Annotated in this window: 100 protein-coding genes and 2 pseudogenes (2 of these 102 running past the window's edge); 48 read left to right on the plus strand and 54 right to left on the minus strand. The window is 61.3% G+C overall.

What is annotated here, in order from left to right:
- The 5 genes from exbD to PspS04_RS26900 form a co-directional block, all read left to right on the plus strand.
- Window positions 1-202: the 3' end of a TonB system transport protein ExbD gene (gene exbD, locus PspS04_RS26880; protein WP_095164900.1), read on the plus strand. The gene continues 227 nt to the left of window position 1, outside the view; only the last 202 of its 429 coding nucleotides appear in the window; its start codon lies off the left edge, out of view; its stop codon occupies window positions 200-202.
- Entirely contained in the window at window positions 199-945 is a 747-nt protein-coding gene (locus PspS04_RS26885; protein WP_095164901.1) for an energy transducer TonB family protein, read from the plus strand. The genes exbD and PspS04_RS26885 overlap by 4 nt, the downstream gene beginning before the upstream one ends.
- Before the next feature lie 161 nt (window positions 946-1,106).
- A complete protein-coding gene (locus tag PspS04_RS26890) occupies window positions 1,107-2,030 on the plus strand; it encodes a hydrogen peroxide-inducible genes activator (protein WP_095164903.1) in 924 nt (307 codons plus the stop codon).
- Between the two features lie 9 nt (window positions 2,031-2,039).
- Window positions 2,040-4,115: an ATP-dependent DNA helicase RecG gene (gene recG / locus PspS04_RS26895; protein ID WP_095164905.1), complete on the plus strand. Its 2,076-nt coding sequence runs from the start codon at window positions 2,040-2,042 to the stop codon at window positions 4,113-4,115.
- Window positions 4,116-4,192: 77 nt separating this feature from the next.
- Window positions 4,193-5,593: an aminoacyl-tRNA deacylase and HDOD domain-containing protein gene (locus PspS04_RS26900; protein ID WP_095164907.1), complete on the plus strand. Its 1,401-nt coding sequence runs from the start codon at window positions 4,193-4,195 to the stop codon at window positions 5,591-5,593.
- Window positions 5,594-5,623: 30 nt separating this feature from the next.
- Here the strand turns inward: PspS04_RS26900 and PspS04_RS26905 are convergent, their stop codons facing one another.
- The 4 genes from PspS04_RS26905 to PspS04_RS26920 all read right to left on the minus strand — a co-directional run bounded on the left by PspS04_RS26905 (window position 5,624) and on the right by PspS04_RS26920 (window position 8,080).
- A complete protein-coding gene (locus PspS04_RS26905) occupies window positions 5,624-6,007 on the minus strand; it encodes an SCP2 sterol-binding domain-containing protein (protein WP_095164909.1) in 384 nt (127 codons plus the stop codon).
- Between the two features lie 272 nt (window positions 6,008-6,279).
- Window positions 6,280-6,555 (minus strand): HU family DNA-binding protein, encoded by a 276-nt coding sequence (locus tag PspS04_RS26910; protein WP_003213368.1) that lies wholly within the window; start codon window positions 6,553-6,555, stop codon window positions 6,280-6,282.
- 189 nt (window positions 6,556-6,744) lie between these two features.
- Window positions 6,745-7,893: an NAD(P)/FAD-dependent oxidoreductase gene (locus tag PspS04_RS26915; RefSeq protein ID WP_095164911.1), complete on the minus strand. Its 1,149-nt coding sequence runs from the start codon at window positions 7,891-7,893 to the stop codon at window positions 6,745-6,747.
- A 19-nt stretch (window positions 7,894-7,912) separates the two neighbouring features.
- Complete coding sequence (locus PspS04_RS26920) at window positions 7,913-8,080, minus strand: rubredoxin (RefSeq protein ID WP_007954349.1); 168 nt, start codon at window positions 8,078-8,080, stop codon at window positions 7,913-7,915.
- A gap of 201 nt (window positions 8,081-8,281) precedes the next feature.
- On the opposite strand from PspS04_RS26920, the gene PspS04_RS26925 reads away from it, so the two are divergent.
- Together PspS04_RS26925 and ubiA are read left to right on the plus strand one after the other, a co-directional pair.
- Window positions 8,282-8,845, plus strand: coding sequence for a chorismate--pyruvate lyase family protein (locus PspS04_RS26925; protein ID WP_159998591.1), 564 nt, complete (start codon window positions 8,282-8,284; stop codon window positions 8,843-8,845).
- On the plus strand, window positions 8,845-9,735 hold the full coding sequence (gene ubiA / locus PspS04_RS26930) for a 4-hydroxybenzoate octaprenyltransferase (RefSeq protein WP_159998593.1): 891 nt from the start codon (window positions 8,845-8,847) through the stop codon (window positions 9,733-9,735). Before PspS04_RS26925 ends, ubiA begins: the two co-directional genes overlap by 1 nt.
- Window positions 9,736-9,805: 70 nt before the next feature.
- Here ubiA and PspS04_RS26935 read toward each other — a convergent pair whose 3' ends face one another.
- Complete coding sequence (locus PspS04_RS26935; protein WP_095164916.1) at window positions 9,806-10,192, minus strand: COG4315 family predicted lipoprotein; 387 nt, start codon at window positions 10,190-10,192, stop codon at window positions 9,806-9,808.
- A gap of 152 nt (window positions 10,193-10,344) precedes the next feature.
- Between PspS04_RS26935 and phoB the strand changes: the two genes are divergently transcribed.
- From phoB to PspS04_RS26950, 3 genes are all read left to right on the plus strand, one after another.
- Complete coding sequence (gene phoB / locus PspS04_RS26940) at window positions 10,345-11,034, plus strand: phosphate regulon transcriptional regulator PhoB (protein WP_095164918.1); 690 nt, start codon at window positions 10,345-10,347, stop codon at window positions 11,032-11,034.
- Window positions 11,035-11,115: 81 nt separating this feature from the next.
- A complete protein-coding gene (gene phoR, locus PspS04_RS26945) occupies window positions 11,116-12,402 on the plus strand; it encodes a phosphate regulon sensor histidine kinase PhoR (protein WP_237235033.1) in 1,287 nt (428 codons plus the stop codon).
- Window positions 12,403-12,526: 124 nt separating this feature from the next.
- A complete protein-coding gene (locus PspS04_RS26950; protein ID WP_095164922.1) occupies window positions 12,527-13,867 on the plus strand; it encodes a hemolysin family protein in 1,341 nt (446 codons plus the stop codon).
- Window positions 13,868-13,919: 52 nt separating this feature from the next.
- Here PspS04_RS26950 and PspS04_RS26955 read toward each other — a convergent pair whose 3' ends face one another.
- From PspS04_RS26955 to PspS04_RS26990, 8 genes are all read right to left on the minus strand, one after another.
- A complete protein-coding gene (locus PspS04_RS26955) occupies window positions 13,920-14,813 on the minus strand; it encodes a peptidoglycan DD-metalloendopeptidase family protein (protein ID WP_159998597.1) in 894 nt (297 codons plus the stop codon).
- 84 nt (window positions 14,814-14,897) lie between these two features.
- Window positions 14,898-15,818 (minus strand): response regulator, encoded by a 921-nt coding sequence (locus PspS04_RS26960; protein WP_159998599.1) that lies wholly within the window; start codon window positions 15,816-15,818, stop codon window positions 14,898-14,900.
- Between the two features lie 73 nt (window positions 15,819-15,891).
- A complete protein-coding gene (gene phoU, locus PspS04_RS26965) occupies window positions 15,892-16,653 on the minus strand; it encodes a phosphate signaling complex protein PhoU (protein ID WP_008064514.1) in 762 nt (253 codons plus the stop codon).
- 111 nt (window positions 16,654-16,764) lie between these two features.
- Window positions 16,765-17,598, minus strand: a complete 834-nt coding sequence (pstB, locus tag PspS04_RS26970; protein ID WP_033042681.1) for a phosphate ABC transporter ATP-binding protein PstB — start codon at window positions 17,596-17,598, stop codon at window positions 16,765-16,767.
- Between the two features lie 184 nt (window positions 17,599-17,782).
- Window positions 17,783-19,453 carry a phosphate ABC transporter permease PstA gene (gene pstA / locus PspS04_RS26975; protein WP_095164929.1) on the minus strand — a complete coding sequence of 557 codons (1,671 nt, stop codon included), beginning with the start codon at window positions 19,451-19,453 and terminating at the stop codon, window positions 17,783-17,785.
- 15 nt (window positions 19,454-19,468) lie between these two features.
- On the minus strand, window positions 19,469-21,502 hold the full coding sequence (locus PspS04_RS26980) for an ABC transporter permease subunit (protein ID WP_174244644.1): 2,034 nt from the start codon (window positions 21,500-21,502) through the stop codon (window positions 19,469-19,471).
- A gap of 428 nt (window positions 21,503-21,930) precedes the next feature.
- Window positions 21,931-22,932: a phosphate ABC transporter substrate-binding protein PstS gene (locus PspS04_RS26985; protein ID WP_095164933.1), complete on the minus strand. Its 1,002-nt coding sequence runs from the start codon at window positions 22,930-22,932 to the stop codon at window positions 21,931-21,933.
- Between the two features lie 213 nt (window positions 22,933-23,145).
- A complete protein-coding gene (locus PspS04_RS26990) occupies window positions 23,146-24,444 on the minus strand; it encodes an MFS transporter (protein WP_159998603.1) in 1,299 nt (432 codons plus the stop codon).
- A gap of 361 nt (window positions 24,445-24,805) precedes the next feature.
- Between PspS04_RS26990 and PspS04_RS26995 the strand changes: the two genes are divergently transcribed.
- Window positions 24,806-25,210, plus strand: a complete 405-nt coding sequence (locus tag PspS04_RS26995) for an acyl-CoA thioesterase (RefSeq protein ID WP_095164936.1) — start codon at window positions 24,806-24,808, stop codon at window positions 25,208-25,210.
- 31 nt (window positions 25,211-25,241) lie between these two features.
- Window positions 25,242-26,141, plus strand: coding sequence for a D-hexose-6-phosphate mutarotase (locus PspS04_RS27000; RefSeq protein WP_159998605.1), 900 nt, complete (start codon window positions 25,242-25,244; stop codon window positions 26,139-26,141).
- Between the two features lie 14 nt (window positions 26,142-26,155).
- On the opposite strand, the gene PspS04_RS27005 is transcribed toward PspS04_RS27000, so the two are convergent.
- From PspS04_RS27005 to purE, 4 genes are all read right to left on the minus strand, one after another.
- Complete coding sequence (locus tag PspS04_RS27005; protein WP_095165198.1) at window positions 26,156-26,692, minus strand: DUF3299 domain-containing protein; 537 nt, start codon at window positions 26,690-26,692, stop codon at window positions 26,156-26,158.
- A gap of 87 nt (window positions 26,693-26,779) precedes the next feature.
- Window positions 26,780-27,025, minus strand: coding sequence for a GlsB/YeaQ/YmgE family stress response membrane protein (locus PspS04_RS27010; protein WP_095164940.1), 246 nt, complete (start codon window positions 27,023-27,025; stop codon window positions 26,780-26,782).
- A gap of 104 nt (window positions 27,026-27,129) precedes the next feature.
- Window positions 27,130-28,215: a 5-(carboxyamino)imidazole ribonucleotide synthase gene (locus PspS04_RS27015; RefSeq protein WP_095164942.1), complete on the minus strand. Its 1,086-nt coding sequence runs from the start codon at window positions 28,213-28,215 to the stop codon at window positions 27,130-27,132.
- An 11-nt stretch (window positions 28,216-28,226) separates the two neighbouring features.
- The gene (gene purE / locus PspS04_RS27020; RefSeq protein ID WP_095164944.1) at window positions 28,227-28,718 is read right to left on the minus strand and encodes a 5-(carboxyamino)imidazole ribonucleotide mutase; all 492 of its coding nucleotides are present in this window, start codon (window positions 28,716-28,718) and stop codon (window positions 28,227-28,229) included.
- Window positions 28,719-29,075: 357 nt separating this feature from the next.
- On the opposite strand from purE, the gene PspS04_RS27025 reads away from it, so the two are divergent.
- Window positions 29,076-29,666: a reprolysin-like metallopeptidase gene (locus PspS04_RS27025; protein WP_174244603.1), complete on the plus strand. Its 591-nt coding sequence runs from the start codon at window positions 29,076-29,078 to the stop codon at window positions 29,664-29,666.
- A 123-nt stretch (window positions 29,667-29,789) separates the two neighbouring features.
- On the opposite strand, the gene PspS04_RS27030 is transcribed toward PspS04_RS27025, so the two are convergent.
- A complete protein-coding gene (locus PspS04_RS27030; protein ID WP_095164948.1) occupies window positions 29,790-30,701 on the minus strand; it encodes a LysR substrate-binding domain-containing protein in 912 nt (303 codons plus the stop codon).
- 180 nt (window positions 30,702-30,881) lie between these two features.
- On the opposite strand from PspS04_RS27030, the gene aspA reads away from it, so the two are divergent.
- Window positions 30,882-32,306 (plus strand): aspartate ammonia-lyase, encoded by a 1,425-nt coding sequence (aspA, locus tag PspS04_RS27035; protein WP_095164950.1) that lies wholly within the window; start codon window positions 30,882-30,884, stop codon window positions 32,304-32,306.
- Between the two features lie 41 nt (window positions 32,307-32,347).
- Here aspA and PspS04_RS27040 read toward each other — a convergent pair whose 3' ends face one another.
- Window positions 32,348-32,680, minus strand: a complete 333-nt coding sequence (locus PspS04_RS27040) for a hypothetical protein (protein WP_159998607.1) — start codon at window positions 32,678-32,680, stop codon at window positions 32,348-32,350.
- On the opposite strand from PspS04_RS27040, the gene PspS04_RS27045 reads away from it, so the two are divergent.
- The 6 genes from PspS04_RS27045 to PspS04_RS27070 all read left to right on the plus strand — a co-directional run bounded on the left by PspS04_RS27045 (window position 32,667) and on the right by PspS04_RS27070 (window position 46,858).
- Complete coding sequence (locus PspS04_RS27045; RefSeq protein ID WP_159998609.1) at window positions 32,667-34,121, plus strand: alanine/glycine:cation symporter family protein; 1,455 nt, start codon at window positions 32,667-32,669, stop codon at window positions 34,119-34,121. The genes PspS04_RS27040 and PspS04_RS27045 overlap by 14 nt on opposite strands.
- Before the next feature lie 99 nt (window positions 34,122-34,220).
- The gene (locus PspS04_RS27050; RefSeq protein WP_159998611.1) at window positions 34,221-35,225 is read left to right on the plus strand and encodes an asparaginase; all 1,005 of its coding nucleotides are present in this window, start codon (window positions 34,221-34,223) and stop codon (window positions 35,223-35,225) included.
- A gap of 144 nt (window positions 35,226-35,369) precedes the next feature.
- Window positions 35,370-36,362: an AraC family transcriptional regulator gene (locus tag PspS04_RS27055; protein ID WP_095164958.1), complete on the plus strand. Its 993-nt coding sequence runs from the start codon at window positions 35,370-35,372 to the stop codon at window positions 36,360-36,362.
- A 132-nt stretch (window positions 36,363-36,494) separates the two neighbouring features.
- A complete protein-coding gene (locus PspS04_RS27060; RefSeq protein ID WP_159998613.1) occupies window positions 36,495-37,523 on the plus strand; it encodes a histone deacetylase family protein in 1,029 nt (342 codons plus the stop codon).
- Between the two features lie 175 nt (window positions 37,524-37,698).
- Window positions 37,699-42,279 carry a DUF6543 domain-containing protein gene (locus PspS04_RS27065; protein WP_159998615.1) on the plus strand — a complete coding sequence of 1,527 codons (4,581 nt, stop codon included), beginning with the start codon at window positions 37,699-37,701 and terminating at the stop codon, window positions 42,277-42,279.
- 28 nt (window positions 42,280-42,307) lie between these two features.
- Window positions 42,308-46,858, plus strand: coding sequence for a dermonecrotic toxin domain-containing protein (locus PspS04_RS27070; RefSeq protein ID WP_159998617.1), 4,551 nt, complete (start codon window positions 42,308-42,310; stop codon window positions 46,856-46,858).
- A gap of 35 nt (window positions 46,859-46,893) precedes the next feature.
- Here the strand turns inward: PspS04_RS27070 and pdxR are convergent, their stop codons facing one another.
- Complete coding sequence (pdxR, locus tag PspS04_RS27075) at window positions 46,894-48,447, minus strand: MocR-like pyridoxine biosynthesis transcription factor PdxR (protein WP_159998619.1); 1,554 nt, start codon at window positions 48,445-48,447, stop codon at window positions 46,894-46,896.
- 91 nt (window positions 48,448-48,538) lie between these two features.
- On the opposite strand from pdxR, the gene PspS04_RS27080 reads away from it, so the two are divergent.
- The 3 genes from PspS04_RS27080 to PspS04_RS27090 are packed head-to-tail and all read left to right on the plus strand — an operon-like array spanning window position 48,539 to window position 50,306.
- Window positions 48,539-49,168, plus strand: a complete 630-nt coding sequence (locus PspS04_RS27080) for an FMN-binding negative transcriptional regulator (protein ID WP_159998621.1) — start codon at window positions 48,539-48,541, stop codon at window positions 49,166-49,168.
- A gap of 2 nt (window positions 49,169-49,170) precedes the next feature.
- Window positions 49,171-49,617 carry a GNAT family N-acetyltransferase gene (locus PspS04_RS27085; protein WP_159998623.1) on the plus strand — a complete coding sequence of 149 codons (447 nt, stop codon included), beginning with the start codon at window positions 49,171-49,173 and terminating at the stop codon, window positions 49,615-49,617.
- A gap of 17 nt (window positions 49,618-49,634) precedes the next feature.
- Window positions 49,635-50,306 carry a GNAT family N-acetyltransferase gene (locus PspS04_RS27090; protein ID WP_159998625.1) on the plus strand — a complete coding sequence of 224 codons (672 nt, stop codon included), beginning with the start codon at window positions 49,635-49,637 and terminating at the stop codon, window positions 50,304-50,306.
- Between the two features lie 49 nt (window positions 50,307-50,355).
- Here PspS04_RS27090 and PspS04_RS27095 read toward each other — a convergent pair whose 3' ends face one another.
- Window positions 50,356-51,255 (minus strand): homocysteine S-methyltransferase family protein, encoded by a 900-nt coding sequence (locus PspS04_RS27095; RefSeq protein ID WP_159998936.1) that lies wholly within the window; start codon window positions 51,253-51,255, stop codon window positions 50,356-50,358.
- A gap of 113 nt (window positions 51,256-51,368) precedes the next feature.
- Between PspS04_RS27095 and PspS04_RS27100 the strand changes: the two genes are divergently transcribed.
- Together PspS04_RS27100 and PspS04_RS27105 are read left to right on the plus strand one after the other, a co-directional pair.
- Window positions 51,369-52,190, plus strand: coding sequence for an ABC transporter substrate-binding protein (locus PspS04_RS27100; RefSeq protein WP_095164976.1), 822 nt, complete (start codon window positions 51,369-51,371; stop codon window positions 52,188-52,190).
- Window positions 52,187-53,020, plus strand: a complete 834-nt coding sequence (locus PspS04_RS27105; RefSeq protein ID WP_159998627.1) for an amino acid ABC transporter permease — start codon at window positions 52,187-52,189, stop codon at window positions 53,018-53,020. The genes PspS04_RS27100 and PspS04_RS27105 overlap by 4 nt, the downstream gene beginning before the upstream one ends.
- Window positions 53,021-53,089: 69 nt before the next feature.
- On the opposite strand, the gene PspS04_RS27110 is transcribed toward PspS04_RS27105, so the two are convergent.
- From PspS04_RS27110 to PspS04_RS27125, 4 genes are all read right to left on the minus strand, one after another.
- Complete coding sequence (locus tag PspS04_RS27110) at window positions 53,090-53,368, minus strand: helix-turn-helix domain-containing protein (RefSeq protein WP_159998629.1); 279 nt, start codon at window positions 53,366-53,368, stop codon at window positions 53,090-53,092.
- Window positions 53,365-54,690 (minus strand): type II toxin-antitoxin system HipA family toxin, encoded by a 1,326-nt coding sequence (locus tag PspS04_RS27115; protein WP_159998631.1) that lies wholly within the window; start codon window positions 54,688-54,690, stop codon window positions 53,365-53,367. The genes PspS04_RS27110 and PspS04_RS27115 overlap by 4 nt, the downstream gene beginning before the upstream one ends.
- A gap of 204 nt (window positions 54,691-54,894) precedes the next feature.
- Window positions 54,895-56,700 (minus strand): sodium-extruding oxaloacetate decarboxylase subunit alpha, encoded by a 1,806-nt coding sequence (gene oadA, locus PspS04_RS27120; protein WP_095164980.1) that lies wholly within the window; start codon window positions 56,698-56,700, stop codon window positions 54,895-54,897.
- An 11-nt stretch (window positions 56,701-56,711) separates the two neighbouring features.
- The gene (locus PspS04_RS27125) at window positions 56,712-58,127 is read right to left on the minus strand and encodes an acetyl-CoA carboxylase biotin carboxylase subunit (protein WP_095164982.1); all 1,416 of its coding nucleotides are present in this window, start codon (window positions 58,125-58,127) and stop codon (window positions 56,712-56,714) included.
- Between the two features lie 191 nt (window positions 58,128-58,318).
- Between PspS04_RS27125 and PspS04_RS27130 the strand changes: the two genes are divergently transcribed.
- On the plus strand, window positions 58,319-59,281 hold the full coding sequence (locus PspS04_RS27130) for a LysR family transcriptional regulator (protein WP_095164983.1): 963 nt from the start codon (window positions 58,319-58,321) through the stop codon (window positions 59,279-59,281).
- Here the strand turns inward: PspS04_RS27130 and PspS04_RS27135 are convergent.
- Both PspS04_RS27135 and hexR read right to left on the minus strand, forming a co-directional pair.
- Complete coding sequence (locus PspS04_RS27135) at window positions 59,223-59,435, minus strand: PA3496 family putative envelope integrity protein (RefSeq protein ID WP_095164985.1); 213 nt, start codon at window positions 59,433-59,435, stop codon at window positions 59,223-59,225. The two genes, PspS04_RS27130 and PspS04_RS27135, sit on opposite strands and share 59 nt — an antisense overlap.
- A gap of 155 nt (window positions 59,436-59,590) precedes the next feature.
- Window positions 59,591-60,457, minus strand: coding sequence for a transcriptional regulator HexR (hexR, locus tag PspS04_RS27140; RefSeq protein ID WP_095164987.1), 867 nt, complete (start codon window positions 60,455-60,457; stop codon window positions 59,591-59,593).
- Between the two features lie 193 nt (window positions 60,458-60,650).
- Here hexR and PspS04_RS28190 point away from each other — a divergent pair.
- Window positions 60,651-60,758: pseudogene (locus PspS04_RS28190) on the plus strand (hypothetical protein); the annotation flags it as partial.
- Window positions 60,745-61,017, plus strand: coding sequence for a hypothetical protein (locus PspS04_RS27900; RefSeq protein ID WP_442966605.1), 273 nt, complete (start codon window positions 60,745-60,747; stop codon window positions 61,015-61,017). The pseudogene PspS04_RS28190 and the gene PspS04_RS27900, both read left to right, overlap by 14 nt.
- An 84-nt stretch (window positions 61,018-61,101) precedes the next feature.
- Here the strand turns inward: PspS04_RS27900 and PspS04_RS27150 are convergent, their stop codons facing one another.
- Window positions 61,102-63,966: a GGDEF domain-containing phosphodiesterase gene (locus PspS04_RS27150; protein ID WP_159998635.1), complete on the minus strand. Its 2,865-nt coding sequence runs from the start codon at window positions 63,964-63,966 to the stop codon at window positions 61,102-61,104.
- A gap of 259 nt (window positions 63,967-64,225) precedes the next feature.
- Here PspS04_RS27150 and uvrD point away from each other — a divergent pair, with 259 nt between their 5' ends.
- From uvrD to PspS04_RS27165, 3 genes are all read left to right on the plus strand, one after another.
- Window positions 64,226-66,409: a DNA helicase II gene (uvrD, locus tag PspS04_RS27155; RefSeq protein WP_159998637.1), complete on the plus strand. Its 2,184-nt coding sequence runs from the start codon at window positions 64,226-64,228 to the stop codon at window positions 66,407-66,409.
- A 319-nt stretch (window positions 66,410-66,728) separates the two neighbouring features.
- Window positions 66,729-67,604 (plus strand): Tim44 domain-containing protein, encoded by an 876-nt coding sequence (locus PspS04_RS27160; protein WP_159998639.1) that lies wholly within the window; start codon window positions 66,729-66,731, stop codon window positions 67,602-67,604.
- A gap of 136 nt (window positions 67,605-67,740) precedes the next feature.
- Window positions 67,741-68,148 (plus strand): SMI1/KNR4 family protein, encoded by a 408-nt coding sequence (locus PspS04_RS27165; RefSeq protein ID WP_095164997.1) that lies wholly within the window; start codon window positions 67,741-67,743, stop codon window positions 68,146-68,148.
- A gap of 131 nt (window positions 68,149-68,279) precedes the next feature.
- Here PspS04_RS27165 and PspS04_RS27170 read toward each other — a convergent pair whose 3' ends face one another.
- Window positions 68,280-70,043 carry a cation:proton antiporter gene (locus PspS04_RS27170; protein ID WP_095164999.1) on the minus strand — a complete coding sequence of 588 codons (1,764 nt, stop codon included), beginning with the start codon at window positions 70,041-70,043 and terminating at the stop codon, window positions 68,280-68,282.
- 238 nt (window positions 70,044-70,281) lie between these two features.
- Between PspS04_RS27170 and PspS04_RS27175 the strand changes: the two genes are divergently transcribed.
- Window positions 70,282-70,764 (plus strand): acyl-CoA thioesterase, encoded by a 483-nt coding sequence (locus PspS04_RS27175; RefSeq protein ID WP_095165001.1) that lies wholly within the window; start codon window positions 70,282-70,284, stop codon window positions 70,762-70,764.
- Between the two features lie 4 nt (window positions 70,765-70,768).
- Here the strand turns inward: PspS04_RS27175 and pdxY are convergent, their stop codons facing one another.
- The gene (pdxY, locus tag PspS04_RS27180) at window positions 70,769-71,641 is read right to left on the minus strand and encodes a pyridoxal kinase PdxY (RefSeq protein WP_159998641.1); all 873 of its coding nucleotides are present in this window, start codon (window positions 71,639-71,641) and stop codon (window positions 70,769-70,771) included.
- 115 nt (window positions 71,642-71,756) lie between these two features.
- On the opposite strand from pdxY, the gene PspS04_RS27185 reads away from it, so the two are divergent.
- Window positions 71,757-72,155: a DUF3301 domain-containing protein gene (locus PspS04_RS27185; RefSeq protein ID WP_159998643.1), complete on the plus strand. Its 399-nt coding sequence runs from the start codon at window positions 71,757-71,759 to the stop codon at window positions 72,153-72,155.
- Between the two features lie 4 nt (window positions 72,156-72,159).
- On the opposite strand, the gene PspS04_RS27190 is transcribed toward PspS04_RS27185, so the two are convergent.
- From PspS04_RS27190 to zigA, 3 genes are all read right to left on the minus strand, one after another.
- On the minus strand, window positions 72,160-73,131 hold the full coding sequence (locus tag PspS04_RS27190; RefSeq protein ID WP_159998938.1) for a CobW family GTP-binding protein: 972 nt from the start codon (window positions 73,129-73,131) through the stop codon (window positions 72,160-72,162).
- 88 nt (window positions 73,132-73,219) lie between these two features.
- On the minus strand, window positions 73,220-73,864 hold the full coding sequence (locus PspS04_RS27195) for a DUF1826 domain-containing protein (RefSeq protein ID WP_095165006.1): 645 nt from the start codon (window positions 73,862-73,864) through the stop codon (window positions 73,220-73,222).
- Window positions 73,861-75,069, minus strand: a complete 1,209-nt coding sequence (gene zigA / locus PspS04_RS27200) for a zinc metallochaperone GTPase ZigA (RefSeq protein WP_159998645.1) — start codon at window positions 75,067-75,069, stop codon at window positions 73,861-73,863. The genes PspS04_RS27195 and zigA overlap by 4 nt, the downstream gene beginning before the upstream one ends.
- Window positions 75,070-75,220: 151 nt before the next feature.
- Between zigA and PspS04_RS27205 the strand changes: the two genes are divergently transcribed.
- The 5 genes from PspS04_RS27205 to PspS04_RS27225 all read left to right on the plus strand — a co-directional run bounded on the left by PspS04_RS27205 (window position 75,221) and on the right by PspS04_RS27225 (window position 79,419).
- Window positions 75,221-75,598 (plus strand): glutamine synthetase, encoded by a 378-nt coding sequence (locus PspS04_RS27205; protein WP_159998647.1) that lies wholly within the window; start codon window positions 75,221-75,223, stop codon window positions 75,596-75,598.
- Window positions 75,599-75,688: 90 nt separating this feature from the next.
- Window positions 75,689-76,585: a GTP cyclohydrolase FolE2 gene (folE2, locus tag PspS04_RS27210; protein ID WP_159998649.1), complete on the plus strand. Its 897-nt coding sequence runs from the start codon at window positions 75,689-75,691 to the stop codon at window positions 76,583-76,585.
- Window positions 76,582-77,142, plus strand: coding sequence for a gamma carbonic anhydrase family protein (locus tag PspS04_RS27215; RefSeq protein WP_095165013.1), 561 nt, complete (start codon window positions 76,582-76,584; stop codon window positions 77,140-77,142). The genes folE2 and PspS04_RS27215 overlap by 4 nt, the downstream gene beginning before the upstream one ends.
- A gap of 2 nt (window positions 77,143-77,144) precedes the next feature.
- A complete protein-coding gene (locus PspS04_RS27220) occupies window positions 77,145-78,482 on the plus strand; it encodes a dihydroorotase (RefSeq protein WP_159998651.1) in 1,338 nt (445 codons plus the stop codon).
- 37 nt (window positions 78,483-78,519) lie between these two features.
- Complete coding sequence (locus PspS04_RS27225; RefSeq protein ID WP_159998653.1) at window positions 78,520-79,419, plus strand: His/Gly/Thr/Pro-type tRNA ligase C-terminal domain-containing protein; 900 nt, start codon at window positions 78,520-78,522, stop codon at window positions 79,417-79,419.
- On the opposite strand, the gene PspS04_RS27230 is transcribed toward PspS04_RS27225, so the two are convergent.
- Entirely contained in the window at window positions 79,416-79,937 is a 522-nt protein-coding gene (locus PspS04_RS27230) for a DUF3617 domain-containing protein (protein WP_095165019.1), read from the minus strand. The genes PspS04_RS27225 and PspS04_RS27230 overlap by 4 nt on opposite strands.
- A 131-nt stretch (window positions 79,938-80,068) precedes the next feature.
- On the opposite strand from PspS04_RS27230, the gene cls reads away from it, so the two are divergent.
- Complete coding sequence (gene cls / locus PspS04_RS27235; protein ID WP_159998655.1) at window positions 80,069-81,508, plus strand: cardiolipin synthase; 1,440 nt, start codon at window positions 80,069-80,071, stop codon at window positions 81,506-81,508.
- Here cls and cfaB read toward each other — a convergent pair.
- The 8 genes from cfaB to PspS04_RS27275 form a co-directional block, all read right to left on the minus strand.
- The gene (gene cfaB, locus PspS04_RS27240) at window positions 81,505-82,692 is read right to left on the minus strand and encodes a C17 cyclopropane fatty acid synthase CfaB (RefSeq protein WP_159998657.1); all 1,188 of its coding nucleotides are present in this window, start codon (window positions 82,690-82,692) and stop codon (window positions 81,505-81,507) included. The two genes, cls and cfaB, sit on opposite strands and share 4 nt — an antisense overlap.
- Window positions 82,693-82,916: 224 nt before the next feature.
- Window positions 82,917-85,058: a hypothetical protein gene (locus tag PspS04_RS27245; protein WP_159998659.1), complete on the minus strand. Its 2,142-nt coding sequence runs from the start codon at window positions 85,056-85,058 to the stop codon at window positions 82,917-82,919.
- Window positions 85,045-86,244: a DUF3142 domain-containing protein gene (locus PspS04_RS27250; RefSeq protein WP_159998661.1), complete on the minus strand. Its 1,200-nt coding sequence runs from the start codon at window positions 86,242-86,244 to the stop codon at window positions 85,045-85,047. Before PspS04_RS27250 ends, PspS04_RS27245 begins: the two co-directional genes overlap by 14 nt.
- 251 nt (window positions 86,245-86,495) lie before the next feature.
- Complete coding sequence (locus PspS04_RS27255) at window positions 86,496-87,359, minus strand: class I SAM-dependent methyltransferase (protein ID WP_159998662.1); 864 nt, start codon at window positions 87,357-87,359, stop codon at window positions 86,496-86,498.
- Entirely contained in the window at window positions 87,353-88,507 is a 1,155-nt protein-coding gene (locus PspS04_RS27260) for an acyltransferase family protein (RefSeq protein ID WP_159998664.1), read from the minus strand. Before PspS04_RS27260 ends, PspS04_RS27255 begins: the two co-directional genes overlap by 7 nt.
- Window positions 88,504-89,397, minus strand: a complete 894-nt coding sequence (locus PspS04_RS27265) for a class I SAM-dependent methyltransferase (protein ID WP_159998666.1) — start codon at window positions 89,395-89,397, stop codon at window positions 88,504-88,506. The genes PspS04_RS27260 and PspS04_RS27265 overlap by 4 nt, the downstream gene beginning before the upstream one ends.
- Complete coding sequence (locus PspS04_RS27270) at window positions 89,394-90,677, minus strand: glycosyltransferase (RefSeq protein ID WP_159998668.1); 1,284 nt, start codon at window positions 90,675-90,677, stop codon at window positions 89,394-89,396. Before PspS04_RS27270 ends, PspS04_RS27265 begins: the two co-directional genes overlap by 4 nt.
- Complete coding sequence (locus PspS04_RS27275) at window positions 90,671-92,308, minus strand: glycosyltransferase (protein WP_159998670.1); 1,638 nt, start codon at window positions 92,306-92,308, stop codon at window positions 90,671-90,673. Before PspS04_RS27275 ends, PspS04_RS27270 begins: the two co-directional genes overlap by 7 nt.
- Window positions 92,309-92,735: 427 nt before the next feature.
- Here PspS04_RS27275 and PspS04_RS27280 point away from each other — a divergent pair, with 427 nt between their 5' ends.
- Genes PspS04_RS27280 through PspS04_RS27315 form a run of 8 tightly spaced genes read left to right on the plus strand, consistent with a single transcriptional unit; the run spans window position 92,736 to window position 101,745 of the window.
- Window positions 92,736-93,650, plus strand: a complete 915-nt coding sequence (locus PspS04_RS27280; RefSeq protein ID WP_159998672.1) for a GDP-mannose 4,6-dehydratase — start codon at window positions 92,736-92,738, stop codon at window positions 93,648-93,650.
- On the plus strand, window positions 93,647-94,618 hold the full coding sequence (gmd, locus tag PspS04_RS27285) for a GDP-mannose 4,6-dehydratase (protein ID WP_095165043.1): 972 nt from the start codon (window positions 93,647-93,649) through the stop codon (window positions 94,616-94,618). The genes PspS04_RS27280 and gmd overlap by 4 nt, the downstream gene beginning before the upstream one ends.
- Before the next feature lie 3 nt (window positions 94,619-94,621).
- The gene (locus PspS04_RS27290) at window positions 94,622-96,064 is read left to right on the plus strand and encodes a mannose-1-phosphate guanylyltransferase/mannose-6-phosphate isomerase (RefSeq protein ID WP_159998674.1); all 1,443 of its coding nucleotides are present in this window, start codon (window positions 94,622-94,624) and stop codon (window positions 96,062-96,064) included.
- Window positions 96,065-96,862: an ABC transporter permease gene (locus PspS04_RS27295; protein WP_095165044.1), complete on the plus strand. Its 798-nt coding sequence runs from the start codon at window positions 96,065-96,067 to the stop codon at window positions 96,860-96,862.
- The gene (locus PspS04_RS27300; RefSeq protein WP_095165046.1) at window positions 96,862-98,127 is read left to right on the plus strand and encodes an ABC transporter ATP-binding protein; all 1,266 of its coding nucleotides are present in this window, start codon (window positions 96,862-96,864) and stop codon (window positions 98,125-98,127) included. Before PspS04_RS27295 ends, PspS04_RS27300 begins: the two co-directional genes overlap by 1 nt.
- Window positions 98,124-99,500, plus strand: coding sequence for a glycosyltransferase family 4 protein (locus tag PspS04_RS27305; protein ID WP_159998676.1), 1,377 nt, complete (start codon window positions 98,124-98,126; stop codon window positions 99,498-99,500). Before PspS04_RS27300 ends, PspS04_RS27305 begins: the two co-directional genes overlap by 4 nt.
- Window positions 99,484-100,614 (plus strand): glycosyltransferase family 4 protein, encoded by a 1,131-nt coding sequence (locus tag PspS04_RS27310; protein ID WP_095165050.1) that lies wholly within the window; start codon window positions 99,484-99,486, stop codon window positions 100,612-100,614. The genes PspS04_RS27305 and PspS04_RS27310 overlap by 17 nt, the downstream gene beginning before the upstream one ends.
- Window positions 100,615-101,745 (plus strand): glycosyltransferase family 4 protein, encoded by a 1,131-nt coding sequence (locus PspS04_RS27315; protein ID WP_159998678.1) that lies wholly within the window; start codon window positions 100,615-100,617, stop codon window positions 101,743-101,745.
- Here the strand turns inward: PspS04_RS27315 and PspS04_RS27320 are convergent.
- The 5 genes and pseudogenes from PspS04_RS27320 to PspS04_RS27340 form a co-directional block, all read right to left on the minus strand.
- A pseudogene (locus PspS04_RS27320) lies at window positions 101,737-102,627 on the minus strand (pyridoxamine 5'-phosphate oxidase family protein); the annotation flags it as partial. The gene PspS04_RS27315 and the pseudogene PspS04_RS27320 overlap by 9 nt on opposite strands.
- Before the next feature lie 31 nt (window positions 102,628-102,658).
- On the minus strand, window positions 102,659-103,282 hold the full coding sequence (locus PspS04_RS27325; RefSeq protein WP_159998682.1) for a glutathione S-transferase family protein: 624 nt from the start codon (window positions 103,280-103,282) through the stop codon (window positions 102,659-102,661).
- 132 nt (window positions 103,283-103,414) lie between these two features.
- Window positions 103,415-104,317, minus strand: coding sequence for a LysR family transcriptional regulator (locus PspS04_RS27330; protein WP_159998684.1), 903 nt, complete (start codon window positions 104,315-104,317; stop codon window positions 103,415-103,417).
- Entirely contained in the window at window positions 104,271-105,488 is a 1,218-nt protein-coding gene (locus PspS04_RS27335; RefSeq protein WP_159998686.1) for an MFS transporter, read from the minus strand. The genes PspS04_RS27330 and PspS04_RS27335 overlap by 47 nt, the downstream gene beginning before the upstream one ends.
- A gap of 129 nt (window positions 105,489-105,617) precedes the next feature.
- A complete protein-coding gene (locus PspS04_RS27340) occupies window positions 105,618-106,529 on the minus strand; it encodes a LysR family transcriptional regulator (protein WP_159998688.1) in 912 nt (303 codons plus the stop codon).
- Between the two features lie 135 nt (window positions 106,530-106,664).
- On the opposite strand from PspS04_RS27340, the gene PspS04_RS27345 reads away from it, so the two are divergent.
- Window positions 106,665-107,627, plus strand: a complete 963-nt coding sequence (locus tag PspS04_RS27345; RefSeq protein WP_174244604.1) for a bifunctional GNAT family N-acetyltransferase/nucleoside diphosphate kinase regulator — start codon at window positions 106,665-106,667, stop codon at window positions 107,625-107,627.
- A gap of 106 nt (window positions 107,628-107,733) precedes the next feature.
- Here the strand turns inward: PspS04_RS27345 and glmS are convergent, their stop codons facing one another.
- The 7 genes from glmS to atpA form a co-directional block, all read right to left on the minus strand.
- The gene (glmS, locus tag PspS04_RS27350; protein ID WP_159998690.1) at window positions 107,734-109,566 is read right to left on the minus strand and encodes a glutamine--fructose-6-phosphate transaminase (isomerizing); all 1,833 of its coding nucleotides are present in this window, start codon (window positions 109,564-109,566) and stop codon (window positions 107,734-107,736) included.
- Window position 109,567: 1 nt separating this feature from the next.
- On the minus strand, window positions 109,568-110,344 hold the full coding sequence (locus PspS04_RS27355; RefSeq protein WP_159998692.1) for a DeoR/GlpR family DNA-binding transcription regulator: 777 nt from the start codon (window positions 110,342-110,344) through the stop codon (window positions 109,568-109,570).
- Window positions 110,345-110,504: 160 nt separating this feature from the next.
- Window positions 110,505-111,872, minus strand: a complete 1,368-nt coding sequence (glmU, locus tag PspS04_RS27360) for a bifunctional UDP-N-acetylglucosamine diphosphorylase/glucosamine-1-phosphate N-acetyltransferase GlmU (protein WP_159998694.1) — start codon at window positions 111,870-111,872, stop codon at window positions 110,505-110,507.
- Between the two features lie 115 nt (window positions 111,873-111,987).
- Complete coding sequence (locus tag PspS04_RS27365; RefSeq protein ID WP_095165061.1) at window positions 111,988-112,413, minus strand: F0F1 ATP synthase subunit epsilon; 426 nt, start codon at window positions 112,411-112,413, stop codon at window positions 111,988-111,990.
- Window positions 112,414-112,458: 45 nt separating this feature from the next.
- A complete protein-coding gene (gene atpD, locus PspS04_RS27370; protein ID WP_095165062.1) occupies window positions 112,459-113,838 on the minus strand; it encodes a F0F1 ATP synthase subunit beta in 1,380 nt (459 codons plus the stop codon).
- Window positions 113,839-113,865: 27 nt separating this feature from the next.
- Window positions 113,866-114,726, minus strand: coding sequence for a F0F1 ATP synthase subunit gamma (gene atpG, locus PspS04_RS27375; protein ID WP_042556891.1), 861 nt, complete (start codon window positions 114,724-114,726; stop codon window positions 113,866-113,868).
- A gap of 50 nt (window positions 114,727-114,776) precedes the next feature.
- Window positions 114,777-115,343 carry the 3' end of a F0F1 ATP synthase subunit alpha gene (gene atpA, locus PspS04_RS27380; RefSeq protein ID WP_095165063.1) on the minus strand. The gene runs 978 nt beyond the window's last position, so 567 of the gene's 1,545 nt are visible here — the last part of the coding sequence; its start codon lies beyond the right edge, outside the window — the gene reads right to left on this strand; the stop codon is at window positions 114,777-114,779.

Raw genomic sequence — 115,343 nt, forward strand, 5'->3', positions numbered from 1 at the left:
CCTGGGCGAAGACGAAGTCAAGACCGAGACCCTCGGCGCGACCCTCGATGCTCGCACCCAGGGCAAGAAGGACACCACCATCTTCTTCCAGGCCGACAAAGGCGTGGACTATGGCGACCTGATGCACGTAATGGATGCCCTGCGGGCAGCCGGTTACCTGAAGGTCGGCCTGGTCGGACTTGAGACGGCAGCCAAAAAATGATCACGACGCGCCAAAAGCTGACGCGTTACAGCGCTAGCCTGGCGGTGGTGCTCGGCGTCCACGCGGTCGCGGTAATCCTCGCGCTCAACTGGAAGTCCTCGCCCCCCGTCACGCTGCCGCCGATGGCGATGCTGGTCGAGTTGGCGCCTGTTCCGGCGCCACCGCAACCGGCACCGCCCAAGGTCGTAACGCCACCCCAACCGCCGACACCGGTAGAAGAACTGCCGCTGCCGAAACTGGCCGAAGCGCCAAAACCGACGATCTCGGTGCCCAAGCCAAAACCCAAGCCCAAGCCTCAGCCGCCTAAACCGGTAGAGAAAAAGCCTGAGCCGGTGAAGGAAAAACCTTCGGAAACGCCACCGTCCGAGGCCCAGCCAAGCAACGTACCGCCCGCCAAATCGGCACAGCCCAGCCCCGGCCCAACGGCAGCACAAAATGCCGCCAAGGCCAGTTGGCAAGGCACACTGCTGGCGCACCTGCAGAAGTACAAGAAGTACCCGCCGGGCGCCCAGGCACGCGGCAAGGAAGGCCTGAACCGCTTGCGGTTTGTGGTCGATGCCGAAGGCAAGGTGTTGTCCTATGAGCTGGTAGGACGCTCCGGCAACGCCGATCTGGACCGGGCCACCCTGGAAATGATCCGCCGCGCCCAGCCCCTGCCCAAGCCACCGGCCGATATGCTCAACAACGGCTCGATCGAAATCGTCGCACCGTTTGTGTACTCGCTGGAGAAGAAGCGCCGTTAAGCAACACCATGCCCTACAAGGAAGGCACCGAAAGGTGCCTTCTGCATATCCGGCAACGGCAAAGATGCATTGCCCAGTGTCACTCCACACACTCAGTCTGATAACGTGCGTCTATCGATTGCAGCCGGTATGCTTGGCCCGCAACTTCACGGACGCCCGCTATGACCCTCACAGAATTACGCTACATCGTTACCCTCGCCCAAGAACAGCATTTCGGCCACGCGGCTGAACGCTGCCACGTCAGTCAGCCGACCCTGTCGGTGGGCGTGAAAAAGCTTGAAGACGAACTCGGTGTGCTGATTTTCGAGCGCAGCAAAAGCGCGGTGCGCCTGACTCCGGTCGGCGAAGGCATCGTCGCCCAGGCCCAGAAGGTCCTGGAGCAGGCCCAAGGCATCCGTGAACTGGCCCAGGCCGGCAAGAACCAGCTGACCGCGCCGCTCAAGGTCGGCGCGATCTACACCGTCGGCCCGTACCTGTTCCCGCACCTGATTCCACAACTGCACCGGGTCGCCCCGCAGATGCCGTTGTACATCGAAGAGAACTTCACCCACGTGCTGCGCGACAAACTGCGCAACGGCGAGCTGGACGCGATCATCATCGCCCTGCCGTTCAACGAAGCCGACGTGTTGACCCTGCAACTCTACGACGAGCCGTTCTACGTCCTGATGCCGGCCCAGCACCCCTGGACCCAGAAAGACACCATCGACGCCAGCCTGCTCAACGACAAGAGCCTGTTGCTGCTCGGTGAAGGTCACTGCTTCCGCGACCAGGTCCTCGAAGCCTGCCCGACCCTGGCCAAGGGCAACGACGGTGCCAAGCACACCACGGTCGAGTCCAGCTCGCTGGAAACCATCCGCCACATGGTGGCCTCGGGCTTGGGCATCTCGATCCTGCCGCTGTCGGCCGTCGACAGTCACCACTACGCCCCCGGCGTGATCGAAGTGCGCCCGCTGACCCCACCGGTGCCGTTCCGCACCGTGGCCATCGCCTGGCGCGCCAGCTTCCCGCGGCCCAAAGCAATTGAAATCCTCGCCGACTCGATCCGTCTCTGCTCGGTGGCCAAGCCGGCCACGGCTGCGGGTTAAGCGTTCGCCATGACGGAGCTGTCGCAAGTGTCGGTCACGGCACTCAAGGGTGTCGGCGAAGCCATGGCCGAAAAACTCGCCAAGGTCGGCCTGGAGAACCTCCAGGACGTACTGTTCCACCTGCCGCTGCGCTACCAAGACCGCACCCGGGTGGTGCCCATCGGTCATTTGCGGCCGGGGCAGGATGCTGTGATCGAAGGCACCGTCAGCGGCGCCGACGTGGTCATGGGCCGGCGCCGCAGCCTGGTAGTACGCCTGCAGGACGGCACCGGCGGCTTGAGCCTGCGTTTCTACCATTTCAGCAACGCGCAAAAGGAAGGCCTGAAACGTGGCACCCGCGTGCGCTGCTACGGCGAAGCACGGCCCGGTGCATCGGGCCTGGAGATCTACCACCCGGAGTACCGCGCCATCACCGGCGACGAACCGCCGCCGGTAGATGAAACCCTGACCCCGGTCTACCCGCTCACCGAAGGCCTGACCCAACAGCGTTTGCGCCAACTGTGCCAGCAAACCCTGACCCTGCTCGGCCCCAGCAGCCTGCCGGACTGGTTGCCCAGCGAACTGGCGCGTGACTACCAACTGGCGCCGCTGGACGACGCAATCCGCTACCTGCATCACCCACCCGCCGATGCCGATGTCGACGAACTCGCCCTGGGCCACCACTGGGCGCAACATCGCCTGGCATTCGAAGAGTTGCTGACCCATCAGTTGTCGCAACAACGCCTGCGCGAAAGCATGCGTTCGCTACGCGCGCCGGCCATGCCCAAAGCCAGCCGATTGCCGGCCCAATACCTGGCCAACCTGGGCTTCCCGCCGACCGGCGCGCAGCAACGGGTGGGCAATGAAATCGCCTACGACATGAGCCAGCACGAACCCATGCTGCGGCTGATCCAGGGCGATGTCGGCGCCGGCAAGACCGTAGTCGCCGCCCTCGCCGCCCTGCAAGCGCTGGAAGCTGGCTACCAGGTGGCATTGATGGCGCCCACCGAGATTCTCGCCGAACAACACTTCATCACCTTCAAGCGCTGGCTCGAGCCCCTGGGCCTGGAAGTCGCCTGGCTGGCCGGCAAGCTCAAGGGCAAGAACCGTGTCGCCGCCCTCGAACAGATCGCCAGCGGCACGCCAATGGTGGTCGGCACCCACGCACTGTTTCAGGATGAAGTGCAGTTCAAGAACCTGGCGCTGGTGATCATCGACGAACAGCACCGCTTCGGCGTCCAGCAACGCCTCGCGCTGCGCCAGAAAGGCGTGGGCGGGCGGATGTGTCCACACCAGTTGATCATGACCGCCACGCCGATTCCACGCACCCTGGCCATGAGCGCCTACGCCGACCTCGACACCTCGATCCTCGATGAACTGCCGCCCGGGCGCACCCCGGTCAATACCGTGCTGGTCACCGACACGCGCCGCGTCGAAGTCATCGAGCGCGTGCGCGGGGCTTGTGCCGAAGGGCGCCAGGCGTATTGGGTGTGCACCCTGATCGAGGAGTCGGAAGAACTCACCTGCCAGGCCGCCGAGACCACCTTTGCCGACCTCACCGCCGCCCTCGGCGAATTGAAGGTGGGGCTGATCCACGGCCGCATGAAGCCTGCGGAAAAGGCCGCGGTGATGGCCGAGTTCAAGGCCGGGGCCCTGCAACTGCTGGTGGCCACCACGGTGATCGAAGTCGGGGTCGACGTGCCCAATGCCAGCTTGATGATCATCGAAAACCCGGAGCGCCTGGGCCTGGCGCAATTGCACCAACTGCGTGGCCGGGTGGGCCGAGGCAGCGCCGCCAGCCACTGTGTGCTGCTCTACCATCCACCGCTGTCGCAGATCGGCCGGCAACGCCTGGGCATCATGCGCGAAACCAACGACGGATTTGTAATCGCCGAAAAGGACCTTGAGCTGCGCGGCCCCGGCGAAATGCTTGGCACTCGCCAGACCGGCCTGCTGCAATTCAAGGTCGCCGACCTGATGCGCGACGCCGACCTGTTACCCGCGGTGCGCGACGCGGCCCAGGCGCTGCTGGAACGTTGGCCGCACCATGTCAGCCCGTTGCTGGATCGCTGGCTACGCCATGGTCAACAATACGGCCAGGTGTAACGTGTCGCCTGGCTTGGCCAGCAAGGGCACCCGCAAGCTGGTTATACTCTCGAAATTGTAGGGATCGGATCCAGACCATGACTGAAGTTGCTCTCGCTGGCGAAACCCCGCACACGCCGTCGGTTATCCGGCTATTGCTCGGCAAGCTAGGCATCGGCTACACCGAAGTGCTTGAACATCCAGGCCTGAATGCCGAGCGCAAGGTCCAGGCAGTGCTGCTCGACGACGCCATCGGTGCGCTCATGGTGCTGTTCCCGCAGAGCCAGTTGCTGGACCTCAATCGCCTGGCCGAACTCACCGGTCGCCGCCTCACCGCAGTGCCGCAGGACCGCCTGGAGCGCATGCTCGGCAAGCACAACCTGAGCCTGCTGCCCGGCCTGCCGGCCCTCACCAGCTCTCCGTGCCTGTACGAACAAAGCCTGCTCGACCAGCCACTGCTGCTGATCAATTCCGGCGAGCCAGGCATGCTCCTGGAAATCCGCGGCGAAGACTTCAAGAGCATGCTCACCCAGGCCAGCGCCGCAAATTTTGGCGAGCCGCTGAGCCGCATCCGGCCGAACCTCGACCGCCCGGGAGATGACCGCGAGGAAATCACCCAGGCCGTCCAGGCCTTCACCGCGCGCCGCATCCAGCAACGCCTGGAAGCGACCATCGAGATTCCACCCCTGGCCGGTTCCGCACAGAAAATCATCAAACTGCGGGTCGACCCCAATGCCACCATCGACGACATCACCGGCGTCGTCGAAACCGATCCGGCACTCGCCGCCCAGGTCGTGAGCTGGGCGGCATCGCCGTACTACGCGTCACCGGGCAAGATCCGCTCGGTGGAAGACGCAATTGTCCGCGTACTGGGCTTTGACCTGGTGATCAACCTGGCGCTGGGCCTGGCCCTGGGGAAAACCCTGAGCCTGCCCAAGGATCACCCACAACAGGCCACGCCGTACTGGCAGCAGTCGATCTACACCGCCGCCGTCATCGAAGGCCTGACCCGGGCCATGCCGCGGGCCCAACGCCCGGAAGCCGGCCTGACCTACCTGGCGGGCCTGCTGCACAACTTTGGCTACCTGCTGTTGGCCCATGTCTTCCCGCCACACTTCTCGCTGATCTGCCGTCACCTGGAGGTCAACCCGCACCTGTGCCACACCTATATCGAGCAGCATTTGCTGGGGATCAGCCGGGAACAGATCGGCGCCTGGCTGATGCGCCACTGGGACATGCCCGACGAACTGGCCACCGCCCTGCGCTTCCAGCACGACCCAAGCTACGACGGCGAATTCGCCGAGTATGCCAACCTGGTGTGCCTGGCCGTACGCCTGCTACGCAGCCGAGGCGTCGGTTCCGGCCCGGACACCAACATCCCCGACGCCCTGCTCGAGCGCCTGGGCCTGACCCGCGACAAAGCCGAGGAAGCGGTCAGCAAGGTGCTGGATGCCGAAGTGCTGTTGCGCGAACTGGCGTCGCAGTTCTCCCACACCTAGGCACTACGCTGCCCGGCGCCAGCGTCGGCCTCACGCCTTAGGCTTGGCCTTGCGCGGCTTCAGATACTTGGTCAGCCCCTGGAACCACATCACCAGCGCCGGGTTGCCCTTGATCTGGATCGACTTGTCCTGGATCCCGGTCATGAATGCCAGTTGCTTGTTCTTCGCCTGCATCGTGGCGAAACCGTAGGCTGCGTCCTTGAAAGCGATGGCGAAGGCCGGCTCGGCATACAGCCCGGACTTGCTGGTGATGCGCTGGTCTTTGACCACGAAATGCCGTGCCACCTTGCCGTCCTGCGTCTGCAACTGGAACACCAGGTCCTTGTCGGCCAACTGCTGCTGAAAAGCCGGGTTGGTCCGGCTGGCCTTGCGCATCAGCAAGCCCAGCATCCACAGGAGAAAACGAAATTTCATGCTCAAGCCCCAGAAGAAAAAAGTGAACGCCGGGGCAGTTTAACGAGTTCAAACTGGAACGCCACTGTTACCTATCGTTGTCGGGAGATGAGCTGCTTTTTACGTAAGATGACTACCAAGTCACCATAACCGATTCAAACCAAAGACCTCCGCTGGCCGGTTTTTTCCCGCAGCCAGCCCAAGTCAGCGGCCACAAAAAATGGGCACCCAACCTGATTGGCGTGCCCATTTTTCGATCCAGCTCACCCGTTATACGGGAGGGTGGTCGGGGATTACGGATTAACGCTGTCTTTCAACGATTTGCCTGGCTTGAACGCAACGGTGTTGCTGGCCTTGATTTTCACTGGCTCACCGGTCTGTGGGTTTTTGCCGGTGCGGGCACCACGGTGGCGCTGCAGGAAAGTGCCGAACCCTACCAGGGTGACGCTGTCCTTGCGGTGCAGTGCGCCGGTGATCTCTTCAAGAACGGCGTTGAGAACGCGGTTGGCCTGCTCTTTGGTGAGATCAGCTTTTTCGGCGATTGCGGCGGCGAGTTCTGGTTTACGCATGAGTGAAGCCTCTTTGACGGTTTTTTGTTGTTATGTCCGTGCTGTTCTTCCGGAACAGCGCCCAAGGCGCCGCAGGCTCTACTCTGCGGCAGACGGGTGTGAGGATGGCACGCGGATACGGGCTACGCCAGTCTCGACGCGACCTTTGTAGGGGTTAAAGCGGGGTGATTCCGACAGAACGACCTGTATTTATGCCAGAAGCGCCGGAAGCTCCTTGTTTAGAGCCAATTTGTCCATCACCGCCGCCCCCGTAAGGGCGTAACCCAGGAGCTTGCCGCTGCTGTCGCGGCACAGCGCCTTGATGTCGGCGCCCTGCCCCTCCACCGTCCAGACGCCCTCAGAGCCCCGTGGCGGCGGGGAGACCACCAGCGGGCACACCGGGGTTTTCACGGTGATCGGCATCGCTCCGTAGCTCACCGCGGTCGGGTTGCCGGCCAGGGTTTGTGCCAGCGCCCGCGCACAACTCATGAGCGGCATCACGTACAGCAGATTCAGCCCATCGACCTCGGCGCAGTCACCCAGGGCATAGATATTGGCGTGGGAGGTTTTCAGGTGCCGGTCCACCATCACCCCGCGATTGGTCTGCAGGCCGGCGGCCGCCGCCAGATCAATTCGCGGGCGCAGGCCAATGGCCGAGACCACCACGTCACAAGGCAGCACCTGGCCGTCGGACAAATGCCCTTCCAGGCCGTCAGCGGTGCGCTGCAAACGGTTGAGCACCGGCCCCAGGTGGAATTTCGCCCCCAGGCTTTCCAGCCCAGCCTGCACCGCAGCCGCGGCAGCTGGGTGCAGCAACGTCGGCATGACCTGCTCGCACGGCGCTACGAGTTGCACCTCATAACCACCGAGGATCAGGTCATTGGCAAACTCACAGCCGATCAGCCCGGCCCCCAGCAATAGCACCCGGCGCTTGCCGGCGGCGGCTGCGCGAAAACGGGCATAGTCTTCCAGGTCATTGATCGGGAAGATCGCCTCGGGCGCGTCCCCCTGCACCGGCACACGCACGGTTTCTGCGCCCCAGGCCAGGATCAAGTCGCGATAGGCTACCGCCTCTTCGCCGATCCACAGGCGTTTGTGGCCCGGGTCGATGCCGCTGATGCGCGTATGGGTGCGCACCTCGGCCTTGAGCTGCTCGGCCATGGCGCCAGGCTCGGCCATGCTCAGGCCGTCGGCGTCCTTGTTCTTGCCAAAGCCGGTGGAGAGCATCGGCTTGGAGTAGGAACGCCCGTCATCTGCGGTAATCAGCAACAGCGGAGTTTCGCCATCGAGTTTGCGAAACTCCCGGGCCAGGTTGTAGCCAGCCAGCCCAGTGCCGACGATCACGACAGGTGCGTTCATTCCTTACTCCTCGAATCGGTTAGTTGATTTCAATCATTTCGAAATCCATCTTGCCCACGCCGCAGTCCGGGCATAGCCAGTCTTCCGGCACGTCCTGCCACAAGGTGCCCGGTGCGATGCCGTCATCCGGCCAGCCGTCGGCTTCGTTGTAGATCAGCCCACAGACTACGCATTGCCACTTCTTCATTGCTTGTTTCCTCGGATTCACAGGCTTTATCTGGCGCGGACAGTCGCCCGCCAAGGGTCCGCCGTCCGGCTCAGGGCGTTTTGTACTGATCGCACTCGACAGATGCAAGCGTGTTCGACGCCGCAGGCCGGTCCGATCACTCAATATCACCGACCAACATGTTAAGCTCGCCGCCTCATTTGCTGCCAATAATGACTCACTGTGCCGCACTCAAACGCCCTCGCCCCCACTCCGCTCTGGCTACCGCAAAGCCAGCTGACACCCCTTCCCGATGCGCAAACCCTCGACTGGCTGTTCGATCAAGGCTCGCTCACCCGACGCCTGACGCGCTTATCGAATGACGGTTTCAGCGTCACGCCGCTGTACGAAGGTTGGCAGCCGTTGCGCGCCGATGAGTGCGCCGTCCTCGACTTGCCGCCGGACAGTGAAGGTTGGGTGCGCGAGGTGTATTTGCGCGGCCACGGCCAGGCCTGGGTATTTGCCCGCAGCGTGGCGGCGCGCAGTGCGTTGCGCGATGGCGGCTTGAACATGGATGAACTGGGCAGCCGCTCCCTGGGGGAGTTGCTGTTCTGCGACCAGGCGTTCCAGCGCCGCGCCATCGAGGTCTGCCACTACCCTGTTGATTGGCTACCCCCTGAGGTTCAGGCCCCGGCCTTGTGGGGCCGCCGTTCGCGTTTCGACCGCGGTGGCTTGAGCGTGCTGGTCGCAGAAATCTTCTTGCCGGCCCTGTGGCGGGCGGTTGGCGCGCCTGCGGAGAATGGCTGATGTACCAGAACCTGCTCAAATCGCTGAATCGCTTGAACCCGCGCGCCTGGGACTTCGTCCAGTTGACGCGCATGGACAAACCCATCGGCATCTACCTGCTGCTATGGCCGACCCTGTGGGCACTGTGGATCGCCGGTGAAGGCTCGCCGTCCCTGGCCAACATCGTGATTTTTATCCTCGGCGTGGTACTGACCCGCGCCGGCGGCTGCGTGATCAACGACTGGGCCGACCGCAAGGTCGACGGCCATGTAAAGCGTACCGCCCAACGCCCGCTGGCTGCCGGCAGAATCAGCTCCCGGGAGGCGCTGGTGTTCTTTGCGCTGCTGATGGGCCTGAGCTTCCTGCTGGTGCTGTGCACCAACGCGGCGACGATCTGGTTGTCATTCGGTGGCCTGGCACTGGCGGCCAGCTACCCCTTCATGAAGCGCTACACCTATTACCCGCAAGTGGTGCTGGGCGCCGCGTTCTCCTGGGGCATGCCGATGGCGTTCACCGCCGAGACCGGCGAGCTGCCGGCCATCGCCTGGCTGCTGTGGATCGCCAACTTGCTGTGGACGGTTGGCTACGACACCTACTACGCCATGACCGACCGCGATGATGATCTGAGGATCGGCGTGAAATCCACGGCGATCCTGTTTGGCGATGCCGACCGGGCAATCATTCTCACGCTGCAGGGGCTGGCGCTGGGCTGCCTGTGGCTGGCCGGCTCGAAGTTCGCCCTGGGCGGCTGGTTCCACCTCGGCTTGCTGGCGGCTGCCGGCTGTTTCGCCTGGGAGTTCTGGTACACCCGCGACCGGGACCGAATGAAGTGCTTCCGGGCGTTCCTGCACAATCACTGGGCAGGATTGGCGATTTTTGTCGGGATCGTGCTGGATTACGCGTTGCGCTGACGGGGCTGTGGGGATTTTGTAGCAGCTGGCGCAGCCGGACGCAGCCTTCGCCAGCGGCTACAACAACGGGTTATTTCTGCGACTGGTGAACCACGTGCCAGACGTCTTTCATCTTGTCGCCCTTCATTTCGCCGGGCTTTTCGTCCTTGACGAAGGTGTACAGCGGCTTGCCGTCATACGCCCATTGCATCTTGCCGTCGTCACGCTTGATCGCTGTCCATTTGCCGTCGGCCTTGGCATCCGCCGGCGCCGTCAGCGGTGGCCAGTTTTTTGCGCAATCGTCGTTACACATCGACTTTCCACCACTGTCCTTGTCGAACGTGTACAACGTCATGCCCTGGGGATCGACCATCATGCCGCCTTTCATCATTGCCGGCTCGGCAGCCATGGCGATTGCCGGCAAGGCCAGGGCAGCAGCGAGTACCAAGGCCTTGAAGGAGTGAGCATAGTCAGTCATGGAAACCTTCTTTTGTGGTAGTCAGGATTCGGACTTAGAGCTTAGCCCAGGATCACGCGCCTCGCAGAGACACTGGAATGCTGTAACACGACTGCAATAATTCCGTTATCTAATGCGGCGCAAGACAGTTAAATGACAAGAGGATTAAACCCATGGTTGGCAGGAGCATTCTGATCGTCGACGACGAAGCGCCCATTCGCGAAATGATCGCCGTTGCGTTGGAAATGGCCGGCTATGACTGCCTGGAGGCGGAGAACGCCCAACAGGCGCACGCCATTATCGTCGACCGCAAACCGGACCTGATCCTGCTCGACTGGATGCTGCCTGGCACCTCGGGGATCGAACTGGCCCGCCGCCTCAAGCGTGACGAGCTGACCGGTGATATCCCGATCATCATGCTCACCGCCAAGGGCGAAGAAGACAACAAGATCCAGGGCCTGGAAGTGGGCGCGGATGACTACATCACCAAGCCGTTTTCCCCCCGCGAGCTGGTCGCTCGCCTCAAGGCCGTGCTGCGCCGCACCGGCCCTACCGAAGGTGAAGCCCCGATTGAAGTGGGCGGCCTGCTGCTGGACCCGATCAGCCACCGGGTAACCATCGACGGCAAACCGGCCGAGATGGGCCCCACCGAATACCGCCTGCTGCAGTTTTTCATGACCCACCAGGAACGCGCCTACACCCGTGGCCAGTTGCTGGACCAGGTCTGGGGCGGCAATGTGTATGTCGAGGAGCGCACCGTGGACGTGCACATCCGTCGCCTGCGCAAAGCCCTGGGTGATGCTTACGAAAGTCTGGTACAAACCGTGCGCGGCACCGGCTATCGTTTTTCGACCAAGGCCTGATTACACCCCGACCCGCTCCAAACGCTGACAAGGACGCATGTTCAAGTGAATCAAAACTGGCATGGCACCCTGATCCGCCACATGCTGCTGCTGGTCACCGGCTGCCTGGTGATCGGCCTGATCACCGACTATTACGGCTGGAGCCTGGCCGTGGGCCTGGGTCTTTACCTGGGTTGGACCCTCAAGCAATTGCTGCGCCTGCACGAGTGGCTGCGCCTGCACAAACCCGATGAAGCACCGCCCGATGGCTACGGCCTGTGGGGCGAAGTATTCGACAGCATCTACCACCTGCAACGCCGCGATCAACGGGTGCGCGGGCGCCTGCAAGCGGTGATCGACCGGGTCCAGGAGTCCACAGCGGCACTCAAGGACGCGGTGGTGATGCTCGACAGCGATGGCAACCTGGAATGGTGGAACCGCGCCGCCGAAACCCTGCTGGGACTCAAGACGCCCCAGGACAGCGGCCAACCGGTGACCAACCTGGTGCGCCACCCGCGCTTCAAGGAGTACTTCGAGCAAGACAGCTACGCCGAGCCGCTGGAAATCCCCTCGCCGACCAACGATCGGATGCGCATCCAGCTGTACATCACCCGTTATGGCAACAATGAGCACCTGATGCTGGTGCGCGACGTGACGCGCATCCATCAGCTGGAGCAGATGCGCAAGGATTTCATCGCCAACGTTTCCCATGAACTGCGCACGCCACTGACGGTAATCAGCGGCTACCTGGAAACCCTGCTGGACAACGTCGAAGACGTGAACCCGCGCTGGACCCGCGCGCTGCAGCAGATGCAGCAGCAAGGCGGTCGCATGCAGACCTTGCTCAATGACTTGCTGCTACTGGCCAAGCTCGAGGCCACCGACTATCCCTCGGACAACCAGCCAGTGGCGATCGACAGCCTGCTGCAGTCGATCAAGGGCGACGCCCTGGCGCTGTCCGGGCAACGCAACCAGCAAATCACCCTTGAGGCCGACCCCTCGATTCAGCTCAAGGGCAGCGAGGCCGAGTTGCGCAGCGCGTTCTCCAACCTGGTGTTCAATGCGGTGAAATACACCCCGGCCGAAGGCCATATCCGCATCCGCTGGTGGGGCGATGAGCAAGGCGCGCACCTGAGCGTGCAGGACTCGGGGATCGGCATCGACAATAAGCACCTGCCACGCCTGACCGAACGCTTCTACCGCGTCGACTCGAGCCGCAACTCCAACACCGGCGGCACCGGCCTGGGCCTGGCGATCGTCAAGCACGTGCTGCTGCGCCACCGCGCCCGGATGGAAATCAGCAGCGTGCCAGGCCATGGCAGCACCTTCACCTGCCATTTTGTGCCGGTGCAGGTGAGCAAATCACGCACCAGCAGCCTGACCGACTAGCCCCCCGCGCTACTTCCCCCTAGGCAATTGCCCTGTCAGCCGCTACATTGGCTGACTTGGGCCTGCCTTTCAGGCTCGTCTGCACCCCCTTTATTCGAATATACGGAACCCGCAAAACTCCATCATGGACCCTTCCCCTGGCTTGTCCCTCGCTACACTCTTCGCCGATTTCGGCATGATTCTTTTTGCACTGATCCTGGTTTTGCTCAACGGCTTCTTCGTTGCGGCGGAATTTGCCATGGTCAAACTGCGCTCGACCCGGGTCGAGGCGATTGCCGACAAGAACGGCTGGCGCGGCCACATCCTGCGCACCGTGCACAGTCAGCTCGACGCCTACCTGTCGGCCTGCCAACTGGGTATCACCCTCGCCTCCCTCGGCCTGGGCTGGGTGGGTGAACCGGCGTTTGCGCACATTCTCGAGCCGCTGCTGGGCGCCGTGGGCGTCGAATCGCCGGAAGTGATCAAGGGCGTGTCGTTCTTTACCGCCTTCTTCATCATTTCCTACCTGCACATCGTGGTCGGTGAGCTGGCTCCGAAATCCTGGGCGATCCGCAAGCCCGAGCTGCTGTCGCTGTGGACAGCCGTGCCGCTGTACCTGTTCTACTGGGCCATGTACCCGGCCATCTACCTGCTCAACGCCAGTGCCAATGCGATCCTGCGCATTGCCGGCCAGGGTGAGCCCGGCCCGCATCACGAGCACCACTACAGCCGTGAAGAACTGAAACTGATCCTGCACTCCAGCCGTGGCCAGGACCCGAGCGACCAAGGCATGCGCGTGCTGGCCTCGGCCGTGGAAATGGGCGAGCTGGAAGTGGTCGACTGGGCCAACTCCCGGGAAGACCTGGTGACACTGGAGTTCAACGCGCCGCTCAAGGAAATCCTGGCGATGTTCCGCCGCCACAAGTTCAGCCGGTACCCGGTGTACGACAGCGAGCGCCAAGAGTTCGTCGGCCTGCTGCACATCAAGGACCTGTTGCTGGAACTGGCCGCGCTGGACCACATTCCCGAGTCGTTCAACCTGGCCGAGCTGACCCGCCCGCTGGAGCGCGTGTCGCGGCACATGCCGCTGTCGCAGTTGCTGGAGCAGTTCCGCAAAGGCGGCTCGCACTTCGCCGTGGTGGAGGAAGCCGACGGCAACATCATCGGCTACCTGACCATGGAAGACGTGCTGGAAGTGCTGGTCGGCGACATCCAGGACGAACACCGCAAGGCCGAGCGCGGCATCCTGGCCTACCAGCCGGGCAAGCTGCTGGTCCGCGGTGACACCCCGCTGTTCAAGGTCGAGCGCCTGCTGGGCGTGGATCTGGACCACGTCGAAGCCGAAACCCTGGCCGGGCTGGTCTACGACAGCCTCAAGCGGGTACCGGAAGAGGAAGAAGTGCTGGAAGTCGAAGGTTTGCGGATCATCATCAAAAAGATGAAAGGCCCGAAAATCGTCCTGGCCAAGGTATTGATGCTCGATTGAACCCGGAAAAGATCGCAGCCCGCAGGCTGCGATCTTTTATCTGCAGGCCCACCTATCTCCCCAACGCGAAGTTCGGCAGGCTGCCCACCGGCTGGCTGAACTGATACGGGATCGACACCAGCCCCAACCCGGTATTGCGCTGCACCACGAAGTGCAGGTGCGGACCGCTGCTGTTGCCCGTATTGCCGGACAGCGCCAGGGCGCTGCCCACCGCCACCCGCTGCCCTTCACGGACCCGTACCGAACCCTGCTTGAGGTGCAGGTACACGCCCATGGTCCCGTCGTTGTGCAGCACCCGCACAAAGTTGCCCGCCGGATCCGTGCCGCGACCGCTCTGGCGGTTCTCGGTTTTCACCACCACCCCGGCCCGTGCCGCGATGATCGGCGTGCCTTCAGGCATGGCGATGTCCATGGCGTAGCGATTCTTCGGTCCGTAATGGCTGTACTGGCCGTTGGCACCCTGACTCAGGCGAAACGGACCACCGCGCCAGGGCAGTGGGTAACGATAGCTCAGCGTGGCGCCTGAGGGGTCGCCCAAGGCGTATTTGAGCCTGGGGGTATAGATCAGCGGCTTGCCGGCGCGGGACGCCTTGAGCAGCGCCAGACGGGTGTTGCTACGCGCTGGCAGGACCCGTCGGATGGCCTGGGCGGGCACGCCACTGAGGTTTTTCACCTGGTGAAAACTCAACTCGACCTCGACCGGCGCATACAGGTCGTTGCGCACATACACGCTGTGGCTGCCCGCCTGCTTCTTGATCTGCAGGTGCACCTGGCGGTCGAGGCGCTCGTCCATCCGGTCGCGGAATACAAACACCTGGGACCCACGGGACGGCCGATCGCTATAGGACACCACGCCATTGGCGTGCTGGGTCTTGTAGATGGTCGTGGCCACGGCCAGGCTCGAGGCCATGAGCAGGCCACAGCAAATCAGCAATCGCGCGAGCATGGGCAGCATTCTGTCGGGGCAGGCTTGAGGTGAGCCTAGCAGTCAGAATGGCCCCAGGCTGGCGCCAGCTGTTTCAAAAGCTGATTACGCACCCGGTACAAAGTGCTTCTGCGCCGTGCCCCGGGCGATCAGCCGGGAAATGTAATCGAACTTCTGGGCATCCTGGTCGACGAAGCGGAAGGTCAGTTGCAGCCACTCGCTGTCGGGTTTCGGCTCGTGGGCGACGATGGCATGCAGGTAGCCGTTGAGGCGGGCGATTTCGGCGTTATCACCCTGCTCCAGGTCGAGCACGGCGCTGTCGAGCACTTGCGGTAGCGTCTCGCTGCGTTTGACCACCAGCAGTGCTTCCTTGATGCTCAGGGCCTTGATCACGCAGGCCTGGATGCCGCTGGGCAGGCGCAACTGGCCCTGGCCACGGCCACCGGCGGGCGACGGCATCGGGGCCTTGATCGGCGGGCTGCTGAGCAAACCCTTGGCGGGCTCCGCCGGGCGGTTTTGCAGATACGCGTTGGGCGCTGGCGCCGCAGCCACTGGCGCCTTGCCGGCGGTCAGGGCATTCAGCGAGTCGTTGGCGAATGCCGGTGCCAGCTTGGCCGGGGCCTGATTCAGCAAGGCATCGAGCTTGCCGATTTTATTCAGGGCCTGTTTGACCTTGCTCAGCAATTGCTCGTTGGTGAAGGGCTTGCTCACATAACCCGAAACACCGGCCTGGATCGCCTGGACGACGTTTTCCTTGTCGCCACGGCTGGTGACCATGATGAACGGCATGGTCTTGAGGGCGTCCTGCTCGCGGCACCAGGTCAGCAACTCCAGGCCGGACATTTCCGGCATCTCCCAGTCGCACAGCACCAGGTCGAAGGTTTCGCGGGTCAGCAGGCTTTGCGCCTTGCGGCCGTTGACCGCGTCTTCGATGCGCATGCCCGGGAAGTAGTTGCGCAGGCACTTCTTCATCAGATCACGAATGAACGCAGCATCGTCCACGACCAACACACTGACCTTACTCATCGACCACCCCTCGTTATTGTCCCGACCAACAAAAACGCCCGGCCAATGGCCGGGCGTTTTTACTTGGGCAATCTTACTTATCGTCAGATTTACCCGGAACATTAGCGGTTTCGCCACTGGTGCCTTCAACTTCTTCCTTCATGCGCTTGAGACCCAGGTGACGCACGTCCGTGCCGCGCACCAGGTAGATCACCAGCTCGGAGATGTTGCGGGCGTGGTCGCCAATTCGCTCCAGCGAACGCAGGACCCAGATGATGCTCAGCACGCGCGAGATCGAGCGCGGGTCTTCCATCATGTAGGTGGCCAGCTCGCGCAGCGCGGTCTTGTACTCACGGTCGATGATCTTGTCGTACTGGGCCACGGACAGCGCCAGGTCGGCATCGAAGCGGGCGAAGGCATCCAGCGCGTCGCGGACCATGTTGCGCACCTGGTCACCAATGTGGCGCACCTCGACGTAGCCACGCGGAGCCTCGCCTTCTTCGCACAACTGGATGGCCCGGCGGGCAATCTTGGTGGCTTCGTCGCCGATGCGCTCGAGGTCGATCACCGACTTGGAGATGCTGATGATCAAACGCAGGTCGGACGCCGCCGGCTGACGACGGGCCAGGATGCGCAGGCATTCTTCGTCGATGTTGCGTTCCATCTGGTTGATCTGGTCGTCGATCTCGCGCACTTGCTGGGCCAGGCCGGAGTCAGCCTCGATCAGCGCCGTGACCGCGTCGTTGACCTGCTTCTCGACCAACCCGCCCATGGCCAGGAGGTGGCTGCGCACTTCCTCCAGCTCAGCGTTGAACTGCGCGGAAATGTGATGCGTGAGGCCTTCTTTGGAAATCATGCGTTCGCTCCGAAAAAGCGTTTAACCAAGAGCTGCAAGCTACAAGCTGCAAGCTGTTATGTGGTGATCCATGCCGCTGCGCTTCTAACTTGCCGCTTGAAGCTGCTTCAACTAGCCGTACCGTCCGGTGATGTAGTCTTCGGTCTGCTTTTTCGCCGGATTGGTGAACAGGGTGTCGGTGTCGCCGAATTCCACCAGCTTGCCCATGTACATGAACGCGGTGTAGTCGGAAACCCGGGCGGCCTGTTGCATGTTGTGGGTCACGATGACGATGGTGAACTTGGATTTCAACTCGTAGATCAGCTCTTCAACCTTCAGCGTCGAGATCGGGTCGAGTGCCGAGCAGGGTTCGTCGAGCAGCAGCACTTCCGGCTCCACGGCGATGGTCCGCGCAATCACCAGACGCTGCTGTTGACCACCGGACAGGCCCAGTGCCGACTCGTGCAGGCGGTCCTTGACCTCATCCCACAGCGCCGCGCCTTTCAACGCCCACTCCACGGCCTCGTCGAGCACGCGTTTTTTGTTGATGCCCTGGATCCGCAGACCGTAGACCACGTTTTCATAGATGGTCTTGGGGAACGGGTTGGGCTTCTGGAACACCATGCCGACCCGGCGACGCAGCTCGGCCACGTCTTCGCCCTTGCGGTAGATGTTGTTGCCGTACAGGTTGATCGCGCCTTCGACACGGCAACCGTCGACCAGGTCGTTCATCCGGTTGAAGGTACGCAGCAGGGTCGACTTGCCACAGCCGGACGGGCCGATGAAGGCGGTCACGCGCTGCTTGGGAATGTTCATGCTGACGTCGAACAGCGCTTGTTTGTCGCCGTAGAACAGGCTCAGGCCCGGCACTTCGATGGCTACGGTTTCCTGCTCGAGGTTCAGGCTCTGTTTGTCGCGACCCAGGGCCGACATGTTGATGCCGTGGGTATGTGCTTCGTGCTGCATGGGAGGCTCCCTGTGCTAACAAATTCGGTTTTATGAGCCACTGGCCTAGCCAATGAAATACTCAAAATCTGTGGCTTGCGTCGATCCTTGTGGGAGCTGGCTTGCCAGCGAAGCAGACGACTCGGTCTGGCAGCAACACCGCAGTGCTGCCATCGCTGGCAAGCCAGCTCCCACAGGACTTGTATTAGCTATCCAGTGCTTTGTATTTTTCGCGCAGGTGGTTACGGATCCACACTGCCGACAGGTTGAGCGTGGCGATCACCATTACCAGCAGCAGCGCCGTGGCGTACACCAGTGGGCGTGCGGCCTCGACGTTCGGGCTCTGGAAGCCGACGTCATAAATGTGGAAGCCCAGGTGCATGATCTTCTGGTCCAGGTGCAGGTACGGGTAGTTACCGTCCAGCGGCAACGACGGCGCCAGTTTCACCACGCCCACCAGCATCAACGGTGCTACCTCGCCGGCCGCTCGGGCCACCGCGAGAATCATGCCGGTCATCATCGCCGGACTGGCCATCGGCAGCACGATCTTCCACAGGGTTTCCGCCTTGGTCGCACCGAGGGCCAACGAGCCCTCACGCACGGTGCGGGGAATCCGCGCCAGGCCTTCTTCGGTGGCCACGATCACCACCGGCACCGCCAGCAGTGCCAGGGTCAGCGAGGCCCAGAGCAGTCCTGGGGTGCCGAAGGTCGGCGCCGGCAAGGCTTCCGGGAAGAACAGGCGGTCAACCGAGCCACCCAGGACGTAGACGAAGAAGCCCAGGCCGAACACCCCGTAGACAATCGCCGGCACACCCGCCAGGTTGTTCACCGCGATGCGGATCAACCGGGTCATGGTGCCCTGGCGTGCATATTCACGCAGGTAAACCGCCGCCAGTACACCAAACGGGGTGACGATCATCGCCATGATCAGGGTCATCATCACGGTGCCGAAGATCGCCGGGAAGATCCCGCCTTCGGTGTTGGCTTCACGTGGGTCGTCGCTGAGGAATTCCCAGACCTTGCTGAAGTAGAAGCCGACCTTGGTCAAGGTGCTCATCGCGTTCGGCTGGAAGGCGTGAACCACCTTGCCCAGTTCGATTTCGACTTCCTTGCCGTTGCCATCGCGGGCCGTCAGGCTGTCGCGATTGACCTGCGCATGCAGATCGCCCAAGCGCTTTTCAATGTCCTGGTAGCGGGCATTGAGCTCGGCGCGATCCGACTCCATGTCGGCCTGGGCCGCGGCGTCCAACTTGCCGTCCAGTTCCAGCTTGCGACCGTGCAGGCGGATACGCTCCAGGCCGGCGTTGATCGCACCAATGTCGGATTTTTCCAGGGTCTTGAGTTCAGCCGCCAGTTTGCTGACTCGCTCGATCCGCGCTTGCAGCTCAGGCCAGGCGGCCTCGCCTTCAGCGATGACCTTGCCGTCTTGCTTGACGTTGACCAGGTAGCCGTAGAAGTTGCCCCATTCACGACGCTCGATTGCCATCAGTTCCGGCGGCGTGGTCTGGTTGGTCAGCCACTCGCCGACGATCCAGGTGAAGTCGTTGCCGTTGAGATCACGGTTGCCGACCTTGATCAACTCACGGGTCATGAACTCAGGGCCCTGGTCCGGGACCGGCAGGCCCGCGCTTTTCAGGCGCTCACGTGGCACTTGTTCCTTCTGCACCACTTCGCCGATGACCACATGGTTGGCCTGGCCCGGCACATCGTACTGGGCATGCACCAGGTCGGCGGGCCAGAAGTGGCCCAGGCCGCGCACGGCAATCACTGCCAGCAAACCAATGGTCATGATGACGGCGATGGCCACCGCGCCACCGCTGATCCAGACGCCGGGGGCGCCGCTCTTGAACCATCCTTTCAGGGAGTTCTGTTTCACAGACTTCTACCTTTCTTAAAGCGACGAGTATTTCTTGCGCAGACGCTGACGAATCAGTTCCGCGAGGGTATTCATGACGAAGGTGAACAGCAGCAGCACCAAGGCCGAGAGGAACAGCACGCGGTAGTGGCTACCGCCGACTTCCGACTCCGGCATTTCCACCGCGACGTTGGCCGCCAGGGTTCGCAGGCCTTCGAACAGGTTCATCTCCATCACCGGGGTGTTACCGGTGGCCATCAGCACGATCATGGTTTCGCCGACTGCGCGCCCCATGCCGATCATCAGGGCCGAGAAAATGCCCGGGCTGGCGGTCAGGATCACCACCCGCGTCATGGTCTGCCATGGCGTGGCACCCAGGGCCAGCGAGCCCAGGGTCAGGCCGCGCGGCACACTGAACACGGCGTCTTCGGCGATCGAGTAGATGTTCGGGATCACCGCAAAACCCATGGCCAGGCCGACTACCAGGGCGTTGCGCTGGTCGTAGGTAATGCCCAGGTCGTGGGAAATCCACATCCGCATGTCGCCGCCGAAGAACCAAGTCTCCAGGTACGGGCTCATGTATAGCGAGAGCCAGCCGACGAAGATGATCACCGGGATCAGGATCGCGCTTTCCCAGCCGTCCGGCACTTTCAGGCGGATCGATTCAGGCAGGCGGCTGAAGGTGAAACCCGCCACCAGGATGCCGACTGGCATCAGCAGCAGCAGGCTGAAGATGCCCGGCAAGTGCCCTTCCACATAGGGAGCGAGGAACAGGCCGGCGAAGAAGCCGAGGATCACCGTCGGCATCGCTTCCATCAGCTCGATCACCGGCTTGACCTTGCGGCGCATGCCAGGCGCCATGAAGTAGGCGGTGTAGATCGCCGCGGCAACGGCCAATGGCGCGGCCAGCAGCATGGCGTAGAACGCCGCTTTCAAGGTACCGAAGGTCAGCGGCGACAAGCTCAGTTTGGGCTCGAAGTCGGTGTTGGCCGCGGTCGATTGCCAGACGTATTTAGGCTCGTCGTAGTTTTCGTACCAGACCTTGCTCCACAGTGCGCTCCAGGAAACTTCCGGGTGCGGGTTGTCGAGCAGCAAGGGTTGCAGCTTGCCGCCCTGCTCCACGATCACCCGGTTGGCACGCGGCGACAGGCCGAAGATGCCCTGGCCGTCGACCACCTGGTCCACCAGCAGGGTGCGGTGGGCGGTGCTGTGGAACACGCCGAGCTTGCCGGACGCGTCCAGGGCAACAAAGCCTTTGCGACGCTCTTCGGCGGTGATTTCAACAATAGGCGCGGTGCCCATCTGGAAGGTCCGGATCTGCTTCAGGCGTTGCTCGCCATCCGGATCACGGGCCATGAACCATTGGGCCAGGCCGCCCTTGGAGTCACCGATGATCAGCGAGATACCACCCACCAGCTGGGTGCTGGCGGTGACTTGGGTTTCGCCATCTTCCAGTAGCTTGTAGCGACCGTTGAGGTTTTTTTCCCGCAGGCTGAACACATCGGCCTGGGCCCGGCCGTTAAGCACGTACAGCCACTGCTGGCGCGGGTCGATGAAGATGTTCTTCACCGGCTCGGTCATTTGCGGCAAATCGATGCGCTGCTGATCACTGGTGACTTCACCGGTCATCATGTTTTCTTCTTTAGTCAGCGCCAGGACGTGCAACTGCGCACCGCTGGAACCGGCAACTACCAGGGTCGAGTCGGTCGCATTGAGGCTGACGTGCTCCAGCGCGCTGCCCTGCTCGTTCAGCGCAATCGGCGCCTCACCGTAGGGGTACTCGATGGCCGGCGAGATGGTCTTCTTGCCATCTGGGTAGCTGACTTTATAGGTGTGACGGAACACCAGGGCCTGACCGTTGGACAGGCCGACGATCACCAGCGGGCTGCCGGGCTGGTCTTCACCGATCGAGGCAACGCTGGTACCGGCCGGGATAGGCAGGTCGACGCGACGCAGTTCGGCGCCACTGTCGAGGTCAAAGAACAGCGCCTGGCCCTTGTCGGAAACCCGCATGGCGACCTGGTTCTGCTCTTCGAGGGAAATCATCAACGGCTTGCCGGCGTCTTGCATCCAGGCAGGCGTGATCGAATCTTTGGCGGTCAGCTCGGCACCCTGGAACAGCGGGGCGACGACATAGGCCAGGAAGAAGAAAATCAAGGTGATCGCGCCGAGCACGGCAAGGCCGCCGATCAGTACGTACCAGCGGGTCAGGCGATCCTTGAGCGCACGAATGCGCCGCTTGCGTTGCAGCTCAGGCGTATTGAAATCAATGCGCTTGGGAGGGGAAGTCGTAGTCATTGGGGAATTGGCCAGATCATTCATGCGCACACCCTAGCGATCCTGTATGACAGAAAGATGACAATGCAGTGACGCAACAAATCCGCCGCCTGTGGAAACTGGCAGCGGATAGAAAATTGAGGGCCGGTAAACACCGGCATGTGTAGGAGCGAGGCTTGCCCGCTCCTACATTGATCCGGGGCTAGCCCCGGATCAGGGTTTTACTTTTTTGCGACTTCAGCGCCACCTTCGTGCAGACCCAGGTCAGCCAGTGCCTTGGCGGCTACCTTGGCTGGCAGTGGGATGTAACCGTCCTTGACGACCACTTCCTGGCCCTGTTTCGACAGGATCAGTTTCACGAACTCGGCTTCCAGCGGGGCCAGAGGCTTGTTCGGGGCCTTGTTGACGTACACGTAGAGGAAACGCGACAGCGGGTACTTGCCGTTCAGGGCGTTTTCTTCGGTGTCTTCGATGAAGTCAGTGCTGCCTTTCTTGGCCAGGGCCACGGTCTTCACGCTAGCGGTCTTGTAGCCGATACCCGAGTAACCGATGCCGTTCAGCGAGGAGCTGATCGATTGCACCACCGAGGCCGAGCCCGGTTGTTCGTTGACGTTTGGCTTGAAGTCGCCTTTGCACAGGGCTTCTTCCTTGAAGTAGCCATAAGTGCCGGATACCGAGTTGCGACCGAACAGCTGTACCGGCTTGTTGGCCAGGTCGCCGGTCACACCCAGGTCACCCCAGGTTTTCACGTCGGCCTTGGCGCCGCACAGGCGAGTCGAGGAGAACACAGCATCGACCTGTTCCATGGTCAGGTGCTTGATCGGGTTGTCTTTGTGCACGAACACGGCCAGGGCATCCACGGCGACCGGGATGGCGGTCGGCTTGTAGCCGTACTTGGTTTCGAAGGCCTGCAGCTCGTTGTCCTTCATCTTGCGGCTCATCGGGCCCAGGTTAGCGGTGCCTTCAGTCAGCGCAGGTGGTGCGGTCGAGGAACCGGCAGCCTGAATCTGGATATTGACGTTCGGGTATTCTTTTTTGTAGTTCTCAGCCCACAGGGTCATGAGGTTAGCCAGGGTATCGGAGCCGACGCTGGACAGGTTGCCCGACACACCAGTGGTCTTGGTGTAGCTCGGGATAGCAGGGTCAACAGCGGCAACTGCGTTGGCAGTCGCAACGCCAGCAGCGACAAAAGTCATTGCCGCCATCAAACGCTTCAGTTTCATGCCTTACTCCTGGTAATAGGGTGTTTTAGGTCGGGGCCAAGTATCGGCAGGCCGTGTGAACACTCTATGACTTGAATATGACAATTAGATGAAAGGCCAGCATGGGCTGTTACGAGATGATTCGTGGTGTCTCCAATCGACAGCAGACGCAGAGCCGGGCGGCGCTCCGTCTGCTTGCAATGATGTCAGTACTAACAATGCAAGAAGTCGGGCCTAGCGCCCCTTCTTCCACAGATACCCACCCACGACGATCCCCACGCCGCAGATGATCGCCACGTAGTAGGCCGGCCCCATCGGGCTTTCCTTGAGCAGCAGGGTGACGACCATCGGTGTCAGGCCACCGAAGATGGCGTAGGCCAGGTTGTAGGAGAACGACAGGCCGCTGAAGCGCACCACGGCCGGGAAGGCCTTGACCATGACGTAGGGCACCGCACCGATGGTGCCGACCAAAAGGCCAGTCAGGGAGTACATCGGGAACAACCAGTCCGGGTGATTGAACAGGCTGTGATAGAAGGTCCACGAACTCAGCAGCAGCAAGCCGCTGCCGAACACAAACACCCGGCCTGCACCGAAGCGGTCAGCCAGGGCGCCGGACGCCACGCAGCCCAGGCTCAGAAACACGATCGCCAGGCTGTTGGCCTGCAATGCGGTGGTGGCCGAGAAGTGGTAGACGGTTTGCAGCACGGTCGGGGTCATCAGGATGACCACGATGATCCCGGCCGACAGCAGCCAGGTCAGCAGCATCGAGATGGCGATCGCCCCGCGATGGTCGCGCAGTACCGCACGCAGCGGCACTTCTTCGGCCAGGGCCTTGCGCAGCTGCAACTCGGCGAACACCGGGGTTTCGTGCAGCCAGCGACGCAGGTAAACCGAGAACAGGCCAAACACGCCACCCAGCAGGAACGGGATCCGCCAGGCGTAGTCGGCGACTTGCTCAGGGGTATAGATGCTGTTGATCGCCGTGGCCACCAGCGAACCCAGGAGGATGCCGGCGGTCAGGCCTGACGTCAGCGTGCCGCAGGCATAGCCAATGTGCCGCCCAGGCACGTGCTCGGAAACGAACACCCAGGCCCCCGGCACTTCCCCGCCAATGGCGGCGCCCTGGATCACCCGCATCAGCAGCAACAGGATCGGTGCCCACATGCCGATCTGCGCGTAGGTCGGCAGCAGGCCCATGATCAACGTCGGCACCGCCATCATGAAGATGCTCAGGGTGAACATCTTCTTGCGACCCAGCAGGTCACCGAAGTGGGCCATGACGATGCCGCCCAGTGGCCGTGCCAGGTACCCGGCGGCAAAGATCCCGAAGGTCTGCATCAGGCGTAGCCACTCGGGCATGTCCGCCGGGAAGAACAGCTTGCCGACCACCGTGGCGAAAAACACGAAGATGATGAAGTCGTAGAACTCCAGCGCACCGCCCAGGGCGGAAAGCGACAGGGTCTTGTAGTCGTTGCGGGTCAAGGGACGTGCGGGCTGCGCGGGTGACGCTATGCTCGATGGCGCTGTGGTCATGGCAAGGGCTTCTCTTATAGTCAGATCTGCAACCCCAACAACGCTGGCTGGGGCTTGGGCAGGTTCGGCACGATAGCAAATTGTTCGAAAAAGCACAGGGATGCGCGTAATTGACAGTCAAAATGAGAACCGGACGGTCGTCGCGCGGTCTACCGCTCGATATACTCGCAGCCTGCAACACGCTGCAAGGGTTGCTGTGCGAAGACGCTGCTGGTGCGACCAGTCGATTTCGCAGAGTTTCCCTTTAGCACGCCTTATGGAAAACGCGACGAACGTAGTATGTTCGGGCTGAATCGTTTTTCTCAAGACGGCTATTCACCTGAAGTACCAATGAGAGTCACGGGTTAGAGGCACCCCCGGCATGATAGAACTCGAACAAGACGATCCGATCCCGCAAGGCGACCTGGCCCTGCAAATCACCGCGCTTCCTCGCGAGACCAACGGCTTTGGCGATATTTTCGGCGGCTGGCTGGTGTCCCAGATGGACTTGGCCGGCACGGCGATGGCCAGCAAGATCGCCGGTGGGCGCGTTGCCACCGTGGCCATCGATCGCATGGCTTTCCTGGTACCGGTCGCCGTCGGCGCACAGCTCTCGTTCTATACCCAGGCCCAGGAAATCGGTCGTACGTCGATCAAGATGCTGGTCGAGGTCTGGAGCGACGATCCGCTGTCCAGCGAGTGGCGTAAGGTCACCGAAGCGGCGTTCGTGTTTGTTGCCATCGACGGCAGCGGTCGTACCCGCTCGGTACCCCCCCGAGCCTGTTGAATCCCCCCTGTTGCCGATCGAGAGCTGTCCCATGAACACGCCCAATGTTGAAGCGGTAAAACTGGATCAACTGAACTGCTGGCGGATTCGCCAGGGTCAGGCCGAATTGCTGGTAGCCCAGCAAGGCGCGCATATCCTCAGCTATCAACTGGCCGGGCAGCCGCCCCTGATCTGGCTCAACGACGAGGCGGTGTTCCAGACCGGCAAAAGCATCCGCGCCGGGGTGCCCGTGTGCTGGCCGTGGTTCGGCAACTTCGAACGCAACCCACCGAGCGTGCAGGCCATGCGCGTCAGCGATCAGCCTGCCAGCGCCCACGGTCTGGTGCGGGCGCTGGACTGGGAACTGGAAGGCATCGAAACCGAGGGCGACAGCCTGAACGTAGTGTTTGCCCTGCCCGTCCCGGAAAACGGCCTGCCCGGCTGGCCCCATCAGGTCGACCTGAAGCTGAACATTCGTCTGGATGAACAACTGCAGATCGATCTGACCAGCCACAACCGGGGCACTGACAGCGTCACCATCAGCCAGGCGCTGCACAGCTACTTCGCGGTCAGCGACGTGCGCAACGTGCACGTCGAAGGCGTGGACGGGCTGCAGTACATCGAAACCCTGGACAACTGGAACACCGTCACTCAGCACGGCGATCTGCGGTTCAGTGGCGAAACCGACCGGATTTACCTCAATACCCCGGACAAACTGAGCATTGTCGACCCGGCCTGGGAGCGACGTATCGAGTTGAACGCCCGCGGTTCACGCTCGGCAGTGATCTGGAATCCCTGGACCGAGCGCGCGGCAGCGTTCAGCGACATGGCCGACGATGGCTGGCAGCGCATGCTGTGCATCGAGACGGCCAATGTACTGGGTGATGTGGTCACGTTGGCGCCCGGGGAGAGTCATACGCTGGGTGTGAGCATCGCGAGTTTGGCGGTTTAGAGCCTGCGGCAGCCCTACAAATCGGATTCTTGTACCACCCGCACCTGGGCGGCATCGAGGGCGTAGGCGGCATCGGCCAGGTCGTTGTTGACCGTCTCGATCTTCAACGTGCCGCTGACCCACAAGGGCGTGTAGATGTCGTCCAGCTTCAAGCCCTTGGGATAGCGCACCAGCACCAGTTGATTGGGCGGTGGTGGTGGCACATGAATGCAGGCGCCCGGGTACGGCACCAGGAAGAACAGCGTGCTGCGGCCCTTGCCGTCGGTTTCCAGCGGCACCGGGTAACCGCCGATGCGCACCTGCTTGTGGTTCATCGCGGCCACGGTCTTGGTCGAATACATCACCGCCGGCAAGCCCTTGCTCTGCTTCAAGCCACCCTTGTCGGTAAAGGTGCCATTGGCTTCCGGAGAGTTGTGGTCGATTTCCGGCATGGCTTCCAGCGCCTTCTGATCCGACTTGGGCATCAGTTCGAGCCAGTCGGTTTCCGGCAGGTCGCCAGCATGGGCCAGGCCAGTGCCCAGCAATACAAGAGTCAGCAGAAGACGGCGCATGAAGGTGCTCGGCAAAGAAGGGAAGTCAGGTCGCCGGGCATTCTAGCCCGCTGCGCGTGAACTGCGCAGCGGGCTTGATCGCTTGAATCAGTTCTTTTTGACCAGACCGTAGATCACCAGCAGCACCACCGCGCCGACCAGGGCACCGAGGAAGCCCGCGCCTTGACCGGCCTGGTAGATGCCCAGTGCCTGGCCGCCGTAGGTCGCGGCCAGTGAGCCGGCGATACCGAGCAGGATGGTCATGATCCAGCCCATGCTGTCATCACCCGGTTTCAGGAAACGAGCCAGCAGGCCCACGATCAATCCGATGAAGATGGTTCCGATAATTCCCATGGCGCTTCCCTCTGAGTGAAATAGCTATGCCAAAGCCTAGACAGACTTTGGCATCCTGCCATCAGAGAACACTGGGCACCGAAGGTTCCCAGCGTGCCATGGGTTTATTGCTCGGCGATCAGCGCCTGGACCTTGAGGATCTGCTGCTCGAGCGTGACCTTGTCGGCGCAGCGCAGGTTGGCGTGGCCGACCTTGCGCCCGACCTTGAACGCCTTCCCGTAGTGGTGCAGATGGCAATCGTCGATGGCGATGACCTTATCCACCGGCGGAACCACGCCAATGAAGTTGAGCATGGCGCTTTCGCCGACTTTCGCCGTCGAGCCCAGCGGCAGGCCGGCAACGGCGCGCAGGTGGTTTTCGAACTGACTGCACTCGGCGCCTTCGGTGGTCCAGTGCCCGGAGTTGTGGACCCGCGGAGCGATTTCGTTGGCCTTGAGGCCACCGTCGACTTCAAAGAACTCGAACGCCATCACGCCGACATAGTCCAGTTGCTTGAGCACACGGCTCGAGTAGTCCTCGGCCAGGGCTTGCAGCGGGTGCTCGGTGCTGGCCACGGACAACTTGAGGATGCCGCTGTCGTGAGTGTTGTGCACCAGTGGGTAGAATTTCGTCTCCCCATCACGGGCACGCACGGCAATCAGCGAGACTTCGCCGGTGAACGGCACGAAGCCTTCCAGCAGGCAGGCCACGCTGCCCAGCTCGGCGAAGGTACCCTCCACATCTTGCGCGGTGCGCAGGACTTTCTGGCCCTTGCCGTCATAACCCAGGGTGCGGGTTTTCAGCACGGCGGGCAGGCCGATGGCAGCCACAGCGGCGTCCAGGTCAGCTTGCGACTGGATGTCAGCGAACGCCGGGGTGGGAATCCCCAGGTCCTTGAACATGCTTTTTTCGAACCAGCGGTCGCGAGCAATGCGCAGCGCTTCGGCGCTCGGGTAAACCGGGACGAACTGCGACAGGAAGGCCACGGTTTCAGCCGGGACGCTTTCGAACTCGAAGGTCACCAGGTCGACTTCGTCGGCCAGTTGACGCAAGTGATCCTGATCGCCGTAATCGGCCCGCAGATGCTCACCCAGCGCGGCGGCACAAGCATCCGGCGCCGGATCCAGGAAAGCGAAGTTCATGCCCAGCGGAGTTCCCGCCAGGGCCAGCATGCGACCCAACTGGCCGCCACCGATTACACCGATCTTCATCGTCAACAACCTCAGGCGATGCGTGGGTCTGGATTTTCCAGGACGCTGTCTGTCTGCTCAGCACGGAAGGTTTTGAGCACCGCGTGGAACTGCGGGTGCTTGGCGCCAAGGATACTCGCCGACAGCAGGGCTGCGTTGATCGCGCCCGCTTTGCCGATGGCCAGGGTGGCGACCGGAATGCCCGCAGGCATCTGCACTATAGAGAGCAGCGAATCAACGCCCGAGAGCATCGACGACTGCACCGGCACGCCCAGGACCGGCAGGTGGGTCTTGGCCGCACACATGCCAGGCAAGTGGGCCGCGCCGCCAGCACCGGCGATAATCACCTCGATGCCACGCGACTCAGCCTCCTCGGCGTACTGGAACAGCAGGTCCGGGGTGCGGTGGGCAGAGACCACTTTCACCTCGTAAGGGATGCCGAGCTTTTCCAGCATATCGGCGGTGTGGCTAAGGGTGGACCAATCGGACTTGGAGCCCATGATCACGCCAACCAGTGCACTCATCGTCGCGCCTCTTCTCTCTGGGCGCCCGCAGGCGCATCAAAAAACAACAAGCCACGCAGGATGCGTGGCTTGTTTGTACGAATTATGGCCAGTCGTAACCGGCCGAAGGCCGCGCAGTATACCTCAAAGAAGCGGATAAACAGCCCCTGTGGCGACCATCTGTCACGCGCTCGAAAAATAGGTATTTCTTGACTATCAAGTCAGTCAATTGACTGCCTGAATGTGTTCGGATCTCGAGATCGCTAGTTTATTAAAACGCTTACTCGAAACAATTAAACCCACAAAAAAATTGCGCACGTGGCCAGACAAAGTAAATATAAAACGGGAAAAAATCATAATTGAACAGGGAGTACAAATATGAAAAAATCAATTAGCATAATAGTTGTTCTTCACAATGATCTTCAGGAATATTCAAAAAACGATTTATATACCGATTACTTTTCCTGGCTGAAAACAGAACTTGAATCAATCTCGGAACGGGACGTCAGAATTGTAATGCACGCTCATCATGAAGTTCCGCAGTTGTCAGGATACAACTACAGAAACGAAGATGGTTCAGCTGCGCTGCAAGGGTGGATAAACCTGATACAGGACTGGTTTACAAAGATATTAAAATACGAAGAACATGAACCGGGCCTGACGAAAGTCCTCTTGTTGACCCGAAACAATATCTACACAAAGGCAGGGGGGCTCCTCGGAGGGATAGGCGGATACGGCCTTGTCAAAGGTCATTGCGCAATTGCGGCGATCACCTCCAAACAAATTCCAGCACATGAAATAGGCCACATGTTGGGCGCGACACATGAAGACAGCGAAGTCATCTATAACGGCTGGTGGCACGACACGATCATGCTCTCGGACGACTTCTCCAACGCACGTGGAAACGCTTATCGATACAGTGATAAGAACAGGGAAAACATTCGCCAATACCTTAGTACTTTTGCGTAAGTTCGATTCGCTATCGTGCGACCTGATATCCGCACATGGCGTGTTTGCGCTATTAACACGCATTCGCTGAATTAACAGCTGCTGCAACTCATGGCCACAGAGGTGGCCATGAGTTCTTGGCGCTCAAACAGTAGCACCCGCTACGCCGCTCTCGAGCTTGCGCCACAACAAACGGACATTCGCTTTGCGCACCAGCGCACAGCGATACAAACGGATCTCCAGCGGCACATGCCATTGCGGTCCACCACACACTACCAATTCGCCACGCGTCAGCTCGGCACGCACGCTCAGCTGCGGCACCCAGGCGATGCCCAGCCCCTCCAGGGCCATGCTTTTCAGGCTGTCGGCCATGGCGGTTTCGTAGATCGTGGTGAAACGCAGTGCCCTTTGGCGCAGCAGCATATTCACCGAACGGCCGAGAAACGCACCGGCGCTGTAGGCCAGCAACGGCACACTGCCCTCGCCTTCCAGATCGAACAGCGGTTTTCCATCGGCATCGGCCGCGCACACCGGCAGCATTTCGGTGTGGCCCAGGTGCAGCGAAGGAAAGATCTCCGGGTCCATTTGCATGGCGGCATCCGGGTCGTAGAACGCCAGCATCAGGTCACAACCGCCCTCGCGCAGCGCATGCACCGCATCGCCGACGTTGGTCGCCACCAGGCGCGTGGCGATGTTCAGGCCTTCGTTGCGCAATTGTGCGATCCAGCGCGGGAAGAACCCCAGGGCCAGGGAGTGCGCGGCCGCCACCTGCATGACCTCGCCCTGGCCGCCTTCAAGGTGGTGCAAATGCCGCAGCACTTCGCCCAGTTGTTCGACCACGGTGCGTGCGGTTACCAGGAACAACTGGCCGGCCGCCGTCAGCTCGATCGGCGTGCGCGAGCGATTGACCAGTTGCAGGCCCAGTGCGGCCTCCAGGCTGCGGATTCGCCGGCTGAACGCCGGCTGGGTGACGAAACGTCGCTCAGCCGCCTGGGAGAAGCTGCGGGTGGCAGCCAGGGCACTAAAGTCCTCCAGCCATTTGCTTTCCAGATTCATCAGGTCCTCCCGGACACGCACCATTTTAGGTCACACGCTCGCCGCTCGGGCGGCGTCACATCGGCATTATGCCGAATACGCATAGGCCAGTGTTTAACAGCATTGGCCCAAAATTCTCTACAAGCCTAGCATTCACAGCGTTCCGGCACAGACCGGGTCCATATCGAGATGATTTCTATCATGTCCTCCGCTGCATCTTTCCGCACCGAAAAAGACCTGCTTGGCGTACTCGAAGTACCGGCTCAAGCGTATTACGGCATCCAGACCCTGCGAGCGGTGAACAACTTCCGTCTCTCCGGCGTTCCGATTTCGCATTACCCGAAGCTGGTTGTGGGTCTGGCAATGGTCAAGCAGGCCGCTGCTGACGCCAACCGCGAGCTGGGTCACCTCAGCGAAGCCAAGCACGCTGCCATCAGCGAAGCCTGTGCTCGCCTGATCCGCGGCGACTTCCACGAAGAGTTCGTGGTGGACATGATTCAAGGCGGCGCTGGCACTTCGACCAACATGAATGCCAACGAAGTGATCGCCAACATCGCGCTGGAGGCCATGGGCCACCAGAAAGGCGAATACCAGTACCTGCACCCTAACAACGACGTGAACATGGCGCAGTCGACCAACGACGCTTACCCAACGGCCATCCGCCTGGGTCTGCTGTTGGGTCACGACGCCCTGCTCGCCAGCCTCGACAGCCTGATCCAGTCGTTCGCCGCCAAAGGTGAAGAATTCGGCCACGTCCTGAAGATGGGTCGTACCCAGCTGCAAGACGCCGTGCCGATGACCCTTGGCCAGGAATTCCGTGCCTTCGCCACCACCCTGGGTGAAGACCTGGCACGCCTGAAGACTCTGGCTCCGGAGCTGCTGACCGAAGTCAACCTGGGCGGCACCGCGATCGGTACCGGCATCAACGCCGACCCGCGTTACCAGCACCTGGCCGTTGAGCGCCTGGCCTTGATCAGCGGTCAACCGCTGGTCCCGGCTGCCGACCTGATCGAAGCGACCTCCGACATGGGTGCCTTCGTGCTGTTCTCCGGCATGCTCAAGCGCACCGCGGTCAAGCTGTCGAAGATCTGCAACGACCTGCGCCTGCTGTCCAGCGGCCCACGCACCGGCATCAACGAAATCAACCTGCCAGCGCGTCAGCCAGGCAGCTCGATCATGCCAGGCAAGGTCAACCCGGTTATTCCGGAAGCCGTCAACCAGGTAGCGTTCCAGATCATCGGCAACGACCTGGCCCTGACCATCGCGGCCGAAGGCGGCCAGCTGCAACTGAACGTGATGGAGCCGCTGATCGCCTTCAAGATCTTCGACTCGATCCGCCTGCTGCAACGCGCCATGGACATGCTGCGCGAGCACTGCATCGTCGGCATCACCGCCAACGAAGCCCGCTGCCGCGAACTGGTCGAGCACTCGATCGGCCTGGTCACCGCGCTGAACCCGTACATCGGCTATGAAAACGCCACCCGTATCGCCCGCATCGCTCTGGAAAGCGGCCGCGGCGTACTGGAACTGGTGCGCGAAGAAGGCTTGCTCGACGAAGAAATGCTCGCCGACATCCTGCGCCCGGAAAACATGATTGCCCCGCGTCTGGTGCCTCTGAAGGCCTGATGCTGTAGCACCGCTCACCAGGTCGAGGGACTAGACACCTCTCACCTTTTGAGGGCTTGGAGATCATTCTCCAAGCCCTTTTTTTTACCTGCAAAACCCTCGGTACGGGGGCTATAGCTGAATCCTTTAATCAGCTGTTGCAGACGTGTGCTCCATGGATAGGTATAGTGCCGCCCCTCTTCGCAGGAGCGGTCGTCGGTAGCGAGATCCAACCCGTGCGAAACCCGAACTAATAACAAACCCGCGATATGAAGCCGGGACAAATACCGCTTGGCCTGTAGTGTTGTGCACAAACGGGTGTAACGGAATGTGTCTGCCTGGTCAGCATTTGCCAACACAAAAAACAGCGAGGAATACTCCATGCTCGAAGTCATTAACGACTTCCTCTCAGGGAAAGTACTGATCGTGCTCATTGTCGGGCTCGGTGGTTACTTCACGATCCGCTCGCGTTTCGTTCAATTGCGGCACTTCTTCCACATGTTCGCGGTGTTCCGCGACAGCCTCAAAAGCAGCGCTGGCCAACTCAGCTCGTTCCAGGCCCTGATGCTCAGCCTCGCCGGCCGTGTCGGTGCGGGCAACATTGCTGGCGTCGGCATTGCCGTGACCCTCGGCGGCCCAGGCGCAGTGTTCTGGATGTGGGTGACCGCGCTGGTCGGCATGTCCAGCAGCTTCTTCGAATGTTCCCTGGGCCAACTCTACAAGCGCTGCGACTCTGAGGGGCAGTACCGCGGCGGTCCGTCCTATTACATCCAGCACGGCCTGCAGAAACGCTGGCTGGGGATGATCATGGCGTTCCTGCTGCTGATCACCTTCGGCTTCGCCTTCAACGGCCTGCAAGCCCACGCCGTGACCCACTCGCTGAACAACGCCTTCGGCCTCGACACCACCTACACCGGTCTCGGCCTGGCGGTACTGCTGGGCCTGGTGTTCGTCGGCGGGATCAAGCGCATCGCGGCCATCGCCGACCTGCTGGTGCCGGTCAAGACCCTGGTCTACATCGCGGTGACCATCTACGTGATCGTGCTGCAGTTCGACCAGGTGCCGGGCATGCTGATGACCATCGTCAAGAGCGCCTTCGGCCTGGACCAGGCCTTCGGTGGCCTGGTGGGCAGCGCCATCATCATGGGGGTGAAACGCGGGGTGTTTGCCAACGAAGCCGGCCTGGGCAGTGCGCCCAACGTCGCTGCCGTGGCATCGGTCGAGCACCCGGTCGCGCAAGGCGTGGTCCAGGCGTTCAGCGTATTCCTCGACACCTTCATCATCTGCACCTGCACCGCGTTGCTGATCCTGCTGTCGGGTTTCTACACCCCGGGCTTCGAAGGTGACGGCATCGCCCTGACCCAGAACTCCCTGGCCGCAGTCGTCGGCGAGTGGGGCCGGATGTTCATCTCCGTGGCACTGGCGTTGTTCGTGTTCACCTCGATCCTCTACAACTACTACCTGGGCGAGAGCAACCTGCGCTACTTGATCGGCGAGAACCGCAAGGCGCTGATCGGCTATCGCGCCCTGGTGCTGGTGCTGATCTTCTGGGGCGCCATCGAGAACCTCAGCACGGTGTTCGCGTTCGCCGACATCACCATGACCATGCTCGCGTTCGTCAACCTGATCGCGCTGTTCCTGCTGTTCAAGGTCGGTATGCGCATCCTGCGCGACTACGATGACCAGCGTGCCGCCGGCATCAAGACCCCGGTGTTCGACTCCAGCAAGTTCCCCGACCTGGACCTGGACCTCAAGGCCTGGCCAGCCAACCCGCCCGCAGCGCCCCAGGCCCAGCCCCAGGCACAACTGCAAGGCGAGACCGCAGCGCAACGCTGATCGGTAAAAAACCGGGCGCATCCCCTGCGCCCGACGTGACACAAGGTACGACCGGGGTCATGCTCGGTCGTACGCCGTCATCGTTCTCGGAGAATGACCATGAACTCATCTACCTATCCCGCCGCCCAACACGTCATGGTGCTCTACACCGGTGGCACCATTGGCATGCAAGCCAGTGCCCACGGCCTGGCGCCGGCGTCCGGCTTTGAAACACGGATGCGCGACTACCTGCACAGCCAGCCCGAGCTGGTGCTGGCGCAGTGGCGGTTTCGCGAAATGGCGCCGCTGATCGACAGCGCCAACATGACCCCGGCCTACTGGCAGCGCCTGCGCGAGGCCGTAGTCGAGGCGGTCGAGATCGACGGCTGTGACAGCGTGCTGATCCTGCACGGTACCGACACCCTGGCCTACAGCGCAGCGGCCATGAGTTTCCAACTGCTGGGCCTGCACGCCCGCGTGGTGTTCACCGGCTCCATGCTGCCGGCCGGCGTGACCGACAGCGATGCCTGGGAAAACCTCAGCGGTGCCCTGGTCGCCCTCGGCCAGGGGCTGGCACCGGGCGTGCACCTGTACTTCCACGGCGAACTACTGGACCCGACCCGCTGCGCGAAAGTGCGCAGCTTCGGCCGGCACCCGTTCAAGCGCCTGGAGCGCCAGGGTGGCGCCGAAAAGGCTGCCGGCATACCGACGGCGCTTGGCTATAAACAGCCCAGACAACTGGCTAACGTCGCGGTACTCCCACTGTTTCCCGGCATCGGTGCCGAGATCCTCGATGGCTTGCTCAACAGCGGCATCCAGGGCCTGGTGCTCGAATGCTATGGCAGCGGCACGGGGCCCAGCGATAACCCAGGGTTTCTTGCCAGCCTGGAACGGGCGCGCGATAAAGGCGTAGTGGTCGTTGCGGTCACGCAGTGCCATGAAGGGGGTGTCGAGCTGGATGTGTACGAAGCCGGCAGCCGCTTGCGCGACGCCGGCGTACTCTCGGGTGGTGGCATGACCCGCGAGGCGGCATTCGGCAAGCTGCATGCGCTGCTGGGAGCCGGGCTACAAACCGCTGAAGTCCGGCGGCTGGTCGAATTCGACCTGTGTGGCGAACTCAGCTGACACACCGCCCACCCCAGAACTGTCCTGCCAGCGATAGCGTTGTTGCCTGACACCGCGCTTTCACTGGCAAGACAGCGTCTCCTACGTTCATCGCCAGGCACATAACTTGCTGCCTATTCCAGTACCCCATCGCTGGAATTGCCCATGCTGCACTCCCACCTCACCACGCTCAACGCCGTCTCGCTGGTGCTCAACACCTTCAAGGCCGAGGGACTTTCCAGCGATGCCTTGTTGGCCGGCAGCGGTATCAGTGCCGCGGACCTGAACCGGGCCGACACGCGCATCACCACCAACCAGGAGATGCAGGTCTGCGCCAATGCCGTCGCGCTCAAGCGTGACATCGGCCTGGAACTGGGCCGGCGAATGCACGTTTCCTGCTACGGCATCCTCGGTTACGCCCTGCTCACCAGTGCCACCTTAGGTGACGCATTGCGCCTGGCGATACGCTACCCGGCGCTTCTGGGAACACTCTTCGAGCTGAGCCTGGAGGACGATGGCGAGCGCGTCTGGTTCGTCGCGGCCGATTACCGCGAAAGCCCGACGATGGCGGTGTTCAATGCCGAGTTCTGCCTGGTCTCGCTGAAAGTCATCTGTGATGATCTGCTGGGCCATTCGCTGCCGTTGCGCGGGGTCCGCTTCGAGCATGCAGCACCGGACTATGAGGCGAGCTATGCCGAACACTTCAACTGCCCTCTGCATTTTGGCGCACGCGACACTGCGTTTGCCTTCGACAGGCACTGGTTGCAGCAAGTGCTGCCGCTGGCCGATGTCATCACCCACCAGGCCATGGCCGAACGCTGCCGCAAGCAGAACCTGGAATTCACGGGACGCCAGGCATGGCTGGGGCGCATCCGGCAATTGCTCAGCTCGCAATTGAACGCCGCGCCAGGGCTCGAAGGCCTGGCCGGGCAGATGAATTGCTCGGCGCGCACCCTGCGCCGCCACCTCAAGGACCTGGGCTGCAGCTATCAGGAATTGCTCGACGAATTGCGCTTCGAGCAGGCCAAGCAAATGCTCTGCGAAGACCAGCTACCGATCTACCGGATCGCCGAGGCATTGGGCTTCAGCGAAACCGCCAGCTTTCGCCATGCGTTCGTGCGCTGGAGCGGTGTCGCGCCGAGCCAGTTCAGGCCTTGAGGGATCAAGGGGCGAATTTCGGTCATCTTTTTTGGCCGTATCGATCCCCTTTTGGCCTTTCCTGCCGTTCTCTGAAACCCTGCGTGCCGCAAGACTGTGTTCAACCGAATCAGCCCTGCGGAGAACAACAACATGCTGACCATCTACTCGGACGATCACCACCTGCACCACGGCCGTTGCGAACTGATCGACGGGCAACTCAAGCCATGCTTTGAGATGCCGTCACGCGCCGACCATGTGCTGGCACGGGTGCAACAGCAGAACCTGGGGCCGGTCGAGACGCCCAAGGACTTCGGTCTTGAGCCGATCGCGCGCATCCACAGCCGCGACTACCTGGACTTCTTCAAAGGCGCCTGGGCGCGCTGGACCGAGTTCAACACCGACGGCGATTTGCTGCCCTACACCTGGCCCGCCCGCACCCTGCGCGCGATCAAGCCCACCAGCCTGCACGGCCAGCTCGGCTACTACAGCTTCGACGGCGGCGCACCGATCACCGCCGGCACCTGGCAAGCGGCCTACAGCGCTGCACAGGTTGCCCTGACCGCGCAGGCGGCGATCCAGGCCGGGGCTCATAGTGCCTTCGCCCTGTGCCGGCCACCGGGACACCACGCCGCTGGCGACTTGATGGGCGGTTACTGCTACCTCAACAACGCCGCCATCGCCGCCCAGGCGTTCCTCGACCAGGGCCACCAAAAGGTCGCGATCCTCGACGTCGACTACCACCACGGCAATGGCACCCAAGCGATTTTCTACCAACGCAACGACGTGCTGTTCACCTCGATCCACGGCCATCCAGAAGCCGAGTTTCCATTCTTTCTTGGCTACGAAGATGAACTGGGTGAAGGTGCGGGCGAAGGTTTCAACTTCAACTATCCATTAGCGGCCGGCAGCGGCTGGGACACCTGGAGCGCAGCGCTGGAACAGGCGTGCAAAGAGATCCAAAGCTACGGCGCCGACATCGTCGTCGTATCCCTGGGTGTCGACACCTTCAAGGACGACCCGATCTCGCAATTCAAGCTCGACAGCCCGGACTACCTGGCCATGGGCAAACGCATCGCCAGGCTCGGCGTACCGACCCTGTTCGTCATGGAGGGCGGTTACGCGGTCGAAGAAATCGGCATCAACGCGGTGAACGTTCTAGAAGGTTTTGAAAGCGCTTGAAGAGTCGGGCATCTGATAGCCGCCTCGCTCCACCGTTACCAGACCTGCGCTAGCGCAGGTTTTTTTTGCCCACAATATTTTTTTACCGCCAATGCCTCCCTACCCATCACTACTTTGCAACGGATTGCGCACCCAACATCCCACGGTGCCTTCTGCCCCCCGCAAGGACGTGACCATGACTGAGTCTTCCAGCCCCTCTGCTGTACCAGGCCTACCACCCGATCAAGATGCCCTGCTCACCCAATTGGTGGCCGGCCCCTCGATCAGGGAAGTCGCCACCCATGCCCTGCAACCCGCCTTGAAAACCCTGTACCCGCAACTGTCTATCGACCCACGGCTGGCGATGGTGGTAACGCCGACCTGGACCTTGCACAACCAAGCCGTCGCTCCTGGGCCGCGACATTTCGAATCGCTGACCGATGCCCTGGTACGCCATGGCGTCGCCGGTTCGCCGGTGGTCTACCTCGATGGCGAGCACTACCTCACCTTGCAACCCCAGGAGCGGACGCCGGCTCAGTTGCCCGTCAGTATTGACGCCATCGGGCAGTTGCTAAACGAGCTGGTGCCGTTGCTGTTTGTCGCGTTTCAAGAACAGCAGGTCGATTACTGGAACCAGTTCACCCGCGCCTCGGCCCCGCGTTGGCAAGAATTATCCAAATCCCTGCACGAGCTCTGGAACATCGATACCAACCCGAACTGGAGCAATGACCTCTGTGCGATGGCCCGCAACCTGTTCACCTACCCGCAAAAAAGCGCTCGCACGCTTCACGACCGCTATCGGTCGCGTGCATGTCTGGTCGACCTGGATTACCTGGACAAGGGTCTCTCGAACCACCTCAACATCCTCGACATGGCTGTACTCATTGGGACGGTGGGCACGCGCACGTTAATCCTCAGTCACTCCATCACCAGTGGCTTCAAGACATACGAATCCTTGCAGGCGCTAGGCGAGTCCTTGCAGGCATACGCCGATGAGTCGACAGCGGACAATACCTTGCAGTGGCGACTGATTGAGCCCGAGGGCAATTACTTCGACCATCTGGCGTGCAACCTGATTGCCCTGCAAGCCGACTCGATTGGCGAGTTGGCGAACGATACCGCAACCCACAACCCTGACCTGGCGCCCCACATCAGCCGTACGCAAAACGAACTCGACCCGACGGACAAACAGGCACCTTCGCGATTCAACCGAGTCGAGCAAGCGCTGCCGGACTGGATGGCCAACGCTTCTTCCAGCGATCTCACCGCTTACAGCCGTCACCTGATGGACCTGGCAACCATTCAGGAACAAGACCTCGGGCAGTCATTTCAGGATGGGATCAAGCCGATTCGTCAGTACGCCCTGGATCAGTTGCGCGAGGCCATGATCAAAGAGCATGCCGATGCCGCGCGACTGAACCTGGCTGATATCGAAATCGTGGTCGACAGCGTGGTGGTCTGGGGCAGCTTTATCCCGCTGGTAGAGCCTGAGCGCACCACCCTGAGCCTGGTCGACCTGGCGCTGCAAAACCTGATTGCCCTGCCGCTGGGCAACAAATCCGTGCGTAGCACCAGCGCCACAGCACTACCCACCTGGATGACGGTGAGTTACCTGGAGGCACTGATCGTCAGCGTCGACATCGGCAAGACCTACCCGGCACTGATCAAAAGCAAGTTGCTTGACGATCCGCTGGACAGCTTGCGGCGACAGAACCTGTTCACCAGTCACCTTCGCGTCGAACTGCCACTGCTGGCCTTGCAGCAAAAAATTCGCGCGCAGGCTGGTATCGACGAGTTGGGTTACCGCTACGTCGCCGCCGTGGTCCAGGTACTAGACGCCAATCGCTGGGTCGATGGCCAGGAGATCGTCATTCGCCCACTGGCTTTCAAACCCGGTTGGCGCATTGGCAACTCGACCGACAAAGTGGCCAACATGTTCGTGATCGGTCCTCGGCAGATGGATAAGGGCCCATGCCTGCTGTACCGCCCCATGCTCGATCGGCCCCTGAGCCAACACCCGACGCCAGCCAACCTGATTTATGCCATCAAGCATTCCCCGACATTGCGCCAATCGGTGCTCGCCTGGCTGCCGGACGGGGCGCGCGCCGATTACCGCAACTACGTATTCACCGGTGACCGGCCTTCGGTCTGGACCCTTTCACAACTCCTGGCCGATCCTCTGACCCCCTTGCAGATGGGCGGTACGCTTACCCTGGGTTCTGAGGTCCTCGCCAGCGATTCCCTGGCCACACTGTACAAGGCCAACGTCAACGCGCTGGTCGAGCTGGCGCAGCGACAATCGGTATCCAATGCGCAAAATCGCTGGGGCACCTTCAAACATGCAGCCTGGTTGATCCTTAACGCGGCACTGCCCTTTCTTGGCCGCACTGTCGGGACGGCCGCCTGGATCTGGCAGGTGCTGGATGACGTCGAACAAACCCTGGACGCCGCTGATACAGGCGACCGCGCACAACAAAAAACCGCCATGACCGACCTGTTGCTGACCCTGGCCATGGTCCTTGCCCACCACGCCAGCACACGCAAACCGACGGCCCGCAGAGTCGAGGAAAAGGTGCCGATAACCGAAGTAACCGAGAGCCCGGAAAAACCCGCAGTCACCCCTAAGGCCATTGTTCAACAGCCTGATGTGATCGGCGAACATCCTGCACAACACCGCACATCGGTTACGACCGACACCGTCCTGAATCTGGCCAGTACCCTGGATCGCTTCGCAATCACCCGCCCCGCGCAACTCACCCTGTCCAGCGGTGACAACGCTGCGCTTCGCGGCCTCTACCATCACGAGAACACGTACTACGCACTTGTGAGTGAACGCTGGTTCGAAGTGGCCATCGAGGGCCAGGGTGAGGTATCGATAATCGACTCTCGACAGAACCCGGTGCGCAGCGGTCCTGCGTTGATCCACAATGCGCGTGGCGAGTGGTTCATCGACATCCGCTTGCGCCTGCGTGGCGGCGGTTTGTCGAGTCGGCGCAAGGCACTGAAACAGCAAAACCGAGCGCGCGTCACCGAGCTCAAAAAACAACTCGGCGAATTTGATAACGAACGCGAACTGGCACGTGTCGAGCTGACGGATGCGCACAAAGCGATGACATCGCTCAGCGGTGACGCCCTGCTAGCGGCGAAAACGCAGTTTCTCGAGAAGCTCGAGCGTCGCACCCAGGAGTACACCCCCCCTATCGAACAGCTGAAATCGCTGAACCTGCTCGACGCAGTGCCCAACTACCGAACTGCCATGGTCGAGATGCTCGGCACCCAGCTGTTTTTTAACCAGACATGGCTTGATCAGCGTAATCCCACCTTCTCTCAGACTTTGAGGGAAACCCTGGTGTTGCTTGAGGCTGAAGAAACCACTGGCAGTGCTGCCGAGCGCGCAACCTACCGGAAAATGATTGACCTGACCGAGGAGATGATCGGAAAAATCGAGTTCGCTCAATCGCGTTTCCAGGAGTTGAGTCGACTGGGTCGAAGCGCTGCCGAGGTCACCAGCACCTATCAGACAAAATTGCCCAGGTTCAGCCTTAACGAGCTCAAGGCGCTGCAGGTCTCGCTGGCCCGCGAGGTCTGCCTGAAAGAGGCAACCAGCGCTGCGTTGATCGAAGTTCAACACTCATTCGAACGCCTGCTCGACACCACCAACCTGGTGATCCAGACCTCGCAGGAATTGATGCGGGAAGGAACTGCCTGGGTTGCAGGCGACCGTATCGAGGGCCTCAACGGGACGCTGGAGCAGTTTGCCGCCGTCGACCAGGGGTTCGAAGACTTCGCCCTCAACCACAAGGACGCGGTGCTGGAGCAACCGTTCAAACATCTACGGATGCGCATCAGCGAATTCCAGCAGACCACCGAGGCTCACCTGGCGCAGTTGCTGCGCGAGCAACTCCCGCTGGAGCCCCAGCCCGGCCCTTCAAGACCGGCGCCAGTGTCGCGCAAACGGGTAATCAAGACCCGCTTTCGGGGCACGGTCGTTGGCGAGGTCCGCCCCTCGGCACCGGGACAACCGATATTGCTGGACGTAAAGGCGCCCATGACCGGCGACGTGATTGCCACCTTCCACGAAAAAGCCCCCGGGGTCTGGGTTGAGCGGTTACAACCCAGGCGGCCTCGCCCGGCCGTACCACTAGCCGATCTCCAGGCGCAGATCACTCAAGGCCGGACGCTGCTTGATGGCGTGGAAAGCTTCATTCGACAAACCGAAGCGAGCGCGAAAAAACCAGGACGTATCCCGGTGGAAATCGAAGAACTGTTCCAGCACAAAGCCGACCTGCTCGACGAAGCTGCGAGGAACCTGGAGCAGGCCTGGGTCAGTGCCAACAGCACCGGCGAGCCTGCTCGCGAAATCGCCGAACTCAACCAGGCACGCGATCGACTGAACGCCGAGGGCTACCGGATACGGGTCGAGATGATCAAACAACAACCGCCCACAGCCGCCCGTGTCGAATGGCTACTCGCCAAGAATGAAATCGACATAGTTTCGGGTGGTGATCGACGCCGGCTCAAAGGCCCGCGCCGGGATTACTTGCAGGAGTATGAAATTCGCCAGCGCCACGGTGGGCAAACGCTGTGGTACGCACACTTTCACTACTCCAGCCAGGACGCGCCGCTCAATGCGTTTACCGCCGCCCACCTGAAACTGCGCGATCAGCGATTCCTGACCGCAGCATTGGACGTACACGCGGCCACCAGCGCCCAGATGATCGCCATCTATCGCAGCGAAATCAGCCCGCAACTGGCGCACTCGCTGTTCTTTTCGTAAGCCGCGGACGTCAAAAAGGAAAATGACGATGACTGAACATACTGAGAACACCGATACCCACGCCCTGCTGGAAAAAAGCCAGGTCGTTCATCAGACCAGCCGGGGCCCCACTGTCGATGAGGTTGCCGCCCGACTGCTGCGCCGGGCGCTGGAAGAGCTGTATCCGGAACGCAATATCGACCCCGACCAAACGCTGATCGGCACGCCTCAATGGCAGTCCGTCGACGGTACGCTCGTGGCCATGCCTACCCGGTTCGAATCACTGACCCAGGCACTGGTCCGGCAATTTTTCAGCTCGGCCACTGCCAACTATCTCGAAGGCGAGCACTTCCTGACATTAAATCCGCCAACCTCGCCCGTGGTGCACCTGGACCTCGGCATCGAAGCCATTGCCAGGTTGCTCAACGACTACGCCCCCTTGCTCTTCGTGGCCTTCGGCGAACACCAGCTGGCGTATTGGAACGAAGCCGGGCAACGGGCGCCGCACTGGCTGCAACTGTCCGATGCCTTGCGCAAGACCCTCGAGGTGCAACACCTCAAGGATTGGGATGACGAGCAGTGCCTGGTGGCCCGGGCCATATCGCTCCATCCGGACAAAAAGAAGCGTCAAGCCCACGACTCCGCGCTTTCGACTATCCGGGTATGCCTGATCGATATTGACTCGGTCGACGCCCAAGGCAATATCCGACATTTGATACTGGCCGGTGCCTGCGTGATCACTGGCCGTTATAAACAACGTGACCTGCTGATGATGTACACCGTTGAAAATGGTTATGAAACGTTCGACTCCCTGGAACAGTTGGGGGCTTCGTTACCGGAACGCGTGGAGACGCAACCGACCGGGCGCAACCTGAAGTGGCAGCTGTTCGAGCCCGAGGGTAATTTTTTCGATCATATGGCCTGGGCGCTGATCACCACCCAGCTCGATGCCATCGCCGCAATCAGCCACGAAAGCCTCACGGCCGAAACGCAGCAGAAATTCGATTCAATCGCTCTGGCGGAACACGCCAGCGCCCAGGAAAAAACGGCACTCATTGGCCTCGATAACTCAATACCCGATTGGCTGTTTGGTGCTTCGGCTGCCGATCTGGATCAGTACAGCCAATCCGTCAATGCGCTGGGAAAACTGTACAAACAGACTGACAAAAAACTGGTGCGGATTCTGCCCCTCACGACCTACGCCCAGAACCGCCTGCGCGACGCAATCATTGCCGATAAGAAACCCGCCGCCGGGTTGCCGCTGGACAGCCTCGAGATCACCGTCACCAACAGTTTCGAATCCGGCGGACTGACACTGCCCAATCCGCTCGACGTGCACACCGAAACACTCGGCGAGTACGCCTTGCAAAACAGCGCACCGTATCAGGCCACCCTGCGATTCAAACCGACACAGCCGCTCCCTGACTGGCTGAACGTTGCGTACCTGACGAAAATGGCGAGCAAGGTCGACGTCGGTGGGGCATACCCCAAACTGATCAAGGACAAGCTGATCGACGATCCGCTGCAGGCGCCCTTGCAGCAGCATTTTTACATCGACCAGATGCGTGCCCTGCTGCCGCTGATAGCGCTGGAGAGCAAGATCCGTCGCATCGGTGGTATCGATGAATTGGGTTGCCTTTACGTGCGCGAATGGCTCAAGCCAACCCCCGGTCGCCCGCAACCGGTGGTCACTCGCCCACTGACGTTCATCCAGTCCGGGCAAACCACAGGCGACACCGTTGCCAACATGTTCATCATCGCCCCGCGCGAGCCGGCAGCCGGGCCTTGCCTGCTCTACCGCCCATTGTTCGAACAGCCGTTGCTGCAGTTCCCTTCAGCGCAAAACCTGCTGTATGCCCTGCATCAACCGGGAGAGTTGAGGGATTCGGTGCTGGCGTGGCTGCCCGACTCGGATATCGCGTTCAAATACGCCCAGTACACATTCCCCGTCGGCTTGCCCAGTCCATGGCTGGCGGCGCAGTTGCTTTCCGAGCCCTGGACAACCGTGGACTGGACCGGGCCGGTCGAACTCGGGTCAGTGCAATTGAGCGGCGACATCTTCAAGGTCCTGTTCAAGACCCATGCCCTGGCCATGGCCGAACTCTCCGACCGCCAGTCGTTATCCAATGCACAACGACGTTGGGCCTTGCTGCGTGACAGCGGCTGGGCGGTGTTCAATGTTGCCGCGAATTTTCTCAGCGGTCCGGCGGGGGCTGCGGTCTGGGTCTGGCAAAGCATCAGTGAAATCGAACAGGTGCTGGACGCCCATCAGCGTGGTGATGCCTATGCGCAATGGAGCGCGGTTGCCGATATGCTGCTGAACCTGGGCATGATCCTGGCACATCACGCCGCCACACGTCGCAAGACCAACCCCCGAACGGCATCGGCACCGCAGGTTGACCACGACAGGTTACCCGAGACCAGCGTCACGCCGACGGTCAAACCGGCGGCCCCCACTGTGACCTTGGTTCCCACTCCCATGACCGGTGAACTTGCGTCCAGCCATTACTCCTCACTTGAAGCCAGCGGCTCAGTGCCCCACCGGTCGCCCTCGGCTCTGGCGGTTTTTCTGAGCGCCTTGAGCGTACCGCCCCCCGATCTCACCGCCCCAACCGTGGAAACCCTTCTGCGCGATACCGCGCGCCTGTATCGCCTGGATGCAAAGACCTATGCAAAGGTCGGCGAGCGCTGGTACCGCGTTATCGAAAATGACGACGAGCAGATCCAGATCGTTGATCCACAAACACCCTCGAAAACCGGACCTCTGTTGAGCCATACCCAACAAGGCCAGTGGTTCGTCGACACACGTTTGCGGTTGCGCGCAGGTGCTGGTGGTACCAGCCTGCGCAGCCAGCTCAAGGCACAACGCAAGGCCAAGGAACAACAGAAAAAACAACTGGGTGTCGAGCTGGAGAATTTCAAACGCCTGGAAGCGTCCAACAATGCCGCTTTAAAAAAGGCCCAGGCAGAGATGATCGGCGCCACCGGGCAAGCGTACGAACAGGCGACAGCGCGCTACCTCACTCACCTGGAAAAACTGATTGGTGACTACGAACAGGCCTTGAAAAACCTGGAGCAATGGCGCATCAACGGCGGAAGTGAAGGCTATTTCCAAGATTTACAGCGCATGACAGTCGAGCTGCAAAAGAACCTCTCCCTTTGGCTCGTAATCAAGCGCAACGACTATGCAACACTCACCCACATGCTGGCCCAGGACACTGCCATCGACTCAGACGCCTCATTGCAGCTACACGTTGAGAGTGTCAGACAAGCGTTGGCATTGAGTCAGGAAATGATCGCCCGTCTGCAAACTGCCCAAACGGCGCTGGAAAAAATCGCAGCGGTTGGTAGCGCCGGCATGATCGCCTCTCAAAGCCTGCGAAAACTGCTGCCGGTGTTCACCGCGTGGGATTTGAAGTCCAACGAAGTCGGCATGTCGCATGAGTTGTGCATGCGCAACACTGCCACCCAGAACGCTGAACCCGCTCGTGAAGCGGTGGGCCTGGTGATTATCGAGGCCGCAACCGCCACCCACCGGCATACGGCCTTGATCAGAACGCCGGATAGCGGTGCGACCAGCGCGCAGCGCATCGACACCCTGAGCAGGCTGATCGATATTTACGTCGATGCCGATCAGCGTCTTAAAGACTTCCCCGAAGAATACCCTGACAAAGTCGAGCCGACTGGGCTTGAACGGGTCAGCACATTGATCGGCGAGTTCAGGCAACTGGCGCAGGAACAACTCAATGCGCTATTGCCCGAGAGCGGGACGAGCGTCGTACCGGTCGCACCGGCACCCGCAGTTGCAGGCCCGTCCCGGCCTGCTGGCAAAGTCACCAAGAGCCGACCACGGGATCCCGTGCCCGCCAGACCCTCGCCATCCGGCGAGCCACTGCTCGAGGAAATGGTTCCCACCAGCAAAAGTCCTGCACCGATGTCGGAACTGGACGATATCGACATCATTGCCAATGCCCTGACCTTGAGTGAAGAAGTGCAGGGTTTTATTGATCGAACCCGCAAGAATGCCTTCAGACCTAACCGTATTCCCGCAGACATGCAGGATCTGTTCGATCACCAGGCCCGGCGCCTGGAACAAGCCGCGATCAATGTCGACCTTGCCCTGGCGCGCATCAACAAGGCAGGAGGAACCCGACTCCCTGTGGCTAACCTGAGCTCAGAGCTCAATGAGTCCGCCGCTCGTTTACGCACACAAGGCATCAGTATCCGCGCCAGCCTGCTCAAGGAGCGCCCGCCCCGGCAGGCCTATTTGCAGTGGCTGCTGGACAACAACCAGGTAAGGGTCGTGCGTAACCAACAAGGCCGAATCAGGACCAAAAAACGCCAGGACTACTTTCAGGAGTACCAGGTGCTCGACATGACTGACAACGACCAGCCGTTATGGCTTGTGCATTTTCACTACAACTCGCCTGACGCTCCTTTGGAGCAGTACACCGCGGCGCACCTGAAGATCGCCGACGAGAAGTTGAAGCAGTTCACTGCCGAACGTCGCAAAGCACTGACGTCCCTGGCGCCGATCGACTACGTGCTGCGGCGCATCAGTGATCCGTCGCTGTTCTTCAGTCTGCCAGACCAACCCTGATGCACGACCGCGGGCGGGCGGGTAATCCGCCCGCTTCAGCGAACCCGCCAAACTGGCCGCAATCGTTCCAGCGCCGCCTTGATCGAGGTCTCCGGTACTGCCGCAAATCCCAGCACCAACCCCGCACGTTGATCTATCGGGGTGGCGCAGGTCGGTAGCCAATAACTGCTCAAGCCGTTGATCTCGACGTCGACACTGCTCGCCAACTCGATCAGTTCACGCTCACGCGCCACGCTCTCGACAGGCACGGTCATGTGCAGTCCGGCGGCAATCGCAGGCAACTCGCCAACACCCGGGATATCCGCCGGCCAACCGCTAAGCAGAGTATTGCGCCGGCTCAGCGCCGCACGGCGCATGCGCCGGATATGCCGCTGGAAATGCCCGGCCGCCATGAACTCGGCCATCACTGCCTGGGTACTGACCTCAGAATGGCGAACGTCCACGGCACGCCGCCGGGAAAAGGCTTCAACCAGCCCCAATGGCAATACCAGGTATCCCAGGCGCAGTGCCGGGAATGCCACTTTGCCGAAAGTCCCGACGTACAACACCCGGCCACCGCGATCGAGTGCTGCCAATGGCGCCAGCGGTGCTCCGCTGTAACGGTACTCGCCATCGTAATCATCCTCGACAATCCAGCCTTGCGTACGCTCGGCCCAGGCCAGCAGTTCCAGACGCCGCGCCAGGCTCATCACCACACCGGTGGGGTACTGGTGTGATGGGGTGACGTAGGCCAGACGGCAATCGGTAACCCTGGCCAGCTCGGCGCAGTCGATGCCCTCGCTATCCACCGCCACCCCATGCAAACGCGCACCCGCCACCGCGAACGCATGACCCGCGGCGCGGTAACCCGGATTCTCGACCGCTACCCCATCGCCCGGCTCCACCAGCAACTGTGCACAAAGGCTAATCCCCTGTTGCGCGCCACTGGTGATCACAATTTGCTCAGCGCTGCACTGCATACCTCGCGAACTGCGCAGATAGGCGGCGATCAAGCCGCGCAAGCGCGCGTCACCCTCGGGGGCGCCGTAACACAGTTGCTGCAAGTCCGGCTTGCGCCAGAAAGCCGCATTCAGCTTGGCCCATACCTCGAACGGGAACAGGTCGAACGCTGGCACGCCGACCCGAAAAGCCCTCGGCGGGCCACTCGGTGGCGAGGGCAAATGATGCTTTTGCATCCGTTCCAAGGCAGCATTGTGGATAACTTTACTGGATAAAACTCCAGGTATTTCTGCCTGTTTTGTGGATAAACCTGTGGGTAAGCCTGTTGATAACCCTGTGGATGGATTTGTGGATAGTTTTTTTGCCGGCAACCCGTTTTGCGGCAATTGTGCGACGTAAGTGCCATCGCCGACCCGACCCTCGATGAAACCTTCGGCGTACAACTGGTCGTAGGCGCGCACCACGCTGTTGCGCGAAATCGCCAACGCTGCCGCCAGGTCGCGACTCGCCGGCAAACGTGTCCCGCTGGCCAGGCGACCGTCGAGTACGCGCATGCGCAAGGCCTGGTAGAGCTGGCGGCTCAAGCCCTGGCGTCGATCCAACTCGATGCCTGCGGGGTTGAACGACAAGGAAGGCGACACGTTCGTCATGGGTAATGGACCTATGAAATTAGCCGTTAATGGCTCTTACAACAGACCAATAGCCTGCCTAGGATGCTGGCATTCGCCAAGGAATTTTTCCATGTACACGCCCAGTGCCTTTACCGTCGAAGATTTGCCCGAACTGCAGCAACAAATGCTCGGCAGCCGCCTCGCACTGCTGGTCACCCATGGCGAGCAGGGCCTGCAAGCCAGCCATTTACCGTTGCTGCTGCAGGTCGACGAAGGTCCCCATGGCACCCTCTACGGCCACTTTGCCCGGGCCAATCGGCAGTGGCAGGAGCTCCAGGGCGGCGCCGAAGCGTTGGTGATCTTTGCTGGCGCCGACGCTTACGTGAGCCCCGGGTTTTATCCCAGCAAAGCCGAGCACGGCAAGGTCGTGCCGACCTGGAACTACATCGCCGTGCACGCCTACGGCACGGCCGAGGTGTTCACCGATACCGAGCGCCTGCGCCACCTGGTGGGCGCCCTGACCGAGCGCCATGAAAGCGCCCGCGCCCAGCCGTGGAAACTCGCCGACGCGCCCACCGATTACATCGACGGTATGCTCAAGGCTATCGTCGGCTTCGCCCTGCCCATCCAGCGCCTGGAAGGCAAGCGCAAGCTCAGCCAGAACCGCAGCACCACAGATATCGCCGGCGTACGTGAAGGGCTGGCTGCCAGCCCCGACCCGCATGACCAGGCACTCGCCCACTTGATGCCAAAGGAATGAACATGAGTCAGATCGAGATTCGCCGCGTCAGCGCCGACGACCACGCCGCCTGGCTGCCGTTGTGGCAGGCCTACCTGGGCTTCTACAACACCGAGCTGCCGGACACCGTCAGCCACAGCACCTGGCAGCGCATGCTCGACCCGAGCGAGCCGACCCATGCAGCGCTGGCCTGGGCTGACGGCAAGGCGATAGGCATGGTGAACTTCATCTACCACCGCTCGAACTGGAGCATCGAAAGCTCCTGCTACCTGCAAGACCTGTTTGTGGCAGCGCAAACCCGCGGCACTGGAGTCGGCCGTCAACTGATCGAATTCGTCTACAGTACCGCCAAGGCCGAGGGCTGCTGCAAGGTGCACTGGCTGACCCACGAAACCAATGCCACCGCGATCCAACTCTACGAGCGCATCGCCGAACGCCCTGGCTTCATCCAGTTTCGTAAAGCCCTTTAAGGTTCAAGGAGAACAACATGTCGACTTCACTTGCAGACTGGCAAGGCGCCCCGCCGCCCTCTGCGCAACGGCTCGAAGGGCGCTTCATCTGCCTGGAGAAACTTGACCCGGCGCGCCATGGCGAGGGTCTGTTCAAGGCCCTGCAAGGCCCCGGCGCCGACCCGAAACTCTGGGACTACCTGCCTTACGGCCCGTTCCCGGAGCGCAGCGTCTTCGATGCCTGGCTGAACAACCACGCCGCCCACAGCGACCCGTATTTTTTCACCGTCATCGATCGCGCCAGCGGCGACGTACAGGGAATGCTCAGCCTGATGTCGATCGTCCCGGCCCAGGGCCGCATCGAAATCGGCCACGTCACCTTTGGCGCACCGATGCAGCGCTCACCGAAAAGCACCGAGGCCGTGTACCTGCTGGCCAAGGAGGCATTTGCCCTGGGCTACCGCCGCCTGGAGTGGAAGTGCAACAACGCCAACGCCCGCTCCAAGTACGCCGCCGAGCGCCTGGGCTTCAGCTTTGAAGGGGTGTTTCGCCAGCACATGGTGGTCAAGGACCAGAACCGCGACACCGCGTGGTATTCGATCCTGGACTCGGAATGGCCGACGATTGGCGCGGGGTTCCAGAAGTGGTTGGCAGATGACAACCAGACGGACTCGGGGCAGGTGAAGACCCTGGTGGAGTGCCGCGCCTAAGTGCTTTGAGGGCAAAAGATCGCAGGCTGCGATCTTTTGCCCTAACTGCTTAAGCCAGTTTCTGCGCCAGCACCGCGATGTGCTCCGGGCCGATGCCGCAGCAGCCGCCCAGGTGACTGGCGCCACGCTGCTGCCAGTCGGCCGCCCAGTGCAGATAACCCGGCGGATCCAGGTCATCGCGCAGCGGGTCCAGGCCATCGTTGGCCGTGGCCTCTTTGGGTTGCGGCGGAAAAGCGTTGGCATATGCCCCGATATCAATGTCCACAGCCAACCGGGCGAAGGTTTGCCGTGCGGCGTCGATTGCCGCCCCGATCACTTCCGGTTGGCTGCAGTTGAACAGCAAGGTCTGGACCCCCAACTCGGCCGCCACCGCAGCAGCCTCGGCGACGAGCTCGCCGGAACGCAGGCGCGGCACGTCATCGGTGTCTTCGTCCTTGAGGGTAAAGGACAGCCAGAACGGTTTGCCATCCTTGGGCAACCCGGCGTGAATCGCCCGCGCTTCGGCGATCGAACTCTGGGTTTCAGCCAGCCACAGGTCGACATGGGGCGCCAGGCCCTTGACCAAAGGCGTGAGCAATTCGCTGGCTCGCGCAGCGTCGAACAGGTCCGGACGATAGGAACCGAACAGCGGCGGCAAGGAGCCCGCGACACGCACTGGTTTACCCGAAGCGTCCACTGCCCGGCGCGCCAACTCACCGGCCAAGGCGGCAAGCGCCTCACCTTCAGCCGCAAAACGCGCTTCGCCGATATGAAACGGCACCACTGCGTAACTGTTGCTGGTGATCACATTGGCACCGCTTTCGATATAAGCCGCATGCACCGCCTCGACCGCCTGCGGCGCTTCGCTCAGCGCCAGCGCCGACCACTCGGGCTGCCTGAATGGCGCTCCTCGGCGTTGCAGCTCACGGCCCATGCCGCCATCCAGAATCACTGTCCTTGCTACGCCCATATGCTTTTCACTCATATGCTTATGAAAATAACTCACTATCAGAGTCAGACTTATAACTATTTAATACGCACCATTCAGTTAATCACAACCTCTTTTTTGTTCAGGGATCGACCGTGAAATTTCAACCACTGCTGGCCCTGGGCCTAACGATTCTGGCTGCCTCCACCCAAGCGTTTGGCGGCGCAACCCTGGACCGGGTCGAGCAGAAAAAGGAGTTGGTAGGGGTGCTGATGGAGAGCTACCCGCCCTTCTCGTTCCTCAACGAACAGAACCAGCTCGATGGTTTCGACGTGGACGTGGCCAAGGCCGTTGCCGACAAGCTTGGGGTCAAGCTACGCCTGGAAACTCCGTCCTGGGACGTGATCGCCGCCGGGCGCTGGAGCGGTCGATACGACATCTGCATCTGCTCCATGACCCCGAGCAAGGCCCGCGCCGAAGTGTTCGACTTCCCGGTGCAGTACTACGCCTCGCCAGCGGTGATCGTGGTCAACGCCAAGGATGAGCGCATTCACGGGGCCAAGGATCTGAGCGACAAGAAGGTCGGCCTCACCAGCGCCTCCAGCTACGAAAGCTACCTGAACAAGAACCTGGTGATCGAAGGCGCCGAAGACACCCAGTTGCAGTACCCGTTCGAGAACGTGCAGATCGCCCCCTACGACACCGACAACGTGGCCTTCCAGGACCTCGGCCTGGGGGCCGGTGTGCGCCTGGATGCAATCCTCACCAACCTGGTCACCGCCCAGCCGCGCCTGACCCAGGACCAACGCTTCAAGCTCGCCGGCGAGCCGCTGTATTCGGAGCCCAACTCGGTGGCCATCGAGAAAGGCGATGCCCAGTGGGACGCCAAGGTGCGTGAGGTGTTCGCCCAACTGAAACAGGACGGCACCTTGAGCCAGCTGTCGCAGAAATGGATCGGCGCCGACATCAGCCAATGACTTCCTTCCCTCCTCCCCAGCCACCGCAACCGGTGGCTGAGTCGTTGCTCAAGCGCCTCTGCGGTTTTCGCACCCGCCTGTACCTGACCTGGGCGGCGATGTTCGGGTTGTTCGCCAGCTTCTTCCTGAGCTTCGACCTGAAGTTCTCGATCATCCTCGACAAGCTACCGAACCTGGTGGGCCTGCACCTGGCCCCCAATGGTTTCCTGCAAGGGGCCGCGCTGACCCTGTTCCTGTGCCTGTGCTCGATTGTTGCTTCATCGTTGCTGGGCTTCGTCACCGCGCTCGGGCGCCTGTCGAACAGCGCCGTGGCCTTCGGCATCGCCAGCTTTTACGCGTCGTTCTTTCGCGGCACACCGCTACTGATCCAGATCCTGCTGATCTACCTCGGCCTGCCACAACTGGGCATCGTCCCGGGCGCCATCGCCGCCGGCATCATTGCCCTATCGCTGAACTACGGCGCGTACCTGAGCGAGATCTTCCGCGCCGGCATCCTGGGTGTCCCCTACGGCCAACGTGAAGCCTCGCTCGCCCTGGGCATGCGCGAGAGCGTAATCTTCTGGCGCGTGACCCTGCCACAAGCCATGCGCACCATCATCCCGCCCACCACCAACCAGTTCATCTCGATGCTCAAGGATTCGTCGCTGATTTCGGTGATGGGGGTCTGGGAAGTGATGTTCCTGGCACAGTCCTACGGCCGCTCCAGCTACCGTTACATCGAAATGCTCAGCACCGCGGCGATCATCTACTGGCTGATGTCGATCGGCCTGGAGCTGATTCAGGCGCGCATGGAAAAACATTACGGCAAGGCTTACGCCAAGCGCGGTTGAGCCCAAGGCAGCAGGCGCGAGATAGCACATCCGCTCACTCGCGCCACCGTCGATCACATGCTGCCATGCTCAACTGATTGTGCGCTTAACCTTGACCACGCCCATCTGCAATCCAAATGGCCTCAGTACCGCATTCAACGACTTGAGGGTTTGATTGCCTTCTCCGTGTTCGATATGCACCAGCGTGCGCACCGAAATTTTACACATCCTGGCGAACTGACTCTGGTGCAGGCCGGTGACCTCAATCCGCAAACGGCGTACAGCTTCGCCCAGCTCCAGAGAGCCGTCGCCCAACCCCGCTTGAATGTTCTCGATCAATTGAGCCCTGACATCAATGGAAAGCGTCATTTGAGCCCCCAGTTTTTCAAACGTTGCTCAAGGTTTCTCAACGCAATACTTGGGTGGTTCATGGTGACGTCAGGCAAGCCGCTGGCGCTCAGAATGTCCGGTAGCGCCAGTAGATGGTCTGCATCCTGGCGCAAGCGCTCAAATGCATGCTGTGGGTCGGTGATACCCGACAACGCTTGGCATACCCCGCGCCAATCGATCTCTCCAGCCACTTCCAACGCTTTCGGCCATTTGCTGGTGCGCGTCACACCCTCTTCGTCCATCACCATGGGCGCCAAGTCATAGATCGGCGCCAGACGAACGGAAGCCGCCTCACGGATGATCGACGTGTTGCGCCCGTGGTTATCCGAGTTGCCGAGAATTTTATTGATCAGATCGCGCCGCAAATAGTCCGCGACCAGGTCCGGTATCTGCTCCGCCTGGCCAGCCTGTTTCCACAGATTTACCAGTAACTGAAGCACGTCCAGATGGCTCATGTAACTGCCTGGGATGGTTACTCCAGCCAGTGAATAGATTGATTCGACCGCCAGACGTTCGACGCCCTGCCTGGTGACGACTCGGTCAAAACGTTGCATCCACAAACTGGGCTTGCTTGCCTCCTCCAAGGCTAAGCCCTCTGCCGCAATGGTCTCGATCCCCAGAGCCTGCAAGGCCTGGTAGTAGTGAAATTCGCTCCTGAGAATATCCTGATCCGTGTGGCGTGCCTTGTTCCGGGCAAACTTCACAAACCAATGACGCACAGTGTTTTCGTCATCCAGCACAGCGTCCGGGTACAACAAACCCTCATGGTCTTCGGCCATCAGCAGTTTGGGGGCTTCTCCACCCGCCCCTGTCGCCCCACCTATCGCCGCGCCTTGCTCATATGCGTATTCAAGGAAGCTGTTATCACGGGCAATCACTTCCTCCCGACGGAACCCCATTGGTGGTCGGTTATCCAGCACTTCAGCCGACTCCTTGATGCGCATATTGCCAATTGGTGCTGGCGTGCTGCGACACAATAAAAACAAATCGGCACTTACCTCATCCGGCTTTTGCTGCCCCAAACGCTCCATCAGGAAGCGTTTGGCCGCACCGGCCGGGGCAATGTCATGCAAGAATGCCGGTGCCTTGTTCAACGACACACTGTCCCAATCCAGCGGCAACCTGGCGCTGACGGCTTGCGCAAAAGGTGACTGCATGAAATCGAAATTATCGACGATGTAATCCCGCTTGTAAGCGAACCGGCACGGGCCTTCGAAGCCTTTTTGCGGCTGCGCAAAAACCAGGGTCATGGCGTCTCGCCAATGTCCGGCTGTGTGGATCTGAAGGGTCAGGTTGTACATGATGGACCTGCAATTTAATGCATACAGAAAGCGTAGATTCGCTCATTGATTGCAATATAGTGCAGATATGCTCGGATCATCTATCAAAGAACGCATTAAAGTGCAGATCAAACGATAGATTACAAAATCCAAGTGCATTTAAATGCAAAAAAAAGGGGAGCATGTGCTCCCCCGAGGTAAAACGTTGCAGATGAAGGCGTTAAATCAGCCTTCGATCTCGATCAGGATTTCGCCCGGGTTGACCCGGTCGCCCTTGGCCACGTGAATGGCGGTGACCTTGCCGGCGATGGCCGATTGCACTTCGGTTTCCATCTTCATCGCTTCGGTGATCAGCACGGCCTGGCCGGCTTTCACAGTGTCGCCTTCCTTGACCAGCACATCGACGATGTTGCCCGGCATGGTGGTGCTGACGTGGCCCGGGGCCGTGGCTTGCTTGCGCTTGCTGCTGCCACCGCCGACAAATTCGTTGAGCGGTTCGAACACCACTTCTTCCGGCATGCCGTCGATGGACAGGTAGAAGTGACGCTTGCCTTCGGCCTTGACGCCCACCCCGGTGATATCGACGCGGTAGGTTTCGCCGTGCACATCGATGACGAATTCGGTCGGCACGCCTTCGCCACCCGCCGAGGTCACGCCGCCTGCTTCTGGAATCGGCAGCAGCACTTCCGGAGTCAGGGTGCCGGCTTCGCGCTCTTCGAGGAACTTGCGCCCGATGTCCGGGAACATGGCGTAGGTCAGCACGTCTTCTTCGGACTTGGCCAGCGCGCCGATTTCGCCACGCAGCTTGGTCATTTCCGGCTTCAACAGGTCGGCCGGACGAACGTCGATCACTTCCTCGCTGCCGATTGCCTGGCGACGCAGGTTCTCGTCGACGGCACCCGGCGCCTTGCCGTAACCGCCTTGCAGGTACAGCTTCACCTCGTTGGTGATGGTCTTGTAGCGCTCGCCGGCCAGCACGTTGAAGAACGCCTGGGTGCCAACGATCTGCGAAGTCGGGGTCACCAGCGGCGGGTAGCCGAGGTCATGGCGCACCCGCGGGATTTCCGCCAGCACTTCGCTCATGCGGTTCAGGGCGCCCTGCTCTTTCAACTGGTTGGCCAGGTTGGAAATCATCCCGCCCGGTACCTGGTTGACTTGCACGCGGGTATCGACCGCGGTGAACTCGCTTTCGAACTGGTGGTACTTCTTGCGCACGGCGTAGAAGTACAGGCCGATCTCTTGCAGCAGTTCCAGGTTCAGGCCGGTGTCGAACTCGCTGCCTTTAAGGGCGGCAACCATCGACTCGGTACCCGGGTGGCTGGTGCCCCAGGCGAAGCTGGAGATGGCGGTATCAATGTGCTCAGCACCGTTTTCGATGGCCTTGAGTTGGCACATCGCGGCCAGGCCGGCAGTGTCGTGGCTGTGAATGAACACGGGCAGCGACTGTTCGGCCTTGAGTGCCTTGACCAGTTCGCCGGTGGCGTACGGGGTCAACAGGCCGGCCATGTCCTTGATTGCCACCGAGTCGCAACCCATGGCTTCCATCTGCTTGGCCTGGGCCACGAACGCTTCGATGGTGTGCACCGGGCTGGTGGTGTAGGCGATGGTGCCCTGGGCGTGCTTGCCGGCAGCTTTCACCGCTTCGATGGCCACCCGCAGGTTACGCACGTCGTTCATCGCGTCGAAGATGCGGAACACGTCGATGCCGTTGACCGCGGCCTTGGCGACGAAGGCCTTGACCACGTCGTCGCTGTAATGGCGGTAGCCCAGCAGGTTCTGGCCGCGCAGGAGCATCTGCAGGCGAGTGTTAGGCAAGGCGGCGCGCAGTTTACGCAGGCGCTCCCACGGGTCTTCCTTGAGGAAACGTACGCAGGCATCGAAGGTGGCGCCGCCCCAGCATTCCAGCGACCAGTAGCCGACTTTGTCGAGCTTGTCGCAGATCGGCAGCATGTCTTCGGTGCGCATGCGGGTGGCGAGCAGCGACTGGTGGGCGTCGCGCAGGATGGTGTCGGTAACGTGGATCTTGGACATTGTTATATTCCTCACAGGCCTGCGTGGGCGGCGATGGCGGCGGCGATGGCCAGGGCCAGCTCTTCGGGTTTGCGCTTGATCGAGTAGTTGGTCAGTTCCGGGTGGCTTTCAACGAAGCTGGTATTGAACTGGCCGCTACGGAATTCCGGGTTGCGCAGGATTTCCTGATAGTACGCAGCGGTGGTCTTGACCCCCTGCAGGCGCATGTCGTCGAGGGCGCGCAAGCCACGGTCCATGGCCTCTTCCCAGGTCAAAGCCCAAACCACCAGTTTCAGGCACATCGAATCGTAGAACGGTGGAATGGTGTAGCCGGTGTAGATCGCCGTGTCGGTACGCACGCCAGGGCCGCCGGGGGCGTAGTAGCGAGTGATCTTGCCGAAGCTGGGCAGGAAGTTGTTCTTCGGGTCTTCAGCGTTGATGCGGAACTGCAACGCGAAACCACGGTGATGAATGTCTTCCTGTTTCACCGACAGTGGCAGGCCGGAAGCAATGCGGATCTGCTCACGGACAATGTCGATGCCGGTGATTTCCTCGGTGATGGTGTGTTCCACCTGCACTCGGGTGTTCATTTCCATGAAGTACACCTCGCCCTCGGCGAGCAGGAACTCCACGGTGCCGGCGTTTTCGTAGCCCACGGCCTTGGCTGCGCGCACCGACAGGTCGCCGATGTAGGCGCGCTGTTCCGGGGTCAGTTGTGGGCTGGGGGCGATTTCGATCAGCTTCTGGTTACGGCGCTGGATCGAGCAGTCGCGCTCGAACAGGTGCACCACGTTGCCAAAGCTGTCGCCGAGGATCTGCGCTTCGATGTGCTTGGGATTGACGATGCATTTTTCCAGGAACACTTCCGCCGAACCGAAGGCCTTGGTGGCCTCGGAAATGACGCGAGGGAAGTTCTGTTCGAGTTCTTCGCGGCTGTTGCAGCGACGAATACCACGGCCGCCACCACCGGAAGTGGCCTTGAGCATCACCGGGTAGCCGATGCGGTCGCCTTCGGTGAGGGCTTCTTCGATGCCCGCGACGTTGCCTTCGGTGCCTGGGGTTACTGGTACGCCCGCCTTGATCATGCTTCGGCGCGCTTCAGTCTTGTCGCCCATGCGGCGAATGACTTCTGCCGACGGGCCGATGAACTTGATCCCGCGTTCTGCGCAGATATCTGCCAGTTCGGCGTTTTCCGAGAGGAACCCATAACCTGGGTGCAACGCGTCGCAACCGGTTTCCACGGCCAGGTTCACCAGCTTGCGCGGGTTCAGGTAACCGGCCAATGGCTCGGCTCCGATGCTGTGGGCCTCATCGGCGCGCTTCACATGCAAGGCATGACGGTCGGCGTCGGAATAAATGGCAACCGAGCGAATGCCCATCTCGGCGCAAGCACGTACGATTCGTACGGCAATTTCACCACGGTTGGCGATCAGGATCTTTGTTATCACTTGGAGTTTCCCTTGAGCCGGTTGCTACCCACGACCCGCTAGACCGGGTCGGCGAGTGACTAAATGTTTCAAGCCAGTCGCAGAGCCACACTATCCCGCGCAAGGGATTAACAAAAATCAATAATTATTGGGTTAGCTATAAGTAAAGACTTATAGTTGAGCGACAGGCCCGCCACCAGAGCACCTATATAATGCGTAAGTCATTGATGCGTATGACATTACGGCAATTGCAGATCTTCAATGAAGTCTGCGATTTACGCTCCTACAGCCGCGCAGCTGAGGAAATGTCACTCACACAACCGGCCGTCAGCCTACAAATTCGTCAGCTTGAAGAGCTGGTTGGGCAGCCATTGTTCGATTATGTCGGTAAAAAGCTCTACATGACCGAAGCAGCTGAAGCGTTACAGCGCGCCAGTCGGGACATTTTTGGCCGCCTGGAAAACCTCGATATGCAGCTGTCCGACATGCAGGGTTCGCTGCAAGGACAGCTGAAGCTGGCGGTGGAATCCAGCGCCAAGTACTTCGTCCCCCATCTGTTCGCCGCCTTCAAGCGCCAGCACCCGGAAGTCAATTTGCAGCTGACGGTAGTCAACCGTGGGCAAGTGATCCGGCGCCTGTCGGATAACCGCGACGACCTGGTGATCATGTCCATGGTGCCGCAGGACATGGGCCTGGAATTCCTGCCCTTCCTCAATAACCCGATTGTCGCCGTCGCCCCGCCTGACCACCCGCTGTGCCACATGGGCCCCCTGCGCTTGCAGGACCTTGAGCCTTACACCTTGCTGTTGCGCGAGCCTGGTTCCGGGACGCGCCTGGCCTGTGAAGAGTATTTCAAGGAGAAGCGCGTGCACTTCAACCAGACCCAGGAGGTCTCGTCGGCCGAGGCCCAGCGCGAATGTGTGGTGGCGGGTCTGGGCGTGGCGCTGTTGACGCGCCACGCCCTGAACCTGGAGTTGGCGACCGGCGGGCTCAAGGAGCTGCCGGTCGAAGAGCTGCCGCTGTATCGCAGCTGGTGCGTGGTGCAGGCCAAAGCCAAGCGCCTGTCACCGGTCGCGCATGCGTTCCTGGGATTTATCCGCAATGAACGGGTGCAGATCAGCGCGCTGGTTGAGCGCTTCGACGCGAAGCTGCCGGGCTCGCTTGCCAGTAATTGAGTTCAAGGCTGTCGGAAAAATCGCCAATCTCGGCGAGAAGTTGCCGGCGCTCACAACGATCTTCAATCGCGCGGCGGAACGCCATGCGGCGCTGGTCTTCCTGCTGACGGCGGGTTTTGATAGCGCTGTTGCGTTCTTCGTAGGGCTGGGCCATTTCGAGTCTCCCAAGGCGAGTACGGGAGTTTCAAGATAGGCCGCTGGGATGACGGTTTGGCTGCGCGTGGGTTACAGGGATGTGAACATTGGCAGACGTCTTGGCGAGCAGGCTCGCGATAAGATCGCCAAGACCTGCCACCATCGCGATCGAAATCAGTCGTCCAGCGCCTTCACCGACTTGGGCGACAAGCGCAAACTGCGCAGGCTGCGCTTGACGCTCTTGAGGTGGTTGACCAGGCTCGGGCCACGCGCCATGGCCACGCCCATGGCCAACACGTCGATCACCACCAGGTGGGCGATACGCGAGGTCAGCGGGGTGTAGATTTCGGTGTCCTCATGCACATCGATCGCCAGGTTGACGGTCGACAGCTCGGCCAGCGGCGTCTGGCTCGGGCACAAGGTGATCAACGACGCACCGCTCTCACGCACCAGATTGGCGGTGATCAGCAGGTCCTTGGAACGCCCGGACTGGGAGATGCAGATCGCCACATCAGAGGGTTTCAACGTGACCGCCGACATCGCCTGCATGTGCGGGTCGGAATACGCTGCAGCCGTCAGCAGCAAGCGAAAGAATTTATGCTGGGCATCCGCCGCCACCGCGCCAGACGCACCAAAACCGTAGAACTCGACACGCTGGGCCTGGGACATGAGCGTCACGGCCCGCTGCAGTTCGATCGGATCGAGCTTCTCGCGAACCTCCATCAGGGTGTGCAGGGTGGTGTCGAAAATTTTCAGGCTGTAGTCGGCGACCGAATCGTCTTCGTGGATCGCGAACTGGCCGAAACTCGCACCGGCGGCCAGGCTTTGCGCCAGCTTCAGCTTTAAGTCCTGGAAACCCGAACAGCCGATGGCACGACAGAAGCGCACGATGGTCGGTTCGCTGATGCCAACGCTGTGGGCAAGATCAGCCATGGAACTGTGCATCACTGCCGCAGGGTCAAGCAGCACGTGGTCGGCAACCTTGAGTTCCGATTTGCGTAACAGGTGGCGAGACTGGGCGATATGTTGCAACAGGTTCAAAGGGCAGGACTCATTGTTATGGGCGGGCGCCGGGGATGTAGCAAGCTTGTAGTTATACTACAAGAATCCGTTTTTTGCCTGCTCAATGCATAACTCGATGTCCCCGCCTGGTGCCACCCGCGCCTCATGTAGCCCTCAGAGCGCAGACCGGCCTGACACCCGGTGCTTCACGCGCATTCGTCCTCCCCTGTAGATGGAAAGTGACAATGCAGGACACACACTATTCATTACAGGAGTTAACGACCATGAGTCTTACTACACGTGGCTGGGTAGCCCAGCAGGACCTGATGCCAGTCAGCGCGACCTTTCGCACCTATGGCACGGTCACCGTCGCCCATTCGGGCATTACCCCCAGGCTGACCAAAAGCAGCCAGCAACCTAACCCAAGCGCCTTGAGACTGGACCTTACGCTGGAGCATACCGAGCAAAACGCTCTGCTCGTTGAGGTGGATAAAACTGTCGAGTTCAGGCAATCCGGCGACTTGAAACTGATGGCCGTCAGCATTTTCTGCGAAGGCAACTTGCTGGTGCACTTGGATGAGATCCAGGTCACTCACTGAATTCAGGAAGTCATTCCTGGAGCTTGACCATTCCAGCCAACGGCCCATAGGAACCGGTGGCTGGCATACCTAAGGCCGACCTCATCAGCCATCCTGGCTACGCAACTGCTCGGCAAGCGCAATGGCCTCCACAGGCCGACTGATCAGATAGCCTTGCACCTCATCGCAGCGCGACGCCTTGAGAAACTCAAGCTGCTCCTGCCGCTCTACGCCTTCCGCGACGACCTTCAGCGACAAGCCATGGGCCATGGCAATGATTGCCCGGGTGATTGCCGCATCGGCACTGCCCTCGCCCAGGCCGCGGATAAACGCCTGGTCAATCTTCACGTAGTCCACCGGAATGCGCTTGAGGTAACTCAACGACGAGTAACCGGTGCCAAAGTCATCGATGGCCAGCTTCACTCCCAGGTCTCGCAGTTGCTGAAAGGTAGCAATGATGTGTTCGACGCTGTCGAGCAACTGGCTTTCGGTCAGTTCCAGCTCCAGGTAGCGTGGCTCCAGGCCGGTTTCCTCGAGCACCTGGCGCACCAGGCTGACCAGTTTGCCCTGGCGCAATTGATGCACCGACAAATTCACCGAAACCCGGATCGGCGCCAGCCCCTGGCGCTGCCACTCGCATGCCTGCCAGCAGGCCTGACGCAACACGAATTCGCCAATCGGGCCGATCAACCCGGTTTCCTCTGCCAAACCGATGAACTCAGCCGGCGGCACCTGCCCCATGGTCGGATGGTCCCAGCGCACCAGCGCTTCGGCAGCGTTCAGGCGACCGCTGGCCAGACACTGCTTGGGCTGGTAATAGACTTTCAGCTGTCGCTCCTCGACGGCCTTGCGCAACTGGTTTTCCAGTTGCAGGCGCTCAAGGGTGCTGGCCTGCAGGCTGTCGGTGTAGAACTGGAAATTATTGCCACCCAGGTGCTTGGCGTGCTGCATGGCCATGTTCGACTGGCTGACCAACGCGGGAATCTCCCGCGCGTTGTCCGGCAGCATGCTGATGCCCATCGAGGCGCTAATTACCAGCTCATGCCCATCAATGCTCAGCGGCACCCGCAGCTTGGCCGCCAACCGGGTGGCGACCCGCGCCAGACTCGACAGGCTGCCATAGGCATCAAACAGCACGGCAAACTCATCCCCGGACAAACGGGCGATGGTGTCCGCTTCCGGCAGCGCGTTCACCAGGCGCCGGGCCATTTTCTGCAACAACTGGTCGGCCACATCATGGCCCAGGCTGTCGTTGAGTAATTTGAAACGATCCAGGTTGATGTGCAGCAGCGCCAAGCTGCGACCGCCCTGGCGCACCCGCTGATGAGCGTCCTGCAGGCGCTCACGGAACAGCGCACGGTTGGCCAGCCCGGTGAGCTCGTCGTAGTGGGTCAGGTAGCGCATGCGCTCTTCGGATTCGCGCCGAGCGGAGAGATCGGCGAAGAAGCCCACAATATGGCTCACAGTTCCCCGAGAATCGCGCACTACGTTCAGCTGCAACCATTGCGGGTAGAGTTCGCCGTTCTTGCGCGCCTCCACCAACTCGCCCTGCCAACTGCCGTGTTGTTCCAGCGCCTGATGAATCGTTGGGTAGTGGCGGCGGGCGTCACGACTGCAGGGAAGCTCGATCACATTGCGCCCCAGCAGGTCCTCGGCCTGATAGCCAGTTACCCGGCTGAACGCCTGATTGACCGCAATCAACGCGTAATTCGGATCGAAAATCACAATGCCTTCGCTTGCTGCCTCAAACACCGTGGCCGCCAACTGGCGCTGCTCTTCCAGGCCTTTGCTGGCGCTGATGTCGCGCCGCGTGCCAACCATGCGCAGCACACGACCGTCAGGGCCGCGCTCCACCGCGCGCCCCCGGTCCTCAATCCAGACCCAATGCCCGTCCCCGTGACGCACGCGGTACTCGATCTGGTAATCCTCGCTGCGCCCCTTCAAATGCGCGACCAGTGCCCGCCGCAGCGGCGGCAAGTCCGAGGGATGCAGGCGCGGCTTGAGGTGGCTGAGCATCTCGGTGATGAACTCGGGCTCGATCCCGAACAATTCCTCGAGCTGGGTGTGATGCACTTCGTCGGTTTGCAGATTCCAGTCCCACAAGCCCAGTTCGCTGGCCTTCAACGCCAGCGCCAGGCGCGCTTCGCTTTTGCTCAGCGCCTGGTTGGCGGCGTCCAGTTCGAGGCTGCGTTGCGCCACCCGAGTCTCCAGGCCGACTTGCGCGGTGCGCAGCTCGGCTTCGGCCTGGCGGCGCTGGTCGATTTCCCGCGCCAGTTCCTGGTTGAGTTGGTCACTACCGCTTTGCGCCTGCCGCAAATGCTCGATCAGCGCCTGATTCTGAAAGCGGCGCAACAACCCTCGTCCGATCAGCCGGTTGACCTGCCACGCCACCACACTCAAGGAGCCCAGCAGAATCAGGCCGAGCCAGCCCCAGCCCTGCTGCTGTTGATCGCCGCCCCAGAACAGATAGCCGATGGCCGGCAGCAGGCAGGGCAACGTAAAGGACAGGAAGGCCGACAGGCTGACCGCGTAGGCGACACTGGCGCACAGGGTGGCCGCGCCGATCAGGCCAAACACCCAGGCTTGCTGCAGGAAACTGTCGGTGGGCACCAGGGCGATACCAGCTGCGGCCAAGGTCAGGCCACTGAGGGCCGACCCCAGCAGGAACATGTGCCGCCAGATCGGCTGCGCCTGGCGGCTGGGCATGGCCGAATCAAAGGCTGCCACCTGGATCACTCGCAATGCCACCAGCAACAGCAACCAGACCAGCCAGGCACTGACCTGCAGATAACGCTGCGGGTCCCACAGCAAACCGGCACAGACCAGGCCATTGAGCAACATCAGCAAGGTGGGCAGCAGCGAGCCCTGGTACAGCATACGCGTGCGCTCGACCGCCATCTCCATGGCGTATTGCTTGCGGATAACCTGCGGCTCCACGAAGGATCCTGCCAGGCTGGAGCTGAAGGTCATAGGCGATATTCTTGTTCTTATAGAGGGGCATGCGTGCCCGAAACGTCGACGGAGCATACACAAGCAAGCACCCTGACCAAACTGGCGCGAGGGATAAAATCGACGAAAGCGAGTGCCTGGCAAAAACCGCGCAAAACCGCAGAGCCACGGCCTGTAAGGGCCGCTGCCGCGTGACTGGGTGGTCGCCCTCGGCAACTCTTTCATCGGTTAATGCAAAGCTCGGTTTGCCCGGTTTGACGCGGCACCCTAGAATGCCCCGATGCGCGATGACCTCTCCCTTTTGCTGAACTCACTCAACGATGCCCAACGCCAGGCCGTAGCTGCCTCCGTGGGTCGTCAGTTGGTCCTGGCCGGTGCTGGCTCCGGTAAAACCCGTGTGCTGGTGCACCGTATCGCCTGGTTGATCCAGGTCGAAAACGCCTCGCCTCACTCAATCCTGTCGGTGACCTTCACCAACAAGGCTGCTGCCGAGATGCGCCATCGCATCGAGCAACTGATGGGTATCAACCCGGCCGGCATGTGGGTCGGCACCTTCCACGGCCTGGCGCACCGCCTGTTGCGGGCGCACTGGCAGGAAGCCGGCCTGAGCCAGACGTTCCAGATCCTCGACAGCGACGACCAGCAGCGGCTGGTCAAACGGGTGATCCGTGAGCTGGGCCTCGACGAGCAGCGCTGGCCGGCCCGCCAGGCCCAGTGGTTCATCAACGGCCAGAAAGACGAAGGCCTGCGTCCACAACACATTCAAGCCAGTGGCGACCTGTTCCTGGGCACCATGCGCAGCATCTATGAGGCCTACGAGGCCGCGTGCCTGCGCGCTGGTGTCATCGACTTCTCCGAGTTGCTGCTGCGCGCCCTCGACCTGTGGCGCGACCATCCGGGCTTGCTGGCGCACTACCAGAAACGCTTCCGCCATATCCTGGTAGACGAGTTCCAGGACACCAACGCCGTGCAGTACGCCTGGTTGCGCCTGCTGGCCAAGGGCGGCGACAGCCTGATGGTGGTGGGTGACGACGACCAGTCGATCTACGGCTGGCGCGGGGCGAAAATCGAGAACATCTATCAGTACTCCGACGACTTCCCGGATGCCGAGACCATTCGCCTGGAACAGAACTATCGCTCCACCGCCGGTATCCTCAAGGCGGCGAACGCCCTGATCGCCAACAATACCGGGCGCATGGGCAAAGAGTTGTGGACCGATGGCGGTGAAGGCGAAGCGATCAACCTCTACGCCGCCTTTAATGAACACGACGAAGCCCGCTACGTTGTCGAAACCATCGAAAGCGCGCTGAAAACCGGCTTGGCGCGCAGCGATATTGCGATTTTGTACCGCTCCAACGCCCAATCTCGGGTGTTGGAAGAAGCCCTGCTGCGCGAACGCATCCCGTACCGCATCTATGGCGGCCAGCGCTTCTTCGAACGTGCTGAAATCAAGAACGCCATGGCTTACCTGCGCTTGCTTGAAGGGCGCGGCAACGACGCGGCCCTGGAGCGGGTGATCAACGTTCCGGCGCGTGGCATTGGCGAGAAAACCGTCGAAGCCATCCGCGACCACGCTCGCCACAGCGATGTGTCGATGTGGGAAGCCATGCGCTTGCTGATCGCCAATAAAGGCCTGACTGGCCGCGCTGCCGGCGCCCTGGGCGCCTTCATCGAGCTGATCGACAACCTGGCGGCGAAAACCGCCGAGATGCCGCTGCACTTGATGACCCAGACCGTCATCGAGCAGTCGGGGCTGATTGCCTACCACGAAGCGGAAAAAGGCGAGAAAGGCCAGGCCCGGGTAGAAAACCTTGAGGAATTGGTCAGCGCCGCGCGCAACTTCGAGAACAGCGAAGAAGACGAAGAGCTGACGCCACTGGCTGCTTTCCTCGGCCATGCCTCCCTGGAGGCCGGCGATACCCAGGCCGACGAGCACGAAGACAGCATCCAGTTGATGACCCTGCACAGCGCCAAGGGCCTGGAATTCCCCTACGTGTTCCTGGTCGGCATGGAAGAGGGTCTGTTCCCGCACAAGATGAGCCTGGAAGAGCCCGGCCGTCTTGAAGAGGAGCGGCGCCTGGCGTACGTCGGCATTACCCGCGCCATGCAGAACCTGGTGATGACCTACGCTGAAACCCGGCGCCTGTATGGCAGCGAGACTTACAACAAGGTCTCGCGTTTCGTACGCGAAGTACCCAAGGGCCTGATTCAGGAAGTGCGGCTGTCCAATAGCGTCAGCCGGCCGTTCGGCGGTGGCCAGAAGCAGAGCTCGAGCAGTATGTTCGCCGGTACGGAAATCCCCGAAACCGCATTCAGCCTCGGCCAGCAAGTGCAGCACGCGGTGTTCGGCGAAGGGGTGATTCTCAACTTCGAAGGCGCCGGGGCCCAGGCCCGGGTGCAAGTGAACTTCAGCGAAGGCAGCAAGTGGCTGATGCTCGGCTACGCCAAGCTGGAAGCGATCTAAAGGCGCGAGCGCGTCCTTGTGGGAGAGCGCCGGGCGGCGCTTCGTCTGCTTGCGAATATCTACACCGCCGTTTATCAGATGCATCGAGGCGTGTGCATTCGCGAGCAGGCTCGCTCCTACAGGATGTGGCATTGATCTTTGCTCCTAGTCCTTCTGAACTTGTCGGCCCATCCCACAGACAAAAGTACATAGCCCTACGCAGGCCGGTTGAGCTGAACCCAGCCTGTCAGGCAAAAGCCCGAAACACTCTGCCGCTAGCCAGCAACACTTCACCTGTGCAACATGGCGCGCGTGCCATCCACAAATGGGAATTCCCTTTATGAAACGTTTTCTTAGCATCGCCATGGCGTTGTGCATCGGCCTGACGATGAGCCTGGACGCCAACGCCAAGCGCTTTGGTGGCGGCAAGAGCTCCGGCGCTGCGCCGACTCACCAGACCAGCCAAATGGCTCCTTCTTCTCCTGGCATGGGCGGCGCTGCGGCGACCGCTGGTGCTGCCGGTGCCGCGGGCGCTGCGGCCAAGGCCGGCGGTGCTTCGCGCTGGCTCGGCCCGCTGGCCGGTATCGCCGCTGGCGGCCTGCTGGCGTCCATGTTCATGGGCGGTGGCTTCCAGGGCATGCAGATCTTCGACATCCTGATCATGGCGGTCATCGCCTTCGTGATCTTCCGCTTCATCGCCGCTCGTCGTCGCAAGCAGCAAGAGCACCTGGCCCCGGCCGGTCACGCGCCAATGCAGCGTGAAGTGTTCGAGAACAAGCCTGCCATGGGTTCGATCTTCGGTGGTTCGGCCGCTCCGGCTGCTGCTCGTCCGGTGATCAACGCTCCGGCCTGGTTCAACGAAGAGCGCTTCATTGAAGCCGCGCGCAGCCACTTCCAGTCCCTGCAGCAGCACTGGGACGCCAACGAAATGGACAAGATCGCCGAGTTCGTGACCCCACAACTGCTGGAGTTCCTCAAGCGCGAACGTGCCGACCTGGGCGACGGCTTCCAGTCGACCTACATCGACAACCTCACCGTGCAACTGGACGGCGTGGATGATCGCGCCGACAAGACCATCGCCACCCTGACCTTCAGCGGCGTGTCGAAAACCTCGCGTTTCGACCAGGGCGAAGTGTTCAGCGAAAGCTGGAACATGGAACGTCCGCAAGGCGACAACCAGCCTTGGCTGGTCGCTGGTATTCGCCAGAACGGCTAATACCTCGCGCGGTTCGCATGCAGTAATAAAAACCCCAGCCTCGGCTGGGGTTTTCTATTTCGCGGTTGCATCTATAGCAAGCTACTGTATAAACCGCCCCAACCAAACCGCGCCATTGAGCAAGAGGATCCCGGACGTGGAAGAAATCATCGAACAACTGCGAGAAGCCAACGAACCGGTACCGGTGCCCTTGGAGCTGCCTGACGAAGACCAACTGGTGGAAATCGAGGAACAACTGTTCATCGACATCCCGTTTGTCTTCAGGGAATTCCTGCTGACCGTCAGCGACGTGGTCTACGGCAGCCTGGAACCTGTGACTGTCACAGACCCGCAATCCCACACCTACCTGCCGGACGTTGCCGCCAACGCCTGGGACGCAGGCGTGGACCGTAGCCTGATCCCTATCTGCCAGGATGGTGACGACTACTACTGCGTCGAAGAAGACGGCACCGTGGTGCTGTGGCAAGCCGAAGACGAACTGGTTGCCGAAGAAACCTGGGAATCGGTATGGCACTGGGCGCGGGACGTCTGGCTGGAAAGCTGAGTCTGGCCCCCTGCGTGAGGTTGTTGTAGCAACTGGCGAAGCCTGCGTCCGGTAGGCGACGGCTACGCCGCCGAACGCAGCCTCGCAGCCTCGCAGGCTCGGCAGCTGCTACGGGTCTGCGGATCTGCGCTTCAATGGCCGGACGACTCCTTGTGGTTGTCCAGGGTTTCCAGCAGGGCCACCTGCATCCGCGTATGCACACGGATGAACCAGCGCCAGAGGAGCGCCGCCACCGCGGCGGTGACCACGGCAATCAGCAACAGCAACTTGTTGGTCGGTAAAATACTGGCCGACAAGGCTGCCAGCAGCAGGAAAATCACCAGCAGCGAGAGAATCGGGATCACTTCGGCGATCACCCGGCGCACCCGTTGTGTGTGGCGGCCAGCCATCTCCGGCTTCACCCCCATTTCCGCCAGCAGCATCGAGAGCGCCTTGATCTTGCGATAGGCGGCAATCAGGAAAGGCAGCGACACCAGCAGTGCCCCACCCCAGATCAGGGCCTTCTGCCAGCTCGGATCGCTGATCCAGTCCTGCAGATAAGCCGACATGCGTTCGGCGAAAAAACCGCCCGACAGGAAGATCGCCACCACCAGCGCCAGGTTCACCCCCACCTGCAGCAGAATCCGCCGGATCATCGACGCCAGCAGCGCGCCCTCACCCTGCGGCTGGATACTGCGCAACCATTCGCCATACATTCCCAGCACCCGGCCAAGGCGCGTCGGTATGACCGCGGCGAGCTTGATCGAGAGTGGGTCAGCCGCGCGAATCAGGTACGGCGTCAGCAGCGTGGTGATCACCGAGACGGCGACCGCCACCGGGTAGAGGAAATTGCTGGTGACCTGCAAGGTCATGCCCAGCGCCGCGATGATGAAGGAGAACTCACCGATCTGTGACAGGCCCATGCCAACCCGCAGCGAGGTGCGTCCGTCGTTGCCGGCAATAAAGGCCCCCAGGCCGCAGGACAGCATCTTGCCCAGCACCACGGCGACGGTGATCACCGCAATCGGCCAGGCGTACTGCAATAGAATCAGCGGATCGAGCATCAGGCCAATGGCGACAAAAAAGATTGCGCTGAACAAGTCGCGAACGGGTTCGATCAGGCGCTCAATTTTCAGTAATTGCCGCGACTCAGCCATGATCGCGCCAATCAGGAACGCCCCCAGCACCATGCTGTACTCCAGCTTGACCACCAGCAGGCAAAAGCCGAAACACAGGCCCAGCACGGTGATCAGCAGCATTTCATTGCTTTCGAATTTCGCCACGTAGGCCAGCAGCCGCGGCACCAGCAGGATGCCGATGACCAGCGCGACGATCATGAACAGCGAGAGTTTGCCGACGGTGGAAAACACCTCGCCCGAACTCACGGTACCGCTCACCGCGATGCTCGACAGCAAGGCAATGATACCGATCCCCAGGATGTCCTCGACGATCAGCACGCCAAAAATCAGCTGGGCAAAACGCTCGTTCTTCATCTTCAGGTCGTTGAGCGCCTTGACGATGATGGTGGTCGAGGAGATCGCCAGGATCGCCCCGAGAAACAGCGAATCCATGGTGTTCCAGTCGAACCAGCGGCCAATTTCGTAGCCGATCCAGATCATCAGCACGATTTCCAGGAACGCCGCGATAAACGCCGTAGCGCCGACCTTGAACAACTTGCGCAAGCTGAACTCGAGGCCGAGGCAGAACATCAGGAAAATCACCCCCAGCTCGGCCAGGGTCTTGATGGTCTGCTCGTCATGGATCAGGCCGAATGGCGGGGTGTGCGGGCCAATGATGAAGCCGGCAACGATGTACCCCAGGACCACGGGCTGCTTGAAGCGATGGAACAGTACGGTCACCACCCCCGCCACCAGCATGATCACTGCCAAATCCTGAATGAAACTGATGGCATGCATGGCGAAGGCTCCTTGATGGGGATGCTGTAGGCGTGACGCGAGAAAAAGCCTGTCGAACGGGCTTTTGAAGGGTAACACCGCGACTTCCGGCAGAAACGCGGTGCAATATATGGAAACAGATGGATACAAGCGTGACGACCGCGAGCGGCGCGGCGTCCCGTTAAGGATGCTTTGAAAAACAGCTCAAGTGCCCGCAGAGGTACGCCCCTGAATCCCTGCCTAGAACCGTGAGTGTGCTATGGAACCCGGAAATGCCCAGCTGTCGATGACAGTACTGATGACCCCCGACATGGCCAACTTTTCTGGCAATGTCCACGGCGGTACCCTGCTCAAGTACCTCGACGAAGTAGCCTATGCGTGCGCCAGCCGTTATGCCGGCCGGTACGTGGTGACCCTGTCGGTGGACCAGGTGATTTTTCGCGAGCCGATTCACGTCGGTGAGCTGGTGACATTCCTGGCGTCGGTCAACTACACCGGCAACACCTCGATGGAGGTGGGCATCAAGGTGGTGACCGAAAACATCCGCGAGCGCTCGGTGCGCCACACCAACAGTTGCTTCTTCACCATGGTGGCGGTCGACGACCAGCGCAAGCCCGCGGCGGTGCCACCGCTGCAACCGCAGAACAGCGAAGACCGCCGCCGCTACATCCAGGGCAAACAGCGGCGCCAGGTCCGCCAGGAACTGGAAAAGCGCTACCAGGAAATCAAGGCCGACGTCTGAGCAATCAGAGGCTGATCGCAGTAGCTTCGAACTTCACCCGCGGATGGGCGATACGGTCCTGGGCCCGGACCAGCTCCAGCTCGTAGCTGGCACAGGCCTGGGTTTCCAGCAGCACTTCATGCACCGCCGCCGCGGCAAACTCGAACGCGGCCACCAGGCTGTCGCCCATTAGCACCCGCGCCAGGAACAACCCCGACGTCAGGTCGCCCACGCCCACCGGCTGGCGCGGGAACGCCAACAGCGGACGACGCAGGTGCCAGCTGCCTTCGGCGGTCACCAGCAGCATTTCGAAGCCGTCCGCCAGCTTGCCGGGATAATCCAGGTGCTTGACCAGTACCGCCTTGGGGCCACGCGCCAACAAAGCGCGGGCCATGCCCAGGCAATCGAACAGCGACTGCGGCTTGCGCCCGGAGAAGCTGTCGAGCTCCAGTTGGTTCGGGCACATGAAATCAGCCACGGCCGCCGCTTCGTTGAGCAGGAAGTCGCTGACTTCGGCGGGCACGATGCAACCCTTCTCGGCATGACCCATGACCGGATCGCAGAGGTACAGCGCCTGTGGGTTGATCGCCTTGATCCGCGCCACGCCACTGAGGATCGCTCGCCCCTGCGCCGCGCTGCCCAGGTAACCCGACAGCACTGCGTCGCAATTGCCCAGCTCGCCGATCGCGGCAATCCCTTCCACCAGCGCAGGAATCTGCTGGGGCGCCAACACCTCGCCAGCCCACTGGCCGTATTGCGTGTGATTGGAGAACTGCACCGTGTTCAGCGGCCAGACGTTCACCCCAACCCGCTGCATCGGGAAAACCGCGGCGCTGTTGCCAGCATGACCGAAAACCACGTGGGACTGGATGGCGAGCAGATGCGGTGTACGTTTCATGCGGGATTTCCGTAAAACGATTGAAATTCGAGCCGCGCAGTATGCGACTAAACGCAGCCTGTACGACAGGCCAATGTCGCAGTTAAGCTGGTGCCAATTAGTTGGAGTGCGTTTGATGCTGACCCTGGGAAATATCTTCGTGCTGATGCTGCTGGCGACCGGTGCAGCATGGCTGTGGCACAACCACGGCTTGCGCGAGCGAGCGCTGGAACGGGTCAAGCGCCACTGCGCCAAACTCGACATCGAATTGCTCGACGGCAACGTGGCGCTGAAGAAAATCGCGTTCGTCAAAGATGCCAACGGCCGACGCCGCCTGGCCCGGACCTACAATTTTGAGTTCACCGTGACCGGCGAAACCCGGCATGCCGGTACCATCACCCAGTTCGGCCAGCACAGCGCACAGATCGAGCTCGCGCCCTACCCGATGCCCTATGATGAAAAACCGGCGATGCCAAGCGCCGAAGTGATCGAGCTGAGCCAGTGGCGCCAGGATCACAGCAAGCAGCGTCCCTAAGGCCTCAAGCCAGCGTCACCCGGCAAGCGGCCAGCGCCTGTTGCAGTTCATCCACCGCTTGAGGCGCCTCGAAGATCAACTCCAGGCGTGAATCTTGGCGCCACTCACTGGCCCGCCAATCCAGCGCCGCGTTCTCCAGGGCATTGGCGGATATCCAGCCTTCGGCGCTGTGGATAACCAGTTTGGCCCGACGCCAGGTGAGGCCCTGCAGCCAAGCGGCAAGGCGCTGGCGATCGAATACCTGGCTCGAGTGCCAGCGCCAACCGATGCTCCACCCCCCTTCCTGCTGCTGACTCAAACAGATTGGCGAGGCCGGGTCGGTCCAGATCAATGGAGCGGGCGCCACGCCCCTGGCGGCAGTAAAGTTATCCACAAGCGCCTGGGCCTGGCTTTGCCCGCCTGGCAGCTCGCGCAATGGCAACCGACCGTGTTCGGTCCAGATCAGCGGGCACTGGGGCAACAACCCGCTAATTCGTTGCCGTTGGTCCGCAGCCAGGTGCTCGGCCTTGTTCAGCAGCAACAGCCCGGCGCTGGGCAGCGCTTGTTGTTGCGCGGCGGGCAATGGCTTGCCGGCGGCCAGCGCCTGGGCGTCGAGCACCATCACGCTCGGCTGGAGCGCCAGCACCCCTTGCCAGGGAGCCTCGCTCAATTGCCGGAGCAACTGTGCCGGATGGCCGAGACCCGAAGGTTCGATGAACAGGCGATCGGGACGTGAGCGGCGCAGCAACCGACCCAGGCCGATCTGGAAAGGTGCGCCATTCACGCAGCACAGGCAGCCGCCGGCCACTTCTCCCAGCGCAATGCCATCTGCGCCGGTGGTCAACAGTGCGGCGTCGAGGCCGATCTGACCGAACTCGTTGATCAGTACCGCCCAACGTTCGTGCGCCGGCCGCTGCGCCAGCAAGTGACGAATCAGACTGGTCTTGCCGGCACCCAGGGGGCCGGCAATCACGTGGGTAGGGATGTTCTGCAACAGGCTTGGCGATTTCACGGCAGAGAGCGACATCACAGGAAGATCATCGCAATATGCCTGAGCGCCGGCCGATTCACTATCGCCACCTGACTCACGCCAGCCAGTCCAGCGTCAGGATCAGGCGGCGCTCTCCCGCCGCCAGGGCCGGCGAACGGTGGATCAGGCCCGCGCCTTCGTTGCCCTGCCACTTCTCCCCCTTGAGCAACGCCACTTCACCACCGAGCATCTGTTGGCACTGCCCAGGCTCGGCTTGCGGATTGCCCAGGAGCTGACGCTCGATCATGCCCTCTTCCAGCCACTGGCTGCCGATCCCCGCGTAGGTGGTGATCAGCCGCACTGGCACATGGTCGACGTGAAAACGAGGACACATGGCTTTATCCAGGGTACGCACCCGCACCCCGATCCGCCGTGCCCCGAGCAGGCAGGCAAAGGCACTGATCAGCCAGGCAACATCGGCGATAAATCCCTCATAGCCCTGCAGATCACTGCAACAAGCCGCCAGGCTGCGCAGGTCGGGTTGCGCCTCGTCATTGGCCAATTCGACCACCAGCGATTCGGCCAACGGCTGGTTCAGCGACAACAACAGCGTGGCGAAATCGACGATATGCAATGGCAACCGACGCTGCCACAGCGCCAGGTTGGTGCCGTCCTCAAGGATCCGGGTGAACACTTCGGGGGTCTGGCCAATGGCCTGGCGGACCAACGGCCGGGCCTGGAGCGCAGGCGCCCGGCTCATGCCGCCTCCTCGTCGAACCAGGGGCCGAAGGGATCGACCAGCGAGCGCCACCCCTCCACGCCCATGGCCATTTCGTCAGCGCTGAGCAGGCAGTCATCCAGCTCTGCCGTGAGCTGGGCAAAGTCGATGTTCTGCCCGATGAACACCAGCTCCTGGCGACAATCGCCGGTGCCAGGCAGCCAATTTTGCATGATCGCCGCGGTGCTTTCCTGATCGTCCGGCCACTGCTCTTTCGGTACAAAACGCCACCAACGCCCAGCAAAACCGTGGCGCATCAAGCCGCCTGCCTGGGACCAGCTGCCGGCATCCTGGTGCTTGCTGGCCAGCCAGAAAAAGCCCTTGGAACGCAGCAGTTTGCCGTTCACCCAGGGCCGGTCGATAAAGCTGAAAAAACGCTGGGGATGAAACGGCCGGCGAGCCCGGTAAGCCGTTGAGGCGATGCCGTACTCGGTGGTTTCCGGCACATGCTCGCCGCGCAACTCCTGGAGCCAGCCCGGCGCCTGGGCCGCCTTGGCAAAATCGAAACGCCCGGTATTGAGGATCTGCCGCAACGGCACCTCGCCCATGACCATGGGGATGACCTGCGCCTGGGCATTCAGGCGCTTGAGGATGGCGATCAACTCCTCCCGATCGGCACTGCTGATCAAATCGATCTTGCTGATTAGCAGCACATCGGCGAACTCGATCTGCTCGATCAGCAGATCGGTAATCGAACGCTCATCGTCCTCGCCCAGGGTCTGCCCGCGGGAGGCGAGGCTTTCGGCGGCCTGGTAATCAAGCAGGAAGTTCATCCCGTCGACCACCGTGACCATGGTGTCGAGCCGCGCGATGTCGGCCAGGCTCTGCCCCTGTTCATCACGGAAGGTGAAAGTCTCCGCCACCGGCAACGGTTCGGAAATCCCGGTGGACTCGATCAGCAGGTAATCGAAGCGACCGTCCCGGGCCAGTTTGCTGACTTCTTCCAGCAAGTCCTCACGCAGGGTGCAGCAAATGCAGCCGTTGCTCATCTCCACCAGTTTTTCTTCGGCGCGGTTCAGGCTGACATCGCGCTGCACCTCGCTGCCGTCGATGTTGATTTCGCTCATGTCGTTGACGATCACCGCGACCCGCAGATGCTCGCGGTTGCGCAGGACATAATTGAGCAGGGTGCTTTTTCCGGCGCCGAGAAAGCCGGAGAGCACGGTAACGGGAAGGCGATTGGGCATCAGGTAGTCCTCTGGGCAGCAGGCGTCACGGGAGATCACAGATCAGGCAAGGCGCAAATGTTATAGTATAACAATGCAAATAAGCCAATCCGTGCTTGTCGCCCGCGACGAAGGGCGCAATCCTGGCCCTGCCACCTGCCCGAGAAACCCCATGCCCTATGCCCTGAAATGCACCTTGTCCGGCCTTTTACTGCTGTTCGCGGCCGATGCCTGGGCGCAACTACCGGGGCTGGCTACCTGTACCCGCAGCGCCACCCTGCTGGCCTGCGTCGACCCGCAAGGCAATGCCTACAGCGTCGCCACCGCGGGCAATACCACCTACATGCGCGGCTTTGAACAAAACGGCAAACGGTACTGGGCGCAAACCACCAGCCGTTACGGCCAGCTCACGTTCTTCACTGGCCTGGCCTCCGATGGCGAGGCCTGGGTCGGCTACAGCCGGCGTGTTGGCTGGACCACCCTTAACCGGTTTTCCAGTTCAGGGGGAGCCAGCGCCCGTTTCACCTGCAGCCGCCTGACGGGCTGTTGAGGGCAATAGGGGACATGGCTTGAAAAAGCTGTCGTCGATTTGATTGTTATAATATAACATTCGAAATCATTTCCTACGACGGACCCGCTCATGAATGCGCTGACTCTGCCGGATATCGCCGCGCAGGCCGCACGCCAATCCTTGCCCCTGGACTGGGTGGGCATGTGCGGCATTGCTCTTCCTGTTCTATTCGACGACCAGCGCCTGAATGCCAAAGCCGATGCCGGCGTCAGCCTCGATGACGCGCAAGCCCGTGGCATACATATGTCGCGCCTGTACCTGGCACTGGCCATGCTGGAGCAGGAAAACCTGACACCCGCACTCCTACGTCGCGTGCTGCAAGATTTTCTCGACAGCCATCAAGGCCTGGCGACCTCGGCTTACCTGCGTATTCACAGCGATATCCTGCTGAAGCGCCCAGCCTTGGTCAGCCCATTGGCCGGCTGGAAAAGTTACCCGATCAGCCTCGATGCGCGCCTGCAAGGGGCGGTGTTCCACGTGGAACTGCGTGTCGATGTCAGTTACTCCTCCACCTGCCCCTGCTCCGCAGCGCTGTCCAGGCAACTGATTCAGCAGCAGTTCGTCGATGACTTTGCCAACACACCTTTGCAGCACGCCGAAGTGCTGGCTTGGCTTGGTTCCACCCGCGGCATAGTCGCCACCCCCCATAGTCAGCGCAGCACGGCCCAGTTGTGCTTGCACCTGGACGGGACACTCGACGATTTGCCGCTGATCGCCGCCATCAACCACGCCGAAGCCGCCCTGGGCACCGCGGTACAAACCGCAGTCAAGCGCGCGGACGAGCAGGCCTTCGCCCTGGCCAACGGGCAAAACCTGATGTTCTGCGAGGACGCTGCACGCCGCCTGCACCTGGCGCTGCAACGCTTCCCGGGGCTGCAGGCGTTCGATGTGCGCGTGGTCCACGCCGAAAGCCTGCACGCCCATGATGCAGTCGCCGAAAGTCACTGGCGCCGGGAGCAACCATGATCCGCAAGAATCCCTCCGGCGACTTGCCGCGCATTGCCGAGTCCGCCTACGTCGATAAAACCGCAATCATCTGCGGCAAGGTGGTAATCGGCGAGAACGTGTTCGTCGGCCCCTACGCGGTGATTCGGGCCGACGAAGTCGATGAGTCGGGCCAGATGCAACCAATCACCATCGGCGCCAATTCGAATATTCAGGACGGCGTGGTCATCCACTCCAAATCCGGTGCGGCGGTGACCATCGGCGAGTTCAGTTCCATCGCCCACCGCTCCATCGTCCACGGCCCCTGCACCGTCGGTAATCGGGTGTTCATCGGTTTCAACAGCGTGCTGTTCAACTGTGCGGTCGCCGACGGTTGTGTCGTGCGGCACAACTCGGTGGTCGATGGCCGCGACTTGCCCAGGGATTTCTATGTGCCCTCCACCACCCGCATCGGCCCCCACACCGACCTGTCCCAGTTCCCGCCGGTCAGCGTCAGCGCCTCGGAGTTTTCCGAAGATGTGGCACGCACCAACGTCGATCTGGTGCGAGGCTACAAAGCCTTGCAGAACGAGTTTTGAGCATGGCCAGTGTGCTGATTCGCAATGCGCGACTGGTCAACGAAGGACGAGTATTCGATGCCGATCTGCTGGTGGATCATGGACGCATCGTGAAAATTGCCAGCAGCATCGACGGCGAAAACGCTGCGGTGCAAATCGACGCCAAAGGCCAATGGCTGCTGCCGGGGATGATCGACGACCAGGTGCATTTCCGTGATCCGGGGGCGCCGGAAAAAGGTAGCTTCTACAGCGAGTCGCGGGCAGCGGTGGCCGGTGGCATTACCAGTTTCATGGACATGCCCAACACCCATCCGGCGACCTTGACCCTGGCAGCGCTGGCCGATAAAAAACGCCGGGCGGCGATGCATTCGGTGGCCAACTACGGCTTCCACTTCGGCGTCAGCAACGACAACCTGGACACCGTCGCGGCGCTCAACCCCAGTGAGGTGGCAGGGGTCAAAGTGTTCATGGGCGCGTCCACCGGTAACATGCTGGTGGATGACCCGCGCGTTCTGGAACGGCTGTTTGCCGAGGTGCCGACCTTGCTCCTGGCCCATTGCGAACACAGCCCCAGCATCCGCCTCAACGAGAGCGAATTCGCCGAACGTTACGGCGACAGTGTGCCCGCCAGCGCCCACCCGCTGATTCGTGATGCCGAGGCGTGCTTTCGGTCATCCTCCCTGGCCGTCGACCTGGCCAAGCGGTTTGGCACTCGCCTGCACATCCTGCACCTGACCACCGCCTGCGAACTGGCGCTGTTCGATGATCGGCCCCTGGCGCAGAAACACATCAGCGCCGAGGTCTGCCTGCATCACTTGTTGTTCGATGATCGTGACTATCCACGCCTGGGCAACCTGATCAAGTGCAACCCGGCCATCAAGACCCAGGCTGACCGCGATGCGTTGCGCCGGGCCCTGCTGAGTCACCGTCTGGATGTCATCGGCAGCGACCATGCGCCGCATACCTGGGCGCAGAAACAGCTGCCTTATCCACAGGCACCCGCCGGCTTGCCACTGGTGCAACACGCCCTCCCCGCGCTGTTGGAACTGGTGGCCGACGGCCTGATTCCGCTGCCGACGCTGGTGGCGAAAACCAGCCATCGGGTAGCGGACCTGTTTGCCATTCCCGATCGCGGTTACCTGCGCGAAGGATACTGGGCCGACCTGGTGCTGATCCGTCCCGAACCTGGGGGCAAGGCGGTCGACCAGCAGCCGATTCTCGCGCAATGCGCCTGGACGCCGTTTGCCGGACGGCAGTTTCGCCACAGCGTCAGCACTACTCTGGTCTCGGGACAAATCGCCTGGCACGCCGAAAGTATTAATGACGGCTGCCAGGGTTTACCTTTACGGTTCATGCGTTGAATCCGGTTTTGCGTAAAACTGCCGGGGGTCACTGAGCATGCTGAAAATCACCTTGGCCGATGGGACCGTGCGCGAGTACGACCAGGCGCTCTCAGTATCGGAGCTGGCCTCGAGCATAGGCCCGGGGCTAGCGAAAGCAGCGGTCGCCGGACGGGTGAACGGCCTGTTGGTGGACTGCGCGTTCATGATCCGCCAGGACGCCCGCGTCAGCCTCATCACCGCCCGCGAACCGCAAGGCCTGGAGATTCTGCGGCGCTCCTGCGCACTGCTGCTGGGCATGGCGCTCAAGCAACTGCATGCCAAGGCCGAGCTGGTTGCCGCAGCGCCAGTCGGTGATGGTTTCTACTGTGATTTCACCCTGGCGCGAGCCTTGGGCCCTGAAGATCTGCAACGGATCGAGACCCGGATGATCGCGCTGGCCGCCGCCAACCATTCACTGCATTACGTGCTGGCGAGCTACTGGTCGATGGACGGCACCGCGCTGGCCGCAGGCCCCTATGTGCCCACCACCCGGGTGATGAACGCGTTTGCCCTGACCCACTTGAGTGGCAAGGGAACGCAACGCATCTATGGCGTGTGCTGGACCGACCAGCAGGAGTTGCAGGCGTGGCAAGCCACCCCGCAACTGGTCGTCATCAACATCGATGAACGCCAGATCGACTACAGCCAAGCGCTGACCGACACCCTGCGCCGCGCCGGGGTGCACGCTCACTCGGACCTGCGCAACGAGCATATCGTCAGCAAGATCCGCCAGCATCGATCGCAGGGCGTGGAGTATGTGCTGGTGATTGGGCAACGGGAGATGGAGGGCGGTTTTGTCAGCCTGCGCGACGGCTTTGGAGACAACCTGGGCAGGATGAGTGTGCAGGCGGTGTGCGACTATCTGCTGAAGGCCAGTGACGGGCGGCATTGCGCCGCCCCACAGCAAAGCGCTTAAGCCCGCGGCTTGACGGTGCCGCAATCCTGCCCCAGCCACACGGCACGGGTGTCCATGCTGCCCTGTTGCTGGATGCCGGTGGCATTGAAGGTGCCATTGACCTTGGTATTGAACTCGCGGTCGCTGAGGAAGGTGGCAACACCGGAACCCTGGGCTTTCGGGCAACTGAAGCGAAACTTCCACTGGTTAGCGCTGCGGTCGGTGATCTCTTGCTTGCAGCCCGACTGCGCGTCCTGCAGCGGAATATCGTCGGTTTTCACTTGCTCGGGTGTCAGGCAAACGCGGATGCCCTTGCCGCCCATGTTGATCCCCTGTTTCTCCAGGGCGGCCTTTTGTGCCGGGGTCATCTGGTTACCCAACTGCCCGAGGATCAATTGCAGGTCCGGCAGATTCTGGTTGTCGACCTTCATGTTGCTGGAGGTCAATTCCCACAGACCCGGTTGCAGCATCTGCGCCTGAGCGGCCACAGGAAGTGACAAGCCAACAGCCATGGCCAAACCCAGCAGACGTACGTTCATTGAGTAACTCCTAGTCAGTAATGGCCGTTAGACGTCGCCAATCTACTTCGGTTGCATAGCGAATTAAATAGCGACATTCATCGAAGAACATGGTCTGTTACGCATTGAATTCTCCGGAGCAAGGTTGCCCCATGGATTTTTTTGGCCCCCATCTTTTTGCCTACCTGATCACGCTCATTCACTCCCTGGGCACGATGGCCGCAGTCCACGCCGTGCTGACCGTCAGGACCGCCCAAGGCTCGATTGCCTGGGCCCTGTCGTTGATCTTCATTCCCTACCTGACCCTCATTCCCTACCTGGTGTTCGGACGCAGCACCTTCGATGCGTACATCAAGGCTCGGCGCCAGGCCAACGAAGAGATGCGCAAGGCCATCGCCGACCTGAACTGGCGCCCATGGGTCGAGGAAGCGCTGACCGCCCGTGCCTCCAATGCCTACGACTCGCTGCGCGCCATGCCGAAGCTGGGGCGCATGCCGTGCCTGGCGAACAACCAACTGCGCCTGCTGATCAATGGCCAGGCCACCTTCGACGCGATCTTCGAAGCCATCGAGCAGGCCCGGGAAGCGGTGCTGATCCAGTTCTTCATTGTCCATGACGACCAGCTCGGGCGGCGCCTGCAAAGCCTGCTGATCAAAAAAGCCGCGCAGGGGGTCGCGGTCTACCTGCTGTATGACCGCATCGGCAGCCACTCCCTGCCCCACCGCTACGTGCAGGAGCTGCGCGATGCTGGCGTCCAGGTCAAAGCGTTTGCCACCCGCAGCGGCTGGCTCAATCGGTTCCAGGTGAACTTTCGCAACCATCGCAAGATCGTGGTCGTCGACGGCCGGCAAGGCTTCGTCGGTGGGCACAACGTCGGCGACGAATACCTGGGCGCCAAGCCCCCGCTCTCGCCATGGCGCGACACCCACGTGGCGGTCAGCGGCCCGGTGGTGGCCTGCATGCAGGAATCGTTCGCCGAAGACTGGTTCTGGGCGGCGCGCGAACTGCCGCCATTGATCCTGCCACAGAGCTATCCCGACGACGGCGTGCTGTGCCAGTTGTTGGCCAGCGGCCCGGCAGACCCCTACGAAACCTGCTCGTTGTTCTTCGTCGAAGCGATTCATGCCGCCACGCAGCGCGTGTGGATCACCAGCCCGTACTTCATCCCCGATGAAGCAGTATTTGCCGCGCTGCGCCTGGCGGTCCTGCGTGGCGTCGATGTGCGGTTGCTGCTGCCGTCGCGACCGGATCACCGCATCGTCTATGCCGCCTCCAGCCTGTATGCCTTTGAAGCCGTACGGGCTGGGGTCCGGGTGTTCCGTTATCAACCGGGGTTCCTGCATCAGAAGGTAGTGCTGGTCGACAGCGAAATCAGCGCCATCGGCAGCGCCAACCTGGACAACCGTTCGTTCCGGCTGAATTTCGAGGTGATGTTGTTGACCGTCGACAGCGCCTTTGCCGGCGAAGTGGAACAGATGCTCAACGCCGACTTCGCCCTGTCCCACGAGATCAACGAGGACGAAGGCCGGGAGACCCATCGCCTCAGGCAGCTCGGTATGCGGGTCGCCCGCCTGATTTCGCCGATTCTCTAGGGCGTGTAGATATCGTCCCGGGTCCAGGGCAGCTCGTGGCTGCCATCGGCATGGGCCTTGACCGCCAGGATCTGGTGCAGGTTGATCCAGCCCCGCGCGAACGCGTAGGCGCAGCCTGCCAGGTACAGCCGCCAGATCCGCAGCGCTTGCTCCGGCACCTCTTTGGCCGCAGCTTCAAGGTTGTCTTCCAGGCGCTCGCTCCAGTGATCCAGAGTGCGCGCGTAGTGCAGGCGCAAGCTTTCGACATCGACTATTTCCAGGCCCACCTCGCTGATCTCGGCCGAGATCATCGACAGATGGGGTAGCTCGCCATTGGGGAACACATAACGCTCGATGAACTCGCCGGCGCCTCGCCCCACTGGCCGACCATCGATATGTTTGGCGGTAATCCCGTGGTTCATCACCAGGCCGCCTTCGCGGACCGCACCAAATAAAGTCTGGCAGTACTGCGCCAGGTTGGCGTGGCCGACGTGTTCGAACATGCCGACGCTTACCACCTTGTCGAATCGGCCATCCTGCGGCAGGTCGCGATAGTCGAGCAGTTGCAACTCCACCAGATCCTCCAGCCCTTCGTCGCTGACCCGCTGCCGGGCCAACGCCAGTTGCTCTTTGCTCAGGGTCACGCCGAACACCCTGACCCCGAATTCCCGCGCCGCATACCGCGCCAACCCGCCCCAGCCGCAGCCGACATCCAGCAAGTATTCACCCGGTTGCAGCCGCAGCTTGCGGCACAGGTGGCGGAATTTTGCTTGCTGGGCCTGCTCCAGGGATTCGCTGCCGGTTTCGAAATAGGCACAGGAATAGGCCATGTCGCTGTCCAGCCACAGCTGGTAGAAGGCATTCGACAGGTCGTAGTGGTAGGAGATCGCCGCCGCATCGGTGGCCTTGTCATGCAGGCTGCGTACCGGCTGGTCGTCATCGTCTTCGTTGAGCAGGGCCTGGCTCCACTCATCACACACCCGGATCACGTCGCTGATCGAACCTTCGAGTTCGAGCTTGCCCTCGACGAAGGCCGCGCCCAACAGGTCCAGGCTGGGGTGGGTAAATTGCGCGACCATTTGCGGGTCCTTGACCACAATCGTGACACTGGGCGCAGGGCCCAGGTTAAATTCGTGGCCGTCCCAGAGTCGCAAGCGAAGCGGCAGTTGCAGATTCTGTAAGGCCGGTGGAAGTTGCGCGAGCATGAAAATTCCCCTTGTTTCAGACGTCTGAAATGAGGGTAGACCATAGTAGAAAATTAGCTGGCTATCGAATCAGACAGCTGCGCAGGCACGCCCTCACTGCGGTTGACTGTCATTTCTGGTTTCAGTTCGATAAAGCCGATTGCTCACAATTTGTCCCGCCTACATGTTCCACGTGGAACCCCGCGCCTGGCTACCAACCGAACGCGGGGTACGCCGTTACTGGCTCAGGAAGCCTGGCGCCGGCGCCGCAGCAACAACAGGCCCGCTACCCCCACCAGGAGCAGCCCGCCAACCTGCAGCACGCGCTTGTATGGGCGCAAGTCCGAACGCACGTTGTCCACTGCCTCGGTCACGTAGCGCTGGTTGGCGGCGGCGAAGTCCGGCTCCTCACACTGCTGGCCAAAGTTCTCTGCCCACGGCACATAAGGCCCCTGCTCGACGTAGCGCCGGTACAACGCACGCTGGTCCTCAAGGCCGGTATCCCAGCCCGAGGCCTTGCACAGCACGGCGGCGAAGGCCTGGCTGGTATGGGGCAGCAGGTCGGCCGCCTGGCTCGCCAGCGCGGTGGCGACGTAGCGATAGTGGAAGCGCTCGTTTGGCTGGGCGACGCTGGCTTGCTGACGCTGGACTTCGCCGAGGGCGATCAGGGGGGCGACCTTGATCTCGGGGATGTCGAGGCTGAAGTTGCCATCGAAGGTGGCGAAATCCGGGGCCAGCTCGTAGCCGAGCAGCTCCATGCCGTGTTCCCGGGCCAACCGGCCCGCGTCATAGAAGGCTGCGGCACGTTTGGTCGGCCACCAGCTCGACTGCGCGGTTTCGCGCAAGCCCACGTACTCCTTGGCCAGCGCCTGCAGCCCAGGGTTGTCGAAGTACGCCGCGGCCTCGGCATAACGCTCCTCGCGCAGCAAACGCCGGCCCAGCAGGTCGCGCAAGCGCGCGCTCACCGGCAGGGGCTCGTAGTTGTCACGCTGCTCCTGGGTCAGTGGTGCGGGGGCCGGCACTTGCTGGTCCACGAACTGCTTGAGTTCGTCCACCGTCAGCACCCGCTCCGCAACCAGCGCGGCGTCCTGCCAATACAGGTCCTGGCTGCGGTACAACTGCTCGAATGCCTGCAGGTAGTCGCCGCGCTCCAATGCCAGCAAGGCACTTTCACCCTCGACCCGGCAGCCAGGCTTCAGCGCTTCATAGTCACCGCTGGCGGTGTTGCGCAGGCCCCAGTCTTCATCCTGGGGAAAGGCTTTGGCCGCCTTGGCATACGCACTGGCAGCCAAGGCCTTGTCGCCGTCGCGCAGCGCCATTTTTGCCCGCAGCCACCAGGCCAGGCCACCGTCACCGGCATGCTCGAGCAGGGTTTTGCTGGTGGCGTAATCACCGATCTGGTAGTTCAGCGCCGCCAGGCGGTCAGCATTTTCCAGGCTGCCGGTAGTGCTCTGTATCAGGGCCTTGATGATTTTCTGTTCAGCCGGCGGTTGCTCACCGAAGGACCAGCCTACGTGGCTGATCAACGCCGCCGTGACCAATTGCTGGACCGCCTGGCCTTCGAGCAAGGGGATGAGCTGCGCCTCAGGCATGGCATTGAGCTCATCGATCAACTGCTTGAGGGAGCTGTAGCCGACGGGCGAACCTTGCCGGCTCTGGGTCGCGTACAACTCGACAGCACTGTTCCAGTCACCCGCCTGGCGCACCAGTCGCGCTTCTTCACCGAGGCTGGCAATACCCAGTTCGAGCGGGTCACTGAAGCCGTCGACACTCAGTTGACGGGTCTGGATAAAGGCCTGCCGGGCTTGTTGCAAGACGTCCTGACTGGCGGGTTGATGCTGCTCGCTGGCCTGCTGATTGATAGCCATCAATGCCCGGCCGAGCGAGTACGCGGCCCAGGTGCTGCGCAAGGCGCGTTGACCGGCCGGGAGCGCCAGCACCTGGCGGAAGTAGTCGGCTGCCGTGGCCGCATCGCCAGCGTTGAACGCCACCGCACCGGCGGTATAGAGGCTGAGTTCCGGGGCCAGGCCGGCACTCTCGGCCAACACCTGGTGCGCGTCCTGCAGGGTTCGCAGCCGGGTTACCTGCGCGCGCTGCGCATCAGTCAGGCCCAGCTGTTCAGCGTTGATCCGGGCCTGTACGTAGGGGTCCAGGTCACTGTCGTAATCGCGGCTGAGGCCAGTTGTCGCCGCTGGTTTCAGGCCGGCGATGACCTTGCCCAGGCGATTGATCTCGAACTGGAAACTGCCTTCCGGCAACTCACCCAGGGTCATCGCCCGGTCGCCCAACAGGCGCAGTGGAAAGTCCGGCCCGCAGGCGGTGGCAGTGCCCAGCGGCAGAAACAGACTCAACGCGAGCAAATGCCGCGACCAGTTACGGGAATACATGTGAACCTCCTTGATCAATTTGTGTGCAGCGTGCCCAACCCAGGGTGCGCTCGGCACCGGCGGGCAAACGGCCGTCCCTGAGGCGGCTGAAACTCAGTTGTCCAGGCGTCTGCTGTACGGCATAGCCGTTGAGCGCATCTACGGCGACGCATTGGCTGACGGCCAGGGTCACCCGTTGCGGCAACGTGCCGTCGAGGTTGCCGTCATTTCTGACCACGATGTCGTACAGACCTTGCTGGCTGGAAAGGTTCAACGCCAGGCGGCTGCGCAGTTGCTCGCCGCGCGCCACGGCACCCAGGGTTGTCAGGCTCCAGGCACGCCGGTCGCCCTTGAGCGGCAGGCGAAACCAGATCAATCCGGCCAGGTGTGGCGGCGGCTCGGCACGCAACTGGCTGGCCAGTGTCGCCAGTTGTTGCGGGTCGGCCATCAGTTCGCGGCGCTGGCCGACCCGTTCGATCGGCACTTCACTCTCCACCAGGGGCGCCCCGCCCTCTCCCGGCAGCAGGGCGATGCCATAGGCCGGCAATGCCAGGTAAAACGGTTGCCGAGTGATGCGGCTCCAGCGCTCAGCCCATTGCTTGGCTTGCACCGGGTCGAACAGGCCAAGCTCCGGACGGCTCACCGCGTGCACTTGCAAGACGCTGCTGTCGACCGCCGCCAGCAAGGCCGCCAGCTCGGGACTGTCGAGCCAGGCCGGCAAGGCCGTGATGCTCAGCTTCAAGGAGGCGGGCAAGGCCTGGCGCAAACCCAGCAGGAACTCGCGATAGGCCGGTAATCGCGCGGTCCCGGCATCGTGATCGATTTCCACACCTGCCAGCGTCAAGCCCAAGGCCTGCCAATCGGCGACCATTTGCAGGATCTGCGCCGTGGTATCGACCGGGTCCTGGTGCTTGAGCTGGCCATCCAGGCGGACCACCGCAATCAGCGACCGGCCGTCACGCTGCAACAACGGCCCATCGATCTGCGCGCGACGCCAGCCGCCTTGTGGATAAGTCTGCAGGGCGAGGACCCGCAGGGTGGAAAAATCGGCACGCGATTGCGCCAGCGCCTCGGCATGGGCGGTGGTCCATTGGCGCTGCCAGATGTAGAGCTGCTGATCGAGGGGGGGCGCGGTCGACTGCTGGCAACCGCCCAGGAGCGCGAGGCTGAACAACAGCGCACGACGCAGAAGATAAATCGAAGACATTAAGGGCCCGTGGCTGAAGGACTGACCTGGCCCGCTGGGGGTGGGGTATGGGGTATGGGGTATGGGGTATGGGGTATGGGGTATGGGGTATGGGCGTAGGAGCGAGCTTGCTCGCGAAAAACTCAAGAGCGACGGGTTTTTTCAGACAGCACGCGTCATCGTTAACGTCCATCGCGAGCAAGCTCGCTCCTACACCCATAACCCCACATACGCGCATCAACACCCACACACAGCCGGGCCGGTGCGTCAGCCTACGCAGCCAATGGCTTGCGGGCAATGATCACCTGACTTTTTGCGACTACGCCATCCAGCGCCTGCTTGATCTGCTCGCCGCGTGGCGACTCCAGGACCGCCGCCCAGGTCTCGGCCCAGTGGTTGAGCAGCGGATGGTCGGGACTGCTCAGGTCGACCTTGGCTTCCCAGAACAACATCATCCACAGCGACCAGTAAAAGCCGTACTGGCTGTGGCTGAGCACTTCCAGCCCGGCGTCGCTGACCATCTGCTTGAACTGATCTTCGCTGATGATGCGGATGTGGTTAGGCTTCTGGAAGTACTCGGGGGCGGCGATGTCTTTCTGCAGGTTTTCCGAACTGGGGTGCGGGACACTCAGCAGATAGAGCGCGCCCGGCTTGCCGACGCGCACCAGTTCGGCGAGAAACTGCGCGGGGTCGTCGACGTGTTCGATGACCTCGGTGGACACCACCCGGGTCGCCGTCTGATCGGCAATCGGCAGTGGCGCGCAGTCGGTGACGTGGCACTCGACGCTGGCCGCGATGGTATCGCCCAGGCGCAGGCGAGTGGCTTCGACCTTGGCCGCGTCGATGTCGGCAATGATGATGTGCGCCCCCCGGGTAGCACAGAAGTGCACGTTGCCACCGTCACCACACCCCACGTCCAGCAGCGTGTCGGCGGCCGTTACCGGAAAGCCGGTGAACAATTCGCCGGTCTGCTGGTTGAACCAGCCACTGAGCACCGCATCGCGCAGGCCCAGCATGTAGGGATCGACCTTGGGTGCCGGCGCAGGCGTTGCCGCGGGGGGCGCGGCTGGCGCAGGGGGACAGGCCGCAGCGGGGGCAACAGCGCCCCCTGCCAGCTTCTTCAACAGGCTCAGCATGAGGTGACTCCTGGGGATGGGGTGGCCGCTCGGGACGCACTCAAGCGTTTGACCAACGCCGCGCCGCGATTACGCATGGGCATTTCGATAAACCGGTAGTTGAGCTCGCTCAACAGCACGATCAGGCCGAACGCCAGCAAGATCGTGATGATCGGGTGGCCGGCCGGGCTCGGCAAAGACGCCGCCTGCAAGCGAAAGATCAATTCGCGCACCAGCGCATAGGCCGGGATATGGATCAGGTAGATGCCATAGGAGCGACTGCCGATCCAGATCATCACCCGCTTGAACAGCCCCGGTGGCATCAGGTAGTCACAGTTGTAGGACGCCAGCCAGACCAGCACCGCACTGAGCAGCGCGATGGCGCCGATGCGGTAGGAGGTGAAGGTAAAACGATCGGTCGCCAGAAAGCTCATCAACATGGCAATGGCCACCAGCACCGCGATACCTGCCCAGGGCCGGCGCAAGAAGGTCGGCTGCCAACGGCGGTAGGAAGGTTGTGCACTCCACATGGCCAGCAACACCCCCAACGCCAGCGCGTCGGTGCGGAGCACCATCAGGATCGGCGTGCGCAACGTCAGCAGTTGCACCGCCACCAGCGCCAGCAAGGCCCACACCAGATGTTTGCGGCAGACCAGGATCAACAACGGAAACAACAGGTAGAACTGCTCCTCCAGGGACAGGCTCCAGTACACGAAGCTGGTGCCGTACTCATAGTGGAAGAAGCTGTCGGCGAAGCGGAAGTTGGCGTACTGCAACACCCCGGCCAGCGTCGCCTGCAGGTTGGCGGCCAGGGTGCCGAAGGCGCCTGAGCGGTTGATGAACAGGCAGGCCAGGAGCATCAGCGCTAGCCACAACCAGGCCGACGGCAGGAGTCGAAAGGCGCGCCGCAGCCAGAAATTGCGGGTCTGCTCCCAGCACTCCTGGCGCGTACTGCAGCCCTGCAGCGCGGGGATCAGGCTGCGCGCGATGACAAACCCGGAAATCGCGAAAAACAGATCGACGCCCCACCAGGGCTGGCCCAGGGCATGGATGGCTTGCAACAGCGGGACCTGCCCGGTGAACAGGCTGTCTTGCAGGTGATGGAACAGCACCCCGAGCACGGCAATGCCGCGCAACAGTTCGATGTCCATGATCCGCTTGTCACTCATCCCGCGCTCCCCGGCGTTACTTCACCAACCATGGGCTTGCGCGCGATGATCACCTGGCTCTTGGGCATGAACTGGTCCAGCACCTGCTTGATGGCCAACCCGTCGGGCTGCATCAGCAAGTCATGCCAGGTGCGGGCCCAGCCTTCCATCAGGGGCGGGTAAGGCGCCTGGATCCGGTCACGCACCGCGCCCGCCATATCCCGCCCCGCCGCACGCTCGCTGGCCCAGAAGAAGATCATGCCCATGACCCAGAAGAAGCCGGTGGCCTGGCGGTGTTCAATGATCAGCCCGGCGTCTTCGACCAGGGCGGCAAAGCGTTCATGGGAAAAGATCTGCACATGGTTCGGCGCCTGGAAATAGGCGGCAGGTGCGATGCCTCGTTGCAGGTGCTCACCCACCGGCGCGGGCACGCTGAGCAAGTACTGGGCACCGGGACGACCCATGCGCACCAGCTCGGCCATGAACTGCTCGGGGGTATCGACGTGCTCCAGCACTTCCATGCACACCACTTTGCTCGCACAGCCGTCCGCCAGCGGCAGCGGCAAGCTGTTGCTGACCAGGCCAAGGGCTGGGGCCTGGGTCATGGCATCCACCTGGCGTGCCAGTTCGCGGACCTTGTCCTGTTCGCTGTCGGTAAAAATCACCGCGGCGCCCTGGCGCACTGCAAACAAGGTCGCCGCGCCCTCGCCACAACCGACGTCGAGCAGGGTGTCGTCGGCGCCAATCGCAAAGCCCTTGAGCAATTCCCCAGTACCGCCGAGAAACCAGCCGTCGAGTACCGCATCGGTGAAACCACAGTCACGCGGCGATACCACCGGGACCGGGGCCGGTACTGGCTCCGCTACCGGGACGGGCGCAGGACGCAGCCAGTCGAGCAGGCGGCCGATCATGCTGGTTTCGCCTGGGCGATCACGCTTGCCAGAAACGCCTGCAAGCGCTGCTCGGTAACCGCTTGGCTGCAGAACGCCTGCAGACGACTGACGGCATGGGCCGACATGCGTGCATAGCGTGGCGCATCGTGACGCACCACCTGATAGCTGGCCTGGTAGGCCGAACACAGCGAATCCCAGTTGGTGACGTATCGCAGGGTGCGGTAGGCCGCACGCGGGTCATGGGGCCAGGCGGTGAGTTCGTCGGTCGAGTTGACGATGAAGGTGTTTTGCCCATCGATGTAATCGGCCATCGCCGTGTTGCACGGGGCGACCGCCGGTTTGCCGCAGGACATGAACTCCATCAGCGGCAGGCACTGGCCTTCACCGAATGAACTGTTGACCACAAAGCTGGTGGCCTGCACCAGGCGCTCATAGTCCGCATCGGCGAGAAAGCCGTGGATCAACACAATGCGGCAACGGTAGTCCTGGTTCTTGTAGAGGTGGTGCAGCATGTCGTTCAAGGCGTCGGTGATGTCGTGGTGCGTGAGCTTGAGCACCAGGGTGGCATCGGCACACTCGCGGAACGTGGTGCAGAACGCGCTGAGCATGTCCTGCCAGTTCTTGCGCCCATCGTAGGGGTTGAACACCGAGGTGTAGATCACCCCGTCGAGCACCAGTTCGTGCTCGCCGGCAGGCGCGGCGAAATCCACCGGCTGGCCTTCACGCAACGCCACCGGGCCATACGGCCGCAGGTCCAGGTTGCGGCTGTCGATCAGCAGGCCACGCAGGCTGAGCCTGACCTGTTCGGCCAACGGCTGCTGCCCGAGCGCGCGCCCGCGCCCGGCAAAACGGTCCCAGACCGGCGCCGGAATCGCGCTGATCGGGTAGTCCGGGCCCATGGCATCACGCACCGCGGTCACGGTAAAACTGGAATGGGTAATCGCGGCGCCGACCTGATCCAGCACCAGGCGCCAGTCGTGCCGGGGTTCGCCCTGCCAGGTGTCGGTGGGAATGGTGCTGAACTCCCAGGCAAACACCGGAATGGTCGGACAGGCGTAGTGGATCGGTGTGCGATGGGGCGGCGAGAACGACAGGAACACGCAGTCTTCGCCACGGCTTTGGCAGTCGAAATACAGGCGGTCGACCAGTTCGTCGGGGTTGCTGACCTCGATCACCTGCCCCAGCCGCTCCAGTACCGGACGGAACTCCTTGAGCACAAAGTAGTAGCTGTACTCGGGACGGCCGAGATTCTGCTCGATGTTACTTTTGTTGGTTTCCGAATGAATGATGATCAGCATGAGGCCGCCCCTGCGGTCGCGACCGGCGACTCAGGCACCGGGTTGGTTGGCTGTTGCAGTCGCAGGAAGTCCGCCAGGCGTTGCTGCACCCCTGGGAAATTGCAGTAGTCGCGCATCCGCTCGTTGGCCGCACTGGCCATGGCCTGGTAACGCTCGGGCTGCGCCTTGGCCATGTGATAACTGGCCAGGTAGGCATTTTTCAGCGATCCCCAATCGGGACGCTGGTAGACGGTGCGGAACAGGATCCGGCTGTCCTGCGGCCACACGGTCGGCTCCTGGCTGGAGTCGACGATAAAGGCCACGCGGTCGTCGATGTAGTCCAGCATCGCCGTATGCCGAGGGGCGATCACCGGCTTGCCACAGGCCATGAATTCCATCAGTGGCAGGCACAGCCCTTCACAGCGCGAGGCATTGACATAAAAACTGGCGGCGCCGTACAGCCGGGCAAACTGCTGGTCATCCAGGTAGCCGTGGATGACCACCACCCGGCAACTGAAGGGCGACAACTGCGACAGCAGGGTCAGCATGTGCACGTAGTAGGTGGACAGGTCTTTCTGGGTCATCTTCAACACCAGGGTGGCGTCTTCGACATCGCGCATGGCCCAGCAGAATGCAGTGATCACGTGGTGCCAGTTCTTGCGTCCGTCATCGGGGTTGAACACGCTGACGTACACCACCCCCTCGACCTGAATTTCGACCACTTGATCGGTGTCGGGAAACACCGCTTGCGGGTGTGAATCCTCGAGGGGCACATGCGCCCTTTCAACCACTTCCACTACCGGGGCAGGCGGCGATACTTCGGCGGCAGGTCGCTCGCCGCGCAGGCGTGCTCGCAGGCTTTGCGGCAGCAAATCACGAAAACCTTCGCCGTAGACCTGGTGCAGGTAATGGCGAAAGATCACCAACTGCCGGCGCAAGGGTTGGCCGGCAGCCTCGCGCAGACTCTGGCGCAGGTAATGTTTGGTGATAAACAGACGCCGACGCCAGGTCAGCAATGGCGCCGGGACCACCGCCCCAGGCTCAAGAGCGGGCCCAGGTTGCGGTTCAGCCTCAGCGACGATCGGCGCGATCAGGCCGTCCGCCGAAAGCCCCAACGTGCGGCTGTCGATGATGCAGCCCAGGGTCTGCAAGGTGGTGCCGGGGTTGACCGGCTGGCTCGCGGACTGTTGGCGAATATCGGCGAACCGTTCCCAGAGCGGGGTCGGCAGCACCAGCACCGGGAAGTCTTCGCCCAAGGCCCGACGCATCGCCTGCGCCGTATGGCTGGACAAGGTGATGACCCGGCCATGCTGCGCCAGGGTATGGCTCCAGTCCTGCCGGGGGTCGTTGTCCCAGTGCTCGGTGGGAATGGTGTCGAACTCCCAGGCAACCACGCAAATCGTCGGGCAGCTCAGGTCGGTAGGCGTCTTGTGTGGCGGTGCGAACGAAAGGAACAGGCTTTCTTCACCCTCGGCGGCGAGGCGTCGAAAAAGTGGGTCGACTTCGCTGATCGCGTCCACCATATGGACCCGACCCAGGCTTTCAAGGACCGGACGATAAGCCTTGAGGACAAAGTAGTAGCTGTATTCAGGACGGCCGAGGCTCTGGCTGATCGAGCGCTCGTTCACATCCGAGTAAAGAATGAAATTCATGGCATCCCACGCTGAAACCGCCTTTTCGGCAGCCTCATTCTTATGACGGCACAGCCCTGGATTTACCCGCCATAGCGCAGTTCGTCCAGCGCCTGCATGCCCGTCTACGTTCTTGTTTTTGTGGTCAGCTTTGTGTGGTCGAAGGACCACTTTGCTGATCGCTGGGCAATCGTGCTGAGGGGCATTCTAAACACATCCGTTGGGGATTCGTGAACACCGGCGATGAATAAATCCGACGGTCCTGACGAGAACTGCCCAGTCACGTTAAGACCTGTTGAAATTGCCGCGCAATTGGCACAGATTGACGCAAACAACTACAACAACGACTTTGCATATCAGAACCTTCCGAAAAGTGAGCACGGCTTTTCGGGTTCGCCCAACGAAATGATTGGGGTATGGCAAAGTTTACCGATTGAGGGGCTGTTGCTTGAAAAAGCGTCTGTTCGTTACAGGCCTGAATGGATTCGTCGGCCGTCATATCCAATCACGCCTGAACGCTGTCGACTCGCAGTGGCAACTGCTACCTGTTGCCCCGGCCTACGACCTGCGCGAGCCAAAAAGCCTCGAAGGCCTATGGCCAGAACTGCCCGATGCGGTGATTCACCTGGCGGGGCAAACCTTCGTTCCCGAAGCCTTCCGTGACCCGGCCAATACCTTGCAGGTCAACCTGCTGGGCACCCTCCACCTGTTGCAAGCACTCAAGGCTCGCGGCTTCAGCGGCACCTTCCTGTATGTCAGTTCAGGCGATGTGTATGGCCAGGTCAGCGAAAGCGCCTTGCCCATCGACGAACACCAGCCACCCTGCCCGCGCAACCCCTATGCAGTGAGCAAGCTCTCGGCAGAATTGTTGTGCCTGCAATGGGGCATGACCGAGGGCTGGCCGGTACTTGTCGCGCGCCCGTTCAACCACATTGGCACCGGGCAAATGGACAGTTTTGTCGTCGCCAGCGCCGCCCGGCAGATCTGCCGGATCAAACAAGGCCTGCAACCGGCGCAACTGCAGGTCGGCGATATCGATGTGACGCGCGACTTCCTCGACGTCGCGGACGTGGTGTCGGCCTACCTGGCCTTGCTGGCGAAGGGCGAGCCTGGGCAGGTGTACAACATCTGCTCCGGCATCGAGCAGAGCGTACGTGGCCTGATCGAGCAATTGGCCGACCTGGCCCAGGTCCCAGTGCAACTGATTCAAGACCCTGCGCGCATGCGCCGTGCCGAACAGCGTCGTGTCTGCGGCAGCCATGCCCGGCTGCACCAGACCACCGGCTGGGCGCCTGAACTTACAACACAACAATCCTTGCGGGCGATCCTGTCCGACTGGGAGTCACGGGTACGACAAGAATGACAAAAAGTGCACTGATCACAGGGATCACCGGCCAGGATGGCGCCTATCTGGCCAAACTGTTGCTCGACAAGGGCTACCAGGTTTTTGGCCTGGTCGCACGGCGCAGCAGCGACTCGCGCTGGCGCCTGCGGGAAATGGGTGTGGAAGGTGATATCCACTACCTGGACGGCGACATGGCCGACGCCTGCTCGGTGCAGCGCGCAGTAATCAAGTCGGCACCCGATGAGGTGTACAACCTGGCGGCGCAAAGTTTTGTCGCGGCGTCCTGGGACCAACCCGTGACCACTGGAATCGTTGACGGCCTGGGCGTGACCCACCTGCTTGAAGCGATTCGCCAGTTCAGTCCACACACCCGTTTCTACCAGGCCTCGACCAGCGAGATGTTTGGCTTGATCCAGGCCGCACAGCAGGACGAAAACACTCCGTTCTATCCACGCAGCCCCTACGGCGTGGCCAAGCTCTACGGCCACTGGATCACGGTCAACTACCGCGAAAGCTTCAACCTGCATGCCAGCAGCGGCATCCTGTTCAACCACGAATCGCCGCTGCGCGGGATCGAGTTCGTGACCCGTAAGGTCACCGACGCAGCCGCCCGCATCAAGCAGGGCAAACAGCAGGAACTGCGCCTGGGCAACATCGACGCCAAGCGCGACTGGGGTTTTGCCGGTGACTATGTCGAAGCCATGTGGCTGATGCTGCAACAGGACAAGGCCGACGACTATGTGGTTGCCACCGGCATCACCACCACGGTGCGCGAGATGTGCCAGATCGCCTTCGATCATGTGGGCCTCAACTACCGCGACTTCGTGAAGATCGACCCGGCGTTTTTCCGCCCGGCCGAAGTCGACGTGTTACTCGGCAACCCGGCCAAGGCTCAACGGCTGCTGGGCTGGAAACCGAAAACCGATTTGCAGACTTTGATCCGCATGATGATGGAAGCGGACATGAAACGCGTCGCCAAGGAGTAGGTCATGCTGATACCTGTGATTCTTTCCGGCGGTGCCGGGACGCGCCTGTGGCCGGTTTCGCGTGAAGGTCACCCCAAGCCATTCATGACCCTGCCCGATGGCGAGACCCTGCTGGGCAAGACCTATCGGCGGGCGGCCTCGTTGCTGGGCAGCCACGGCGATATCGTCACCGTGACCAACCGCGACTATTACTTTCAAAGCAAGGATCACTACCAGGATGCCCACCTGGGTCATCACCGTGGTCACTTCGTGCTCGAGCCGATGGGCCGCAACACGGCCCCGGCGATTGCCGCAGCGGCGCTGGCCCTGCAGGCCTTGCACGGCAACGAAGCGATTATGGTGGTGATGCCAGCCGATCACCTGATCCAGAACGAAGAAGCTTTCAGGGCGGCGGTCAAGCATGCCGTGGCCCTGGCCGAGTGCGGCCACCTGGTGACATTCGGCATCGTCCCGACTGCCCCCGAGACCGGTTTCGGCTACATCGAGCGTGGCGCCCCGCTCGACGAACTTGGGGCGACCAGGGTCGCGCAGTTCAAGGAAAAACCCGACCTGCAGACCGCCTCCCACTACCTGGATAGCGGCAACTTCCTGTGGAACTCGGGCATGTTCTGTTTTTCGGTCGCCAGCGTATTGGCAGAGCTGCAAACCCACGCCCCCGAGCTGCTGGAACAGGCAGGTGCCTGCCTGGCGGCCAGTACCCTGGTAGAAGCCGGCGGCTGCCTGCAACAGGAACTCTCGGCGAGCCATTTCGAGCAGATGAGCGATATCTCCATCGACTACGCCCTGATGGAGCGCTCCGACAACGTGGTAGTGGTTCCAGCCAGGTTCGACTGGAGCGACATTGGTTCCTGGGGCGCTGTCAGCAACCTGATTGCCGCCGATGCGCAAAACAACCGCGCCAGTGGTGAAGCCCTGTTCATCGACAGCCACAACAACTTCGTGCAGAGCGATGGACGCATGGTCGCCACGGTGGGCGTGGATAACCTGATTGTCATCGACACCGCCGATGCGGTGCTGGTGGCCCACGCCGACCGCGCACAGGACGTGCGCAAGGTGGTCAAGCAGCTCAAGGACCAGGAGCACGAAAGCTACCGCCTGCACCGCACGGTGAGTCGTCCGTGGGGCACCTACACCGTGCTGGAGGAGGGCCCGCGCTTCAAGATCAAGCGCATCGTGGTCAAGCCCGGGGCCAAGCTGTCATTGCAGATGCACCATCACCGCAACGAACACTGGGTCGTGGTCGAAGGCATGGCCAAGGTCACCAACAACGGATCCGGTTCGCACCTGGTGGCCAAGAACGAGTCCACCTTCATTGCCGCCGGCCACAAGCATCGCCTGGAAAACCCTGGGGTCATCGACCTGGTCATCATTGAAGTGCAAAGCGGTGAGTATCTGGGAGAGGACGATATTGTCCGCTTCGAAGATCAGTACGGCAGGACAGTCTGAATGCTCCTCAACCTCTATCGCTCACTGCGCAGCTATCGGGGTTTCATCCTCGGCAGCGTCAAGCGCGAGTTCCAGTCGCGTTATCGCAACTCTCTGTTCGGTGCCTTGTGGACCGTGCTCAACCCACTGTCGATGATCGTGGTGTACACGGTGATCTTCTCCCAGATCATGCGCGCCCGGTTGCCGGGCGTGGAGGATGGGCTGGCCTATAGCGTGTACCTGTGCGCCGGGCTGCTGACCTGGGGGCTGTTCTCCGAGATCACCCTGCGCAGCCAGAGCATGTTCCTGGAAAATGCCAACCTGCTGAAGAAGATCAGCTTCCCCAGGATTTGCCTGCCGGTGATTGTGCTGCTCAACGCCGGGATCAACTTCGCAATCATCCTCGGCCTGTTCCTGGGCTTTTTGCTGATCACCGGGCGCTTGCCCGGCATGGCGTTGTTGGCGCTGGTGCCGTTGCTGGCCCTGCAAGTGATGTTCTCGGCCGGGCTGGGGATGATTCTTGGTGTACTGAACGTGTTCTTCCGGGATGTCGGGCAATTCTTCGGCATCCTCCTGCAGTTCTGGTTCTGGCTGACGCCCATCGTCTACCCGATGTCGATCCTGCCCGAAGGCATCCAGCGCGTCCTGGCGCTCAACCCGCTGACCGCCTTGATGCACAGCTACCAGAATGTGTTTCTCTACAACCAGTGGCCGGACTGGAGTTCGCTGACCCCCGTGCTGGTGATCGGCCTGCTGTTCTGTGTGATGGGGCTGCGGCTTTTCCGCCAGCGTGTCGGTGAAATGGTGGATGAGCTCTGATGGGAACCATACGCGTCAGTGGCCTGGGCAAGGCCTACAAACAATACCCGAACCGCTGGAGCCGGCTGATTGAATGGCTGGTGCCCTTCTCCCGTCCTCGCCATCAACAGCATTGGGTGCTGCAAGGCGTCGACTTCGAAATCCCGGCCGGTGAAGCCGTGGGCATTGTCGGGGTCAACGGTGCCGGCAAAAGTACCCTGTTGAAAATGATCACCGGCACTACCCAGCCCACCTGCGGGCAGATTCATCTGCAAGGCCGGGTGGCGGCCCTGCTGGAATTGGGCATGGGTTTCCACCCGGACTTTACCGGTCGGCAGAATGCCTTCATGGCCGGTCAGTTGCTGGGGATGCAGGTTGAGGAGATCGAGGCGCTGATGCCGGAGATCGAAGGGTTTGCCGAGATCGGCGAAGCCATCGATCACCCGGTGCGCACCTATTCCAGTGGCATGCAGATGCGCCTGGCGTTCAGTGTGGCTACCGCGCGCCGACCCGATATCCTGATCGTCGATGAAGCGCTGTCGGTCGGTGATGCCTACTTCCAGCACAAGAGCTTCGAACGCATCCGCAGCTTTCGCCGCGCCGGCACCACGTTGCTGATCGTGTCCCACGATCGCTCGGCCATCCAGTCGATCTGCGACACCGCGATCCTCCTGGAGAAGGGCCGCATGGCCATGCACGGCAAGCCGGAAGAAGTCATGGACTACTACAACGCCATGCTCGCCGAGCGCGAAGGCCAGATCGTACGCCAGGAAATGCTCGCCAACGGCCAGGTGCAAACCATCTCCGGTACCGGTGAAGCGACCATCCACAGTGTGCGCCTGCTGGACCAGCGCCAGCGTTCGGTGGAAGTCGCCGAAGTCGGCCAGCCCATGGTCCTGGAGGTTCAAGTGGATGTGCGCCAGGACATCGAGCGCCTAGTGCTGGGCTTCATGATCAAGGACCGCCTCGGCCAGGCGATCTACGGCATCAACACCCACCGACTCGACCAGGCGCTGACGGACCTGCACGCCGGCGAGCGGGTGACTTACCGCTTTGCGTTCCCCATGCGCCTGGGCAAGGGCAACTACTCCGTGGCCCTGAGCCTGTCACGCCTGGACTCGCACCTGGACCGCAACTTCGAATGGCGCGATTACGGCCTGGTGTTCCACGTGATCAACAACCGCCAGGAAGACTTTGTCGGCTGCTCGTGGCTGGAGGCACAAACCAGCATCACCCGTTCATCAGAAACCTCGGTACAACCTCAGGCGCCGGAGACCGCCCCATGACACGACTGCTGGTTGAATGCACCTATGTGTTCGAACACCCGCAAGCCAACTCGGGTATTCAGCGCGTGGTGCGCAACGTCATTACCGAGCTGCCAAAAAACAACCCGGCCGTCGAATGCATTCCCGTGGTGATGCTCAAGGGCGCGCTGTATCAAGTGACCAGCCTGGCGCCACTCAAGGTGCCCAAGCTGGACCTGATGGGCGTGCGCGTACGGCTGGAGCAGATCGCCAACCGGTTCTGGCTGATGCACCGCACGCTGGAGCGGCGCACGCCGTTTCGCCAATCCCGCTTCGCTCGCCGAGTGTTGTATGTAGGCTGCCGGCTGGCGACATTTGCCGCGTTGAGCGTGCCGATCCGGCTGCTCAATTACTGCCTCAGGCGCCAGGAGATCCCCACCCGCTGCCAACCCCTGCAGCATCAGGCGGGTGATCAACTGGTGCTCCTGGACTCTTCCTGGCACGCCGATTTTTTCCCCCTGGCCGAACAACTCAAGCGCGATGGCGTGGGCATTGTCTCGGTGATCTATGACTTGATCCCGCTGACCCACCCGCAGTTCTGCGACGCCGGGCTGGTCCGGGTGTTCAACGACTGGTTCGACTGGATCGCGAAGACCGCCGACGGTTACGTGGCGATTTCCGCGACCATTGCCGATCAGGTACGCGATGAGATGCTGCGCCGCGTCGGGCCCGAGCAAGTGGCGCAACGCTGGTTCGACCATTTTCACCTGGGCAGCGAGCTGGACCTGACCGACGACGCGTTGCCGGTGGAGCCGGCCCTCAAGCAGATGTTCAAGAACAAAGACCCGGTGTACCTGATGGTCAGCACCATCGAGCCGCGCAAGAACCACGCCTACCTGCTCGATGCGTTCGAGCTGGCCTGGGCCAAAGGTTCGCGCGCGCGGCTGTGCATTGCCGGGCGCATCGGTTGGAAGTGCGATGCGCTGATCGAGCGGATCCGCCAGCACCCGCAGCTCAACCAACGCCTGTTCATGTTCAATGACCTCACCGACAAGAGCCTGGAGTACGCCTACTCCAACGCCACCGCGCTGGTCTTCCCGTCCTATGTCGAAGGGTTCGGCCTGCCGCTGGTGGAGGCCATGCAGCGCGGTTTGCCGGCGATGGGCAGTGACATCCCGGTGTTCCGCGAGATCGGCGGCCCGTTCATGGCGTACTTCGACCTGAATGACCCGCAGACCCTGGTCGACCTGATGACACAGATGGAAACCACCGGCACCTTCCCGGCGGAGCGCGACGTCAAGGAGTGGCGCTGGCTGGGCTGGCGCGAGGCCAGTGCACAACTGGTGGAGCGAGTCCTGCGCCATGTGCGCAAGACCCCGACGACGGTTGAGAGGCAGCATGCAGATTGCTCTTAATGCGCGAATCCTGCAGGCGCCACGCACTGGCATTGGCCATTACCTGGCGGAACTGGTCAACGCCCTCGGCCAGGAACCGGACATCACGCTGTCGTTGTTCCACGGCTGGGGCTGGAGCTCCCAACTGCCGAGCGCCGCGATGCCTGGTTACTCACGGCTGAGCCCGGTGCTGCGGCAGATCCCCGGGGCGTATCAGGCACGCCGCTGGCTGGAGCAACGGCGCTTCGATCAGGGCCGCCCCGGCAACATCCAGCTGTACCACGAACCGAGCCTGTGGCCGCTGGCATTCAAGGGGCCGACGGTCGTCACCCTGCATGACCTGACGCACGTGCACTACCCCGCCACCCAGCCGGCGGCACGCTTGAAAGAGATCGAGCGACGCCTGGAACAGGGGGTGAAACAGGCCAGCCTGATCCTCACCGATTCCCAGTTCATTGCCGATGAGGCACAAGCGTATTTTGGCCTCGGCCCGGAACGCTTCGTGGTCGCCCCCCTGGGAGTCGCTCCGCGTTTTCACCCCCGTACCGACTCGACCTTGCACCCGGTGCTGCAGGCGCATGGGGTGGAGCCGCGCGGCTACTTCCTGTGTGTTGGCACCCTGGAGCCGCGCAAGAACCTCGGGCTGGCCCTGCGCGCCCATGCCCAACTGCCGGAATCGCTGCGCCAGCGCATGCCCTTGCTGATTGTCGGGATGGCCGGCTGGAAAGCCCAGCAGCTCGACGATGAACTGCGCAAAGGCCTGGCCAGCGGGCATGTCTGCCTGCTCGGGTACCTGCCCGATGAGGAAGTCGCCCACTTGGTGGCCGGCGCCCGGGCCCTGGTATTTCCATCGATCTATGAAGGTTTTGGCCTGCCCGTGCTGGAGGCCATGGCCAGTGGTACCCCGATCATCCTCACCCGACGCTCGGCCATGCCGGAGGTCGCGGGGGCTGCGGGCAACTATATTGAACCCGAGGACCTGCACGGCTTGCGTGATGCCATGAGCCGGCTGGCCGACGATCAAGTGCATTGGCAGGTAAGCCGAGAAGCCGGGCTGCAACAGGCGAAGCTTTTTTCCTGGGATCGCTGCGCGACGCTCACCGCGCGCGCCTATCGCCAGGTTTTAGGAGGTTGAATGCGCGTCCTACATTTCTATAAAACCTATCTGTCGGAAACCGTCGGCGGCATCGAGCACGTGATGTTCGAACTCTGTGAAAGTGGCGCCGCCCATGGCATCGAGAGCCAGGTGCTGACATTGAGCGCCAACCCCGTGCCGGCGGTTATCCCATTTGGCCAGCACCAGGTGCACCGAGCCAAACTCGATGTACAGATCGCCTCCACCGGGTTCTCCTACAGCGTGCTCAAACAGTTTCGTGAGCTGGCGGCCGAAGCTGACGTGATCAACTATCACTTCCCCTGGCCGTTCATGGATGTAGTGCATTTTCTCAGCGGCATGAACAAACCGAGCGTGGTGACCTACCACTCGGACATCATCCGCCAGAAGCTCCTGCTCAAACTCTACCAACCGTTGATGACGCGGTTTCTGGCCAGCGCCGATCGGATTGTCGCAGCCTCGCCGAACTACCTGCATACCAGTGAAGTGCTGAAAAAATTCCCGGACAAGACCCGGGTCATTCCCTATGGCCTGAACAAGGCCGCCTACCCCAAATCCGACCCTGAGCGTATGGCCCGTTGGCGGGAACGCCTGGGCGAGCGCTTTTTCCTGTTCGTCGGGGTGATGCGCTACTACAAAGGGCTGCACATCCTGCTCGAAGCCCTCAAGGGTGTCGATTACCCGGTGGTGATCGTCGGTGCCGGGCCGCTGGAGGCCGAATTGCACGCGCAGGCCGCCGCACTGGGCCTGCGCAATATCCAGTTCCTCGGTCGTCTCGACGATGAGGACAAGGCCGCCTTGCTGGAGCTGAGCTATGCCATCGTGTTTCCTTCGCACCTGCGCTCGGAAGCCTTTGGCATTTCGCTGCTGGAAGGGGCGATGTATGGCAAACCGATGATCTCCAGTGAGATCGGTACCGGTACCAGCTATATCAACAGTCACGGCGAAACCGGGCTGGTGGTGCCACCGAGCGATCCTCCGGCCTTGCGCCAGGCCATGCGTACCCTGTGGGATAACCCGCAACAGGCCGCCGCCATGGGCATCAAGGCCGAGGCTCGTTACCGGCAGTTGTTCAGCGCTGAAGAAATGGGTCGCCAGTGGGCGGCGCTGTACGAGGAAGTGCTGGCCGAGAAGTCACTGTCCTATGCCTGAACGGCGCCAGCGTAGAGCCAGCGCCGCCGGACGCCGCACGACCTGCTCCACCTGCAGCGTCCACAGCCTTTCAGCGCCTTGGCAGGCCGCCACTTGCGGCCCGTCGAGGATGATTTCGCTACGACCACTGAGCTGCAGCACATCACCCGTGGTGAAATCGATGAACAGCAGCCCCGCTCGGGGATTGAGCAGCAGGTTGCCCAAGGTATTGAAGTGGCGGTTGCCGGCAAAGTCGGGGATGGTCAGGCGATTGCCCTGCACCTGGACAAAACCGGCCGCACCGCCACGATGGGAAACATCCACCGCCCGTGAGTTATCCACATCCACATAGCTGGCGACAAAAAAGGTGTCGGCTCTGCGAATCAGCGCCCGGGCCGCGTCATCCAGGGCATCCAGGTAGTGCACGATGCGCGCGGATGGGTCGGCCAGCGGCACTGACTCGAACTGGCGGATCTGGATGTACTGCGGGCAATTGCCGAAAGACTGCTCAACCGCAACACTCAACCCCAACTCGTCGACCGTCAACACCCGGCCATTGAGGCGGTTGCGCCGACGACTGTGCAGTTCGATCCCCAGTAACCCGATCGCCGCGCCGGCCCGTACCTGCGCCGGATCATCGAGACTGGGCAGGCTGTCCAGGCGCAACCGCGCAGGTTGCGGTGAATGGGCAAAGCCGGGGGGGCCTTCGAGAACGCTGGCCCAAGGATTACCTTGGGCGTCGACTGCACCGAACAGCATGAAGGGTAACTGAGCATAGAACTGGCGATGTTGCTCCGGCATCTCGGTGCGGATCACCTTGCGCCCGAACGCCTCCATGCGTTCAGCAACTCCCACCAGGGATTGCAACTGCCGCTCACCTGCGTGCCAGGGTGAAACGTCCATCACACAACTCCCCTGCGCACTTGGCGCAGTTTCAGGCGGTTTGCAGGCCGGCGACAGTGCGGGGCATCGCCACGAAACCCGGCAGCGCTTCGATTCGCGCCAGCCACGCCTGCACGTTGGCGTACTCGTCCAGGGCAACATTGCCTTCCGGGGCGTGGGCGATGTAGCTGTAGCCGGCAACATCCGCGATGGTCGGCTCGTCACCCACCAGATAGCGGGAGGTGGCGAGCTCCTGATCCATCACCTTGAGCAGTACGTGGGCGCGGGCGATCACTTCTTGCGCGTTGTGGGTCGCGCCAAATACTGTGATCAGGCGCGCGGCGGCCGGGCCATAGGCGATTGGCCCGGCCGCCACCGACAACCAGCGCTGCACCCGGGCAGCACCCACGGGGTCGGCAGGCAGCCAACGGCCCTGGCCATATTTTTGCGCCAGATACAGCAAAATGGCGTTGGAATCAGCCAGCACCACGCCTTGATCATCGATCACCGGCACCTGGCCAAACGCATTCAACGCGAGGAAATCGGCTTGCTTGTGCTCACCTTTCGCCAGATCGACAAAAATCAGTTCGGTGGGCAAATCCAGTAAAGACAGCATCAGCTCCACCCGATGGGCGTGGCCGGAGCGAGGGAAGTTGTAGAGTTTGATGCTGTGCATGGTCGACTCCAGAGGGGGAAATCGCGCCGCTCAGGAGCGAACCGCGCTGATGGAGTCCATCTTGCGTCAGCTGAAAAAACAACAGAATCACCAGAAAAGGCAATCCACCATTTCACCCACCGCAATAATTCCTCAGCCGCGTAATGCCGGATGCTCGCGCAGCGCCTGCACTGCGTAGTCGACAAAACTGCGCACCCGCGCCGGTGCCTTGCGCCCACCTTGATACACCACGTGGATAGGCAACGGCGGCAGCTCAAAATCCTCGAGGACAATTTCCAGCTCACCGGCTGCCACCTTGTCCGCCACCTGATAGGACAACACGCGGGTCAACCCCAAGCCTAGGGTTGCTGCCGTGATGGCCGCCTGATTGGCCGTCACCACCATGCGTGGCTCCAGGCGCACACTCATCGAGGCGCCCGCCGCCATAAAGGGCCAACTGCGCTGCTGCCCGATGGCAGAGGTGGCAATAATCCGCGCGCGGGCGAGTTCCTCTGGGTGCAGGGGGCGACCAAAACGCCTGAGGTAGTCGGCAGAGCCACACACCACCCGGCGTACCTCACCGACCGCAATCGCGTACTGGCTGCTGTCCGGCAGCTCGCCAATACGCACCGCAACATCAACGCCCTCCTCGACCAGGCTCACCACCCGGTCCACCAGCAATGCATTGATGCTGACCTGCGGATACTGCTCAAGAAAGCCCACCACTACCGGCGTGACATACAAATCGCCAAACAGCACCGGCGCGGTAATCGTCAATTGCCCCCGGGGGTCGGCATGGCTACCCGCCGCCGACTCTTCGGCGTCCTGAATGTCGGCGAGAATCCGTCGACAGTCTTCCAGGTACCGCTGCCCCGCTTCTGTCAGTTGCACAGTGCGCGTGGTGCGAATCAGCAACTGCGCACCGATCCGCACTTCCAGCGCCGCCACCGCCCGGGTCACGCTGGCAGCCGACAGCCCGAGGCGCCGGGCTGCCGCCGCGAAGCCCTGGTCATGGGCCACGGCCATGAACACCTGCATTTCCTGAAAACGGTCCACTGCCTGTCCTCGGGCTGGAGTGCTTGGTTTGCAAGAAAAGCACAGAGGCTGCCAACGCAGCAACCAACGCTCCTACTAGCGGGATGTGCGACAAGCTGCCGAACGCAATGGTGATGCTGCCGAGTACTCCACCCAGTGCTGTGCCCAGGTTGAAGGACGCGATATTCAATCCGGCGGCCACGGCGGTTGATTCCGGGATATAGCACTGGGCCTGTTTCAGCAGACGCAGTGTCAACATGGTCACGATGGAAAAGAAAAAGACCCCCAATGTGCCGACCAAGAGCGTCATCATGAGCGCAGAGCCACTAAACCAATAAAGGCCGATCAAGTTTATGGCCAAGCCCGCCAATGCCATCACGGTGCTGCGGTTGGCGTCCATCTTGTCCACAAGATAGCCGCCAAGCAGATTCCCCACGATGGAGCACAGGCCAAACAGCAGCATGCCCAGACTCAGCCGCTGCACGTCCACCTCGGTGATTCTCAGCAAGTAGGGAGAGACGAAGGTGAAGAATGAAAAGGTCGCAATGCTCACGAGTACGCCGATGCCGGCGGTGATGAGCAATTGCGGATGGGTGATGGCCTTGATCCCTTTCCATGCGCTCGCTTGCCTGCTCTCCGAAGGCTCTGTGCTGCTGGTCATGAAAAGCAGCAGTCCGAGCATGCTCAACAGGCTGAGTACCCCGATAGACAGGAAAATGCCCCGCCATGACCAGATGCTGCCCAGAAACGTGCCAATCGGGACGCCGAAGGCGAGCGCGAGGGTCAATCCTATCCACACCACGGATAGCGCCCGTCCCGAACGCTTCTGATCAACCAGCTTCGTCGCGGCATCCGATGCTACCGCCATGAAAACACCATGGCCCAGGCCCACCAGAAACCGGATCACCAGCAGCATCGACAGATTCGGCGAAAGGCTCATCAGCACACTGCCGACAGCGAGGACCGCCATGGCAAGCATCAGAATGTGCTTGTCCCTCCAATGCGAGACGAGGGCTGTGATGAACGGTGCGCCAATGGCTGCGCCCATGGCATAAGCGGCAATAGCGGTGCCAACTGCAGCAATTTTTGAGTCGAGGTCGGCCGCGATGGCGGAAACCAAACCTGCGACGACAAACTCGGAGAGGCCGAATGCAAAGGTACACAATGAAAAGACATAAATGGCGGCAGGCATGGCAGTCCCTGGTTCGACAATAGTGGAGTGACCTTGGGCTCACTCTGGGATCGGGTGCTGCCGTACAGTAGTGCCAGTGCCTATGTTGGTAAAATACTGTTTTTATCGCGAAACAAGACGCTGAACGTCTCAATGGGTCAGTGGCAGAACAGCGCCTCGGACTGCCTCGACTAGCCGGTCCCGGATCGGCGAGTCCTGATTCGCGTTCCACGCCATCAGCAGGTCCAAATGCAGCAGTTCTTCGGGCGCATCCACGATGATGGGGCGAAAGACAATGTCTTCGTGCATTCCTATCGCCAGCGATGCGGGTACCAGGGCAATGCCGAACCCGCTGGCCACTAACGCGATCAAGGTTTGCAATTGCCGTGCTTGTTGAACAATGTTTGGCAGGAACCCTGCGGCTTGGCAAAGACCGATAAGTTGATCGTGAAAGCCTTGCCCCAGCGGTCGGGGCGATGCCACGAAAGCCTCGTCCTTGAGTAACGCCAACTCGATGGATGCGTGATCCTCAAGCCGATGCCCAGCAGGCAGCGCGACGCATATCGGCTCACGCAGGATAGTCTCGAAGCGCAGATGAGGCGTGGTCGTCCCCGGTGTGCGCATGAAGCCGATATCAGCAGCGCCGCTCTCCAGCGCCTCCACCTGCTCGTGGGTCGTGGCCTCCTTCATGGTAAACGCTACCCCTGGCGACGCGAGCCGGAAGCCGCGTAGCGCCCGCAGCAACGGGGCATAGGACACAATGTTGATGAATGTCATCGTGAGGTGGCCCTCGAGCCCTTCGGCGACACGCCGGGTATGCGTCACGCCCTCATCGAGAGACTGAAGAATGCACCTGGCAGTCTGCAGAAACGCTGTGCCGGCAGGCGTCAACAATACGCTGCGGTTCGTGCGCTCGAACAGCGGGAAACCAATCTCGCTCTCCAGCCGGCGAATGGCTTGGCTCAGGGGCGGCTGAGCCATATGCAGGCGCACCGCAGCCCGATTGAAGTGCAGTTCTTCGGCAACGGCAATGAACTGCTGTAGCAGGCGAGTTTCGATCATTGAAACCTCCAAAGTCTTATTGATTTGATCATTCTGACTGATAGTCGGCTTCATCGAGGCTTGAGCGCTTGACGGGTTCGGGTTCGGCATTACTCGCGATATGTCTTAAAATAGCCGGTTGCCGAAAGAACCGTCATGGCCATAGCCATGAAGGGCTTTCATCCTTTACAAATAAATGTGGTGAAGATGAACAAGCCTTTCATTTCGCTGTGCCCTGAAATTACTCGGGCGCACGCACTGACGCTGATGGATTGGTTGGAGGATGAGCGCGTCACCTGCTATCTGAGCGATTCGCGTGATGTTTCCCGCTCCATCGAGCAAGTCATCGATCGGACTCAATCGCCGATCCTGACCCATCTATTCAACCGGGGCGGCCGATTCTTCATGGCTTATGACCGGTATGACGCCCCGGTGGGCTTTGTCCGTCTGATCAAGACCGGCTCAAATTGCGAGATAGTCCTGGTCATCGGAGACAGCGACAAATGGGGCCGAAACCTTGGCGCCCGCACGATCCGCGAAGGCATGAAACTGGCCTTCCTCGACATTCGGGCCGAGAAGCTCATCGCCAAGATCCACCCGGACAACGCGCGCTCGCTGAAAGCCTTTCTGCGCAGCGGCTTTGTGCTTGAGAGCGAAACGCCGACATTGAAGTCATTTTCCATGACGGCGGGGCGCTACCTCCAGCGCTTGCGCGAAGGTGCCGTTGACGACTCCACCAGGATCTACATCACTGAAATCGACAAGGCCAGGCTCGAGAGTCTAATCGTGCTCGAGCAAGGCCCGACCGTGGTTGAACTCGAACATGAGCTTGAGCGAGCCATTGTCGTCAAGCCGCAGCAGGTGGCGTGCAATGTCGTCACGATGAACTCCAGGGCCTTGCTGCAGCTGGACGACGAAGAGATCGAAGTGGTCCTGGTCTACCCCGAAGACGCGGACAGCAACGCAGGGAAGCATTCCGTGTATTCCGACATCGGCGCCGCCATCCTGGGCTATCAGGAGGGGGACGCCATCGACTGGCGAATTTCTGACCGAACCCGCCGGATTGAAATCAGGAAAGTGCTTTACCAGCCGGAGGCGGCGGGCGATTACCACCTGTAATTGCGTCTTTTACTCAGTGTTCGTCCATCAGGCGCGAGGATCCCCGCAGGACGGGGGCCTCGCTTTGCGTGCCTGAACGGGCCGTTGTTATTTCGCTGTGGATAACTTATTCCACAGTCACCGACTTCGCCAGGTTGCGTGGCTGGTCGACGTCAGTGCCCTTGAGCACGGCGACGTAGTACGAGAGCAGTTGCAACGGAATGGTGTAGAGGATCGGCGACAGGATGTCGTGAATGTGCGGCATGTTCACCACGTGGGTGCCTTCGCCGTTGCTCATGCCGGCTTTCTCGTCGGCAAACACGATCAACTGGCCGCCACGGGCGCGAACTTCCTGCAGGTTGGATTTGAGTTTCTCCAGCAGCTCGTTGTTCGGCGCCACGGTGACCACTGGCATATCGTTGTCGACCAGGGCCAATGGGCCGTGCTTGAGCTCGCCCGCCGGGTAGGCTTCGGCGTGGATGTAGGAGATTTCCTTGAGCTTGAGCGCCCCTTCCATCGCCACCGGGAACTGTGCGCCACGGCCCAGGAACAGCGTGTGGTGCTTCTCGGCGAACAGTTCCGCGACTTTCTCGACGATACCGTCCATGGCCAGGGCTTCGCCCAGGCGAATTGGCAGGCGACGCAGTTCTTCGACCAGTTCGGCTTCCACGCCTGGGGCGAGGGTGCCGCGGACCTGACCCAGGGACAGGGTCAACAGCAACAGGCCGACCAGTTGGGTGGTGAACGCTTTGGTCGAAGCCACGCCAATTTCACGACCGGCCTGGGTCAGCAGGGTCAGGTCGGATTCACGCACCAGCGAGCTGATACCGACGTTGCAGATCGCCAGGCTGGCGAGGAAGCCCAGTTCCTTGGCGTTACGCAGGGCGGCCAGGGTGTCGGCGGTCTCGCCGGACTGGGAGATGGTCACGAACAGGGAATCGGGTTGCACCACCACCTTGCGATAGCGGAACTCGCTGGCGACTTCGACCTGGCACGGGATCCCCGCCAGCTCTTCGAGCCAGTACCGGGCAACCATGCCGGCGTGGTAACTGGTGCCACAGGCAACAATCTGCACGTTGCGCACTTTGGCGAAGAGCTCGGCGGCTTGCGGGCCAAAGGCCTGTACCAGTACCTGGTTCTGGCTCAGGCGCCCTTCCAGGGTGCGCTGGACCACGGACGGCTGCTCGTGGATTTCCTTGAGCATGAAGTGCCGGTACTCGCCCTTCTCGGCCGATTCGGCGTTGTCGCGGTACTGCACCGACTCGCGTTCCACGGCCTTGCCGTCGACATCCCAGATCTTCACGCGGTCACGCTGGATTTCGGCGATGTCGCCTTCTTCCAGGTACATGAAGCGGTCGGTGACCTGACGCAGGGCCAGTTGGTCGGAAGCCAGGAAGTTCTCGCCCAGGCCGAGGCCGATCACCAGCGGGCTGCCACTGCGGGCGGCAACCAGGCGATCCGGCTGTTGGGCGCTGATCACGGCCAGGCCATAGGCACCGTGCAGTTCCTTGACCGTGGCCTTGAGGGCGGCGGTCAGGTCCGGCTGGTCCTTGAGCTTGTGGTTGAGCAGGTGGGCGATGACTTCGGTATCGGTGTCCGAGGTGAACACATAACCCAAGGCCTTGAGTTGTTCACGCAGGGCTTCGTGGTTCTCGATGATGCCGTTGTGCACCACCGCCAGGTCGCCGGAAAAATGCGGGTGGGCGTTACGTTCGCACGGGGCGCCGTGAGTTGCCCAGCGGGTGTGGGCGATACCCAGGCGGCCGACCAGTGGTGTGGTTTCCAGGGCCTGCTCCAGTTCGCTGACCTTGCCCGGCCGACGCACGCGCTCCAACGTATTGTCGTTGGTGAAGACTGCCACACCGGCGCTGTCATAGCCGCGGTATTCGAGGCGCTTGAGGCCTTCGAGCAAAATGGCGGTGATATTACGTTCCGCAACTGCGCCGACAATTCCACACATGCTATTTCTCCTGGCTGACTGCCGCGCAAATCAAGTGAATGCCGCGGGCCTGAATCTGATCGCGCGCTTCGATGGGCAGGCGGTCATCGGTAATAAGGGTATGGACGCTGCTCCATGGCAGCTCCAGGTTAGGGATCTTGCGTCCGATCTTGTCGGATTCGACCATCACGATCACTTCGCGGGCTACATCGGCCATGACCCGGCTGAGGCCGAGTAGCTCATTGAAGGTGGTGGTACCGCGCACCAGGTCGATGCCGTCGGCACCGATGAACAACTGGTCAAAATCATAAGAGCGCAGGACCTGTTCGGCCACCTGCCCCTGGAATGACTCTGAATGTGGGTCCCAGGTTCCGCCGGTCATCAACAGCACAGGCTCGTGTTCCAATTCGCTCAAGGCGTTGGCCACATGCAGGGAGTTGGTCATGACCACCAGACCGGGCTGCAGGCCCAACTGGGGAATCATCGCTGCTGTGGTACTGCCACTGTCGATGATGATGCGCGCATGCTCGCGAATCCGCTGTACGGCGGCGCGAGCGATGGCCTGTTTGTACTGGGAAACCGGCTGGCCGGGATCGCTGACCAGCTCCTGGGGCATGGTGATTGCGCCGCCATAACGGCGCAGCAGCAGGCCATGGCTTTCCAGTGCAGCCAGATCCTTGCGTATCGTCACTTCCGAGGTTTCGAAGCGTTTGGCCAACTCATCCACACTGACTTCACCCTGCTCGGTGAGCAAGGCAAGGATATTGTGTCGGCGTAGGGGCGTGTTGCGTTTCGACATGGTTCGGTAAGTTTCGTTTCGAAAGATAACGAAAGCAATAAAAACCTATCAGCGAAACTTCGTCAAGCGGGAAAGAAGAAAAAAGCTTCGCGGGCAAGCCTTGCTCCTACCAGGAGAAGGCTTGCCCGCGAATAGAGTGGATCATGAGCCTGTGGATAAATCAGACCTTCTTGATCTTCTCCGGACGTTTCCAACCGTCGATATTTTTCTGCCTGGCCCTGGCCACGGCAAGTTGGGACTTATCCACATTGGCTGTGATAGTCGATCCGGCCGCGGTGGTTGCACCGGCAGAGATATCCACAGGCGCAACCAGGGAGTTGTTGGAGCCAATGAACACGTCTTCGCCCAGCACGGTTTTCCATTTGTTGGCGCCGTCGTAGTTGCAGGTGATGGTGCCTGCGCCGATGTTGCTGCGCGCACCGATTTCAGCGTCACCCAGGTAGGTCAGGTGACCGGCTTTGGCGCCTTCGCCGAGGTGGGCATTTTTCAGTTCGACAAAGTTACCCACATGGGCCCGCGCTTCCAGGACCGTGCCGGGACGCAGGCGGGCGAACGGGCCGGCATCGCTGCCCTCCCCCAGAATCGCGCCATCAATGTGACTGTTGGCCTTGACCACCACGCCTTTGCGCAGGGTGCTGTCCTTGATCACGCAGTTCGGGCCGATCTCGACGTCGTCCTCGATGACCACGCGACCCTCGAGAATCACGTTGATATCGATCAGCACATCCCGACCGACGGTCACTTCGCCACGCACATCAAACCGGGCCGGATCGCGCAATGTCACCCCCTGGGCCATCAGTCGACGGCTGGCTCGCAGCTGGTAATGACGCTCGAGTTCGGCGAGTTGCTTGCGGTCATTGGCGCCCTGCACTTCCATGGCGTCGTGGGGTTGTTCGGTAGCCACCACCAGGCCATCGCTGACAGCCATGGCAATTACGTCAGTCAGGTAGTACTCGCCCTGGGCGTTGTTGTTGGACAACCGGCTCATCCAGTCACCCAGACGCTCGAAAGGCACCGCGAGAATCCCGGTGTTGCCTTCGGTGATGGCCCGCTCGGTCTCATTGGCGTCTTTTTGCTCGACGATGGCGGTGACTTTGCCAGCCGAGTCACGCACGATCCGGCCATAACCGGTCGGGTCATCCAGCTCGACCGTCAACAAGCCCAATTGCTGGGGCGCTACGTGGGTAAGCAGGCGTTGCAGGGTCTCGACTTCGATCAGCGGCACATCGCCGTAGAGAATCAACACAGTGTCGGCCGTGATGAACGGCACGGCCTGGGCTACGGCATGGCCAGTACCCAGTTGCTGGTCCTGCAGGACAAAATTCAGGTCATCCGCCGCCAGGCGCTCACGCACGGCGTCGGCGCCGTGGCCGATCACCACGTGAATACGCTGTGGCTGAAGCTGCCGGGCGCTGTGGATAACATGGCCAAGCATCGAGTTGCCCGCCACCGGATGAAGTACTTTGGGCAAGGCTGAACGCATGCGGGTGCCTTGACCTGCGGCGAGGATAACGATTTCTAGTGACATGACTGGCTACCAATCCTGGGTGGTCAGCGGCTGCGACCAAGAGGTGAATTGCAAAAAATAAAAAGGGTAGCCGAGGCTACCCTTTTTAATCAATCACACAACAAGCGGGAGGCGATTAGCCGCCGAACTTCTTGCGGATCTGCTGGACGGTGCGCAGCTGAGCTGCAGCCTCGGCCAGACGTGCGGAAGCAGAGCCGTAATCGAACTCGGCGCCGCGCTCATGCAGGGCCTTCTCGGCAGCCTTGACGGCTTCCTGAGCGGAGGCTTCATCCAGGTCGGCAGCACGTTGCACGGTATCGGCAAGTACCTTGACCATATTCGGCTGAACCTCGAGGAAACCACCGGAGATGTAGAACACCTCGGCTTCCCCGCCTTGCTTGATCAGGCGGATCGGACCCGGTTTCAGATTAGTGATCAGCGGCGCGTGACCCAGGGCGATACCAAGATCACCCAGTGCACCGTGCGCAATCACCATCTCGACCAGACCGGAAAAGATTTCTCCTTCCGCGCTGACGATGTCGCAATGGACTGTCATAGCCATCTGATTGCCTCAACCTAAATTAGCGCCCGTCGCCGGGCGCCTGGATTACAGTTTCTTGGCTTTCTCGATCGCTTCTTCGATGCCGCCAACCATGTAGAACGCTTGTTCTGGCAGGTGGTCGTAGTCACCGTTGAGGATGCCTTTGAAGCCAGCAATGGTGTCTTTCAGGGAAACGTATTTACCCGAGGCACCGGTGAAGACTTCAGCCACGAAGAACGGCTGCGACAAGAAACGCTGGATCTTACGAGCACGGTTTACCAACTGCTTGTCGGCTTCCGACAGCTCGTCCATACCCAGGATCGCGATGATGTCCTTCAGTTCTTTGTAACGCTGCAGAACATACTGTACGCCGCGAGCGGTGTCGTAGTGGTCCTGACCGATCACGTTCGGGTCCAACTGACGCGAAGTCGAGTCCAGTGGGTCTACCGCTGGGTAGATACCCAGGGAAGCGATGTCACGGGACAGAACGACGGTGGCGTCCAAGTGGGCGAAGGTGGTCGCTGGCGACGGGTCAGTCAAGTCATCCGCAGGTACGTATACCGCTTGGATCGAGGTGATCGAACCGTTTTTGGTCGAAGTGATGCGCTCTTGCAGAGTACCCATCTCTTCAGCCAGGGTCGGCTGGTAACCTACTGCAGAAGGCATACGGCCCAGCAGTGCGGATACTTCAGTACCGGCCAGGGTGTAACGATAGATGTTGTCGACGAACAGCAGAACGTCGTTACCTTCGTCACGGAACTTCTCGGCCATGGTCAGGCCAGTCAGTGCTACGCGCAGACGGTTACCCGGCGGCTCGTTCATCTGACCGTAAACCAGTGCCACTTTGTCCAGAACGTTGGAGTCCTTCATCTCGTGGTAGAAGTCGTTACCCTCACGAGTACGCTCACCCACACCGGCGAACACGGAATAACCGCTGTGCTCGATGGCGATGTTACGGATCAGTTCCATCATGTTTACGGTTTTGCCTACACCGGCACCACCGAACAGACCAACTTTACCGCCCTTGGCGAACGGGCAAACCAGGTCGATAACCTTGATGCCGGTTTCCAGCAGGTCGTTGCCGCCCGCTTGTTCTGCGAAGGTTGGCGCAGGACGGTGAATGCCCCAGCGCTCTTCGGTGTCGATTGGACCTGCTTCGTCGATCGGGTTGCCCAGAACGTCCATGATCCGGCCCAGGGTCGCTTTACCGACTGGTACGGAAATGGCTGCGCCGGAGTCGATGACGTCCAGACCACGCTTCAAGCCCTCGGTGGAGCCCATCGCAATGGTACGAACCACGCCGTCGCCCAGCTGTTGCTGAACTTCCAGAGTGGTTGCGGCCGCGCTTTGAACTGTCAGCGCGTTGTAGATGCTCGGTACGCTGTCGCGTGGAAATTCCACGTCGATAACGGCGCCGATGATTTGAACGATACGTCCGCTACTCATAGCTGGATCCTCTGAATATTTGAACCGTTAAACCGCGGCAGCGCCGCCGACGATTTCCGAGATCTCTTGGGTGATCGCAGCCTGACGCGCCTTGTTGTAGATCAGCTGCAAATCGCTGATCAAGTCACCGGCGTTGTCGGTAGCGTTCTTCATTGCGATCATCCGCGCCGCTTGTTCAGCTGCGTTGTTCTCGACCACCGCCTGGTAGACCTGCGACTCCACGTAACGGACCATCAAGCCGTCCAGCAGCTCCTTGGCATCCGGTTCGTAGAGATAGTCCCAGTGGTGCTTGAGTCCTTGATCCGGGGTTGCCACCAGCGGAATCAACTGCTCCACGGTAGGCTGTTGCGTCATGGTGTTGATGAACTTGTTGGATACCACGCTCAGGCGGTCGATACGGCCGTCCAGGTAGGCATCCAGCATCACCTTGACGCTGCCGATCAGATCATTGATCGATGGCTCTTCACCCAGGTGGCTGATAGCTGCTACGACGTTACCGCCGAAGTTGCGGAAGAAAGCCGCACCCTTGCTACCAACAACACACAGATCGATCTCGACGCCATTTTCGCGGTTTACCGCCATGTCCTTGACCAGGGCCTTGAACAGGTTGGTGTTCAAGCCACCACACAGACCACGGTCACTGCTCACTACTACGTAACCGACGCGCTTGATTTCACGGTCGATCATGAAGGGGTGGCGATATTCCGGGTTGGCGTTGGCCAGATGACCAATAACCTGGCGGATGCGCTCCGCGTAAGGACGGCTAGCAGCCATGCGCATTTGTGCCTTGCGCATTTTGCTGACCGCCACTTTTTCCATGGCGCTGGTAATCTTTTGCGTGCTTTTGATGCTCGCAATCTTACTGCGAATCTCTTTTGCGCCTGCCATGTAACACCTATCAGGTTAGCAAGCGGGAGCCTTGCGGCTCCCGCTGCGGCTTACCAGGTTTGGGTGGCCTTGAACTTCTCGATACCGGCTTTCATGCCAGCGTCGATTTCGTCATTGAAGTCACCCTTCACGTTGATCTTCGCCATCAAATCGGCGTGATCGCGGTTGAAGAAAGCAATCAGCGCTTGTTCGAAGCTGCCGATCTTGGCGATTTCAACGTCAGTCAGGAACCCACGCTCAGCGGCATACAGCGACAGCGCCATGTCAGCAATCGACATTGGTGCGTATTGCTTCTGCTTCATCAGCTCGGTAACGCGCTGACCATGCTCAAGTTGCTTACGGGTCGCTTCGTCCAGGTCAGAAGCGAACTGGGCGAATGCCGCCAGTTCACGGTACTGAGCCAGAGCGGTACGGATGCCACCGGACAGCTTCTTGATGATCTTGGTCTGAGCGGCACCACCCACACGGGATACCGAAACACCGGCGTTCACAGCAGGACGGATCCCGGAGTTGAACATGGCCGATTCCAGGAAGATCTGACCGTCGGTGATGGAAATCACGTTGGTCGGAACGAACGCGGAAACGTCGCCAGCCTGGGTTTCGATGATCGGCAGTGC

It is taken from the genome of Pseudomonas sp. S04, assembly GCF_009834545.1.
In the GTDB taxonomy this organism is placed as follows: Bacteria; Pseudomonadota; Gammaproteobacteria; order Pseudomonadales; family Pseudomonadaceae; genus Aquipseudomonas.

Bases quoted from the DNA above. Each gene is read 5' to 3' on its own strand.
- PspS04_RS27365 (WP_095165061.1), bottom strand. From the start codon at position 112,413: ATGGCTATGACAGTCCATTGCGACATCGTCAGCGCGGAAGGAGAAATC.
- PspS04_RS27040 (WP_159998607.1), bottom strand. From the start codon at position 32,680: ATGACTTCGAGCATGGAGTATTCCTCGCTGTTTTTTGTGTTGGCAAAT.
- folE2 (WP_159998649.1), top strand. From the start codon at position 75,689: ATGAATGCGCTGACTCTGCCGGATATCGCCGCGCAGGCCGCACGCCAA.
- PspS04_RS27325 (WP_159998682.1), bottom strand. From the start codon at position 103,282: ATGCACAGCATCAAACTCTACAACTTCCCTCGCTCCGGCCACGCCCAT.
- PspS04_RS27225 (WP_159998653.1), top strand. From the start codon at position 78,520: ATGCTGAAAATCACCTTGGCCGATGGGACCGTGCGCGAGTACGACCAG.
- uvrD (WP_159998637.1), top strand. From the start codon at position 64,226: ATGCGCGATGACCTCTCCCTTTTGCTGAACTCACTCAACGATGCCCAA.
- phoB (WP_095164918.1), top strand. From the start codon at position 10,345: ATGGTTGGCAGGAGCATTCTGATCGTCGACGACGAAGCGCCCATTCGC.
- ubiA (WP_159998593.1), top strand. From the start codon at position 8,845: ATGTACCAGAACCTGCTCAAATCGCTGAATCGCTTGAACCCGCGCGCC.
- purE (WP_095164944.1), bottom strand. From the start codon at position 28,718: ATGAGTGCACTGGTTGGCGTGATCATGGGCTCCAAGTCCGATTGGTCC.
- zigA (WP_159998645.1), bottom strand. From the start codon at position 75,069: ATGCCCAATCGCCTTCCCGTTACCGTGCTCTCCGGCTTTCTCGGCGCC.
- PspS04_RS27230 (WP_095165019.1), bottom strand. From the start codon at position 79,937: ATGAACGTACGTCTGCTGGGTTTGGCCATGGCTGTTGGCTTGTCACTT.
- PspS04_RS27300 (WP_095165046.1), top strand. From the start codon at position 96,862: ATGGGAACCATACGCGTCAGTGGCCTGGGCAAGGCCTACAAACAATAC.
- PspS04_RS27265 (WP_159998666.1), bottom strand. From the start codon at position 89,397: ATGATCGGCCGCCTGCTCGACTGGCTGCGTCCTGCGCCCGTCCCGGTA.
- phoR (WP_237235033.1), top strand. From the start codon at position 11,116: ATGCTGCTGCTGGTCACCGGCTGCCTGGTGATCGGCCTGATCACCGAC.
- recG (WP_095164905.1), top strand. From the start codon at position 2,040: ATGACGGAGCTGTCGCAAGTGTCGGTCACGGCACTCAAGGGTGTCGGC.
- PspS04_RS27115 (WP_159998631.1), bottom strand. From the start codon at position 54,690: ATGTACAACCTGACCCTTCAGATCCACACAGCCGGACATTGGCGAGAC.
- PspS04_RS26985 (WP_095164933.1), bottom strand. From the start codon at position 22,932: ATGAAACTGAAGCGTTTGATGGCGGCAATGACTTTTGTCGCTGCTGGC.
- PspS04_RS26910 (WP_003213368.1), bottom strand. From the start codon at position 6,555: ATGCGTAAACCAGAACTCGCCGCCGCAATCGCCGAAAAAGCTGATCTC.
- PspS04_RS27305 (WP_159998676.1), top strand. From the start codon at position 98,124: ATGACACGACTGCTGGTTGAATGCACCTATGTGTTCGAACACCCGCAA.
- PspS04_RS27250 (WP_159998661.1), bottom strand. From the start codon at position 86,244: ATGTCTTCGATTTATCTTCTGCGTCGTGCGCTGTTGTTCAGCCTCGCG.
- PspS04_RS27095 (WP_159998936.1), bottom strand. From the start codon at position 51,255: ATGGGCGTAGCAAGGACAGTGATTCTGGATGGCGGCATGGGCCGTGAG.
- PspS04_RS27030 (WP_095164948.1), bottom strand. From the start codon at position 30,701: ATGAATCTGGAAAGCAAATGGCTGGAGGACTTTAGTGCCCTGGCTGCC.
- PspS04_RS27025 (WP_174244603.1), top strand. From the start codon at position 29,076: ATGAAAAAATCAATTAGCATAATAGTTGTTCTTCACAATGATCTTCAG.
- PspS04_RS27215 (WP_095165013.1), top strand. From the start codon at position 76,582: ATGATCCGCAAGAATCCCTCCGGCGACTTGCCGCGCATTGCCGAGTCC.
- PspS04_RS27270 (WP_159998668.1), bottom strand. From the start codon at position 90,677: ATGCTGATCATCATTCATTCGGAAACCAACAAAAGTAACATCGAGCAG.
- PspS04_RS26955 (WP_159998597.1), bottom strand. From the start codon at position 14,813: ATGCTCGCGCGATTGCTGATTTGCTGTGGCCTGCTCATGGCCTCGAGC.
- PspS04_RS27000 (WP_159998605.1), top strand. From the start codon at position 25,242: ATGAACACGCCCAATGTTGAAGCGGTAAAACTGGATCAACTGAACTGC.
- pstB (WP_033042681.1), bottom strand. From the start codon at position 17,598: ATGCAGCACGAAGCACATACCCACGGCATCAACATGTCGGCCCTGGGT.
- PspS04_RS26960 (WP_159998599.1), bottom strand. From the start codon at position 15,818: ATGAGTAAGGTCAGTGTGTTGGTCGTGGACGATGCTGCGTTCATTCGT.
- PspS04_RS27185 (WP_159998643.1), top strand. From the start codon at position 71,757: ATGCTGACCCTGGGAAATATCTTCGTGCTGATGCTGCTGGCGACCGGT.
- cls (WP_159998655.1), top strand. From the start codon at position 80,069: ATGGATTTTTTTGGCCCCCATCTTTTTGCCTACCTGATCACGCTCATT.
- PspS04_RS26980 (WP_174244644.1), bottom strand. From the start codon at position 21,502: ATGCAAGACGCCGGCAAGCCGTTGATGATTTCCCTCGAAGAGCAGAAC.
- oadA (WP_095164980.1), bottom strand. From the start codon at position 56,700: ATGTCCAAGATCCACGTTACCGACACCATCCTGCGCGACGCCCACCAG.
- phoU (WP_008064514.1), bottom strand. From the start codon at position 16,653: ATGATTTCCAAAGAAGGCCTCACGCATCACATTTCCGCGCAGTTCAAC.
- PspS04_RS27275 (WP_159998670.1), bottom strand. From the start codon at position 92,308: ATGAATTTCATTCTTTACTCGGATGTGAACGAGCGCTCGATCAGCCAG.
- PspS04_RS27065 (WP_159998615.1), top strand. From the start codon at position 37,699: ATGACTGAGTCTTCCAGCCCCTCTGCTGTACCAGGCCTACCACCCGAT.
- PspS04_RS27175 (WP_095165001.1), top strand. From the start codon at position 70,282: ATGGAACCCGGAAATGCCCAGCTGTCGATGACAGTACTGATGACCCCC.
- PspS04_RS27255 (WP_159998662.1), bottom strand. From the start codon at position 87,359: ATGCTGAGCCTGTTGAAGAAGCTGGCAGGGGGCGCTGTTGCCCCCGCT.
- glmU (WP_159998694.1), bottom strand. From the start codon at position 111,872: ATGTCACTAGAAATCGTTATCCTCGCCGCAGGTCAAGGCACCCGCATG.
- PspS04_RS27090 (WP_159998625.1), top strand. From the start codon at position 49,635: ATGTCGACTTCACTTGCAGACTGGCAAGGCGCCCCGCCGCCCTCTGCG.
- glmS (WP_159998690.1), bottom strand. From the start codon at position 109,566: ATGTGTGGAATTGTCGGCGCAGTTGCGGAACGTAATATCACCGCCATT.
- PspS04_RS26950 (WP_095164922.1), top strand. From the start codon at position 12,527: ATGGACCCTTCCCCTGGCTTGTCCCTCGCTACACTCTTCGCCGATTTC.
- PspS04_RS26935 (WP_095164916.1), bottom strand. From the start codon at position 10,192: ATGACTGACTATGCTCACTCCTTCAAGGCCTTGGTACTCGCTGCTGCC.
- pdxY (WP_159998641.1), bottom strand. From the start codon at position 71,641: ATGAAACGTACACCGCATCTGCTCGCCATCCAGTCCCACGTGGTTTTC.
- PspS04_RS27290 (WP_159998674.1), top strand. From the start codon at position 94,622: ATGCTGATACCTGTGATTCTTTCCGGCGGTGCCGGGACGCGCCTGTGG.
- PspS04_RS27245 (WP_159998659.1), bottom strand. From the start codon at position 85,058: ATGTATTCCCGTAACTGGTCGCGGCATTTGCTCGCGTTGAGTCTGTTT.
- PspS04_RS27355 (WP_159998692.1), bottom strand. From the start codon at position 110,344: ATGTCGAAACGCAACACGCCCCTACGCCGACACAATATCCTTGCCTTG.
- PspS04_RS27085 (WP_159998623.1), top strand. From the start codon at position 49,171: ATGAGTCAGATCGAGATTCGCCGCGTCAGCGCCGACGACCACGCCGCC.
- PspS04_RS27160 (WP_159998639.1), top strand. From the start codon at position 66,729: ATGAAACGTTTTCTTAGCATCGCCATGGCGTTGTGCATCGGCCTGACG.
- PspS04_RS27070 (WP_159998617.1), top strand. From the start codon at position 42,308: ATGACTGAACATACTGAGAACACCGATACCCACGCCCTGCTGGAAAAA.
- PspS04_RS27105 (WP_159998627.1), top strand. From the start codon at position 52,187: ATGACTTCCTTCCCTCCTCCCCAGCCACCGCAACCGGTGGCTGAGTCG.
- cfaB (WP_159998657.1), bottom strand. From the start codon at position 82,692: ATGCTCGCGCAACTTCCACCGGCCTTACAGAATCTGCAACTGCCGCTT.
- PspS04_RS27195 (WP_095165006.1), bottom strand. From the start codon at position 73,864: ATGAGCCGGGCGCCTGCGCTCCAGGCCCGGCCGTTGGTCCGCCAGGCC.
- PspS04_RS27220 (WP_159998651.1), top strand. From the start codon at position 77,145: ATGGCCAGTGTGCTGATTCGCAATGCGCGACTGGTCAACGAAGGACGA.
- PspS04_RS27340 (WP_159998688.1), bottom strand. From the start codon at position 106,529: ATGATCGAAACTCGCCTGCTACAGCAGTTCATTGCCGTTGCCGAAGAA.
- PspS04_RS27055 (WP_095164958.1), top strand. From the start codon at position 35,370: ATGCTGCACTCCCACCTCACCACGCTCAACGCCGTCTCGCTGGTGCTC.
- aspA (WP_095164950.1), top strand. From the start codon at position 30,882: ATGTCCTCCGCTGCATCTTTCCGCACCGAAAAAGACCTGCTTGGCGTA.
- PspS04_RS27315 (WP_159998678.1), top strand. From the start codon at position 100,615: ATGCGCGTCCTACATTTCTATAAAACCTATCTGTCGGAAACCGTCGGC.
- PspS04_RS26885 (WP_095164901.1), top strand. From the start codon at position 199: ATGATCACGACGCGCCAAAAGCTGACGCGTTACAGCGCTAGCCTGGCG.
- PspS04_RS26990 (WP_159998603.1), bottom strand. From the start codon at position 24,444: ATGACCACAGCGCCATCGAGCATAGCGTCACCCGCGCAGCCCGCACGT.
- PspS04_RS27010 (WP_095164940.1), bottom strand. From the start codon at position 27,025: ATGGGAATTATCGGAACCATCTTCATCGGATTGATCGTGGGCCTGCTG.
- PspS04_RS27900 (WP_442966605.1), top strand. From the start codon at position 60,745: ATGCCAGTCAGCGCGACCTTTCGCACCTATGGCACGGTCACCGTCGCC.
- PspS04_RS27205 (WP_159998647.1), top strand. From the start codon at position 75,221: ATGCCCTATGCCCTGAAATGCACCTTGTCCGGCCTTTTACTGCTGTTC.
- PspS04_RS26890 (WP_095164903.1), top strand. From the start codon at position 1,107: ATGACCCTCACAGAATTACGCTACATCGTTACCCTCGCCCAAGAACAG.
- PspS04_RS27110 (WP_159998629.1), bottom strand. From the start codon at position 53,368: ATGACGCTTTCCATTGATGTCAGGGCTCAATTGATCGAGAACATTCAA.
- PspS04_RS27170 (WP_095164999.1), bottom strand. From the start codon at position 70,043: ATGCATGCCATCAGTTTCATTCAGGATTTGGCAGTGATCATGCTGGTG.
- PspS04_RS27260 (WP_159998664.1), bottom strand. From the start codon at position 88,507: ATGAGTGACAAGCGGATCATGGACATCGAACTGTTGCGCGGCATTGCC.
- PspS04_RS27045 (WP_159998609.1), top strand. From the start codon at position 32,667: ATGCTCGAAGTCATTAACGACTTCCTCTCAGGGAAAGTACTGATCGTG.
- PspS04_RS26900 (WP_095164907.1), top strand. From the start codon at position 4,193: ATGACTGAAGTTGCTCTCGCTGGCGAAACCCCGCACACGCCGTCGGTT.
- PspS04_RS27060 (WP_159998613.1), top strand. From the start codon at position 36,495: ATGCTGACCATCTACTCGGACGATCACCACCTGCACCACGGCCGTTGC.
- PspS04_RS27050 (WP_159998611.1), top strand. From the start codon at position 34,221: ATGAACTCATCTACCTATCCCGCCGCCCAACACGTCATGGTGCTCTAC.
- pdxR (WP_159998619.1), bottom strand. From the start codon at position 48,447: ATGACGAACGTGTCGCCTTCCTTGTCGTTCAACCCCGCAGGCATCGAG.
- gmd (WP_095165043.1), top strand. From the start codon at position 93,647: ATGACAAAAAGTGCACTGATCACAGGGATCACCGGCCAGGATGGCGCC.
- PspS04_RS27150 (WP_159998635.1), bottom strand. From the start codon at position 63,966: ATGACCTTCAGCTCCAGCCTGGCAGGATCCTTCGTGGAGCCGCAGGTT.
- PspS04_RS27005 (WP_095165198.1), bottom strand. From the start codon at position 26,692: ATGCGCCGTCTTCTGCTGACTCTTGTATTGCTGGGCACTGGCCTGGCC.
- atpG (WP_042556891.1), bottom strand. From the start codon at position 114,726: ATGGCAGGCGCAAAAGAGATTCGCAGTAAGATTGCGAGCATCAAAAGC.
- PspS04_RS27130 (WP_095164983.1), top strand. From the start codon at position 58,319: ATGCGTAAGTCATTGATGCGTATGACATTACGGCAATTGCAGATCTTC.
- PspS04_RS26905 (WP_095164909.1), bottom strand. From the start codon at position 6,007: ATGAAATTTCGTTTTCTCCTGTGGATGCTGGGCTTGCTGATGCGCAAG.
- PspS04_RS27135 (WP_095164985.1), bottom strand. From the start codon at position 59,435: ATGGCCCAGCCCTACGAAGAACGCAACAGCGCTATCAAAACCCGCCGT.
- atpD (WP_095165062.1), bottom strand. From the start codon at position 113,838: ATGAGTAGCGGACGTATCGTTCAAATCATCGGCGCCGTTATCGACGTG.
- PspS04_RS27295 (WP_095165044.1), top strand. From the start codon at position 96,065: ATGCTCCTCAACCTCTATCGCTCACTGCGCAGCTATCGGGGTTTCATC.
- PspS04_RS27335 (WP_159998686.1), bottom strand. From the start codon at position 105,488: ATGCCTGCCGCCATTTATGTCTTTTCATTGTGTACCTTTGCATTCGGC.
- PspS04_RS26915 (WP_095164911.1), bottom strand. From the start codon at position 7,893: ATGAACGCACCTGTCGTGATCGTCGGCACTGGGCTGGCTGGCTACAAC.
- PspS04_RS27310 (WP_095165050.1), top strand. From the start codon at position 99,484: ATGCAGATTGCTCTTAATGCGCGAATCCTGCAGGCGCCACGCACTGGC.
- PspS04_RS27015 (WP_095164942.1), bottom strand. From the start codon at position 28,215: ATGAAGATCGGTGTAATCGGTGGCGGCCAGTTGGGTCGCATGCTGGCC.
- PspS04_RS26995 (WP_095164936.1), top strand. From the start codon at position 24,806: ATGATAGAACTCGAACAAGACGATCCGATCCCGCAAGGCGACCTGGCC.
- PspS04_RS26920 (WP_007954349.1), bottom strand. From the start codon at position 8,080: ATGAAGAAGTGGCAATGCGTAGTCTGTGGGCTGATCTACAACGAAGCC.
- PspS04_RS27080 (WP_159998621.1), top strand. From the start codon at position 48,539: ATGTACACGCCCAGTGCCTTTACCGTCGAAGATTTGCCCGAACTGCAG.
- PspS04_RS27345 (WP_174244604.1), top strand. From the start codon at position 106,665: ATGGCCATAGCCATGAAGGGCTTTCATCCTTTACAAATAAATGTGGTG.